Source organism: Pantoea sp. Ft-CA_14 (genome assembly GCF_024520875.1).
Lineage (GTDB): Bacteria > Pseudomonadota > Gammaproteobacteria > Enterobacterales > Enterobacteriaceae > Pantoea > Pantoea agglomerans.
Genome location: NZ_JALNPM010000009.1, coordinates 28,092 through 143,129, shown reverse-complemented (window position 1 = coordinate 143,129; position 115,038 = coordinate 28,092). Strand labels below are relative to the sequence as shown.

The window sequence follows — 115,038 nt, the reverse complement described above, 5'->3', positions numbered from 1 at the left end:
ACGCAGCGATCTCACTGCGGCGCTGAAGCTGACCGGACGCAAAGTGACGCAGGCAGGCTATCCGGCTGATCATCTGGACACGCTCTACTCCCACAGCGATTGCCTGATCACCGGCTGGGCGCAGCGCGCCGTGCTGTCGCATCAGTGTGACACCCTGCCAGGTGACAGTGGTTCGCCACTGCTGCTCAACAGCGATAAAGGCTGGCAGTTAATCGCGGTACAAAGCTCAGCACCGGCAGCGAAAGATCGCTACCTGGCTGATAACCGCGCGATTTCGGTCACCTCGTTTAAAGATAAGCTGGAATCCCTGGCGCAGTAGTCCGCACTCTCACTCCCCATCATCGGATGCGCGCCGGTTACGGCGCGCATCCCGGCATTTAACCCGCTATCTGCTCCATCATCTGCAGAATACGCTTATCTGAGATGGGATAAGGCGTACCCAGCTGCTGAGCAAAGTAACTGATACGCAGCTCTTCGATCATCCAGCGGATGCTCTGCACCTCTTCATCATCCTGACGCTGCGGCGGCAACTTGTTGCGCCACGCCTGATAAGCCTGCTCCACTGCCTGCACTTTTAACATCCGCGCACGATCGCTGTGCGGATCGGCAGGCAGTTTTTCCAGTCGGCGCTCAATCCCATGCAGATAACGCAGCGTATCGGCCAGTCGCTGCCAGCCGTTGCCGGTGACAAAGCCGCGATAAACCAGGCCACTTAACTGCGCTTTGATGTCAGATAACGCCAGCGCCATGGTCATATCGACCCGGCCCTTCAGACGCTTATTAATGTTGAAGACTGCCGTCAGGATCTGCTCGACCTGCTTCGCGATGGTCACCACGGTTTCATTGAGTTCGCCGCGCACTTTGTCACGCAACTGCTCAAACGAGGCTTGATCCCAGGCCGGACCGCCCGCTTCCCCCATCAGCTTGTCGATGCCACAGGCGATGCAGTCGTCAATCAGCTCCAGCACTTTGCCATAAGGGTTAAAGTAGAGTCCGAGCTTGGCTTTATTCGGCAACTTCTCGTGCAGATACTTAACCGGTGACGGCACATTCAGCAGCAACAGGCGACGCTGACCGCGCCACATCATTTTTTGCTGCTCCTGCTCGCTGTCAAACAGACGAATGGCGACGCTCTCTTTCTCGTCGACCAGCGCAGGCCAGGCTTTAACCTGGTAGCTGCCGCGCTTCTGTTCATAACTGCGTGGCAGATCGCCAAAACTCCAGATATGCAGCCCGCTCTGCTCCAGCCCGTCATCCGCCACTTTCGACAGCGTTTCCTGCACTTTGTCTTTCAGCTGTGCCTTAAGCGCAGTGAGATCTTTACCTTCCAGCAGTTTACGGTTGTGCTCGTCGACTACCCGGAACGTCATTTTCAGATGATCGGGCACCTGTTCCCACTGCCAGTTTTCCCGCTCCAGCGTGACGCCGGTCATGCGGCGAAATTCCCGCGCCAGCGCATCAGGCAGCGGCATCTCCATCGCTTTCACTCTTCCTAAGAACGCTTCGGCGTAATTGGGCGCCGGCACCAGGTTACGGCGCAGCGGCTTGGGCAGAGACTTAATCAGTGCGATGATCAGTTCACGGCGCACACCGGGGATCTGCCACTCAAAACCGCTATCTTCAACCTGATTCAGCAGCGGCAGCGGAATATGTACCGTCACGCCATCCGCATCTGCGCCAGGCTCAAACTGATAACTCAGCTTAAGTTTGAGGTTGCCCTGATGCCAGAAGTTGGGGTAGTCGAGCTGACTGACTTTATCCGCACCCTCTTTGATCAGCATCTGCTTGTCGAAATTCAGCAGTTCTGCGTTTTCGCGACTGGCCAGTTTCCACCAGCTGTCGAAATGCTTCGCTGAGACCACCTCTTTGCCAATGCGCTGGTCATAAAAAGCAAACAGCGTTTCGTCATCGACCAGAATGTCGCGACGACGGGATTTGTGTTCCAGATCTTCCACTTCGCTGCGCAGCTTCTGGTTTGCGCGGAAGAAGGCGTGCCGGGTCTGCCAGTCGCCCTCCACCAGCGCGTGACGAATAAACAGTTCACGGCTCAGGGTGGGATCGATGCTGCCATAGTTAACTTTACGGGCGGCGACAATCGGCAGGCCATAGAGCGTGACTTTTTCGGTGGCCATCACCGCGCCCTGCGATTTCTCCCAGTGCGGTTCACTGTAGCTGCGCTTGATCAGATGCTGTGCCAGCGGCTCAATCCACTCCGGTTCAATACGGCCCGCCGTGCGGCCCCACAGGCGGCTGGTCTCGACCAGTTCCGCCACCATGGTCCACTTCGGCGGCTTTTTAAACAGCCCGGAGCCAGGGAAGATCGCGAAGCGGGTATTGCGCGCGCCGGTATACTCCTGCTTATCGGTGTCTTTCTGCCCGATATGCGACAGCAGACCGCTTAACAGCGCGCAGTGGACGGGCTGCAGCTCAGCCGGTTCACTGTTAACCGGAATGCCAAGTTCACGCACCACCTGCCGCAGCTGGGTGTAGATATCCTGCCATTCCCGCACGCGCAGATAGTTAAGGAAATCGCTTTTGCACTGGCGGCGGAAAACATTACCGGACAGCGCTTTCTGCTGCTCCGCCAGGTAGTTCCAGAGGTTCACATAGGCGAGGAAGTCGGAGTCTTTGTCGGCAAAGCGGCGGTGCTTTTCATCGGACGCCTGTTTTTTATCTGCCGGACGCTCACGCGGATCCTGAATCGACAGGCCTGCGGTGATAATCATCACTTCACGCACGCAGCCAAATTTCTGCGCTTCCAGCACCATCCGCGCCAGGCGGGGATCCACCGGCAGCTGCGCCAGCTGACGCCCGGAACCGGTAAGCTTGTAGTGACCGGTCTCTTCGTTCAGGGTCAGCGCGCCCAGCTCTTCCAGCAGGCGGACGCCATCCTGGATATTGCGCTTATCGGGCGCTTCCACAAATGGGAAGGCGGCGATATCGCCGAGGCCCAGCGAGGTCATCTGCAGGATCACTGACGCCAGGTTGGTGCGCAGGATTTCAGGATCGGTAAAGGCCGGACGACTCAGGAAGTCATCTTCCGCGTAAAGGCGGATACAGATACCGTCTGAAACGCGGCCGCAACGCCCTTTACGCTGGTTGGCAGACGCCTGTGATATCGGTTCAATCGGCAGGCGCTGCACTTTGGTACGGAAACTGTAACGACTGATACGCGCCGTACCGGGATCGATCACATATTTAATCCCAGGCACCGTCAGCGAGGTTTCCGCGACGTTGGTCGCCAGCACGATACGACGGCCACTGTGCGACTGAAACACCCGGTTCTGTTCGGCGTTCGACAGCCGTGCATAGAGCGGCAGCACTTCGGTGTGTGGCAGATCGCGTTTGTTCAGCGCGTCGGCGGTATCACGTATTTCACGCTCACCACTCATGAAGATCAGGATATCGCCCCGACTTTCCCGGCCCAGCTCATCTACGGCATCAAAAATCGCCTGCAGCTGGTCACGATCGCCATCATCCGCCTCTTCGATCACCGGCCGATAGCGCACTTCAACCGGATAAGTCCGGCCTGAGACTTCAATCACCGGCGCATTATTGAAATGACGCGAGAAACGCTGTGGATCGATGGTGGCGGAAGTGATAATCACTTTCAGATCGGGGCGACGCGGCAACAGCTCACGCAGATAACCGAGCAGGAAATCGATATTCAGGCTGCGTTCGTGCGCTTCATCAATAATGATGGTGTCATATTGCATCAGCAGACGATCCTGCTGGATCTCCGCCAGCAGAATCCCGTCGGTCATCAGTTTAATCTGCGTCAGGTCGCTGACCTGGTCGTTAAACCGTACTTTATAGCCGACGCAGCCGCCCAGCGAAGTGCTGAGCTCATCGGCAATGCGGTTTGCCACGGTACGTGCGGCCAGACGGCGCGGTTGCGTATGACCAATCAGACCCGTCACACCACGTCCCAGCGCCAGACAGATTTTCGGCAGCTGCGTGGTTTTGCCCGAGCCGGTTTCACCGGCGACAATCACTACCTGGTGATCGCGAATCGCCTCAGCAATATCCTGCTGCTTCTGACTGACCGGCAGATTGTCCGGGAAGGTAATGGCTGGCGTGGCCGCACGGCGCCGGGCCACGCGCTGCTCGGCAGCGATAAAGTCCTGCTCAAGCTCGCTGGCAATGCCCTGCTGTGCCTCAGGATTTTTAGCTTTTCTGGCACCCTGTAAACGGCGCTGTAACCGCTGGCGATCGCGCAGCATTACACCGTCGAGGCGTGACCAGAGCGCTGCCAGTGGGGAAGTATCGGGAGATGACATAATAGTGACGTACCTTACTCAGACGGTGTCGCTGCCTGAAGCAGCGCCCTGCAAGCCGGGATAACCAGCTGATTCAATAAAAATAATTGCGCGCATCATAGCACATTCTGAACTGTTCCGGCGGCTGGCCCCGGTTACGCTTATTCAATAAATTCGAACATGGGTCTCGAAATATTGCGCTTTCACCGCGCCATCGATAACCGTAGAGTGTAAACCATTGAGCGGAAAGTCTTCCGCGTAACAGACAGGAAACCACCATGAGCAAAGTTTTAGTTCTGAAATCAAGCATTCTTGCAGGCTACTCACAATCAAGCCAGCTCGCTGACTTCTACATCGAACAGGCAAAGGCCCAGGGTAAAGAGGTTACCGTACGTGACCTGGCGGCTAACCCGATCCCGGTACTGGATGGCGAGTTAGTGGGTGCAATGCGTCCCTCTGATACCCCGCTGTCACCTCGTCAGCAGGAGGCTCTGGACCTGTCTGATGAACTGATTGCAGAACTGCAGGCTCATGATGAAGTGGTGATTGCCGCGCCAATGTACAACTTCAACATCCCGACGCAGCTGAAAAACTATTTCGACCTGATTGCCCGTGCTGGCGTGACGTTCCGCTACACCGAAGCAGGCCCGGAAGGTCTGGTTAAAGGCAAAACGGCAGTCGTTATCTCCAGCCGTGGCGGCATTCACAAAGATACCCCAACTGACCTGCTGACCCCTTACGTCAAGCTGTTCCTGGGCTTCATCGGCATCACTGACGTTGAGTTCGTGTTTGCTGAAGGCATCGCTTACGGTCCGGAAGTGGCCAGCAAAGCGACCGCTGAAGCGAAAGACGCTATCAAGCAGATCGTGACGGCATAAGTCTCACTCATCTCAGGATGACGCTGTAAAAGACCGGGCCATGCGCCCGGTTTTTTTTCGCCGGTTACTGACTGCTCTCTGCCGCTTTTCTCAGCCACTGACCGTTAATGCCGCGCACATATTCCCCCGCTGCCGCACGGCTCACCAGCTTCTGTCCGGCAATACTGGCGACATCGGCCGTGGAGAGATTATTCTGTTCTGCCAGTCGCAGATACTCCTGCTGACGTCCGGCATTAATACGCTGCACCAGTGCCAGCGTTTCACTATCCTGCGCACGTGCCGCCAGATAGCCGGAGAGCGTTTCACCTGCCCGCCCCGATTGCCGCGCCTGATCCAGCGTCAGTGCCCAGGCAGGCTGCGCCATCGTCAGGGCGAGGAACAGCACCGCGCTTATGCGTTTCATCGTTGCTCTCCTCAGAACAGACCGCTCTGGTTTTTCAATAGCGCTTCCACGTCTTTATCGACTTTGATGTGGATCTCATGTTCGATTTTCACGTTCATGTTGATGGTGATGGGATCTTTAGGTGCCGTGACTTCAATGCGCGGCACGCAGCCGATGCTCAGCAGTCCGGCTGCCAGAACCAGTAGTGCCCTCAGGCTCATGGTGAAGTGTCCTTGTTGGATGGCAAATTCGCATGTTGCTCTAACCAGGATTGCAAATTATCGCCAAAGCGCAGGCTGCGCCAGAGCTGAAACAGGTTTTCCTGATGATGATAGTTGAGATTAACCGTCTGACGACGGTTACTGAACTGGCTGACGCCCTGCACCTGCGCCTCCATGGTGAGGTCGCCAAGATTATCCAGATTGATCGTGGCCCAGCTGCGGGAGACTTCCATATAGCGTAACCAGTCCAGCGCGGCGCCCGTCGCCACGTTATTGCGGGTAATCGCATCCGCCATATCTTTATCCAGCCGGAAGGTCAGCGGACCGCTGTTGGCAATCCACCCCTTCTCCACCAGCCAGTGTGGATTATTGAGCCACAGCGGCAGCTCACCGTTGACCTTGCCCGACATGGCAAACTGTTTAGGTTTCAGCGCCGTCACCAGCTCGCTGAGGCTGATATTGCGCAGCGACACCCGGGCTGGCTCATGCTGCGGCATGCGCAAAGCGGGCAGCGTAATTTGTCCGCCCAGCAGATCAAGGCTGACATCCTGCAACGTCAGCGGCGCCTGTTCGGACCACGGCCAGTTACCCTGCAGGTCAGCGCGAATATTCTGCATCGCAAACTGGTTCTTAACCTCGGCAATGCGCAGTGATACCGGGCCATGCTGACCAAACTGCCATTGCTGCTCATGGAATCTGAACGGCAGCGAGAAGTCGATACCGTTAACCTGGCTGTCAGGCGTCCAGATGCTGCCCTGTTTTACCGTCCAGTGGCCTCCCGCCTGGAAACCCTGTTCACTTGCGGCGGAAAAAGCGACCTGTGCCTGCAAACGGCCGCCCTGGATCTGCATTTTCATGTCAGGGCTGAGCAACGGCTGAAACACCGTCAGCGACTGTGCCGGCCACCAGGCCTGGCCGCGCAGCCGTTCGCCATCCCAGCGGCCGTTAACCCGCAGCGGGCCAACCTTGCCCGCCTGTAAACTGCCTCGCCAGATAAAATAACCGGGATCACGACCTTTAACCTCAAAGTCGAGCGTGGAGTCTGCCAGATGTCCGCCATAGCTGAAGCGGGTCTCTCCTGCCTGCAGGCGGAAATGCCCATTGAACGCCGGATGCGCCGCATCACGCTGCCAGTTTACCGGTTTAGTCAGTGTCAGACGCGGTTTTGCAACGTTGACACTGCCATACGCCAGCTGATTAAAACCGGTGGACAAGGTATCCAGATGGATCAGGGTGTCGTGCCAGCCGCCCGTGCCTTTAACATCCCAGCGCGCCTGCAGCGGCAGCATCTCGCCACCTCCCCAGTAGCGCCAGTTCCATTCGCCCTTATCGGGCCAGAAATCATTGGCGCGGCCATCGAGATGCAACCGGAAGCGGCCAAAACTGGCATCGTGCGCATTCAGAATGGCCTGCAGGCGGCCATCAATACCCTGCGAGGAGAGTCGTACGCCCGCCAGCGGCCAGCGCGCTTCGTCCACTTCCAGCGTTGACAGCAACCGGCCCCGCAGGCGCAGCAGCGATTTAGGTTGCAGCACCAGTTGAGGATCGAGGATCGAGCCGCTGAGCACGCCCGGAATGGAGCCGTAAAGTTGCAGGTCGGCCAGCTTGCTTTCGCCGGTTAGCTGAAACGGCAGGTTGCTGTTGGTCAGGCTGAGATTGCCGGGCCCGACGCCGAGCACCACGTTACCCTTGCCGCCGCGTCCCTGGGTCAGCAGGTTAACGCGACCGCTAATCTGGCTACTTTCAAGACCAGACTGCCAGTTATCCAGCGTCAGGTTAACAAACCCTGATAGCGGCTGAGCCACCAGCGGCCAGAAGTATTCGCCCTTTTCAATCCGAATCTGATCGCGGCTGATCTGCCACGGCAGTCTGAGAAGCGGCCTGGTCACTTCGGCCATTGCCACGCGTAGCTCGCCCTGCTGCTGCTGCCAGTTAAGCGTCAGCTTCAGGGGATGCGGCAGCGCGTCCAGCGCCAGCTGTCCGGTCACCTCGCCGTTCACCGGCAGATCGGTGGCAAAGGTGGGTAACGCCAGATGACCACTCAGCGTGACGGGTTCAGGAAGTGCAGGATGGGTGAGCGTCAGGCGACTGATAGCGAGCTGCTGACCGGTCAGCGTTGCCGCCAGCTGCAGATTATCGCCCTGATAACTGAGTTGCTGACGATCTTTTTCCAGCGTCAGATCCAGCGCGCCCGCATACGTCTGCCACGGCGTAACGATTAATTTGCCCAGATGAACGTCGGCGCCAGGCAGCATTCCCTGCCATTCGGCCAGCGTTTTGGGGGCTGCCGTGCTGCCATCACTGGCAGGTAATTTTTGCAGGCAGGTGCTATCCAGCGTCAGCTCTGACGCATTCAGTTTCCAGCGCGACTGATGCCAGCCCAGCGATACCCTCTTTACCGTTGCCAGGGAGCAATCCCCTGCGAGATAACGAAGTTGTGGCAACCACAGGCCACCTTCCCGCCAGCGCGGTGCGCCCGACAGCTCAATGCGGGTATCTTCAGGTAGCCAGATGCCGACCAGCCGCGGCAGCCATTGCGTTACAGTCAAGATCAGGCCGAGCAGCAGCAGAATCAGCGCCAGAATGGCGGCCAGCCGTCGCCGGAACATCCGTGGCATAAAAGCCATAATCCTTTTCCTTACAGTATCCTGACAACGATGATGGCATGTAATCTGCCAGAGGTGAAGGTCTGCGCCGGACACAAGTCAGCTGTTTCAGCAAAGTCAGTCAGAAAACGTTATCCTTGCTCTATCACCTCTGCAGGAGCACAACGATGAAAATCGCGGTTTACAGCACCAAACATTACGATCAGAAATATCTTGAGCAGGTCAATCAGCAGTTCGGCTTTGAACTGGTGTTTTTTGACTTTTTACTCTCTGAAAGCACCGCCAAAACCGCTGTGGGTTGCGATGCCGTCTGTATCTTTGTAAACGATGACGGCAGTCGCCCGGTGCTCGAAGAGCTGGCCGGGCTGGGTGTGAAATATATCGCGTTGCGCTGTGCCGGTTTCAATAATGTTGATCTGGCTGCTGCAAAAGAGCTGGGTCTGGAAGTGGTGCGCGTGCCGGCCTACTCACCGGAAGCGGTCGCTGAACATACTATCGGCCTGATGATGACCCTGAATCGCCGTATTCATCGCGCTTATCAGCGTACCCGTGACGCAAACTTTTCGCTCGACGGCCTGACCGGTTTCAACATGCATAACAAAACCGCGGGTGTTATCGGTACCGGTAAAATCGGGATCGCGACGATGCGGATTCTGAAAGGTTTTGGTATGCGGCTGCTGGCGTATGATCCCTACCCGAGTGAGCAGGCGCTGGAACTGGGCGCGGAATATGTCGATCTGAAGACGCTGTTTGCTGAATCCCACGTCATTACCCTGCACTGTCCGCTGACGCCGGAAAATCATCATCTGCTCAACGCCGACGCGTTTAAACAGATGCGCGATGGGGTAATGGTTATCAACACCAGTCGGGGTGGTCTGATTGATTCACAGGCGGCGATTGACGCGCTGAAACAGCAGAAAATCGGCGCGCTCGGCATGGATGTTTATGAGAATGAACGTGATTTGTTCTTTGAAGATAAGTCGAATGATGTGATTCAGGACGATGTGTTCCGCCGTCTGTCGGCGTGCCATAACGTGTTGTTCACCGGCCATCAGGCGTTTTTAACCGCCGAAGCGCTGACCGCCATTTCTGAAACGACACTGAATAATCTCAGCCAGCTCGACCGGGGTGAAAACTGCCCGAACCGACTCTCTGCCTGACTGTGCGGGCCGGAGCAATCCGGCCTGATCATCAGCGCGCGCAATTCCCGCCAATTAACGCCTGCTCATCACAGCGACGTCCATTCACTAACTGACACATCCCCACTCGCGAGCCATCCAGCTGATGTGAAAATGCCAGCGTTCCGCCCGCATTCGAACAGGTGCTTTCTGCCAGGGAAGACATCACCACCCGTGGCTGGATGTGGGCGGCGGTGGCTTGTTGCGGTGGCTCGTTATCATCACTGTTGCTGCTGCAGGCAGAGAGTAATAACGCGGCACCGGCCAGCAAAAAGGTGGCTGCTTTCATCAGTCGGACTCCGGGAAGTAGGGGAAAAGGCTGGCTCAGCATATGTCAGGCAGCACAACGGGTCGAGAGGTGAAACAGCTTTTTACAAAATTCTCCGGCGTCATTTGCAAGCAGAATTATCTTGTTTACCTGTTATCGCTGAACTGTCACCCTTTTTCGGCCCTTATTAATTCGGAGTAAAGCCATGTTAATGGATATGTTAATTCGCATAGCGCTGGCCGGTATTCTCGGCGGCCTGATCGGCATGGAGCGCCAGATGCGGGCCAAAGAAGCGGGACTGCGTACCCATATTCTGGTCGGTATCGGCAGTGCGATGTTTATGCTGGTATCGAAATATGGCTTCGCCGATATGCTCAATAGTGACCATGTGGCACTGGATCCCAGCCGTATTGCTGCCCAGGTCGTCAGCGGCATGGGTTTCCTTGGCGCAGGCACCATTATGATTCAGAAGCAGGTGGTGAAAGGCTTAACCACGGCGGCGGGATTATGGGTGACTGCGGCGATTGGTCTGGTGATTGGTAGCGGCATGTATGAGATAGGCATTTATGGCACAGTGCTGGCGCTGGTGGTGCTGGAAGTCTTCCGCCGCCTGAGCCATTTTCTCATCGGTAAACATCATACGCTGCTGGTTTTTCTTAAGCCCAAAAGTGTGCCGCTGGTGCTGCTGGTCATGCAGCGGGAAGGCATTCGCTATGGCAATGTGACGGTGATTAATCGGGATGAGGAGAGTGGTCTGTGTGAGCTCAGCGTTCAGGTAACGCTGTCCCGCAAATCAAACGATGCTCACCTCTACGATAAGGTCATGGAGATCAAAGGAGTTCAGTCGCTGGAGATGATGTAAATTCCTTTCCATAAAGATCATTCCTGCTGAACACAGGCCGGTCAGCGCCAGGACGTTGCAGAAGAGAGTTATCGGTACGCACTGCCTTCTGCCCTCTCCATCAGATTCATCTATTATCATCATCATGCAGCCTGACCTGAGATATAGAGCCCGCCGGGAATTAATGTCATAATCCGTGATTGTTTATTAAGGTAACAATTTATATGGTGAAAAATGCGCCAGAACTCTGACCATCGTGACGAAACCCTGTCCGCTTCTGTACGTAAAAGTAGCTGGCCGGTACTGAGCATGCTTATCTTTACGCTGATAGCAGGCGCAGTGGCCATCATGATGATCCTGGATCATCGTAATTCCGTAAATAATGCGCTTGAGACCGGACAGTGTCTGGTGGGGGAAGGCGCTGAAAGTTTGCTGGAAGTGCTCAGACATTTTTTACATCATGCTTATCGCTGGATTTTTAAAGCCTGTGGCTAGCAATAATAAATTCAGTGCAGCAGGAAATGCAGTAATCCGTGTCGGTTTACCAGCAACAAAACGCCGCAATACATGACTGCAACATAGCAGAGTAAAAAGAGTATCAGCGTCAATATAAATCGGACACCATAATTTTTTATATCGTGAGTGTTTACCGGATGTCTCATCGAATTTAAAGTTTGCTCCGTCCTTATTCACATATATAGCCAGCAATTTAACGATTTGTTACGCTGCCCGCATTACCATGATGTGCGGAACGATGAAGTCACAGCTGGTCTCTCAGGAAAAATAGTTATGAGTGTAAAAATTAAAGCCGCCCTTTTTAACTTTCACATTCACTTTAATGGCTTTAATTTCACCCGTCTGCTTTGAAAAGCAACAGATTTGGACGTGGCGATATGTGCCAGTAAAATCGATTCAGATTTAATGGGATACAAAAAAACAGTGATGCCTGTGCATCTTACGCATTCCCAATTATAACCCGGCAGTGTCAACGCATATTCAACAGCAGTGTTTTTCAGATTCAGGCGTTAATGAAATTAACAGTACATCAGGATATTTAACTCCCTGCGAATTTATAGCAACAATTCGAATGAAAATTTCAAATCAGATAAGCATAAACAGGACTCCGTTTATGCATGATTGATTAATAGCGGTGCATGCTCTTTTTTTTGTTAACGGGTCGCTCTGATGAAATATCTGTTAATTATCTCAATCATTTTTATGACTGCGGGTTGTGCGGCAAAAAAAGAGAATGCGCGGGCTGATGCTTACCAGGCATCATTGCCATCCTGTTCTGCGCACAATGATGAAATCGATTGCCAGTGGAAAGATGTCCCAGCCAGCTGACATCGCATAGTTGAACTCTGTTCGTGTTGTCTCAGCCCGCAATTTTTGGGTAATGACCTGTTAAGGCCTGCCCTCTTTTTTCACTGAGTACCGCCGCATCGATTTATGTCGCTGCTCCCTTAACGGGTAGTCTCTGCCGGATTCCCCGGGCGGCTATCCGCTGATTACTTCACTCCAGTACTGGCATTCGCGGCAACAATCCGTACCATACGCTGCATATTCGTGACACCGCAGTGAAGTGTCTGGCTGAACGCGCACGGCAATTTGCCCTTTAGCTACGCTTTCTGGATTTTGAGATAGGTAAAAATGCAAGATAATCAAACGGTTGACAAGAAAGAACAGTACAACCTCAATAAACTGCAAAAACGTCTGCGTCGTAACGTCGGCGAAGCCATTGCAGATTTTAATATGATTGAAGAAGGCGACCGCATCATGGTCTGCCTGTCGGGCGGCAAAGACAGCTACACCATGCTGGAAATTTTGCGCAGTCTGCAAAAAAGTGCGCCGGTCAACTTCAGTATTATTGCCGTTAATCTCGACCAGAAACAACCGGGCTTCCCTGAGCATATCCTGCCGGAATATCTTGAGTCGCAGGGCGTTGAGTATCGGATTATCGAAGAAGATACCTACTCCATCGTCAAAGATAAGATCCCGGAAGGCAAAACCACCTGCTCACTCTGCTCGCGCCTGCGCCGTGGCATTCTCTATCGCGTCGCGACTGAGCTGGGCTGTACTAAAATTGCGCTGGGCCACCATCGCGATGACATTCTGCAGACGCTGTTCCTGAACATGTTTTACGGCGGAAAAATGAAAGGCATGCCGCCAAAGCTGATGAGCGACGATGGCAAGCAGATTGTGATCCGTCCGCTGGCTTACTGCCGCGAGAAAGATATCATCCGCTTCTCAGAAGCGCGTCAGTTCCCGATTATTCCGTGTAACCTCTGCGGTTCTCAGCCGAACCTGCAGCGTCAGGTGGTGGCCGATATGCTGCGAGACTGGGATAAGCGCTATCCTGGCCGTATTGAAACCATGTTCAGCGCGATGCAGAATGTGGTGCCGTCACATATGGCGGATATCAACCTGTTCGATTTTAAAGGCATTAAGCATGGCGATGCGGTGGTTGACGGCGGGGATCTCGCCTTTGACCGGGAATCTCTGCCGCTGCAGCCTGTTGGCTGGCGGGCTGATGATGAGGATGCCCCGGATACCAGCGCGCGTCTTGATGTGATTCAGATTAAATAAGTGCTGAAAAGGTTAAGGGCGTGCTGCTGGCAGCACGCCCTTTTTTTATATATTGCGGTGCGGTGGTGGATCCATTATCGGCGGAAATTCCGGATCTGTCGGCGGATCAGGCTGGGGTTGTGGCTGAGGAATAGGCTCAGGAATCGGGATCGGATCCGTGGGGATCGGCTCGCTGTTAAGAATCGCGCTCATGCCGTACTCCTTTTGTTGCGAATGGACTTTAAGCTTAGGTAAGGAACGGCGTTACAGCCAGGCGGGCAAAAAAAAAGCCGGCACACGGGCCGGCATGTTTCGAATTAAATGTGCTATGCATTAATTCTAAATTAGGAAGTAAGACAATATGGAGCGCAACGCCCATCGCTTGACGTTGCATTCACCTGCGAGAGAGAGTTTGCGTCAGCAGCGACAATGGGTTCTTGATGTCGATCAGCTTTTGCGTCCTTTACGGGATTTTCAGCGCAGATAACCGATACGCTACGCATAACGCTAGAGCCAGCGCCGTTTGCGCAGGTACCCCGCTACCCCCACGGCCAGTGCCACCAGCAGCAGACAGAAGATAGAGAAACCGTATCGCCATTCGCCGCCCGGAATACCGCCCAGGTTGACGCCAAACAGGCCGGTCAGGAAGGTGGCTGGCAGAAAAATCATCGCCATCAGTGACATGGTATAGGTACGGCGGTTCATCGACTCCGCCATCGCAGAAGCAACCTCATCAGCCAGAATCGCGGTACGCGCCACCCCCGCATCCAGATCATCCAGCCCGCGTCCCAGCCGATCGGCGATTTCCTGCATCCGGCGGCGTTCGGTGTCATCCATCCAGGCCAGTTTTTCACTGGCCAGCCGCGCATAGACATCACGCTGCGGCGCCATATACCGCCGCATCACAATCAGCTGTTTGCGCAGCAGGCCGAGTTCGCCTCGTGCCGGCATCCGCTGGTCAAGCAGCGCATCTTCCAGCTCAATGATTTTGTCATGTAAATCTTCGATAAACTCGCTGGTGTGATCGGTCAGGGCATCACAGATATCGACCAGCCAGCTGCCGCAGTCAATCGGACCGTTACCATTCTGCAAATCCGTGAGGACTTCATCGACGGCAGAAACTTTACGCCGCCGGGTCGAGACGATGAGCTTATCGTTGATAAATACCCGCATCACCACCAGCTGGTCGCGACGCGCATCGCTGTTGTGGTTGACGCTGCGCAGCACGATCATAAAGCCGTCGCCCAGCCGGCTGACGCGTGGACGCATACTGTCGCCCGCTAAAGCGTCTCGCACGGCATCAGGGATTTGTGTCGTCGACTGCAGCCATTCCGCGCTCTTACGGTGGGTATAGTTCAGATGGAGCCAGCAGGGCTGCTCACACTGGATGACTTCATCTTCAGCAATCGGGATCATCCCGCCCTTGCCATCCAGCTGGCAGGAAATTATGGCATCTGAAACCTGTAACGCTTTTCCTTCAATTACGTCCACACCGTCGCCTCACCACTAAAATCAATACGATACAGTCTAGCGTGACGGTGTTGAGTTGCAATCTCCGGGCTGTGTAGAAAGATGTCAGAGGGTGGCCGGTTGACCGGCCACCTGCACTCAGTGCTTTTCAATCCACAGTTCGCGACTGTAGGCGACATCTTCAGGGTTAGTGATGGGATAGCCTTTGACCCAGGGTTTAATCAGGCGGCCATTGGTGTACTGATAGATGGGGGCGATCGGGGCCTGCTCAGCCAGGATCTGCTCGGCACGGTTGTAATCGCTGTTACGTACCTGATCGCTGGTCTCCCGGCTGGCTTTGGCGATAACCGCATCATAATCCGCGTTGCTAAAGCGCGCGATGTTGCTGCTGTTGCCCGACGTCAGCAGATTCAGGAAAGTGGAGGGTTCATTGTAGTCACCGACCCACGAGGCGCGGATCACATCGAAGTTTCCGCTGTTACGGCTGTCGATATAGGTTTTCCACTCCTGGTTCTCCAGCGTGACATCCACACCCAGGTTCTTTTTCCACATCGAGGCCACAGCAATCGCAATCTTCTGGTGGCTCTCAGAGGTGTTGTAGAGCAGTTTGAGTTTCAGCGGCTTGCCGGGACCGTAACCGGCAGCAGCGAGCAGCGATTTAGCCTGTGCATTCAGGCTGTTCTGATCGTGCTGTTGCATGAATGTGGGCAATGGCTTAAAGCCTGCTGTCACATCTGGCGTAAAGTGCCACGCCGGTTTCTCACCGGTGCCCAGCACTTTTTCAGCAATCACTTTCCGGTCAATAGACCAGGAGAGCGCTTTGCGAACCCGCACATCGGCCGTCGGCCCTTTCTGCGTGTTAAACGCGTAGTAATAGGTGCCTAACTGGTCAGGTGTGTAGACCTCTCCGGGCAGGGTTTTCTTCAGTAGCGCATACATGTTTTTAGGGAAGGATTCGGTGATATCAATATCGTTGGATCGATAACGTTTAGTGGCGCTCGACTCTTCATTAATCGGCACGAAAGTCACTTTCGTCAGCACCGAATGGGCATCATCCCAGTAGTGAGGATTACGTGTCAGTACGATTTTTTCGTTCACTACGCGTTCGCTGAGCTGATAGGCCCCGTTGCCCACCAGTTTGCCGGGTGACGTCCAGCTGTCACCCTGTTGCGCAATAATTTTCTGCGGCACCGGGAAAAGCGCCACGTTAGCCACCAGCGCCGGGAACCACGGCACCGGACGATCCAGCGTCACTTTCAGCTGGTTTTTACTCTGGGCGACCACACCCAGCTTGTCGGGCGTCATTTCGCCTTTGGTAATCGCTGCCGCATTTTGAATACCGCTTAAGCCCGCGAACCAGGCAAAGGCTGAACTGTTTTTCGGATCGACCAGGCGCTGCCAGCTGTAGACAAAATCCTGAGCCGTGACCGGATCACCGTTCGACCAGCGCGCGTTATTACGCAGCGTAAAGACCCAGGTTTTGTTATCACTGCTGCTCCAGCTCTGCGCCACGCCCGGCACGATTTTGCCCTGCGCATCCTGATTGGTCAGCCCTTCAAACAGATCGCGTATCACCTGAATTTCAGGCAGCCCTACCGCTTTAAGCGGATCGAGCGAAGCGGGTTCATCTTTAATATGGCGAACGATCTGCTGCTGTTCAGCCAGCTGCGCGCCAGCGGGTGGATTCGCCGCGATGGCGGGTGTGATGATGCTGCTCAGGCTGATTGCTGCCAGCGTCATGCGAAAGGTCTTGACCATTATCACTCCTTTACCCCAAAGAAGCGCTGCATCAGTCTGTTGCCGATGCAACTTGTGCAGGGCACTTTAGCGCAAATGGCTGACAGATAAATAGCTATTTTCCGCACATGGCTTTTCCGCTACTTTTAGTAAAACCCTTTGAGGAAATAACTATGTCGCCACTCCATCCACGTCCCCTGCGCGGCAAACTGGACGTCCCCTATCAGCAGTATGGCCGCTCAGTGCTGGGTGCGCCGCTGCTCTGGTTTCCGGCGCCGCTGGGCGATCCCGAGAGCGGGTTGATTCTGGCGGGCACTCACGGTGATGAGAATGCGGCCATCGCCACCCTCTCCGCCGCATTACGGACGCTGCCTGATGGAATGCGTCGGCACCACGTGGTGTTGGCGGTCAATCCTGATGGCTGTCAGCTCGGACTGCGCGCGAACGCAAACGGCGTCGATCTCAACCGCAACTTTCCGGCGGCGAACTGGCAGTCAGGCGAGACGGTGTATCGCTGGAACAGCGCTGCCGATGAGCGTGATGTGGCGCTCTCGACCGGGACTCATCCGGCTTCTGAACCGGAAACCCAGGCGCTCTGTGCGCTGATTCATCAGCTGAAACCACGCTGGATCGTCTCATGGCATGAACCGCTGGGCTGTATCGACGACCCGCATCAGGCAGAGATTGGTGGCTGGCTGGCCAGCCACACCGGCCTTCCGCGGGTCAGCAGCGTTGGTTATGACACGCCAGGCTCATTCGGCAGCTGGTGTAAAGATCTCAGCCTGCCCTGCGTCACTGCTGAAATGCCGGTGATTTCAGTGGATGAAGCCACTGAAACCTACCTGGAGATGATGGTTAATCTGCTGCGCTGGCAGCAATGATCAGCTGACCGTTGCGCACTTTAATCGCCGGTTCTGCATCCACCGCCAGCCAGGTCGGCCCGTCGAGATCGGCAAAGCGAGTCTGCGGCACCAGCGGCAGTGCGGCGCGTATAGCCCGCGAGGTGCAGAGCATGCAGCCGAGCATGACCGCAAACCCCTGCTGCTGAGCCGCATCGGCCAGCGCCAGCGCCTCGGTCAGCCCGCCCGCTTTATCCAGCTTGATATTGACCATCTCATAACGGCCTCGCAGCGACGCCAGGCTGTCACGGGTGTGACAGCTCTCATCGGCGCAGATCGGTAATGGATGGATAAAGTTCTCCAGCGCCGCATCCTCACCCGCTGGCAGGGGCTGTTCCAGCATCGCCACATTGATGTCCGCCAGCAGCTGACAGCGCGCCGCCAGACCTTCAGCGTGCCAGGATTCATTGGCATCCACAATCAGGGTCGCGTCCGGCACGGCGGCGCGAATCGCCATCAGCCGTTCGGTAATGAAATTATTATCCAGCTTAATCTTCAGTAGTGTTGCCCCATGCTGCCACAGCGCCAGCGCGCTGCTGGCCATCGCCTCGGGAGTATCAATGCTGACGGTCTGCGCGGTCACCACATCCTCAGGTGCGGTTACGCCGCTAAGCTGCCAGAGGCTTCTCTGCTGCTGATGTGCGGCGAGATCCCACAGAGCGCTGTCAATGGCGTTGCGCGCCGCCCCGGCTGGCAGCGCCTGTTGTAACGCCTCGCGCGTCATGCCCTGTTGCAGCGCGGGCAGCAGCGCGGCAATTTGCGCCAGTACCGACGCCTCGCTTTCACCATAGCGCGCATAAGGCGTCGCTTCGCCAACGCCTTTTACTCCGTCTTCCTCAATTTCAACCACCACCACTTTGACTTCAGTCCGGGTTCCACGGGCAATGACAAACGGCGTGTGCAACGGCCAGGCTTCGGGATAACTTTTTACCGTTCTCATTTCCACTCCACAATGTGTGATGCAGTGGCAGACCGCCACGTTAAATTCCACAATTGAACTCGTAAACCCTTAACATTTATGTCATAAACAACGGCTATCTTTAGCCGTTTTGTGTCAGATCTTTTTTATCATTAAAAGGAATCACTATGTCTCAGACTGTTCATTTTCAGGGTAACGCCGTACCGGTTGCTGGTCAGTTTCCTCAGGCTGGCGATAAAGCCAAAGCTTTCACGCTGGTAGCGAAAAACCTGGTCAACGTCGCGCTCTCTGAGTATGCAGGAAAACGCAAAATTCTGAACATTTTCCCGAGTGTTGATACCGGTGTCTGTGCTTCATCGGTGCGCAAGTTCAATCAGGCTGCAAGCGAACTGAATAACACCGTGGTGTTATGCATCTCTGCCGATCTGCCGTTTGCCCAGTCGCGCTTCTGTGGCGCAGAAAACCTGAACAACGTGGTGACGTTGTCGACGCTGCGCGGCTCAGAGTTTAAATATGATTATGGCGTGGAAATTGCCGATGGTGCGCTGGAAGGTCTGACCGCACGTGCCGTAATTGTGCTGGATGAGAACGATAAAGTGATCTACAGCCAGCTGGTTGATGAAATCACCACTGAGCCAGATTATGACGCTGCGCTGACCGCGCTGAAGTAATAAAAAAAGCGGATAACCAGGTTATCCGCTTCTCATCTTCTGTTTGCCGTTTACTCGCTTTCGGTGCGCTTCTGCCCCAGACCATACTCCCGCAATTTATTCGCAATCGCCGTATGCGACACACCAAGCCGTTTTGCCAGTTTTCGGGTGCTGGGATAGGAGAGATAGAGCCGCGTCAGAATCGACCGTTCGAAACGACTGGTGATCTGATCCAGCGTCCCTTCCAGCGCCTCATCGCCCAGTGACACATCCAGTGCCTGTTCAGGCAACACGATATCCTGCGGACGCAGTTCGTAACCTTCCAGTTGGGTTAACGCCCGATAAAGCGCATTTTTAAGCTGACGCACGTTACCAGGCCAGGCGTAGCGAGTCAGAAAAGCGTTAAGTTGCGGCGAGAGTCGCGGACGCGCCATCCCCTGCTCATCCGCAAAGCGGGCAACAAACATCTCGGTCAGCGGCAGAATATCCTGCGGACGATCGCGCAGAGGCGGCAGTTGCAGCGTCAGCACATTGAGCCGGTAAAAGAGATCCTCGCGGAACTCCCCGCGCTGCACCAGCTCAATCAGGTTTTTCTGCGTAGCGCAGATTACCCGCACATTGACATGCACTTCATGCTCTTCACCGACGCGGCGGAAGGTGCCATCATTGAGAAAACGCAGCAGCTTGGTCTGCATTCTCGGCGACATCTCACCAATCTCATCCAGCAGCACAGAGCCGCCGTTAGCCTGCTCAAAAAAGCCCTTCTTACCTTCCAGCGCATTCGGATAGGCTCCGGCGGCATGACCAAACAGCTCGCTTTCGGCGACGTCGTCGGGCAGAGAGGCACAGTTCAGCGCCAGGAAGGGATTCTTGCCGCGGGCACTGCGCAGATGGCAGGCACGTGCCAGCATATCTTTCCCGGTGCCGGTGTCGCCAACAATTAGTAAAGGCGCATCAAGCATCGCCAGTTTCCGCGCCTGATCCACCACCTGACGCATCTTCGGCGTGACAGCAATGATATGGTCAAACTCCGATTCATCGGTGACCACCAGATTCTGCAACTGACGACCCATGCGGGCTGTCGACTTCAGCATCACCATCGCCCCCACTGGCCTGTCGTTCTGGCCCTCTTCGCCCGGCAGATAAATAGGACGCGCTTCCATCAGAAAATCGCGGCCCTCAATGACCACATGCTGCGCCTGCGCTTCAACCCGATCGCTCTCCAGCCAGCGCATGAAGTTGAAGCCGTTAATCAGGTTACCGGCGCTGAAGTTGCGCATCTTCTCTTCATCGAGATTAAACAGGTTCTGTGCGGCCGGATTAGCCAGTTCAACCTTGCTTTTCAGATCGATGGAGAAAACCGGATCCGGCATCGCCACCAACAGGGCGCTCAGTGCACGATGCTCGCGTTCAGAGGGCATGTACGCTACCGTGCGCACATCTGTTACGCCCGGTGTACGCCGGATTTCCGCCATCAGATTGCTGAAGGTGTCAAATTCCAGTGCAGAAAAGTTCAGGTAGATGCGGCCCAGCGCCGTGATTTCGATACCGCGTAAATCAATGTTGCGTGCCACCAGCAGATCGAGCAGTTCACGCGTCAGACCGAGTCGGTCCTGACAGAACACTTCCAGACGCATTGCGTTCGCCTTAATCAGGTTCAGATAAGACAATAATACGCTAAGTCGCGCACCTGCAGAAAGGGATCTGTCAGGAAAAGTTGACAGCTCCGGCGCGTATGGCGGACTTTTGTACTGCCCGAGAAAATCCTGATGAGTGGTCACAAATGTTTGCCGGGATGGCGCATTTTATCAGGGAGAAAAATGGAATGGCCTACACGCTGCCAGCGGATCCGGTGATCACTGATGAGTCGGGCTGTCGGGGTGAGTGTCTGGTCATCGACTCCCGACAGGTGCTGCGCCAGCCACACTAAAGAATAAAGGCGGCAATGCCGCCTTTAATTTGTCACGAGAGCGTCAGGCTGACTTATTGCCGCCCTTCTGCAACGCCTCTTTCAACTGGCCCAGCAGCTCACGACGGAAATCGCCGAGCCGTGGTTTATCCTGCTCCAGCCACGGCAGTGGACGGCACAGCTCCATCGCTTTGATGCCCAGTCTTGCAGTCAGCAAACCCGCGCCAATACCCTGCGCGGCGCGCGTGGAAAGCCGGGCGGCGATATCCTGCGACATCCAGTCCATACCCACTTCCCGCACCAGTTCGGAAGCCCCGGCAAAGGCCATGTTGAGCAGCACCAGACGGAACAGCCGGATGCGGCTGAAGTAGCCCAGCTCAATGCCGTAAATAGCCGCGATGCGATTGACCAGCCGCAGATTACGCCAGGCGATAAACGCCATATCCACCAGCGCCAGCGGGCTGACCGCAATCATCAGCGTGGCTTCAGCAGCATGACGACTAATTTCGCGCCGCGCCTGCCGATCCAGCACCGGCTGCACCAGTTGCGCATATAAACGGACAATTTCACTGTCATTGTGGGTTTCGTGCAGCGATGCATGCCAGCGCTGCAGGGCCGGATGCGCCTGATCCAGCTCTGCCTGCTGCGCCAGTTTTTCGCAGAAGGCCCGGCCTTTGCCGATGCCATGACTGTGCAGCAGCTCACGGCCCACATCCCGCTCCTCGGCGCGCTGACGCAGCTGATAGAGACGACGCCACTCGGTGGTCAGCGCACCCACACCCGCCAGGATGATCAGACCACCCGCCACGCCGCTGCCCAGTGAAAACCAGTCGCGGGTCAGCCAGGCGTCATGTGTCCACTGGACACCCTGCGCAATCACGCTGACGCCAAACAGCAGCACGCCAGCGGTCACCAGTTTGCGCCACAGGCTGCGCTTAGGTTTCAGCGCAGCCTCCACCGCCCGTTCACCTGCGCCCTCCTCTTCGACAGCGACTTCTTCATCCTGCACCGCCAGAAACGCCGCCTGCGCTTCCGCTTCAAAAGTCTGCGCCGGGCGCAGCGGCGTGGTGCTGCTCTCATCCAGCGGACGGGCAAAATCGATACGCGGCTTCAGCGGATCACTCATCGCAATTTATCTCCCAATAAAAATTCCAGCGCGGCATCCATGCGGATATGTGGCAGCGGGCGATCGACGTCAAGCTGCTGCGGCCGGAACTGTTCAAACTGAAAACCCTGCTGCTGCCAGAAGGCATTACCAGGCAGACGCGGCGGGACTTCACCCGGATAGACGGTGAGCGGCTCACCATCATCCAGCCGGTTTCCGCGCAGGGCCGGGATCTTCTCGCCCCGGTGATCGACCAGCCCGCTCTGCGTCGCCTGCACCGACGCCAGCCCGATGCAATCCATGCTAATCCCCTCAAACGCCGCGTTCTGCCAGGCATCCTGCACCAGCTGCTGCAACAGTGACACCATATTGCCGTGCTGATCGCTGGTGATGTGATCCGCCTTGGTGGCGGCAAACAGCAATTTGTCGATTACCGGTGAAAAGAGCCGACGAAACAGGGTTCGCTGACCGTAATGAAAACTCTGCATCAGCTGCGTCAGTGCCAGCCGCATATCGTTAAACGCCTGGGGTCCGCTGTTAAGTGGTTGCAGGCAGTCAACCAGCACAATCTGGCGGTCAAAACGCAGGAAATGATTTTTATAGAAACCTTTCACCACATGCTGACAGTAGTAGTTAAACCGCTGCTGCAGCATGCTGAAGTTACTGCCCTTGTCCGCCTGTGCCAGCTTAGTGAGTTGCGCTTCATCAGCCGTCGGCCAGGGGAAGAACTGCAGCGCGGGGGCGCCTGCCATATCGCCAGGCAGCACGAAGCGACCGGGCTGAATAAAGTGTAAGCCTTCAGATTTACAGCGATGCAGATAGTCGGTCCAGGCAGTGGCAATCTCTGCCAGCTGGGTTTCATCGGCGGGTGCAAGCGGGTCGAGTTTTTCGCAGAGGGTTCGCCAGGGCTTTGCCCACTCAGCACGATCGCCCTGCAGCAGACCGTTCATCTGCCGGGACCAGGCGAGATAATCCTGCGCCAGCATCGGCAGATCCAGCAGCCATTCGCCGGGATAGTCGACAATCTCCAGATAGAGTGTCGCAGTCTCTTTCAGGTGACGCAGCAGCGAATCATTGGGACGATAACGCAGCGCCAGTCGCATTTCGCTGACGCCGCGGGTGGGTGTGGGCCAGGCAGGCGGCGTGCTGTAGAGCTGTGCCAGCCCTTCGTCATAGGTGAAACGGGCCGTGCCCATGTCACGCTGGGGTACCCGCTTTACGCCTAGCAGGCGCTCATCCCGCACCACGGAAAACAGCGGCAAACGCGCGCCGCTGTGAACGGTTAAAAGCTGATTAACCAGTGAGGTGATGAAGGCGGTTTTACCGCTGCGGCTTAATCCGGTTACCGCCAGCCGCAGGTGGCGATCAACGCCACGGTTCATCAACGCCATCAATTCAGTTTGCAGTCTTTTCATCTTTCTCCCTGATGAAGCGCGATGCCACCCGGTTCATCACGCGTTTCAGCAATGGCTCAAGCGCCACAGCCAGCAGCAGACGTAACGGGCGTCGCGCTACCGATTTCACTGCCCAGCCAGTGACACCGGCGGGACCGTAGGTAACAGCATTAATAATGATGAATTTAGCGGCCGACTTCAATGCAGGTGCCGCGCGGTGACGAAAAGCAGTGGATCGCGAAAAAGACATCAACACCTCCATTGAGTAAGCGAACGGGCCTGAAACAGGCCCGGCAATAACAGTAGCAGAATCAAATCTGGCGGAAGCGGCTGCGCACGCTGAAGGTTTCAGACGTCACATAGCGTTCCAGGTCGCGCACGCTGCGCTCATCCCGTTGCAGGGTGCTCTCCAGCTGATCCAGCAGTTCACTGGCGCTGGGCTGGCGCTCAGTCTGGGAGGCAGAGGCGGGTTTCACATCCAGTACAAAACCCAGCACAAAGTAGGCGATCACCGTAAAGAGAAACAGGCCAAAGAACAGTGATAACACCACGATGACACGCAGCAGACGAACCGGGATATCGAGATACTCTGCCAGGCCTGCGCAGACACCCATAAATTTCCCTTCATCTGGCTTGCGCCACAACTTGCGTCCTTTAATCATGGCTGCCTCCAGTTTGGATGTTCTGCGTCCAGAATCGCTTCCAGCGCGTCAATACGTTCGCGCATCCGCTGCGCGTCCTGGGTCACGCGCTGCAGGCGCTGGATTTCGCTTTGCGACAGTTCCGAACCGCCGTTGCGTTTGTTGTTGTAATGCAGCCATAACCAGATCGGTGCGACAAACAACACGAAGATCGTTAACGGTATGGCGAAAAAAAGTGCGCTCATTGACTCTCCTTAATCACTTATCGCAACGTCGATGATTACTCACTGCGGTTCATTTTGGCTTTCAGCGCATTAAGCTGCTCGCTGATTTCATCGTCCGCTTTCAGGTCAGTAAACTCCTGGTTCAGCGTCTTTGGTTTACCAAAACCGTGGCTTTCTGCTTCCGCTTCCATATGGTCGATGCGACGTTCAAAAGATTCAAACCGGGCCATTGCTTCATCGATCTTACCGCTGTCCAGCTGACGACGAACATCGCGTGATGAAGAGGCCGCCTGATGACGCAGCGTCAACGCCTGCTGGCGGGCACGTGTCTCACTCAGTTTTTTCTCCAGCTCGCTGATTTCGCCTTTCATGCGCTCCAGCGTCTCTTCAACATGACCCACCTCCTGTTTCAGGGAGGCGATAAGATCGGTGAGTTTCTGTTTTTCAATCAGCGCCGAACGGGCCAGATCATCTTTATCTTTGCGCAGCGCCAGCTCCGCTTTTTCCTGCCACTCAGCCTGCTGAATCTCAGCCTGATCAATACGGCGTGACAACTGTTTCTTTTCAGCCAGTGCGCGTGCAGAGGTGGAGCGCACTTCAACTAAGGTGTCTTCCATTTCCTGAATCATCAGCCGGACCAGTTTCTGCGGATCTTCCGCACGCTCCAGCAGGGAATTAATGTTGGCATTAACGATGTCGGCGAAACGAGAAAAAATACCCATAATGATGTTCCTCTTTTAATGTTTTAAAACGTGAAGCCCTGCTGAGTTTATACAAAATGCGTGCCAATTTTATAATTTATTGATTTTTATAATATTTTAAATTTTACAGCCTTTCCCGCTTGTTTTAAGATAGTCAAAATGATTAAGGGGTGGCGAAATTCATCATGACAGGCACTAGCGATAATCTCCTGGGGGAGTCGAACAATTTTCTTGAGGTGCTGGAGCAGGTTTCCAAACTGGCTCCCCTTGAGAAACCGGTACTGGTGATTGGCGAGCGTGGAACGGGCAAAGAGCTGATCGCCAGCCGACTGCACTATCTCTCTGACCGCTGGCAGGGGCCGTTTATCTCGCTGAACTGTGCCGCGCTGAATGAAAATCTGCTCGATTCTGAACTGTTTGGTCATGAGGCTGGCGCCTTTACCGGCGCGCAGAAGCGCCATCTTGGCCGTTTTGAACGTGCTGACGGCGGCACGCTGTTCCTGGATGAGCTGGCAACGGCACCGATGCTGGTTCAGGAAAAGCTGCTCAGGGTAATTGAATATGGACAGCTGGAGCGGGTCGGCGGCAATCACTCCCTGCAGGTAAATGTGCGACTGGTCTGTGCGACCAACGAAGACCTGCCCGCGCTGGCGGCAGCGGGAAAATTCCGCGCCGATTTGCTGGATCGTCTGGCCTTTGATGTGGTGCAGTTACCGCCACTGCGCGAACGACGCAGCGATATACTGGTGATGGCCGATCATTTCGCTATCCAGATGTGTCGCGAGCTCGGCCTGTTACTTTTTCCCGGCTTTACCCCACGGGCACAGCAGGCTCTGCTTGATTACCACTGGCCCGGCAACGTTCGCGAACTTAAAAATGTGGTGGAGCGCTCGGTCTATCGTCATAACAGCAGCGAGCAGCCTCTGGATAATGTGATTATCAACCCGTTTGCTTCACGCCCTGAACCGATTGCTGTCATCCGGACCAGTCAGGAGGCGGATAGCAGCGCGCTGCCTGCCCTGCCGCTGGATCTGCGTCAATGGCAGAATCAGCAGGAGCGGGATCTGGTAGAAGCCAGCCTGCAACAGGCACGTTATAACCAACGCCGTGCGGCTGGCTTATTAGGCGTCACCTATCATCAGTTGCGCGCAATGATGAAGAAGCACGATATAAAAGCAGAGAGTTAATTAACGCCGCCCCAACCTATGATTTTTCTCTGCTTTGTGAATTAACAACCCGGTATAAACCGGGCTGTTTTTCACGTTGAGCCACCTATCCATTATGTGTTGTGCGACTTAGTCCCCATTTTTTCAGGTTGCCTGATGGCAGGAACCAGACCGACGCCAGCGGTAGCCATCACCACGGCCAGTGCTGACATCAGCAATACAGCACTCATACCAAAGTGTGTTGCCAGCGGACCCGCGACCAGTTGTCCAAAGGGAATGGCGATAAAGGAACCCATCGCATCATAAGCGTACACGCGAGCCAGCTTATCCGGTGGGATATGAGTCTGTAATGAGTGCGCCCAGGTTACGCCGAACAGGCCCAATGACATGCCAGCAATGAAGAACCCTACTATCAGCAGTGCTGCTGACGCATTCTGGCTCAGCATAAATATTGGGAGTGCGTAAAGACCTGCCAGCATCGCGCCAATCAAGAGATCACGACGTGGATGCCATTTCATAGCCAGAAATGAACCTGCAATTAAACCCGCGCTATGGGCGGCCACAATTATTCCCCATCGCGCCCGTCCGAAAGAGGCGTCGGCAATCATCGGGCCAAGTACCACCACAATGCCATTAAAAGCGACGTTGATAATGGCGAACTGAAGGACTATCGACCAAATCCAGCTTCGTCCGGCGAACTCTGCCCAGCCTTCTTTGATATCGCGCAGGATATTGCCTTGCGAAGCCGCGGCTTTACTCGATTTCACACGGATCAGGAAATAGAGCGGCGCGGAAACGGCAAAACCCATCGCATCAATTGCCAGCCCCCAGCCCGGCCCGACAGCGCTGGTGATAATTCCCCCCAGCGATGCCCCCATTACCGTACCGCCATAAATCCCGAGCTGAATTAACGCGTTAGCCTGACGCAAATCCGTTGCAGGAACTACCTGCGGAACCAGCGCAGACGATGCAGGCAGTGCGATGCCTGCCGCCGCACCATTCAAAGCACCCAGCAAAGTCAGGCTAATGACGGTTGCTGAGCCATCAAGCACAGACCAGGCGACGATAGCCTGAGAAACAGCGGCAACTACTGCCGATGAAACTAATACCCGACTGCGTGAGTAGCGATCGGCGACAACACCGCCCACCAGCAGGAAAAGCACGTTACACAGTGAACGGGACGCAACCACTATCCCTAAATCAGAAGCAGACCCGCCAATATCCAGTACCGCAAAAGCTAGCGCAATGGGTGCAATCCCATTGCCCAGCACGGTGAACAGGCGTCCAAAAAAGAGATAGCGAAAGGATGTATGCTGAAAAGCCTGAACGTTTTTTTGGAATTTATTCATTGCCAGGAAGTGGGTGACCAGAAGATGAGCTTATAGTACCTGCGTTTTTGTAAAAGTTAAGCGCGATATTACACTTTCCAGCGTCAGATACATCGAATGCATGCGGATATAAACACAATCTATAATTCAAGGGATTACATGATTTACTCTTCTGAGTTTGAATCTTAACTAAATTAATGATACCAATACCCATTAATAGTTGAAGTGGCTTTTTAATCAGATTTACAGCAATTAATTGAATAATCCATTTCGCACTACATAACCATGGTGTGGAAAGACCCCAGCCATTACATATGAAATTATTAAATATTGATCTTTATCATTATGCCTTCGATTTTTTTAATATGCACTTGAGGTTTATGCGAAGCCAGCATTAACTATCCTCCAAAAGGAATATAACTTAACCCATTAAAGGATTTTTAATATGGCTATTCCAGCATATCTTTGGCTGAAAGATGATGGTGGTGCGAGCATCAATGGTTCAGTAGATGTTAAAGACCGAGAGGGAAGTATTGAAGTTACGGGTTTTTCTCATAACTTAAGACTGCCGACTGATTCTATGACAGGCAAACCCACAGGGACAAGAAAACATGCACCCATCATCGTTCAAAAAGAATTCGATTCATCTTCGCCCTACCTTTATAAAGCAGTGGCAACTGGACAAACATTAAGGTCAGCCGAGTTCAGATGGTACAATATCAACTACGCAGGTCAGGAAGAAGAATACTTCAACATACTACTTGAAAATGTCAGAATTGTCGGTATTTCGCCTATTATGCATGACACTAAAGACCCTGAAAAAGAAAAACATAATCATCTTGAATGCGTTGAGTTTGCTTACGAGAAAATAACCTGGAAGCATTGTGATGGTAACATTATTTTTTCAGATAGCTGGAATGAAAAGGCATAAATCATGAGATATCCTGCCTTAGCGGCATCTCCCTCTCCTCCTTATGATATTCTATCATTTACTCCAGCTGGAGTTTCGTTGATAAACAATATGATGGTTGCACGTTTTCACAGGGGACCCTCAGCCCTGACATATGTCTGGTTTTATAACCAGGTTAAAGGACATGGCCCATGGGATTATAAATTTCAACATGGGAGCCAATATGAACATTTTGGTAATTTTCATTATGGTGCTGTGGGGCATGCCGCTGGAATAAAAGACGCTGTTCTTCTTCGCGCAGCCGGTTGGGCGCAAAACCGGGCCGGAACCCGCAGAGAGGAATTTGATGTCTGGTATGGCGCAGCGCCTTTTGGAGATGACCCTGACGATCAATACTGGATAAGAGCAGGGATAGATTATGCAAAACGTTCCGGTTTTTAAAAAGCGCACGCTGGTTCTGATGCTGATGACTATTGTCTTTGCAGGCTGGCGACTTTCGCAGATATCACCGCTTGAACAGTCGATCATCAGGAAAGTTAACGTCAGCAGCCGGATTAACCTTTACATCACCGAAGCCAGTGCGGGTGCCACAACTGCCTTCTCATACCGTTTTTATCTTTATGATGCATCCCGAAGCGATGAATCTTTTAAAGAAAGTCTGAACGACGACGTAAAGCCTTTCCTGATCACCTCAGATGGTGACGTCTTTCCTCGGGTTCGTGATAAGGCGGTATATTTGACGATAAACGGCGAGATTTTCGCTTTCCACAATTTGCCTGGTATTCGCATCAACGAGGAGCCCTATTCCGTCCCGGTCTTCCTCACCGCTTCACCACTTTGATCCCCTTTGCTTGCAATCCCTTCCCCGTCCAGGCAGACATGCCACTCTGCAAAAGCCAAAAAAAAGCCCGCCAACAGGCGGGCAACGATACTGGAAGCAATGTGAGCAATGTCGTGCTCTTCTTCGGCAGAGCTACCGTCGAAGCGCAGATGAATAATAATCATTCTTATTATCATCTGTAAACAAGTTATTGAGAATTTTTCTCATTACCACACCTTCTGTACGCTCTTTTTACCGCCGCGATGATGAAAATCAGTCTGGCAGCGGTTGCAGGTTTTGGGACAATGCCCGCTTTGCGATACACTCTGTTTAATGCCTCAAAATCGTTGAGTTCTATGTCAAAACTAATATGTTCGCTGTTGCTGAGTCTCAGCGTGTTGAGTGCCCCTGCGTGGTCAGCGCCTGCGGGTGATATCCGCCAGACCGGCTTCGTCTATTGCGTCAGCGGGACGCTGAACACCTTTAATCCGCAGATGGCCAGCAGCGGGCTGACTGTCGATACTCTGGCGGCACAACTCTATGACCGCCTGCTGGATGTCGATCCTTACACCTATCGTCTCAAGCCCGATCTGGCGTCCAGCTGGGAAGTGCGCGATAACGGCGCAACGTATCGCTTTCATCTGCGCAGCGGCGTGCAGTTTCAGCAGACGAATCAGTTCCGCCCCACCCGGGCGCTGAACGCCGACGATGTCGTTTTCAGCTTCGCCCGGATGTTTGACCGCAATCACCCCTGGCACAACGTCAATGGCGGCAACTATCCCTACTTTGACAGTCTGCAATTTTCAGACTCCGTGCAGAGCGTGAAGAAAATCGATAACAGAACGGTTGAGTTCAGGTTAAACAGCCCGGATGCGTCGTTCCTGTGGCACATGGCGACCCACTATGCACCAGTGCTGTCGAAAGAGTATGCCGACCAGCTTACCGCGCAGGGCCGGCAGGAAGAGATGGACAGACAACCGGTTGGCACCGGTCCTTATCAGCTCAGTGAATACCGTACCGGTCAGTACATCCGCCTGGCGCGCAATCCTCACTACTGGAAAGGGGTGCCGCGTCTGCAACAGGCGGTGATCGATCTCGGCTCGGGCGGCACCGGGCGGCTTTCCAAGCTTCTGACCGGTGAATGTGACGTGCTTGCCTATCCCGCAGCCAGCCAGCTCACCATCCTGCGCGATGATCCGCGCCTGCGGATGACGCTGCGTCCCGGCATGAACATCGCCTATCTGGCCTTTAATACCCGCAAGCCGCCGCTCGACCGCCCTGAGGTGCGTCACGCGCTGGCGCTGGCGATCAACAATGAGCGGTTGATGGAGTCGATCTATTACGGCACCGCCGAAACCGCCGCCTCGATATTACCTCGCGCCTCATGGGCATATGATAATGATGCGCGCATCACCAGCTATGATCCGGAGAAGTCCCGTGCCGCACTGGCGGCTCTGGGCATCAGCGATCTGCATCTGCGGCTGGTGGTGCCTGCCGCGTCGCAGTCGTGGAATCCCAGCCCGCTGAAAACCGCCGAACTGTTGCAGGCGGATCTGGCGCAGGTCGGCGTCCGGCTGACCATTGTGCCGGTTGAGGGCCGTTTTCAGGAGGCGCAGCTGATGGCGATGAATCATGATCTGACACTGTCAGGCTGGGCCACCGACAGTAACGATCCAGACAGTTTCTTCCGGCCGCTGCTCAGTTGTGCGGCGATTCGCTCGCAGACCAATTACGCGCACTGGTGCTCGCCGGCCTTTGACGAAACGCTGCAGAATGCGCTGTTATCACAACAACTCTCTGGCCGCATCGACAGTTATGACAAAGCGCAGCAGATTCTGGCGCAGGAGTTGCCGGTGCTGCCGCTGGCATCCTCGCTACGACTGCAGGCGTTTCGTCATGATATTAAAGGGCTGGTCCTGAGTCCGTTTGGCAACGCCTCGTTTGCCGGGGTTTATCGTGAAAGCGATAAGGAAAAGTAAGTGATTATCTATATTTTGCGGCGCCTGCTGCTACTGATCATTACCCTGTTTCTGCTGTCGCTGGTGAGCTTCAGTCTGAGCTACTTTACACCTGACGCCCCGCTGGAAGGCGCGGCGCTCTCGGACGCCTGGTGGTTCTGGTTTAAAGGGATGCTGCAGTTTGATTTCGGCGTCTCCAGCACCAACGGTCAGGAGATTGGCCTGCAATTGCGTGAAGTTTTCCCGGCCACCATGGAGTTGTGCATCCTGGCGTTTCTGTTCGCGCTGCTGGTCGGGATCCCGCTGGGGATCTGTGCCGGCGTGATGCGCAATAAATGGCAGGACAAAACCATCAGTGCGCTGGCGCTGATTGGCTTCTCTGCGCCAATTTTCTGGCTGGCGCTACTGCTGACGCTGTTCTTCTCGCTGACGCTGGGCTGGCTGCCGGTGTCCGGTCGTCACGACCTGCTCTATCCGGTGCAGAGTGTCACTGGCTTTGCGCTGATTGATGCCTGGATGAGTCCTTCGCCCTGGCGACATGAGATGATAATCAGCGTCCTGAACCACCTTATTTTACCGGTGCTGGTGCTGGCGATGGCGCCGACGACGGAAGTGATCCGCCTGCTGCGCAACAGCACCAGCGACGTGATGGACAAAAATTATGTCAAAGCGGCGGCCACGCGGGGTCTTTCGCCGTTTACCGTGATCCGCCGCCACGTGCTGCATAATGCGCTGCCGCCGGTGATCCCGCGTCTGGGTCTGCAATTTTCCACCATGCTGACGCTGGCGATGATCACCGAGATGGTCTTTAACTGGCCGGGTCTGGGGCGCTGGCTGATCAACGCGATTCGCCAGCAGGATTACGCGGCGATCTCCGCTGGCGTGATGGTGATTGGCGGGCTGGTGATTCTGGTCAATGTGATTTCTGACGTGATTGGTGCGGCCATGAATCCGCTGAAACATAAGGAATGGTATGCCCTCCGCTAACGCTCAGGGCGCTAAGGGCGCTAAGGCAAAACATAGAATAAACATATGACTTTTGTCTTTCAGAAGTCGTGCTGCAAGCAGGCATTGATGTACACGAATATTGTTCCTGCAGAAACCGATTTAAGTTCGAAGCGTAAAAATTAATGAGGAGATGAACATTTATGGATGAAGTTGATCTGGCACAGGAGCGTGAAGAAGCGCATCTCGCTGCCTCTCTGGCAGCTCGTAAGGCCAAACTTAGAAGCCCGAACGGCTTATGCATCTGGTGTAAAGATGAGCCCGTAGTGGCTGAAACTGCTTTCTGTTCAAGCGAGTGTGATGAGGATTATCACAAGCATCGCCGGGAGCAGAGCCAGCGGATTGTTTGAAAGAGAATGAAGTCACCCGGTCAGGCTATTATGCGGGTGACTCAGATAAACTTGACATAAATGTCAGGCAGTCCTCACAAATATAAAGCAATAAAACGACATCGCTTGATAGATTCTTGATATTTCCTTGCCTTTACGTTGATAAAAAAAATACATAATGCCCTGATTAAAATGTCACAGCAGAGACCATCTGTCCGGAATTAGTGACAGGAAAAAATAGCATAGGGTGGCTGACATTCAGGAGCCATCTTTTTAACTCGATTTATAAGAACAACTATCAGGTTTAACATTTTATATGAGCCACTTCAAAAGAATGCTTTACGGCTGGGAAAAATCCGACGCTGGCATTTATGAGCACTGTTTTACCGTTTTGGCGGGAGTGTTAATATGCATCCTGACGTGATCAGGTTTTTCTCATCTCGCACAGGTCATGAGGCAACGTATTTTCATAAAGAAAAGCAAGGTGGCTATATTGCCGCGTATGCCCTGCTGGATCATTCACGGATAGGTGTCGATCAATGGAAAAAATTTCCGCTATCTTATGATGAGATCATGGTGCCGGCGGCTAAAAATACCACGATGCTTTTCCCTGAAAGAACCAATAAAATGTCACATTTCAACAAGCACAACTTCATAAACATTAACTTTTCTTTTGCCCGAAAAAATAAAGTATGCTTTGTAAAAAAGAGCTATTCAGTTAAAACAGAAAAAAATCGCCGCAACGAATACAACCGGTTCATACGTGCGGGTGGCCGCTGCTGTGATATGAATCAATTCAGCCCTGAAGAGCTGGCAGACTATTATATCTTCCTTTTTAAATCTCGTTTTTCTGACAGCGTAACCTGTTATTCCAGGGAGAACCTGATCACGCTTATCAATGCCATGAAAAGGATGCTCTTCGGCTATATTCTTTTTGTAGGGAACGAGCCCTGCGCGATGGATCTGCTCTTCATGGCTGAGAGTGAACACATTATCTATTTTGATGTGCCAAACGGCGGCGTTAACATGAAATATTCGGACCTTAGTCCGGGTAGTTTACTTATGTGGAAAAACATTGGTGCGGCAAGGGACTACTGTAAGCAGACGGGCAAAGAGATGAGGCTTTCAATCGGTTCACTTGATAAAGAATGGACGTATAAGCTTCGCTGGGCGGATGCGCACTCCACGGGAAAAACAATTTTTTAATCTTTCAGGAGAGGCTGGCTTATTTTCTGCATCGGAGCGGCTGGAAATAAGCACAAAACCGCCGAATCCTGAAATGCCAGGCATCAATGAAGGGTGTTAAAAAAAACGTTTAATCTCAGGGCCGGTTTTAATTTTTATGCATCACTGTCCTTCCCCGCCGTCCTGTAGATAATAATTTTCTGCGGATACAATCCGGTAAACCTACGGCATTACGTAAGCTATTAACCTCTGCCTGAAAATGGTGTCATCGCTGGGGAAGCAGAGAGAGTTTTTATCTGATTTTTTTTTGCAGCATCAGTGACTCGCCAGATGCCAGGAGGCATACCAAAATGTCGCGAGAAGGCGCGCGTGAACGTTTGCTGTGAGTCGTAGTTGAACTGATCAGCTACCTCTGCAATAGTGGCTTCAGTAAACCTTAAACTCAGCGAGGCCGCCTGCATTCTGGTGTTATTAATATATTTCCCGAGGCTGACTCCGCAATGTTTTGTGAACATTCTGTTAAGGTGCCATTTTGAATATCCACTTTTTTTAGCAACTTTATCCAGGCTTATTTTTTCATCCGCATGATCATCAATCCATTTTATTAATTCATTAAAGAAGTTTTTATCTGTCATGCCATCCCCCTTTTGCGTTTTTTGCGGTCTCTTTTAATTCAAATCCATTATCACACAAAATTTAATTCTATATTGATCGTTTGCAATTCCCTTGTCTAAGCTCCTTTCATTTTATTCTCGTCACCGATTTATCTCCTTTAGTAAAAGGCTCTATCTCAGCACGAGACTATCCCCTAAAGTCATCAATGAACAATCAGGAAATGATGAAGAATCTGTCAACGTTGCACAAAAAGTGATCTCTGTTGAGGCGAACGTCTTAGGTGTTGGATTATCCGTCTTCCGTGGATGATCTACGGTGTATTACTCATGCAGCATCATGAACGATTTCCGGTGCGGGTTACGGCAGGGTTTCAGTAGTGAGCCATTCGCGCATAGCATCTGCACCTGAAATCGCCAGGCGGGTATGCGTCCACAGCGGTCTGAACACCGGGACACCTGAAGCCAGCCGGTAATCGCGCATAATATCGGCATGAAGTAATCCACTGAGATGCCTGATATTTTCAGGATAGGCTAAAATTCTTTATGTAAGCGTCAGCAACAAACCTCGCGGTAACGACGCGGTTTATCAGAAAGAGGACGAAAAATGAAATTCGCTGTAATTTTTGAAGATACCGGCGTTGAAGAGGAACATGAGTTTGACACCAAACCTGTTGCCGGAGATTTAGTGACGTTAACGCGCGATGGGATAGGTAAAGATTATATCGTGATCATTGAGCCGGATCCTGACCACACCCATGACGATGGGCCTGATGGACACCCGACAAAGGCCAGGGTCCGGCCAGCGTAGCCTCCGCTAAGATCTAATCCGCCGCCCAACAGGGCGGTTTTTATTGCCTGTTATCCGGAGGTGAATATAACTTTTTTCAGGCTGTTCAGGATGATATGCCGACGCGGATCATAACCCTTTGCAATCCAGAGCCGAAATTGCTGACGCCGTTTCCTTGCCTGTAACAGGGATATCGACGGATAATCCCCTGTAGACAGCTGACGGGTTAACCCTCCCAGCGATAACGGTAGAAAAATGTCACGCCGCCTCGAATGGAGAGCCTGACATTCAGTCCGGACGAGTTGAAGATAACCTCTGCTTTGTCGCGGCGCTTACCCAGCGCTTTCCTGAGCTTAGTGTCTGTCTGCAATGTGTACATCTTCTTTGCTTCTTTACGTCTACGCAGAGGCGTACACAAAACACATAAATTAACGCTACTCAGAGTCAGCCATGATAAAGAAACATAAAGCATGTCCTCAGGATAACCCTCTGATATGAGTAATTTTTATAAAGAAATGTTGTCCGAACTCAAGCACAATAAAGTGAAAGCGTATGCCCTCCGATAATATTTACGCCGAAAAACGCCTGCCCAGCGCGTTTCGTCAGAGCTGGCACCATTTCTATGGCAACCCGATTTCGATGGTCGGGCTGTATGGCTTTGGCGCACTGCTGCTGCTCTGTCTGTTTGGCGGGCTGATAGCGCCATACGATATCGATCAGCAGTTCCTGGGTTATCAGTTGCTGCCGCCGTCCTGGTCACACTACGGCGATGTCTCCTTCTTTCTCGGCACTGACGATCTGGGTCGGGATGTGCTGAGCCGCCTGCTGAGCGGTGCGGGCCCGACGGTGGGTTCGGCGATTCTGGTGACACTGTTCGCCACGCTCGGCGCGCTGGTGCTGGGCGTACTGGCGGGCATGACGCATGGCATACGCTCGGCGGTGATGAACCACGTTCTGGACACCCTGCTCTCTATTCCGTCGCTGTTACTGGCGATTATCGTGGTGGCGTTTCTCGGACCACGACTCGAGCATGCATTGCTGGCGGTCTGGCTGGCGCTGATTCCACGTCTGGTGCGCGAGATTTACAGTGCCGTGCATGATGAGCTGGAAAAAGAGTATGTGGTGGCGGCACGTCTGGACGGTGCCAGAGGCCGCAACATCCTGCGCTACGCCATTTTGCCTAACATTTTACCGTTGCTGATCACCGAAATTACCCGCGCGCTGTCGATGGCGATTCTGGATATTGCCGCACTCGGATTTCTCGACCTGGGCGCGCAGCTACCTTCGCCCGAATGGGGAGCGATGCTGGGTGATTCGCTGGAGCTGATCTACGTCGCCCCCTGGACCGTTATGCTGCCGGGTGTGGCACTGATGGTCAGCGTATTAATTGTTAACCTGCTCGGTGACGGCATCCGTCGCGCCGTCGAAGCGGGAGTGGAATAAATGCCGTTACTCGATATCCGTAATCTGACCATTGAATTTATGACCGCTGACGGGCCGGTCAAAGCGGTCGATCGCGTCAATCTGACGCTGGGCGAAGGTGAAATCCGTGGCCTGGTCGGTGAGTCCGGCTCCGGTAAGAGTCTGGTTGCCAAGGCGATCTGCGGCGTAACTAACGATAACTGGCGTGTCACCGCCGATCGCATGGTATTTGATGATGTCGACCTGCTGCGCCTGTCGTCGCGCGAGCGCCGCCGCATTATCGGACATAACGTCTCGATGATTTTTCAGGAGCCGCAATCCTGTCTGGATCCCTCTGAAAGCATCGGTCGTCAGCTGATGCAGGTGATCCCGCGCTGGACGTATAAAGGTCCGTGGCTGAAACGCTTCTGGTTCTGGCGCAAAACCCGCGCCATCGAACTGCTGCATCGCGTCGGCATTAAAGATCACAAAGATATTATGCGCAGCTTCCCCTATGAGCTGACCGAAGGCGAATGCCAGAAAGTCATGATCGCGATTGCGCTGGCTAATCAGCCGCGTCTGCTGATTGCCGATGAGCCGACGAATGCCATGGAACCCACTACGCAGGCGCAGATTTTCCGCCTGCTGAGCCGTCTGAACCAGAACAACAACACCACCATTCTGTTGATCAGTCATGACCTGCGCACCATGAGCCAGTGGGCGGACCGTATCAACGTGATGTACTGTGGTCAGACGGTAGAAACCGCCCAGAGCGAAGATTTAATGAGTACGCCGCACCATCCTTATACTCAGGCGCTGATTCGGGCGATGCCCGATTTTGGACGATCCCTGCCGCACAAAAGCCGTCTCAATACTTTGTCAGGAGCGATCCCGTCGCTGGAGAGCCTGCCGATTGGTTGTCGTCTGGGGCCACGTTGCCCTTATGCGCAGCGCAAATGTATTGAAACGCCACGGCTTACCGGCAGCAAAACGCATCTTTATGCCTGTCATTTCCCGCTGAATATGGAGGGCCAGTAGCATGGAGACCCTGCTGGAAGTGCGCAACCTGAGTAAAACCTTTCGCTATCGCACCGGCCTGTTCCGCCGTCAGCACGTTGAGGCGGTGAAGTCGGTCAGTTTTACCCTACGCGAGAGGCAGACGCTGGCGATTATTGGCGAAAACGGCTCCGGCAAGTCCACGCTGGCGAAGATGCTCAGCGGTATGGTCGCCCCTACCGAAGGTGAGATTCTGATAGACGATCATCCGCTGACCTTCGGCGATTATGGCTATCGCAGTCAGCGCATCCGCATGATTTTCCAGGATCCCTCAACCTCACTGAATCCGCGTCAGCGCATCAGTCAGATCCTGGAGTTCCCGCTGCGGCTTAATACCGATCTCAGCGCGGAGGATCGCGAAAAGCGCATTATCGCCACCCTGCGTCAGGTGGGATTACTGCGCGATCACGCCGGCTATTATCCGCACATGCTGGCACCCGGTCAGAAGCAGCGTCTGGGGCTGGCCCGCGCGTTGATTTTGCAACCCAAAGTGATTGTGGCCGATGAAGCGCTGGCCTCGCTGGATATGACCATGCGTTCCCAGCTGGTGAATCTGATGCTGGAACTGCAGGAGAAGCATGGTATCGCATACATTTATGTTACCCAGCATCTGGGGATGATGAAGCACATCAGCGATAAGGTGCTGGTGATGCATCAGGGCGAAGTGGTCGAGCGCGGCGGCACCGCTGATGTACTGGCCTCCCCGCTACACGATCTGACCCGACGACTGATCAGCAGCCACTTTGGCGAAGCATTGAGTGCTGAAGCCTGGCGGCGAGAGCGTTGATTTTTGCTGCATATCGCGGAAATTGCGGGCCGATTTACCTGATTTATGAGAGACGTGCTAGAATCCGCACGTCGATTAACGTCGGTCGCTCACTTTTTAATCATGCGGCCGCCAACTACAATGACCATAAGGATTACAGCTATGGGTTTTCTTTCCGGTAAGCGCATTCTGATTACTGGCGTTGCCAGTAAACTTTCCATCGCCTACGGTATTGCACAGGCGATGCACAAACAGGGCGCAGAACTGGCTTTCACCTACCAGAACGACAAATTAAAAGGTCGTGTGGAAGAGTTTGCCAAAGATTTGGGTTCAGACATCGTGCTGCCATGTGACGTAGCCGAAGATGAGAGCATCAAATCTCTGTTCACTGAACTGGCAAAAACCTGGCCGAAATTTGACGGTTTCGTTCACTCTATCGGTTTCGCCCCTGGCGAGCAGCTGGTTGGCGACTACGTGAACGCCGTTACCCGCGAAGGCTTTAAAATCGCGCATGACATCAGTGCTTACAGCTTCGTCGCGATGGCCAAAGAGTGCCGCGAGATGCTGAATCCACACTCTGCGCTGCTGACCCTCTCTTACCTGGGTGCTGAGCGCGCGATCCCGAACTACAACGTGATGGGTCTGGCGAAAGCGTCGCTGGAAGCCAACGTGCGCTACATGGCAAACGCCATGGGCCCGGAAGGCGTGCGTGTTAACGCCGTTTCTGCCGGTCCAATCCGCACCCTGGCAGCATCAGGCATCAAAGATTTCCGTAAGATGCTGGCACACTGCGAAGCGGTCACCCCGATTCGCCGTACCGTTACCATCGAAGATGTCGGCAACTCAGCAGCATTCCTCTGCTCTGACCTGGCTGGCGGCATCACCGGTGAAGTGGTACACGTTGATGGCGGCTTCAGCATCGCCGCAATGAACGAACTGGAACTGAAATAAGTTCTGCAAGGGCGAGCCTGGCTCGCCCTTCTCTTTGCTCCCGCCTCGCCCTTCCTGCCTGATTTTGCTGCCGTTATACCGTAACGCTATTAATTATCACCGATCAATCTTTTGCCCCGGACTGGCCATCAGCGACGATAAGCCTGCCCTTCGGTTTATGCACATTTTCAGATTCTGCCGCCTGCATACCGAACCCGAATTTGCAAAAGGATTGATCATGGAACAACGCCGCTATCCGGGCCATAACCACTGGTTTTACGAGAGCCAGACCAGTCCACGTACCTCACAGGCCGCACCGCTGGTGCCCGAGGCCGCCCATATTGATGACCGTTTTTTGCTGGGATGTTACGCCGATGACAACGTGGTGCAGTCACTGCTGCGCACCAATCAGCCCGCCCTGCTGGCTGCGCGCGATCTGGCACAACTGCTGTTCCCCGACCGTGTCGTCACCACGCTTACGCACACCTTAACGCTTTACGATCGCCTCAGCACGGCGCTGACGGTGGCGCAGGTGGCGGGTGTACAGCGGCTGTGTAATCACTACTCTGCCCGCCTCAATCCGTTGCCCGGGCCCGACTCCTCACGTGAAAGTAATAATCGCCTCACCCAGATTACGCAGTATGCACGCCAGCTGGCGATGCAGCCTGAGCTGATCAGCGCCAGCGCAATCACCGCTCTGGATGCGGTCGGCCTGACAGAGCCCGATATTGTGACGCTGAATCAGGTGATCGGCTTTGTCAGTTATCAGGCGCGGGTGGTCGCCGGTTTACAGGCGCTGCAGGCACAGCCGGTACGCTGGCTGCCCGGCAGCACTGCACCACCGGATGCTGAGGCCACAGGTTTTGATCATCCTGCCCGCTGGCAGCCGGTGCTGAAACCGCTGGAGTTGCGGTATGCCAGTGCTGAGCAGCTCGCTGCCATTACCCGCTGTCAGTCGCTGCCGGGAATGCAGGACGCGGTATGGCTGCTGGCACACGATCCCTCAGTGCTCTATGGCTGGGCGCAACTGCGTCAGCATCTCACTCAGGACAATACTCTGGCAGAAGCGACGGCCGCCCGTATTCTGGGCAGTCGCTGGGCGTTCCGGCTGCTGGCCGGAAATGAGATGTTAATTGAGGGCGTGGATGACGCGGCGGCAAAAGAGGAAGAGCAGCAGATTATTGCGCTGGCGGCACAACTGACCCGCTCGCCCGAGCGATTCAGCGCGGCTCACCTGCAACCGCTGATGGAGGCGGGCTGGGAGGCTGATGCGCTGTTCGCGCTGATACAGAGTGTCGCCATAGGCAACTGGAACAGCCGCCTGTTTTACGCCCTGGGCGAATCGCAGTAACCGCGTTAAACCGGCAGCAGACCGCGCGCTTCGTCGAAAAAGTGCTGTGCCAGCGGTGTAGCACGGCCAGGCTCAGCGATGACCAGCGCCGCCTGGCGCGCCATCGGCGGCAGCGTAATAGCGCGCTGCTGCAGCCCCTGTAATGAAGCGGACAGCAGATGACCGACCGGCGACACCAGCAGCCCGAGGCCGACCTGCGCGCACTGCATCAGCTGCATGACAGAGGCGCTCTCCACGATCACCCGGGGTACCAGCGCCGCCTCGCGAAAAGCCATATCAAGATAACGCCGGAAATAACGCGTCGGCTCCGCCAGGCAGAGCGGCTGTTGTGCCACTTCATCAAGCGTCAGCGCGGTTTCCCCCACCAGCTCAGGGAAATGGTCGGGATGGAATATGGCTTCAACGCCCCGATCTGCCAGCATCTCGGTCTGAAAATGGAGTTCACGCAGGGTTGCCATCTCGAAAAAACCGATCCCGACATCCACGGTGTGGCTGTTGAGCGCTTCCAGCAACTGGTCAGCACTGAGTACCGCAATGCGATAGTCGAGCTGAGGATAACGCGCCTGCACCGCTTTCAGCAGCAGCGGCAGTGCCATGCTGCACTGCGGCACCACGCCAACCCGCAGCGTACCGTTTACCCCATGCTTCAGCGATTCCACTTCCAGCTTCAGCCCCTGATAGACCGAAACGATTTCCCGCGCCCATGCCAGCACACGGTCGCCCTCTGGGGTAAATCCGGCAAAGTTATTGCTGCGGTTAATCAGCGGCAGGCCCAGCTCGCGCTCAAGATTTTTCAGGCGCATAGAGAGGGTTGGCTGTGTAACAAAACTGGCTTCCGCGGCCCGCCCGAAATGGCGTTCACGTTCCAGGTTACACAAGTAAATGAGTTGTTTAATGTCGATGTTAATTATCCATCAGCAGGTTGAAGGCTGTTCGCATTACTGTCTCGTTCGCAGGATCAACCAGAGTATAAGGCTGAATGTTACCCCGCGCAGGCTCGGATGTTTTAACCGCACGGTTCATTTGCACAGGCGGATCGATGAAATCAGGACTCCGCGCCGCCCTGGTTTACGCATCAGTGAGGGTAGCGCACTTAAATCATCGCGCCCTGTTGTTTTGCTGGCTTAGTAAAGATGGCATTCAGCGCCAGACAGATTAACCCGAACCCCACTGGCAGCAGGAAATCGTAGCTAAGCAGCCGGTAAAGCCCGATTCCGGCTATCCCTCCTGCAAGGAAAGAAAGCAGGGTCAGACAGTGCAGTCGCAGCCGACTCAGATAGAGCGGTGCCTCTTTCGGTGACGCTGTGCGCCGCAGCACCTCAAACAGCATTGCCAGCTCAATCCCGATATCGGTCGCCGTGCCGGAGATATGGGTAGTGCGAACGCGGGCATTGGAGATACGCGTCACCACCGCATTCTGCAACCCCATTAAAAAGCTCAGGCTCATAATTAACACCACACCGGGCGACTGCGGCGGAAAGTGATTTTCAATCACCCCCAGTGCAATCAGCGCGCTGCCCTCAATCAGGATGACAAAGGCATAGATGGTGCGGATATTTCTGCGGTGCCCGGCATTAATGATCAGCGTTGAAAACATGGAACCCGCAATAAACAGAAGAACGATCGACAGAAAAAACAGGCCAGGCCCCAGATTCGCTTTTGCCAGGTGATCGGACAGCAGCGAGACATTCCCGGTCATGTTGGCTGAAAAAAAACCGACGATCTCAAAGGCTGCGGTATTCAGTGCGCCTGCGGCAGCGGCAAGCGTGCAGGCCAGTCGGGTATCCGCGCTGTTGCTGCGGGCACTTTCCGTGCTGATTAGCATGACCACCCCATATTTACTGGAAAGCCTTATAATCCGCCGATTAGCCCTGCGCCACAAGGCACTGAATCAAACTCTCCCTTCTCTGCCGGGCATTACTCAGCATCGGGGCTCCGGACTCCGCGCTGCATAAACTCAGCGCGGAGAGCCCTGATTAACTGTTTGCCAGACGGAAGGTGGAGACCGACTGCGTCAGATACTGCACCTGCTCTTCCAGCGAGGCAGATGCCGCGGCAGACTCCTGCACCAGCGCCGAGTTCTGCTGTGTGACGCTGTCCATCTCGGTAACCGCCTGCTCAATCTGACCGATACCGCGACTCTGTTCATCAGAAGCGGTTGAGATGTGCTCCATCAGCAGATTCACGCGGCTGACAGAGGAGATAATGGCGCTCATCGCCTCACCGGTCCGGCTGACCTGATCGGAACCGGCGTGGATGATCGAAACAGATTCCGCAATCAGCCCCTCAATCTCTTTGGCTGCGGTAGCGCTGCGCTGGGCCAGATTACGGACTTCCCCTGCCACCACCGCAAAACCGCGACCCTGTTCACCCGCCCTGGCGGCTTCGACTGCCGCGTTCAGCGCCAGAATATTGGTCTGGAAGGCGATGCTGTCGATCACGGTGGTGATCTCCTCGATCTTCTTCGAGCTGGCATTAATCAGCGCCATCGATGTCACCACTTCCTGCGAGACCTTTTCGCCGCTTTCCGCGTTTTTCACCGCTTCACTGGTCAGGCGGCAGGCTTCAAAGACGTTTTCAGTGTTCTGTTTCACCGTTGCGCCCAGCTGCTCCATGCTGGCAGCGGTTTCCGTCAGCGCGGCGGCCTGCTGTTCGGTTCGCGAGGCGAGATCGATGTTGCCCGCCGCAATCTCCTGAGAGGCGGTGGAGACTGAGCGGGTTGAATCGCGCACCTGGAGAATAATGGCGGTCAGCGCGCTGCGCATCTGCTCCAGCGAGCCCATCAGCAACTGAATCTCACTGCGCGAACCGGCTTTGACCGGCACCGTGGTATCCAGGACGCCCGCCGCAATCAGCTTGCAGTGTTCCTGCGCATCATTGATCGGCGAAAGCACATAGCGCTTCATGAAGATGTAAATGGCGACGATGATGGCGAAAAACAGCACCCCAAACAGCCCCAGCAGGGTAATGCCGGAGGTAAAGTGACTCTGTGCATCGCTGTTAAGCTTTTTGGCATAGGTTTCATGCTGAGCCAGCACCCGGTCCAGTATGATTTCATACTGTCGATCAAGGCGAACCACGGTGGCAATCTGATTTTTAAAGCGCACCTGATCGTGCGCCTCTGCCGCCTCAATCAACGGCTGTAAACCCTGCTGACGATAGGCCTGATAAGCCTGGCTATAGGCGTCGGCTTCCGCCTCTTCGCCCGGCAGACGCGGCGCGTTCATATAGGCCTGAAATGCAGCATCCGCTTTGCCGGCCACGGTCCGAACGCTGTCCAGCGTGGCGGGATTATTTGCGTCACTGCCCTCAATCTCCTTCATGTACTCCATCAGACGCACACGCAGCGTGCGGCTGTGGTTGATGGGGTCAATCACCGAGAGCACCACACGGATCTCTTTGTTAACCGCATTCAGCGAGTGATTGCTCTGGATCAGCAGCCAGGTGCTGATTGCCACGCTGGTGAGAAACAGCGCCAGCAGGAAGGAGAAGATAATCAGGGAGGATTTTTTTAACGACATCGCGGTGTTCCGAAAAGTAAGAGGATTAGTCGCTATATCGGCAGAAAGGTACGGCCCATTAGGGCTGGGCTTTTTTTAGTTACAATAAGCGGGACGGCAGCGGGCGGAGCGCTCCGGCGAACAGGGGCTAACCGCCCACGAGTGTCGGCGGTTAGCGTTGTGACGAAGAGTGAAACAGGCTGCCGTTAAGCGACGCCCAGCGCCATTTTTACCTCGTTGGCGATCTTCTCGACCTGCGGGCCGTAGATCACCTGAATGTCGTGCTCGCTGACGCGATTGACCCCATTGGCACCGGTGCTCATCAGCGTCTGATCGACCACCTGATTCATCTCCCTGACCCGTACGCGCAGCCGGGTAAAGCAGCAATCGACATCCTCGATATTGGCCTGCCCGCCCAGCCCGCTGATAATCACCTGAGTCCGTTCATCCGCGGCGACCTGTTGCGGTTTCTCATCCTCCGATTCACGGCCCGGCGTTTCAACATTCATCCGGGTAATCACCAGCCGGAAAGCGTAGTAGTAGATTGGCGCATAGATCACGCCCAGCGCCAGCGTCCACCACCAGTGGGTTTTTGCCCCGCCCAGCATGCCGAACACCACCAGGTCGATAACACCGCCCTGCACGTTGCCAATCATCAGATGCAGCATCGACATCAGCATAAACGACAGGCCGGTCAGGAAAGCGTGCAGCAGATAGAGCACCGGCGAGACAAAGATAAAGCAGAACTCCAGCGGTTCGGTGATGCCGGTGGTGAAGGAGGTCAGCGCCCCCGCCATGACCAGTGCTTTGACCCGCTGTTTATGCTCGGGTCGGGCGGTGTGATAGATCGCCAGCGCCGCGGCGGGCAGGCCGAACATCATCACCGGAATCTTGCCCTGCGCCAGAAACTGCGTGGCGGTGCGCAGCGTCTCATCGGGGATCGATCCCGGATGAGTCAATGACGCGTTGAAGATGTTCAGTGCACCAACCACGGTCTGACCATCGACCACCGCCATGCCGCCAATAGGCGTGAAACGCACGGTTTCGTTAAGGATGTGATGCAGGCCGGTGGGGATCAGGATGCGCTCAAAGGCTCCCAGCAGAAAAGCGCCATACTGTCCGCTTTTGCCAATCATCTGTCCAATCCAGGCGATACCGTCACCAATGGTCGGCCAGATCAACGCCAGCAAGACCCCAATCAGTGGCAGACAGACCACGGTCACAATCGGCACAAAACGCCGTCCGCCAAAGAAGCTGATCGCGGTAGGCAGTTGCTGGGTATAAAAGCGATTGTGCAGCGCCACCGTTACCAGTCCGGCAATCACCCCGCCCAGTACGCTCATGTTGTAGGTAAAGACGCCAAGCATGTTGATATATTCCGCCGAGGTCATCATGGCGGAGGTCTGGTCCATGCCCGCCTGCTGCAGGGCTGCAGGCGTGGTGGTGGCGGCGGTGATCCCTTTGGCCGCCAGCGTCGCGCTGATACCGACGTTCATCACGATATAGCCAATCACCGCGGCAAATGCGGCGGTAGGTTTTTCCGCTTTCGCCAGTCCGATGGCACTCGCTACCGCAAAGAAGACCGGCAGATTAGCGAATAGCGCTCCGGCAACCTTGCGAATAAAGCCGATAATTAACTGCGGTACCTGCATCTGCGCAAAGGCATCGCCGGTGACCGCCGGGTTCTGCATGGCCGCCGCCAGCCCAAGGAAGATACCTGCGGCAGCGATGACCGAGATTGGCATCATCAACGCTTTGCCAAATGCATGAATCTGGCTGGTCAGCTGTTTCATGGAGTCGTGCCCTCTCTGATTGTGAACAGCAAGTATTAGCCTGTTGTCGGGAGAACTCCCGTTATCAGCAGGTTAAAGGCGGGTAAAATCTGACCAGCATCACATTTCTGGCTTATGCACGATAAACGCCAGCTATCGCACCATTAAGTCAATCAATTAGACAAGGTATGAGGATAGCTGCAGACTTCCTTTCACCATCAGGCTATAACCTGATAACAAACACCAAACAATAATTCCTACTATAAAAAGCCTGCACTCAATATGAAATTTAAACGCCAAATCAAACCCTATCGCGCGGCAGCGGGCGGCTGGGGTTCACTGGAAGCCACCACGCGTTTCGTTCTTGACAGCAAAGCGGCCCTGAAAAATATGCGCAACCTGATGCGCATGAACAAAGCACGCGGTTTTGACTGTCCAGGCTGCGCCTGGGGTGATGACAATAAAAGTACCTTCAGCTTCTGCGAGAATGGCGCCAAAGCGGTGACCTGGGAAGCGACACGCCGGATGGTCGACACCGACTTTTTCGCTAAACACAGCGTAACCACGCTCTATACCCAGAGTGACTACTTCCTGGAGTATCAGGGACGTCTGACTCATCCGCTGCGCTACAACGCGGAAACCGACCACTACGAGCCCATCAGCTGGGATGATGCGTTTGCGCTGATCGCGCAGCACATCAAGGCGATGGATCATCCGGATCAGATGGAGCTTTACACCTCCGGTCGCGCCAGCAATGAAGCCTCCTGGCTCTATCAGCTTTTTGGTCGCCTGATGGGGACCAATAACTTCCCTGACTGCTCCAATATGTGCCACGAAGCCAGCGGCACCGGCCTGAAGCGCAGCATTGGCGTCGGTAAAGGCACCATTCGTCTGGATGATTTCGACCACGCAGATGCCATTTTTGTCTTCGGTCAGAATCCCGGCACTAACCATCCGCGTATGCTGCACAGCCTGCGTCACGCTGCCGATCACGGTGCGAAAATCGTCACCTTTAATACCCTGCGTGAACGCGGTCTGGAACGTTTTGCCGATCCGCAGAAACCGCTGGAAGTGGTGACTTCGAAAGCGGGTAACATCAGCTCCTCCTATTATCAGCCGAACCTGGGCGGTGATATGGCAGCGGTGCGCGGCATGGTGAAATCCCTGCTGGAAACCCACCGCGCGCGTCTGGCGGCTGGTGAAAGCGGCCTGTTCGATCAGACCTTTATCAATGCTAAAACCAACGGCATTGAGGCGTATCTCGACGCCGTGGATAACACCAGCTGGATGCAGATTGTGGCGCAGTCGGGCCTGACGCAGGCGCAGATCCGTGAAGCCGCGGCGATCTACCAGAGCGCTGACCGGGTGATCTGTACCTGGGCGATGGGCATCACCCAGCACAAACACTCTGTCGACACGGTGCGCGAGATCACCAACCTGCAGTTGCTGTTTGGCCAGCTGGGCAAAAAAGGCGCAGGCCTCTGCCCCGTTCGTGGTCACAGTAATGTGCAGGGCAACCGCACCATGGGCATCGATGAGAAACCGGCGAAAACCTTCCTGGATGCGCTGGGGAATCATTTCAATTTCGAGCCCCCGCGTGCGGCAGGCCACAACACCGTGGAAGCGCTGAACGCCATGCTGCGTGATGAAGTGAAAGTGCTGATCGCGCTGGGTGGCAACCTGGCGGCCGCCGCACCCGACTCACCGCGCACCGAAGAGGCGATGTCACGCTGTGGTCTGACCGTGCATATCAGCACCAAACTGAACCGCAGCCATCTGGTGCCGGGTCACGATGGGCTGATTCTGCCGACGCTGGGCCGCACCGAGCGCGATCTGCAGGCCACCGGCAATCAGTTTATTACCGTGGAAGACTCTTTCAGCATGGTGCACGCCTCTGAAGGGATCGGTATTCCGCTGGCGGAAACGCAGCGTTCAGAGACCTGGATTGTTGCCGGTATCGCCGAGGCGGTGCTGGGTGATGAAAAAGTGAAATGGCGCGAGCTGGCGGGTGATTACAACCTGATCCGTGAGCATATCGCCGCGACGATTCCGGGCTTTGCCGACTTTAACGCCAAATGTGATATCCCGGGCGGTTTCTATCTGGGCAACGCAGCAGCCGAGTTGCGCTTCAACACCCCGAGCCAGAAAGCGGAATTTAACGCCTCAGCGCTGCCGACCTCACTGTTCCCGAATCTTGATCAGGACGTGCCTTTTACCCTGCAGACGCTGCGTTCGCACGACCAGTACAACACCACCATTTACGGCCTTGATGACCGTTACCGTGGCGTGTTTGGTCAGCGTGAAGTGGTGTTCATCAACCCGGACGATATGGCAGACCTGGGCTTTACCGAAGGCCAGAATGTCGATATCGAAACGCTGTGGAATGATGGCATTACCCGTCGCGTCAGCGGATTCAAACTGGTTCCCTACAATATTCCGCGCGGTAACCTGGCGGCCTATTATCCGGAAACCAACCCGCTGGTGCCGCTGAACAGCTTTGGTGATGACAGTGGTACACCGACCTCTAAATCGGTGCCGGTGAAGCTGGAACTTTCTGAGGCACTGGCCGATCAGCGCATCGCCTGACAGCCCTTTCACTCCCCCCTAAAAAGCCGGCTCGTCCGGCTTTTTGCCTTGCCGCGCGACGTCGATTCGCGTAAAACTGTCAGCCGCAATCAGCCAACGAAACGTAAAAATTATGTTCCAGGATAACCCGCTGCTCGCGCAGCTGAAAGAGAAGCTCCATTCGCAAACGCCTCGTGCTGAAGGCGTCGTAAAAGGCACTGAAAAAGGCTTCGGCTTTCTGGAAGTCGATGCGCAAAAAAGTTACTTCATTCCGCCACCGCAGATGAAGAAAGTGATGCACGGCGATCGCATCACCGCCGTGATCCACAGCGATAAAGATCGCGAAAGCGCTGAGCCGGAAACCCTGGTTGAGCCGTTCCTGAGCCGCTTTGTTGGCCGGGTACAGAAGAAAGACGATCGCCTGTCGATTGTGCCGGATCATCCCCTGCTGAAGGATGCCATCCAGTGTCGCCCTGCGCGCGATGTCAGCCATGAGTTTGAAAACGGTGACTGGGCCGTGGCGGAGATGCGTCGCCATCCGCTGAAAGGCGATCGCGGCTTTTATGCCGAACTTACCGATTTTATTGTCAAAGCTGATGACCATCTGGCGCCGTGGTGGGTGACGCTGTCGCGTCATAACCTTGAGCGTGAAGCGCCCGATGTCAGTTTTGGCGAGATGCTGGATGAAAATCTGACGCGTGAAGATCTGACCGCGCTGGATTTTGTTACCATCGACAGCGCCAGCACCCAGGATATGGATGATGCGCTCTTTGCGGAGTCCCTGGACGATGGCGCCCTGCGTCTGACCATCGCTATCGCCGACCCTACCGCCTATGTGCCGGAAGGCAGTCAGCTCGATAAGCTGGCGGCGCAGCGTGCGTTTACCAACTACCTGCCGGGCTTTAACATTCCGATGCTGCCGCGCGAACTCTCTGATGATGTCTGCTCGCTGCGCCCCAATGTGCGCCGTCCGGCCCTGGCCTGCCGCGTGACCGTGGCAGCCGATGGCAGTTTAGGTGATGACGTTGAGTTCTTTGCCGCGTGGATCGAATCCAAAGCCAAGCTGGCGTATGACGACGTCTCTGACTGGCTGGAAAACAGCGGCACATTGCAGCCGGAAAGTGAGGCGATTGCTGAACAGATTCGCCTGCTGCATCGCCTCTGCCTGGCGCGCAGCGAGTGGCGTCAGACTCACGCGCTGGTGTTTAAAGATCGCCCGGATTACCGCTTCCTGCTGGGTGAAAAAGGTGAAGTGCTGGAGATTGTGGCTGAACCGCGCCGCATCGCTAACCGCATTGTCGAAGAGTCTATGATTCTGGCCAACGTCTGCGCGGCGAAAGTGCTGCGTGACCGTCTCGGTTTTGGTATCTACAACGTCCATGCCGGTTTCGATGCCACCAATGCTGAACAGGCCGCCGCCGTGCTGGCCAACCATGGTATTACCGTGGATGCGCAGGCGATCACTACGCTGGAAGGTTTCCGCGTGCTGCGTCGTGAGCTTGATGCCCAGCCGACCCAGTTCCTCGACAGCCGGATCCGTCGCTTCCAGACCTTCGCTGAGATCAGCACCGAGCCTGGCCCGCACTTTGGCCTGGGACTTGAGGCTTACGCCACATGGACCTCACCGATTCGTAAGTTCGGCGACATGGTCAACCATCGTCTGCTGAAAGCGATTATTCGCGGTGAGCAGATCGCTCGTCCGGATGATGCGCTGACGGTGACGATGAGTGAGCGCCGCCGCCTGAACCGCATGGCGGAACGTGATGTTGGCGACTGGCTCTACGCCCGTTATCTGGCACCGTTTGCAGCAACCGACCGTCGCTTCAGCGCCGAGATTATCGATGTGTCACGTGGTGGCATGCGTGTTCGCCTGCTGGAGTTTGGCGCGGTGGCCTTTATCCCGGCTCCGTTCATTCACGCGGTGCGTGATGAGCTGGTCTGCAGCCAGGAAAATGGCAGCGTTCAGATCAAAGGCGAAGTGGTTTATCGTGTGACCGATGTGATTGATGTCACCATCGCCGAAGTCCGCATGGAAACCCGCAGCGTCGTGGCGCGTCCCGCCGTCTGAGTAGTGATGTACTGAGCAGTCAATCGGGCGGGATAACTCCGGTTATCCCGCCTGTTTCCGCCCCGCCCGTATTGCAAAAAAGTTAAATTTGTACCCCGCTTCACACTTCTCCACTGATTAACTTTCACTTACATTCCATTACATTAAGTTTGACTCGTTGTTTTCGATCGCTTTCCTCTCGGTCCTCACAAGGAGTTAGTCATGAAAAACGTCAAAACCAGTGCGATCTGGTTAGTGGTGGCGTTAATCGGCGCGGGCGCTTTCGCCATGCTGGCCCTCAGCCGCGGCGAACACGTCAACGCAGTCTGGCTGGTGATAGCCGCTGTCGCCTGTTACAGCATCGCTTATCGCTTCTACAGCCTGTTTATCGCCCGCAATATTTTCGAACTGGACGACCGCCGGATGACGCCTGCCGAGCGGCTGAGCGACGGGCTCGATTATGTCCCGACCAATAAATGGGTGCTGTTTGGCCACCACTTCGCGGCTATAGCCGGTGCCGGCCCGCTGGTGGGTCCGATTCTGGCGGCGCAGATGGGCTTTCTGCCGGGCACCATCTGGATCCTGGTCGGGGTGATGCTGGCGGGTGCGGTACAGGATTTCCTGATCCTGTTTATCTCAACCCGTCGTGATGGCCGTTCACTGGGCGAGATGGCGCGGCAGGAGCTGGGTGCGTTTGCTGGTGTGGTAACCATGCTCGGCGCGCTGGGCGTCATGATCATTATCCTGTCGGCGCTGGCGCTGGTGGTGGTCAAGGCGCTGGCGAACAGTCCGTGGGGACTGTTTACCATCGCGGCCACCATTCCGATTGCGCTGTTTATGGGCGTCTACATGCGCTTTATCCGGCCCGGTAAAATCGCCGAAGTTTCACTGATTGGCTTTGTGCTGATGATGGCGGCGATTATCTATGGTGGTGACGTAGCCCAGCATCCTTACTGGGGGCCCTTCTTTACCCTGAAAGGCACCTCACTGACCTGGGTGCTGGTGATCTACGGCTTTATTGCCTCCGTGCTACCGGTCTGGCTGCTGCTGGCTCCGCGTGACTACCTTTCGACCTTTCTTAAAATCGGCGTGATTGTCGGGCTGGCGGTGGGGATTGTTTTTGCCATGCCAGAGATGAAAATGCCGGCGGTCACCAAATTTATCGACGGTACCGGCCCGGTCTTCTCCGGCGCGATGTTCCCGTTCCTGTTTATTACTATTGCCTGCGGCGCCATCTCCGGCTTCCATGCGCTGGTCTCCAGCGGCACCACGCCAAAACTGGTGGAGCGGGAAAGTCATATCCGCTTTATTGGCTATGGCGCGATGCTGATGGAATCCTTTGTGGCGATCATGGCGCTGATTTGTGCCTCGGTACTCGATCCGGGCGTCTACTTTGCCATGAACTCCCCGGCTGCGCTGATTGGTACCACCGTTGAAAGCGCCTCTCAGGTGATCAACGGCTGGGGCTTTGTCGTAACGCCGGAAATGCTGAGCGGCATCGCCCGTGACGTGGGTGAAGGCTCGATCCTGTCCCGCGCTGGCGGCGCGCCAACCTTCGCGGTGGGGATGGCCCACATCATTACCGAGATCTTTAACAGCCGGGCAATGATGGCGTTCTGGTATCACTTCGCCATCCTGTTTGAAGCGCTGTTCATTCTGACGGCGGTCGATGCCGGTACCCGCGCCTGCCGTTTTATGGTGCAGGATCTGGTGGGCACCGTGGTGCCTTCTATGGCGAATAACCGCTCCTGGCTGGGCAATATGGCCGGCACGACCGTGGCGGTCGCGGGCTGGGGCTTCTTTGTCTATCAGGGCGTGGTCGATCCGCTCGGCGGCATTAACACCCTGTGGCCGCTGTTTGGTATCGGCAATCAGATGCTGGCGTCCATGGCGCTGATCCTCGGCACCGTGGTGCTGTTCAAAATGAAAAAGCAGCGTTACGCCTGGGTGACTATCCTGCCAACTGCCTGGCTGTTTATCACCTCGATGACTGCCGGCTGGCAGAAAATCTTCCATGAAAAACCGTCGATTGGCTTCCTGGCGCAGGCGAATAAGTTCCGCAAAGGGTTGGATGAAGGCGTGATCATCGCCCCGGCAAAAAGCGTGGCGGATATGCAGACCATCGTCTTCAGCAATCAGATTAACGCGGCCCTGTGCGCCTTCTTTATGCTGGTGGCGGTCACGATGCTGATCTCTGCGTTCTTTGTCATTCGCCGGGCGCTGCGCAGCGATCTTCCTACTACGCATGAGTCCGTTGTGACGCTGCGCAACAAGGAGGTGCGTCATGTCTGATGCTATTCATCAGTCCCGGCGTCCGCAGGGAGAGTGGCAGATTATCCGCTGCCAGCCTGCCGCCTCCCCACAGCCACAGCCACAGCCACAGCCACAGCCACAGCCATTCAGCTGGCGGGGATTCTGGCGCGGCCTGCAACAGTGTTTTCGCTTAATGGTCGGGGTGCAGGATTATCAAAATTATCTGCAGCATATGCGACTCCATCATCCCGATCAGCCGCCGATGAATGAGCGCGATTTCCACCGTTACTGTCTGGATGCCCGCTTCCCCAGCCAGGCAGGCAAACTGGGTAAATGTCCCTGCTGACCGCACTAAACAGCCCCGCAATGTCGGGGCTTTTTTGTGCCATTCTTATCTGGATGGGAAAATATATTCGGTTTGCATCTTGTGCTGGCGTCAGATGATGAATACTGTTGCTAAAATAATGAGATAACGCCTGCAGAGCACTTCCCGGAGGAAGTTTCCATGACCGATGAACAAGGGCAAACGTTGTTGTACACCCTTTTCGGTACAACCAGCCCTCATTGGCGTCTGACCGCGGACAGCGATGCGTTGCATTTTGCCGAAGATGAGTCGTCACAAACTAATATCGCCCTGCCGTTAACCCCCGGCCAGGCAGCCATGATACGCGCGATGCCGGTCATCACTTCAAGCATCAATCTGACTATGACGCTGCAGGGCATTGATGTTCCGATGCATTTTGTCGGACGCAAAGTGAACCAGGCGACCTGGGCAGGAACCGCTTCTGCCTGGGGCGATACCTCAGCGGTCGCCCGCGACTTAACCCTGGGTCTTTCATTCGCCGAACAGGTGGTTTCTGAAGCCAACTCGGTGATTGTGATCCTCGATCAGCGCGGCAATATTCAGCGTTTTAACCGTCTTAGTGAAGAATACACCGGTCTGAATGAGCATGAGGTTATCGGCCGTAACGTCTTTCAGCTCTTTATGACCAAACAGGAGGCCTCTCAGTCACGACGCAACATCGCGGGCTTCTTCCGTGACGGCAACTCCTATGAGGTTGAGCGCTGGGTTAAAACCAAAAAAGGTCAGCGACTGTTTCTGTTTCGTAATAAGTTTGTTCACAGCGGCAGTGGCAAAAATGAAATTTTCCTCATCTGTTCTGGCACCGACATAACCGAGGAGCGACGCGCCCAGGAACGCCTCCGGGTGCTGGCAAACACCGATACGGTGACCGGTTTGCCTAATCGCAACGCAATTCATCAACAGATTAGCCTGGCGCTGGAGCGATCTGAGCGCGATGAGACCGGCGTGGTCTATCTCGATCTCGATAATTTCAAAAAAGTGAACGACGCCTACGGTCATATGTTCGGCGATCAGTTACTGCAGGCGGTCTCACTGGCGATTCTTAGCTGTCTGGGTAAAGACCAGACTCTGGGCCGGCTGGGTGGCAATGAGTTTGTGGTGCTGGCTGAGCACACCAGCCAGGCTGCGCTGGAGGCGATGTCCTCCCGCATTCTTGAGCGCCTGCGTCAGCCTTTCCGTATCGGACTAATCGAAGTGTACAGCGGCTGCTCTATCGGGATCGCTTTCGCGCCGCTGCACGGTGAAGATCGCGAGAGCCTTATTCGCAATGCTGACACCGCGATGTATCACGCCAAAGAGAACGGTCGTGGCAAGTTCTGTGTCTTCGCGGCAGAGATGAACCAGCGGGTCTTTGAATACCTGTGGCTGGACACCAATCTGCGTAAGGCGCTGGAGCTGGATCACCTGCTGGTGCATTACCAGCCGAAAATCGACAGTGATGGTGAAGTCCGCAGCGCCGAAGCGCTGGTACGCTGGAACTCACCCGAGCGCGGCCTGGTCTCCCCCGCTGATTTCATTCCCTACGCCGAAGAGTCGGGACTGATTGTGCCGCTGGGACGCTGGGTCATGCTCAATGTGCTGAAACAGATTATCGTCTGGCGCCAGCAGGGCATTTTTCTGCGCGTCGCCGTCAACGTGTCGGCACGTCAGCTGATTGATCAAAGCATCTATACTGACCTGAAACAGGCGCTGCATGAGGCGAATATCACCGACTGTCCTATCGATATTGAGCTCACAGAAAGCTGCCTGATTGAGAATGAAGCTGAAGCCCTGCGGCTGATGAAGCAGTTTCAGGAGCTGGGCGCACAGGTTCATCTGGATGACTTCGGCACGGGTTACTCATCGCTTTCTCAGCTCGCACGAGTGCCGATCAATGCCATCAAACTCGACCAAAGCTTTATCCGCGATATTAATAAACAGCCCGTCTCACAATCGCTGGTACGAGCTATCGTCGCCGTCGCCAAGGCGCTCGATTTGCAGGTGATTGCAGAGGGTATTGAGACCCCGGATGAAGAGAAGTTTGTCCTTAACAGTGGTGTCGATGGGCGTCAGGGCTACTACTACGCAAAACCAATGCCCGCGGAACAGTTTGGGCATTGGCTGGCTAAGCATCCTGCCCGCGTTTAACGCTAATTCAGATTAACCCGCTTTACGCAGTGATGCGCTATGGCGGTTTTGTAACTGAACCAGGCGTTCCATGTAAGCAATGTCTTTAGGTTCGATGGTAAAGGCGTAATCGACCCAATCTTCGGTAATATCCATCAGCTCAGCGCGTGACAATTGCAGCACGCGCTGACGCGCTTTCAGCATAGCCCGCACGCCGTTGAGTTTAGGACGTAACGTATCGATAAAGGTGCGGGTGGCGCGGTAGCTGTCGCCAGGCTGGAAGACTTTATCCACCAGTCCGCGCGTTTCATACCACTCTGCGCTGTGGGACTCCCCTTCACAAATTAACTCCTCTGCCAGTTTCATGCCGGAACGACGCGCGACCAGTGAGTAGCCGCCCATGCCGGGAAAGAGGTTAAAAGCAATTTCCGGAAAGCCCATCCGCGCGTTGTTCTGCGCCAGAATGAAGTGATGCGCCAGCGCCGCTTCGAATCCGCCGCCTAACGCACTGCCCTCAATCATCGCCAGCGTCACCGCGCCGGTATCAAATCCCCGTGCTGCCGAATGGATGCAGTCAACGCAGGCACGGGCATAGGCCCGCAGCGCCTCACGGCGGTTATTGCGAATGCACTCGACAAAGAAGCGCAGATCGCCACCGGCGTTGAACATCTGTGGCACCAGAGAGCCGGTAACCCAGAAGTCGATCGGCAGACCGGAACGCTGAGCGGCGTAGCTCAGATTCATGATCTCCTCAATCAGTTCATGGTTGAAGCTCGGACGGGGCTGTGCACGCAACATCATCCACATAGTACGACGCCCTTCTTCGTAATAGGCGACTAACTGCGTGGTGTTGCCGACTTCGGTAAATAATCTGCACGTTGCTTGGTTAATAACTGTCATTGTCTCATCCTCTGTTTATATTTGATGCGTTAAATACGCCACATCAGCGTAATGCAGAGTGAGGCCAGACCAAATGAGAGATTGATTTACAACACAAAATCCAGAGAGATCCCCGACTCGCGCGTCGGGGATTGATTAGGCGGGTTACTTAATAGCGGCACGCTGCTCCACGGCAACATGAAGACGCTTAACACGTTTTGAATAGATGGCAGTGATGATCGGCACCAGCACGGAGGTCACAATCACGGACGTTGCCACCAGCGCCGTGGCAGCAGGGGCAATCGGTTTAAACTGCGGCAGCATCTCGGCAATCAGCACCGGTGTCGCTACCGCTGCGCCTGCCGTACTGGATGCAGCTATGCCAGCCGTGCCATCCCCGCCCCCAATCAGCCGATCGGTCAGAATGAGTGGGATGCCGGTAATAATGATCACCGACACGCCCAGCATGATGCCCAGCAGTCCGGTTTCCGCAATGACACCCAGGTTAATGGTGTTACCCAGAGCAAAGGCGAAGAAAGGAATCAGCGTATGGACCGCTTTTCCGAAGAAGTCGCGCAGCTCCGGATCAAGATTCCCTAATGCAAATCCCACAATAAACGGCAGGACCGCCCCTACAAACACGTGCGGCTCGAATGAGGCGATGCCGGCGGTGCCCAGGATAACCATGGTCATTAATGGCCCGGACTCCAGAGACATCAGCACAAACGCACCCGCCTCCTCTTTGGAACCATATTGCTGCATGATCGAGGCATAAAGGCCGCCATTGGTCATATCCATGGCAGCCACCAGCGCCAGCGTCGATAAGCCGGCAAACATCCCCACTTCTACGCCATTCTCCGGCATCACCCGAGAGGCGATGGCAGCTACAACCCAGGCGACGGCAATCTTGGTAAGCACCAGCGTGCCCGATTTACGCAGTACCGTCCCGGTGGCGCTGAGTTTAATCGACGCGCCCATACAGAAAAACCAGACGGCCAGAATGGGCACCGTGCCGGTCATCAGGCCGTTGGTGAAAGAACCGAAATATTTCCCGGCGCCTGGAGAAAACGTATGACAGAGTGCGCCGATAAAGAGCGGAATGAGCATCATACCGCCCGGAATTTTGTCTATTGCACGTTTGATATGCATATGGATGTCACCTTTGCTATGCCAGAGGGTGGAGCAGGAAGTGCCCGAAGGCGATGCAAGCAAAGTAGTGACTTGAGGTAATCAAAACAGTGATCGATTCGATAAAATGAAACGCTGTTTTATTTTTAATGACCTGTTGTTTTGATAACTATGATGGAGATCGCCATACCAGTCTCAGATGAGACTAAAAAAAACGGGACGCCATCGCGTCCCGCTCGCTATTTTTGCCCGTACCAGGCATTCTCGCCATGCTTTCGCAGGTAGTGCAGGTCAAGCAGTGTCTGGTTAATCGGCGGCAGATTAGCGGTCAGCTGCTGGCTGAACAGGCCCATATACGCCACCTCCTCCAGCACAACCGCGCTGTGTACCGCAGCATGAGCGTCTTTCCCCCAGGCAAACGGGCCATGAGAGTTGACCAGTACCGCCGGGATCGCAGAAGGAGACAACCCACGTTGCGCAAAAGTCTCGATAATCACCTCACCGGTGTTCCACTCGTAGTCGTGCTGAATCTCTTCATTGCGCATCGACCGGGTACAGGGGATCTCACCATAGAAGTCATCGGCGTGGGTGGTTCCCCAGGCAGGAATCGGTCGTCCTGCCTGGGCCCAGATGGTCGCATGCCGCGAATGGGTATGGACAATGCCACCCACCTCCGGCCAGGCGAGGTAAAGCGCGCGGTGCGTCGCCGTGTCCGATGAGGGGCGTTTATCCCCTTCCACCACGTCGCCACTCGCCAGATCGACCACGACCATGTCGTCGCGCTTCATCACTTCATAGCGCACGCCGGAAGGTTTAATCACCAGCAAACCCTGTTCGCGATCAACAGCGCTGACATTGCCCCAGGTGAAGGTCACCAGGTTGTATTTGGGTAGATCCAGATTCGCTTCCAGAACCTGTTGTTTCAGGTGTTCCAGCATCTATTTTCTCCTGCTGACAATCGTCCCTGAATTTTGCGGAGTCAGACGCGAAAGAGTTATGGAGCAAATGGCTATAAACGCAGAAGGAATGGCTGTGAATGCAAAAATGTGTCGTGATTTCAGAATTTTCTATCTTCGGAATTTAACCAGAACGCTTAGAATCCTCTCAGGCAATGCGTGGCCCTGTCGGGTTTGCATTGTGACTCTCCCGCTACAAACGGTTTGTCCATGGTGATCACATTTCCATGCCGACACGGATGCGGCAATGATGCGACACAAGCGGGCTGAGGAAATATCGGAGCTATACTAAGAGTGTTGCCTCTGTGAGCACATCAAAGGAGAAGTGTATGACAACAACAATGAAACGAATCACTGCCGTTGTACTGGCGACCACGTTAGCTGTTGCACTGAGCGGCTGTTCTAACTGGTCTAAACGTGACCGCAACACCGCTATTGGCGCGGGCGCGGGTGCGATTGGGGGTTCAGTATTGACCAATGGTAGCGCACTCGGCACAGTCGGTGGCGCCGCTGTCGGTGGTATTATCGGTCATCAGGTCCACTAAAGACCTTATTAAAAGAATAATCGGCTACGCTAAGCATCTACACAACAATCGGGCTACTTCGGTAGCCCGATTTTTTTTCAGCCACCCGCCAGTTTGACCTTCATGCCTTTGGCTTCCAGCAGGCTTTTCAGTAAATCGCGCTTATCCCCCTGAATCTCGATAACGCCCTCTTTCACTGAACCCCCACAGCCGCACTTCTTTTTGAGTTCGGCCGCCAGCAGCGTCAATGCCGCGTCGTCCAGGTCGATACCGGTAATCAGGCAGACGCCTTTTCCCTTGCGACCACTGGTCTGACGCTGGATGCGCACAATGCCATCCCCTTTTGGCCGCTCCTTCGCTGGCTCCGGCTGGGTAATGCGCCCGCTGTCGGTTGAGTAAACCAGTGGATTATCCTTCGCCATTATTGTGTCTCCAGACTGTGCAGGATCGCCTGCAGAGTGGCGGCGGGATCGGCGGATTGGGTGATCGGACGCCCGATAACCATATAGTCCACGCCCGCCTGCTTCGCCTGCTCAGGTGTCATGATGCGACGCTGATCGCCTGCATCACTGCCTGCCGGGCGAATCCCCGGCGTGACCAGCGCAAACTCCTGACCTAAAACCTGTTTGAAGCGGACAGCCTCATGGGCGGAACAGACCACACCATCCAGCCCGCACGACAGTGTCAGCTTCGCCAGTCGCTCTGCCTGTTCGGCAGGCGAAAGCGTAATGCCCAGCCCTTTGAGATCCTCTGCATCCATACTGGTCAGTACAGTCACCGCAATGAGCAGGGGCGCTTCTTTACCAAAGGGAAGCAGCGCTTCACGCGCCGCGTTCATCATCCGTGCCCCGCCACTGGCATGGACGTTGACCATCCAGACCCCGAGATCGGCAGCGGCCGCCACGGCATGAGCGGTAGTGTTGGGAATATCGTGGAATTTAAGATCGAGGAAGATTTCAAAGCCGCGCTGCTGCAGAGTGTTAACCAGCGAGGGGCCAAATAGCGTAAACATCTCTTTGCCCACTTTAAGGCGGCAACTGCGGGGATCGATCTGGTCGACGAAACGCAGTGCGCTGTCGAGGTCATGATAATCCAGCGCTACCAGAATCGGCGAAGCGGTCACGTTGTGGGGTGAAGGCATGGCATTTCCTCTGCAACAGGCGCCCGCAGGCGCAATAGACAAACGGCAAGCATTCTACCTGCGGTGTCTGACCATCACAATCGCCATTGCCCTCCTGCCTGGCAAATTATGCACTGTCGCTGAGGTCTGTAAGCTAACCTTCTCTCTAGTATGTTGTAACTATAATGGGCTATTAACAGTGCAGCTGTAACGGCCGGTTTACTGGCCGTCGAGGCCACGGATGGGCTTAACTGAAGACCAGGTGCGGCAGGATGGGCAGTGCCAGTAGAGTGCGTGGGCGGTAAAGCCACACTTCTGGCAGCGATAGCGCGGCTTGGTGCGGATCTGTTCGCCGACCATGTCGCGCAACACCATCAGGCTCTCTTTCGCCCGGCCATCTTCCGCCTCATGCAGGTTTAAATCCATCAGGCGGTGGAACACCCGCATGGTAGGATGACGCTGCAGCTGACGGCTGATGTAATTCTGGGCCGCTTCGGGCCCCTGCTGCTGCTCAAGGATGTCAGACAGATAGAGCTCCGCAGCCGCGCCGGTGTTCTCTTCAACACAGCGATGAAGAAACTCTGACCAGGCGTCGGGCTGATTGAGCTGCTGGAAACAGGTCTCCAGCATCCCCAGCGTTTCACTCACCAGCTCTTTATCCTGGTCCAGCACCCGCTGCAGATGGCCCACCGCTTTAGCGTAATCGCCTTTTTCCATCAGGATACGGCCCATCATGATCGAGATACGTGCGCTGTTGCGATCGGCCGACTCCCCTTTCTTAAGCAGGCTCATGGCACGATCGAGATCGTCGCTGCTCATCGCCTGCAGAGCCAGCTCGCAGTAGAAGTGGGCTATTTCGCCTTTCTGCTTCTCTTTGCCAAGCTTAACCAGCCGCTCTGCGACTTCAATCGCCTGCTGCCAGTCGCTGGTTGCCTGGTGGATCAGCAGCAGTTGCTGCAGCGCACCCACCCGAAAGTCAGTTTCATCGGTGAGCTGCTTAAACATATCTTCCGCGCGGTCATATAAGCCCGCCGCCATATAGTCGCGGCCCAGTTGCTGTACGGCGAGCAGTCGCTGCTCATAGCTCAGGGAGGCGCTTTCCATTAAAGCCTGATGGATGCGGATGGCGCGGTCGACTTCCCCGCGCGAACGGAACAGATTGCCCAGCGTCAGGTGTGCTTCAACCGTGCCGCTGTCCTCTTTCAGCATCTCAAGGAAGAGGTCGACCGCTTTGTCCTGCTGATTGGAGAGCAGGAAGTTTACGCCAGCGACATATTCACGTGACAGTCGGTTGGCTTCCTGTTGCTTATCCTGATGCGCGCTGCGACGGCCCATATACCAGCCATACGCTGCCGCCACCGGCAGTAACAGAAACAGCAATTCATGCATCAGGGATTATTCCCGGCCAGCCGGAGAAGATGGCGTGGTCGCCAGGGTAGTACTCTGCTCGATTTGGGTCTGCATACGCTTAATTTTCCGGTTGGCATTCGCCAGGGAGACGCGGGTCCGTAACCAGAACAGACCGCAGATGATCCAGCCAAGCACGAAACCTGCGCCAAACAGGGATGCCAGTAAGGTCGAGATGCTGAACTCACCCTGCGCCAGCAGATAGTTAAATGTAATGACCTGATCGTTATGCGCACCCAGGGTGACGGAAATAATGAAAATGACCAGTACCACTAAAAAAATCAGCAAATATTTCACAGTGCATCCTGTTGTGAGGTTGTCGGGTAGAATTATGCCAAAACTCCAGCAAAAATGCTGCTCCCAGCAGTATCGGGCGGGTCGCTTTTACGCAGGCCCGTCTAATAATATGGGGTCTTACGGGTGAATTACAATCAGGGCTCCCGCTGCGCCACCTCTTTTTGCTCCTCCGGCGGCAGCGTCAGCGGGCCACAGAATCGCTGCGCCAGCCAGGTGGCAATGGTGACCAGTAGCCAGGAGAGTATGGTTGCCATCGCCAGATCCCGTGGCCAGTGCATGCCCAGCAGCAGACGACTCGCCATTACGCCGGTGGCCCACAGAAAGATCACCACCACGGTTTTATAGTGCCGACGCGGCCAGAGCAGACCCAATGCCAGCAGCGCCCAGCTGGCGGCAAACATAGTATGTCCCGAAGGGAAAGCGAAACCGGTTTCAAACGCCCAGTGCCGTTTCAGCCAGCCTGGGATCTGCGTCTCATCGGCAATCAGTGAGGTTACCATCTCGCCACGCTGTTTGCGCTTCATCTCGTAGAAGGTCTTTTCATCCAGCCCGTGATGCTGTTCCAGCCAGATCACATAGGGACGCGGCTCCTGAATCTGCTCTTTGATATAGGATTTGGTGTATTGCCCGGCCAGAATGGTGGCGTTCATGATCAGCAGCAGCAGGATGGCTGGCTTCAGCCGAAAGCGCAGGCACCAGAGCATCCAGGCACTCAGCACGACGCTTGTAACAATGCCCCAGGGGTTGGTGACGGTCTCGGTCATCCAGAAGAGACCTTTCAGCAGCGCATTGCTTTCGCCTGGTTGCCAGCGCCAGCCGCTCAGCCAGACCGCAACCGGCATGATCAGCAGCAGCAGCATTCCAAAGGTGGTACGACGTGAAATCTTAAACATCCTCTTCCCTTATCCCGGCGTCAAAAGAGAGCAATTGCATAACTTTAGCTTAAAAAAGAATAACATAACCGTTGCCGATTGGATAATTGTGCTTTATCACTGCAATTGGTATCAGAGATTACCAGCCCGCTTGCGGGTTGTGGCACAATATTGCACGTTTGTCGGGCCACACTGGCCTGTGCACTATCATGATGATAGTGCATCCTCTGAAGGTTCTGGAGAGTCACATGCAGCTTAAACGGGTGGCAGAAGCCAAACTGCCCACGCCATGGGGAGATTTCCTGATGGTTGGTTTTGAAGAACTGGCAACCGGACATGACCACGTTGCACTGGTTTTTGGCGATATTAATGATAACGAGCCGGTACTGGCGCGCGTTCACTCTGAATGCCTGACCGGCGATGCACTCTTCAGCCTGCGTTGCGACTGTGGTTTTCAGCTGGAAGCCGCCCTCAATGCCATCGCAGAAGAGGGTCGCGGCGCACTGCTCTATCACCGTCAGGAAGGCCGTAACATCGGTCTGCTGAACAAAATCCGTGCCTATGCGTTGCAGGACAAAGGGTACGACACGGTAGAAGCGAACCATCAGCTGGGCTTTGCCGCCGATGAGCGCGACTTCACGCTGTGCGCCGATATGTTCAAACTACTGGGCGTCAATGAAGTGCGACTGCTGACCAATAACCCGCGTAAAGTGGAGATCCTCAGCGAAGCCGGGATCAACATTGTTGAACGCGTGCCGCTGGTCGTGGGACGTAATCCGAAGAATGCGCACTATCTGGATACGAAAGCGGAAAAGATGGGGCATCTGCTGCCGAAGTCATAAATAAGCTGGGATTCACTGGCATCTGACCCTTGAAGAAGCCCAATCTGAGAGAATCCTGAAGCAACGGATTAGCTCAACGCGCAGGGGGCACGGTCAGAAGAAGAAAGCGTCCCGCCGCCCGGATAAAAACGCCGGGAGCGTTTTTGAACAACGCAAAGCGTTGGCCCGGTACGGGCGCACCTCAGGGATGAGGTGCGTAATTGCGCGGGCCGGGCATGTCATGGATGACGGCTTTTGCGTCTTTCCGATCTGACCGTATTCCGTGTGCAGCCACGGTCTCACAACTTCTTATTACAGACGTTGTAAGCCACATAAAAAAGCCGGGTTTTCCCGGCTTTTTTTATCAGTCCAGCATATTGCGGATAACGTAGTGCAGGATGCCGTCATTGCGGTAATAGGTCAGCTCATTACCGGTATCGATGCGACAGCGAGTGTCCAGCTCTTCCTTACTGCCGTCGGCACGGGTCAGCGTCACTTTAACGCTGCAGCCAGGCGTCAGTGCCTGAAGATTTTCCACGTCAATGCGCTCCTCACCGGTCAGCCCCAGGCTTTTGCGGGTCACGCCCTGCGGAAACTCCAGTGGCAGAATGCCCATCCCAATCAGGTTTGAGCGGTGAATACGCTCAAAAGATTCCGCAATTACTACCCTGACCCCCTGCAGACGTGGTCCTTTCGCCGCCCAGTCGCGACTTGAACCAGAGCCATACTCAAGACCCGCGATGACCGCCAGCGGCACGCCTTCCGCCTGATATTTCATTGCCGCATCATAGATGGCCAGCTGTTCGCCACTTGGGTAGTGTCGGGTATAACCGCCCTCCACGCCGGGTACCATCTCATTGCGGATACGGATGTTGGCGAACGTACCGCGCATCATCACTTCATGGTTACCGCGACGCGAACCATAGGAGTTAAAGTCTGTACGCTCCACGCCGTGTGACAGCAGATACCGTCCGGCCGGACTTTCCGCTTTGATGCTGCCCGCCGGTGAAATATGGTCAGTGGTGACCGAGTCGCCCAGCATGGCGAGCACTCGCGCACCGCGAATATCCTGCACCGGCTTAGGCTCTTTCTCCATATCGTCAAAGAAAGGCGACAGACGAATATAAGTCGATCCCTCATCCCAGTCGTAAGTCGCGGCTTCACTCACCTTAATCTCCTGCCACTCTGGCGTACCGTCGAAGACTTCAGCGTACTCTTTATGGAACATGTCGCTGGTGACCTGCTGCACGGCCGTAGCGATCTCTTCCGGCGAAGGCCAGATATCTTTCAGGTAGACCGGCTGGCCCTGACGATCGTGGCCCAGCGGCTCGGTCTGCAGGTTGATCTTCATGTTACCCGCCAGCGCATAGGCCACCACCAGCGGCGGCGACGCCAGCCAGTTGGTTTTAATCAGCGGATGAATACGGCCTTCAAAGTTGCGGTTGCCGGACAGCACAGCACCCACCGTAAGGTCGCCTGCTTTGATCGCAGACTCGATCTCATCTTTCAGCGGGCCGGAGTTACCGATACAGGTGGTGCAGCCATAACCAACCAGATTAAAGCCCAGCTCGTCGAGATAAGAGGTCAGTTGCGCAACGGCCAGGTAGTCTGAAACCACTTTAGAACCGGGTGCCAGCGAGGCTTTGACCCACGGCTGACGTTTCAGACCCCGCTCGACCGCTTTCTTCGCCAGTAAACCGGCCGCCATTAAGACGCTGGGGTTGGAGGTGTTAGTACAGGAGGTAATCGCACTGATCACCACCGCTCCATCGGTCAGCTTATGCGTCAGCCCGGTATCACTGTCGGTATACTCAACGATTTTATGGGGTTTCTGCGCCTGATTCACTTCCAGCTCATTGCTGGCATCAAACGCGGCGGGCACATCGCCCAGCGACACCCGATCCTGCGGACGTTTTGGTCCCGCGAGACTCGATTCCACCTCGTTCATATCCAGCGCCAGAGTGCTGGTAAAACGCGGCTCATCGCCAGGGTTGCGCCACAGACCCTGCGCTTTGGCATAGGCTTCCACTAACGCTACCTGTTCGGCATCGCGTCCGGTCAGGGTCATGTAGCTCAGCGTGACGTCATCAACCGGGAAGAATCCGCAGGTTGCGCCATATTCCGGTGCCATGTTGGCGATGGTCGCGCGGTCTGCCAGCGGCAGATCGGCCAGGCCATCACCGTAAAATTCAACGAATTTACCGACAACGCCGTGCTTACGCAGCATCTGGGTAACGGTCAACACGAGGTCGGTTGCCGTAATGCCCGCCCGCAGTTTACCGGTGAGTTTGAAACCCACCACATCCGGGATAAGCATTGAGACAGGCTGACCGAGCATGGCGGCTTCGGCTTCGATTCCCCCTACTCCCCATCCCAGCACGCCAAGCGCGTTGATCATGGTGGTGTGAGAGTCCGTACCGACCAGGGTATCGGGCCAGGCGTACTCTTCACCATTCACGGTTTCATGCCAGATCGCCTTGCCGAGATATTCCAGGTTCACCTGATGGCAAATACCGGTTCCTGGTGGCACCACGCGGAATTTATCAAACGCCTTCTGGCCCCAGCGGAGAAAGACGTAGCGCTCATGGTTTCGCTCCATCTCCAGCCGGACGTTCTCTTCAAAGGCGTCATCATTGCCAAAATGGTCGACAGTCACCGAGTGGTCGATAACCAGATCAACCGGTGACAGCGGATTGACTTTCGCCACATCGCCGCCTAGCCGATTCACTGCTTCTCGCATCGCAGCAAGGTCGACTACCGCAGGCACGCCAGTAAAGTCCTGCATTAATACACGGGCTGGCCGGTAGGCAATTTCACGATCGGCGTGGGCATCTTTTTGCCAGTCAACCAGCGCCTGGATGTCCTCCGTCGTAACAGAGTCACCATCCTGATAGCGCAGTAAATTTTCCAGCAGGACCTTGAGGGATTTTGGCAGGCGATCGATATTGCCAAGGTGTTGAGCAGCATGGGGAAGACTGAAGATGTGATATTTTTTGGTGTCGACCTGCAGTACTTCCTGACTCTGCTCGCGTAGGGTAGACGACATAGCTCCTCCTTTCATTCATGGTCTTTAAACCTCAGAGAGACAAAGGTTTATGTTAAAGATAGACCACAATTTCGTTAACGTTTTGATTACAACACAAATTGCTACAATCGATCGCAAACGAAAATGCCCCGTGAAGTCACGAGGCATCATGAAAAGGTGATTTTAATTCAAATTACAGGGTTATCCACACCGCCGCAGACCAGAACGCAAAGGAGAATGCATACGCGCTGAGCCAGGACATTTTAATAATATTCATTTGGTTCACTCCTTCGCCGGAATCGGGCGTAAAAGTTTTTGCGGTCACCTTATAGAAAGAGGCGACACCCTTTGGTCGTACAGGATGTGGTAAGGGCATTTATAGGCCCACCGGAAATTCCGGTTTTAAAAGAACAGTGACGAAGAAATGGTCTGACAACGTTATTTGTTTTTAGGGTCCAGAAACGACTCAATAAAAAGTCTCTGGTTATCACTCAAATCCCATGAATCGGGGATAGACACTTTTTCGTCCTTTGCAAGGGGTTCTTTTCCTTTACAGGAGACCGTCTTGTGCTGACCCGAGGTCAGGGAACGTTTATGGCTGAGTGTATTTGCCCACATGGCTTTAGCCCCAGATACGCCAAATCATTAACGCGACAACTACCCAAAACAGCGCAGAGGCAGCGAATACGGTTAACCAGGCTTTGCGACGAGTGTTGCCGGTACGCTCAACCTTGGTGCTTTTTGCCGGGAAACCCGGTTGTACAGTCAGTCGTGTATTCATAGTTTTTGATAATCACTCTCAACAAAATGATTGATAACATCGATTAAGATTTAGGAGGAATCCTAAACGCGTTAAGGCCAAAAATCCAGTTATTTTTATTGAGTAAAACGATTAACGGTATTAATCAATGAGCTTAAGTAACGTAAGAAATCATTAATCCCGGAACCAATATTTAATTAAAAGACCCGCTTAAAAATTTGAGTTAATTTAAAAACAGATCCACTTAAAACTATAGAGACAACTTAAGAACCTTATGTTTACTGGCTTCCCACATCAGCTCTTAACTGGAGTATGGGAATAATCCTGGCAAGCCGCAAAGTAACATAGTTAAAAATGTGTTGTAATTCGCATTTAAGAAAGACCGATGGAGAAACATGTGATCAATGTTTCATTTACAAAAAAATCATAAAAACTTTTGATTCTCATTTGGCGCTAAAGCCTGGAGACAGAAAAGGCTGCACCAGGCAGCCTTATGTTTACGCGGGGAGGTTAAATTCTATTTAAACGGCAGTTTGATATCTTTAAACATCGCTTCAATGTCTTCATTGGAGCGCAACGCAACCGCAGTATCTACCACATCGCGCGTCAGGTGCGGTGCAAAACGTTGGATAAAATCATACATATAGCTGCGCAGGAAGGTGCTGCGGCGGAATCCAATCTTAGTGGTGCTGTTGGTAAAGATATCCGCGGCTTCAATGCGAATCAGGTCAGGATCGGCCACCGGATCTACTGCCATGCTGGCGATAACGCCAACCCCCAGACCTAAGCGGACATAAGTTTTGATTACGTCGGCGTCGGTCGCGGTAAAGACGATGCGTGGCGTTAAACCTGCACGATTGAAAGCCGTATCCAGTTCTGAACGCCCGGTAAAGCCAAAGGTGTAGGTCACAAGGGGATATTCGGCCAGCTCCTCAATGGTGACCTGCCCTTTTCCGGCCAGCGGATGGTCCGCAGTCACCACAATTGCGCGATTCCAGTGGTAGCACGGCAGCATGATTAAATCGTCATAGAGATGCAGGGCTTCGGTGGCGATGGCAAAATCCGCATTACCTTTGGAGACGGCTTCGGCGATCTGGGTCGGAGAACCCTGATGCATATGCAAAGAGACGCGAGGATAGCGCTCAATAAATCCTTTGATCACACCAGGCAGCGCGTAGCGAGCCTGGGTGTGCGTGGTTGCGACATAGAGCGAGCCTTTATCAGGCCAGGTGTGTTCACCGGCTACCGATTTAATCGCATCCACTTTGGAGAGAACTTCACGCGCTATACGGATGATCTCTTCCCCTGCAGGCGTGACTTGGGTGAGATGTTTACCGCTGCGGGCAAAGATTTGCACGCCCAGTTCATCTTCCAGCATACGCACCTGTTTACTGATGCCGGGTTGAGAGGTGTAGAGACCTTCCGCCGTCGAAGAGACGTTGAGATTGTGATTGACCACTTCAACGATATAGCGCAACTGCTGTAATTTCATATCTATTCCATCCCGGTAAGTTACAGAGTCGCATCCCCGGTTGACGTATAGTCGCGAGGGTAAAGAGATGCTATGCATCAGGAAAGGTCGGAAATGCTATAACAACTATATCAGTTTAAGTGAGAGAGTAGAACGGATTGATATAAGGCTCAGAAAAAGGCCAGCGAGCGCTGGCCTGAGTATGATGACAGAGTCGGGTCTGGCCTGCTTTGAGACCTGTCTTGCGCATAGAACCGGGGCAGATCGGAAAGTCGCTCAAGCCAATCCCTGGTCGCTCGGCCCGCGCCATCCATGGCGCGGGACGCTTTCCTCTTCTGCCCCGGTTCCCTGCGCACTGAGCTTATTCACTGCTACAGGATTCACTAAGCATAGACCCTGTCGGCAGAAAAAAGGCCAGCGAGCGCTGGCCTTCAGGGATTACTTTTTCGCTTCCTGCCATTTGCCATCTATATAGAAGGCGGACCAGCCGGTTGCCTTGCCCTCTTTTTCTGAGGAGACATACTGCTGTTTGGTCTTGCGGCTGAAACGCACCAGCGTTTTGTTGCCTTCCGGATCGGCTGCTGGCGCGTCGGCCAGATATTTCAGCTTCTCAGGCAGACGATCTTTGAAGCGCTGAAGCTCTTCCACCAGCGGCGCACGCGTCTCGCGTGATTTCGGGAAGGTGTTGGCCGCGAGGAAAACGCCCGCCGCACCGTCACGCAACACGAAGTAAGCATCTGACTTCTCACACGCCAGCTCTGGCAGCGGAACCGGATCCTCTTTCGGCGGAGCAACTTCACCACTACGCAGGATCTTGCGGGTGTTTTTGCACTCTTCATTGGTACACGCCATGTACTTACCAAAGCGTCCCATCTTCAGGTGCATCTCCGAACCACACTTCTCGCACTCCACCACCGGGCCGTCATAGCCTTTGATGCGGAATTCGCCCTTCTCAATCTCGTAACCATCACACTCCGGGTTATTACCACAGACATGTAATTTACGTTCGTTATCGATCAGGTAGCTGTCCATGGCCGTGCCACACTTCTGGCAGCGACGACGGGCACGCAGGGCGTTGGTTTCAGCATCATCCCCTTCCAGAATATTGAGAACTTCATTTTCCGGGATCAGGTTGATGGTCTGTTTGCAGCGCTCTTTAGGTGGCAGCGCATAGCCGGAACAGCCCAGGAAGACGCCGGTACTGGCAGTTCGAATCCCCATCGGACGGCTACAGGTCGGGCAGTCAATCGAGGTCAGCACCATCTGGTTCGGCTGCATCCCGCCCTCTTCAGGATCTTTCTCAGCCAGTTCAAGCTGCTGGGTAAAATCGGTGAAGAAGTGGTCGAGTACCGCTTTCCATTGCGCCTGGTTATTGGCAACCTGGTCAAGGTTGCTCTCCATGCGGGCGGTGAAATCATAATTCATCAGTTCGCGGAAGTTCTCTTCCAGACGATCGGTGACGATTTCACCCATTTTTTCCGCATAAAAACGGCGGTTTTCAACCCGTACGTAGCCACGATCCTGAATCGTCGAGGTAATGGCGGCGTAGGTGGATGGACGACCAATTCCGCGCTTCTCCAGCTCGCGCACCAGTGACGCTTCGCTGAAGCGCGCCGGTGGCTTGGTGAAGTGCTGACCGGGCAGCAGTTGTTGCAGGTCCAGAACATCACCCACGCTTACCGCAGGCAGCGTACGATCTTCATCATTCTTACGCAGCGCAGGCATCACTTTGGTCCAGCCGTCGAAACGCAGAATACGGCCTTTCGCTTTGAGCCGGAAATCACCGGCGGCGGCAGTAATGGTGCTGGAGTCATATTTTGCTGGTGTCATCTGACAGGCAACAAACTGACGCCAGATCAGCTGATAGAGTTTCTGCGCATCCGCTTCCATATCTTTCAGCTTTTCCGCCACCACTTCCACATCAGAAGGACGAATCGCTTCGTGCGCTTCCTGGGAGTTCTCTTTGCTGGCGTAAGTTATGGCGTTTTCAGGCAGATACTTTTTACCGAAATTGCTTTCGATATAGCCACGCGCCATGGCGACCGCATCCTGACTCAGGTTAGTCGAATCGGTACGCATATAAGTAATGTGGCCCGCTTCATACAGCCGCTGGGCCATCATCATGGTCTTCTTGACGCCAAAGCCGAGACGGGTGCTGGCAGCCTGCTGCAGTGTCGAGGTGATATAAGGCGCGCCCGGCTTGCTGCTGGTCGGCTTATCTTCACGATCCACGATCTCATAGCGTGCTTTTTCCAGCAGCGCGACGGCGGCATACGTCTCGTCGCGGTTGACCGGACGGAAGGCTTTATCGCCTTTGTGCGTCACGTCCATCGACAGCTCATCGCCTTTCGGCGTGGTCAGCGCGGCATTAACTTCCCAATACTCTTCGGGAACAAAAGCTTTAATCTCACGTTCACGTTCCACCACCAGGCGAACGGCAACGGATTGCACACGTCCGGCAGAGAGACCACGAGCGATCTTTTTCCACAGCAGTGGCGAGACCATGTAGCCCACCACGCGGTCCATAAAGCGACGCGCCTGCTGAGCATTAACCCGATCAATATTCAGTTCGCCCGGCTTTTCAAACGCCTGACGAATCGCATTCTTGGTTATTTCGTTAAACACGACGCGGCTGAAGCGCGAGTCATCACCACCAATCACTTCCCGCAGGTGCCAGGCAATGGCTTCCCCTTCGCGGTCAAGGTCGGTTGCGAGATAGATGTGGTCAGCATTGGCGGCTAACGCCTTCAGTTCGGCAACCACTTTCTCTTTGCCGGGCAGAATCTGATAGTCCGCTTCCCAGCCGTGATAGGGGTCAACACCCATGCGGCTGACGAGTGCGGCCTTCTCATCTTTTTTAACTTTTTTGACTTTCTTGTCAGTCGAAGCGTCTTTGACTTTCTTATCTGTCGAGGCGTCAGCACTTTTTTTCGCGGTTGAACCACTGGTCGGCAGATCCCGGATATGACCCACGCTGGATTTAACCACGTAATCACTACCCAGGTATTTATTGATTGTTTTAGCCTTTGCCGGGGACTCAACAATAACGAGTGCTTTACCCATATTTACCTTTACCTAATGAAAACATCCTGCTTAACGGGAGAGGATTGGATGCCCAAAAACCCAATGGGTTCAATATTGCTGCGCCTGTTTAACATTTCAAGGCGGAGGGGTCAATCTCAGATCAGATGATGTGGCGTTATGCAACTGCATGATAAAGAGTGCTTTTTCTATCTGAACTCATCGCACATCCTGGTGCAAAATCCCTGAAATCGGAATCGCCCACACTCTACCTGATAAAATCTGTTACGCAACTTAATTAGCACTCAGCCCGGACTTACGCCAGGTTTTCATCGATTACACCGATTTGTCACACCCTGTGACTCGCCAGTAATATAGAAAGGATTGGAGTACTGTCAAACAGGAGTGAATAAATGCAGAGTTCAACTCAGGCTATTTCCCGCCAGGCGTTGCTGGAAAAGGCCAATGCGCTGATCAAAGAACATGATGATTATTTAGCGGGAATGCAGGCGGATGAGGTGATTCAGCAGGGAGAAGTGCTGGTATTTCGCGGACCGTTTTTTCTCGATGCCGATGGAGTGCCGACGGCTAAAACCACGGCGGTGTTTAACGTGTTCAAACACCTTGCCGTGGTGCTGTCGCCGCTCTACCACCTGGAATGAAAAAACCCGGCGCAGGCCGGGTTTCGCATCATCAGAGCAGTGGCTTTTCGCCGCGCTGCCAGAGTTTCAGCAGCAGGCGCTCTGCCACCGAGCCGGCGCTCTGCGTAAAGCGATCCATCACCTTACGGCGGCGGGCATAATGCACGCCGAGCACGCTGAACTTATCCATCTGACGGATGATCAGATCATCGCTGGTGCCGATTTCGTCAACCAGGCCGAGGTCCAGCGCCTGGCGGCCATACCAGTGTTCACCGGTTGCCACCTGATCGATGTCGAGTGACGGGCGCATCTGGTGGACAAACTGCTTGAACAGCAGGTGCGTTTCGTCGAGATCTTCCTGGAATTTCTCACGTCCCTCTTCGGTGTTTTCACCAAACAGCGTCAGCGTGCGCTTGTACTGTCCGGCGGTATGCAGCTCAATATCAATGTCGTTCCGTTTCAGCAGGCGGTTGAAATTGGGGATCTGCGCGACCACGCCGATGGAGCCAATAATCGAGAAAGGTGCCGCCACAATACGATCGGCTACGCAGGCCATCATGTAACCGCCGCTGGCCGCCACTTTATCCACGGCCGCCGTGATACGCAGACCCTGATCGCGCAGACGCTGCAGCTGCGAGGCTGCCAGGCCATAGCCATGAACCACGCCGCCAGGGCTTTCAAGACGCAGCAGCACTTCATCGCCAGGCTGCTTGACGGCCAGCACGGCTGAAATCTCTTCGCGCAGTGAAGTCACCTCATGGGCGTCCATGCTGCCTTTGAAATCGAGTACATAGAGCGTGGGCTTAGCACTGTCTGTCTGCCCCTGCTTCGCCGCCTGCTTTTCCGCTTTGGCTTTCAGCTTTTCACTTTTCTTATGATTTTTCAGCCAGACTTTTTGTGCCTGAGGCTTCATTTTTGCCAGCTGCAAATCCTCTTTCATCTGTTGATAGTCATCATCCAGATGAGTCAGTCGAAGCTGACCGTTTTGTGCCCGTTTGCGTAATGCGGCATTCATCACAATCATGACAATCACAGCGACGGCAACCACCAGTGTCACCACTTTCGCTAAAAACAGTCCATACGTTGAAATAAAATCCATAGGTCGCCTTAGTAAACTGAGAATCAAAAACAGTTCGCCAGTTTAGCCGTTTTGCCCCGCTTCGTCGCCTGAAATGCCAGCAGCTGGCAAAGAATGCGTGGGTTGGCGATTGCGCCCATTCGTAAATTCAGGCATAAAGCGGAATCATGCTGTTTTCGCTGGAGGACCCCGCTGTGCATTATCAACCGAAAAGCGACCTGCTCAATCATCGCATTATCCTGGTCACTGGCGCTTCAGATGGCATTGGCCGGGAAGCGGCGCTGACTTATGCCCGCTATGGCGCAGAAGTGATCCTGATGGGCCGTAACCCTGAGAAGCTTCAGCAGGTCGAACAGGCGATCAATCAACTTATTCTCTGCCCTGCTCACACTGTGGTGTTCGATCTGGCCGAAGCGACACCGGAACGTTGCCAGCAGGTGGCAGAACAGCTGGCCCAGCAGTTTCCGCGTCTTGACGGCGTGCTGCATAACGCCGGTATCCTCGGTGAGATTGTGCCGCTGGCTGAACTCGACCCACAGGTCTGGCAGCAGGTGATGAACATCAACCTGGACGCCACCTTCTTCCTGACGCAGGCGCTGTTGCCGCTGCTGTTAAAATCTGATGCCGGTTCACTGGTGTTTACCACCTCCAGCGTGGGCCGTACCGGTCGCGCGGGCTGGGGGGCTTACGCCGTCTCTAAATTTGCTACCGAAGGCATGATGCAGGTACTGGCTGATGAGTATAAAACGCAGGCATTGCGGGTGAACTGTATTAATCCGGGCGGGACGCGAACCAAAATGCGTGCCAGCGCGTTCCCGCAGGAAGATGCCAATAAGCTGAAAACCCCTGCCGATCTGATGCCGCTCTACCTTTATCTGATGGGTGATGACAGCCGTCGCAAAACCGGGATCAGCTTTGATGCCCAGCCAGGCAGAAAACCGGGAGCCGCTGAATAATGGCTGACGATCGTCATCAACAGCGTCAGCAGCGGTTAAAAGAACAGGTTGATGCGCGTATTGCTGCAGCCACGGAGGTTCGTGGCATCCTGATGGTCTTTACCGGCAATGGCAAAGGCAAAACGACTGCGGCCTTTGGCACCGCACTCCGCGCCACCGGTCATGGCAAACGCGTGGCGGCTATCCAGTTCATTAAAGGTGACTGGCCGAATGGCGAGCGAAACCTGCTGGAACAGCACGGTGTTGAATTTCAGGTGATGGCAACCGGCTTTACCTGGGATACGCAGAACCGCGAAACGGATACCGCCGCCTGTCTGGCGGTGTGGCAGCATGCAAAACGGATGCTGGCCGATGAGCAGCTGGATCTGGTGGTGCTCGACGAAATCACCTATATGGTCAGCATGGATTATCTGCCACTGGAGGAGCTGATAGCAGCCCTGCAACAGCGCCCGGCGCATCAGAGCGTCATCATTACCGGACGTGGCTGTCATCGCAGCCTGACTGAGATGGCGGATACGGTGACTGAGATGCGGCCGGTTAAGCACGCTTTTGATGCCGGGATACAGGCTCAGCAGGGAATTGACTGGTAACAGAAAAAGAAAACGCAGCCCTGGGGCTGCGTTTTTAGCGATCGGGCAACGTAATTAACCGGAGTTACGTTTGCTGCCCGGATTGCGGCGTGGTGCACGTGGGGTGCTGCTCACTTTACTGTGACGTTTCACGGCACGACGAATCTGGTTCGCTTTGGTGCGACGACGATCTTTTTCGACCACCAGTTTGGTAACCGTTTCATCATCCATCTCCACCAGGTTACGCAGGTAGTTAACCGCAGGCAGATCCAGTTCGGTCCAGCCACCGCGTGGCAGGCCTTTTGGTAAGGTGATATCGCCGTAGCGAACACGCATCAGACGACTGACCTGCACGCCGACCGCTTCCCATAAACGACGCACTTCACGGTTGCGTCCTTCGGTCAGGGTCACGTTGTACCACTGGTTGATCCCTTCTCCACCGCCAAATTTCAGGGTTTTAAAGGCAGCCGGGCCATCTTCCAGCTGAACGCCCTTGCTCAGCTGACGAATTTTATCATCGTCGACCTGACCAAAGACGCGCACCGCATATTCACGTTCCACTTCACGGCTCGGATGCATCAGGCGGTTCGCCAGTTCACCGTCAGTGGTGAAGAGCATCAGACCACAGGTGTTCACATCCAGACGGCCAACGGCAATCCAGCGTGAACCGCGCAGACGAGGCAGACGGTCAAATACCGTTGGGCGCCCTTCAGGATCGCTGCGGGTACAGAGTTCACCTTCTGGTTTGTAGTAAGCCAGCACGCGGCAAACTTCGGTTGCTGATTCAGCAATCGAGACCAGATGGCCATCAATACGGATTTTCAGAGATTTGCTGCTTTCAACGCGGTCGCCCAGGGTGGCGATCTTGCCGTCGACGCTGACACGGCCAGCGGCAATCATTGATTCGATTTCACGACGCGAGCCATGACCGGCACGCGCTAAGACTTTCTGTAACTTTTCGCTCATTGAGCTTCCTCTTTGTCGCCTTCCCAGGCGTCACGGTAGGGTGATAATTCTTTCTGAATCAATAGGTTAACCTATTAATTCGGCCCCATTATACAGGCATTTACCCCTGAAGTAACGCGCTTTATGAGTGGGCCTGAAGCGAATTAAGAAGGGTCAGCCTCTGATAGTTTTAGATCTGATAATATCTGACGCTGATTTAAATAATCCCCGTGCATCTGGCAGGAATAAGATTAATAAAATGCATGTATTAAAAACTTTATAGCTGATGACAATTAAATTTTCTAACCACTTCGGTTTCATCAACGTAATGTTCTGGTGATAAAAACCTTAACACTATCTTACACTTTCGCTGGTTTTCCCTTGCTTTTATTCTTCTTAAAAAAACACTAAAGCCAGCACAAACAACTGTTTTAATGATTTAATCCATTATAACCGCTCGGTAAATACAAAAAAGCCAGATTTTTCTTAACGCAGATTTATTTAAGGCCTTATTTTCAAGGACATTTGATTCTTATTAGCTTTAATAAATTGTACGACACTATTAAGCTGATATAATTTATTCCTGTAGCACAATAAAAAGCAGGACTCACGACAGAGGGGTCTTGCAACAATGAAGTCCGGCTTTTGTTATTCGTTTATAAAAATAGTCTTTTTAGATTAATCCAATAAACCGGCGCATCCGGAGTTGTTGCGTTAATACGGTTCAGTGATGAACCTTGCTTGCATGTCAAAAATCTTCACCAGGGATTTCCCGACATGCCTGAATAAAGAAACCCATCATGAAAAACCTGTTGCTGTGCCCGGTGCTTGCTGCACTGGTGCTGAGCGGGTGTTCTGTGGGCCATACTGAGTACAGTCGTACGGCGATGCAGCACGTAGATATGAGCGTGACTGGCATTCCGACGATCCTCGGTCTCGGCACACTGGGCACCAGCATTCCTCTGACGCCTGAATATAGCCTGACAGCTGCGCACGTTGCCAAAACTGCCGTGCAGCGCGTCAAGTCTTATCACCCTTATTGCGACCTTGCGATTATTTATCACAAGAATGACGCCAGCACGCTGACTAAGTTCCGCAGCAGCGACATCGGCGATCCGGTTAAAATGTATGGCTACAGTTTTATTTCAGCGATGCCGGTTGAATCGACCGGAGTTAATTTAGCCCGTACGGCTATTCGGAATAACTGGAATAAAAGTCCCTGTATAGCCATGGCCTCCAATGCAGGTGTTGTTCAGGGGATGTCGGGCGGCGGCGTTTATAACCGTGATGATACGCTGGGCGGCGTGATTGTTGGCTATTCTGACTCGATTAAAAATGGGCGTAATAACAAAGTGATCCTGAAAGATGTGTCACTTTATATTCCTTACGGCCAGTTTAAAAGCTGGTTAGAGTCGAATCTGGCCCAGACACCGACACGCGGTGCCTGAGCCTGAGGGCTTACAGGAACGGGCGGGTATCGCCCACCCCTTCACGCACAATTTCCGGCGCATCGGTGGTCAGATCGACCACCGTGGTCGGCTGCTGGCCCAGCGTGCCGCCGTCGATAATCAGATCGACCAGCTTGCCGATGCTGTGCTGGATCTCTTCCGGATCGGACTCGGTGAAATCGTTGCCCGGCAGAATTAATGAGGTCGACATCATCGGCTGATTCAGTGCTTCCAGCAGCGCCAGCGCCACGGGATTAGAGGGCACGCGCAGACCAATGGTCTTACGTTTTTCATTCATCAGGCGGCGCGGCACCTCTTTGGTCGCCTTGAGAATAAAGGTGTAGTTGCCTGGCGTGTTGTTTTTCAGCAGGCGAAACGCTGAGTTGCCCACCTGCGAATAGACCGACAGCTCAGAGAGATCCCGGCACATCAGGGTAAAGTTGTGGTGCCCGTCGAGCTGACGGATACGACAGATACGCTCCATCGCGCCCTTCTCCTCCAGCCGACAGCCCAGCGCATAGCCGGAATCGGTTGGATAAACAATGACGCTGCCTTTGTTCAGGTAGTCAACCGCCTGATTAATCAGGCGAGGCTGCGGGTTGTCCGGATGAATATGAAACAATTGACTCATAGAAACCTCGTGTCACCTTTCCGTGATTGCCAGGCCGGGAGCCAGATCCGGGAAGCGTTCCCAGACCGGCTCAACCGCCGCGGGCAGCCAGAGTTTGCGGCCCAGTTCAATCCACGGACAGGGTTGATGAAAATCAGAACCTTGTGATGCGGCCAGTTCATTATCTCTGGCATATTGCGCCAGCGTCGTGCGCTCATTAGGTGGCTGCTGGCACTGCGCGACTTCCATCGCATCGCCGCCCGCTTCGCGGAAATGGGCGACCAGCCGTTTGAGCCACTTTGCCGATAAACCGTAACGGCCAGGATGCGCCAGCACGGCGCAGCCACCAGAATGATGAATCGCATCAATAGCTTGTTTAATTGTACACCATTGTGGCGGCACGTAACCGGTTTTGCCACGCGCCAGATAATTTTTGAACACCTGCGCCATATTTTCTGCTTTACCCTGCTCAATCAGGAAGCGGGCAAAGTGACCGCGGGTAATGATGCCGCCATCAGCCAGTCGCGTCGCTCCCGCCAGCGCATCCGGGATACGTGCCTTCGCCAGTCGCTCACCAATCTCTTCTGCACGTGCCTGCCGACAGGCATGTTGTCCGGCCAGAAACGCCACCATCGCCGGATGGCGGATATCAATGTTCAGTCCCACGATATGAATCTCATGGTTTTCCCACAGGGTGGAGATTTCTGCGCCCGCCAGCACTTTTATCGGTAAATCGTAATCGATTGCCGTTTGCTGCGCTTCATCAACCCCTGCAACGCTGTCGTGATCGGTGATCGCCAGTACGCCGACGCGCATCTCAACCGCTCGCTGCACCAGGGCGGCTGGCGTCAGTAAGCCGTCAGAGGCACGCGTGTGGCTGTGTAAATCATAAACCGGGAAACGGGCGATATCGCTCAAGAGAACTCCTGCAAAAACTAAACCGGCCAGCATGATAACGATTTTCACGGTCAGTGAAAAAGTGTATTGACATTTCCGCCCTGAACCCGTTAACTAGTACACAAGTTCACACGTAACGGGTATTCAATCATGGCTGTTGTAATCACGCATTTAAACGGTTGGCGCGATGTTCCCGAAAACGGGCGACAGGGTCGTGCACACTTTGCGTAAACGCTGTGCTAATACCTGAGCCCGCCACCGAGCGGGCTTTTTTTTGAGCGAAATTCAGAGAAATCATCATGCCAAATGCGAAACCTACAGTGAAGTTGATTACCGGCACCGCACCCTACCGCGAAGATCCGGCCGCAGTGTTTCACCAGCTGTGCGGCGCACGTCCGGCAACCCTGCTGCTTGAATCCGCTGACATCGATAGCAAGCGCAACTTAAAAAGCCTGCTGATTGTCGACAGCGCGCTGCGCGTCAGCGCAATGGGCAATAATGTCACCGTTCAGGCGTTGTCAGAAAATGGCCGCGCCCTGCTGCCGCTGCTGGATGAGGCCCTGCCTGCGTCGGTCAGCAATCAGGTTCGTCCCGATGGACGCGAGCTGACTTTCCCGCAGAGCACCGACCATCAGCAGGATGAAGATTCCCGCCTCAAGGCCCTGTCGGTGTTTGATGCTTTGCGTCTGATTCCACAACTGGTCAACTCCCCTGCCGATGAGCGCGAAGCCGTGCTGCTGGGTGGCCTGTTTGCTTATGATCTGGTTGCCGGTTTTGAAACCCTGCCGGAGCTGGATAATCAGCAACGCTGCCCCGACTACTGTTTTTACCTGGCAGAAACCTTACTGGTGATCGATCACCAGACCCGCAGTGCGCGTCTGCAGGCCAGCCTGTTCTGCCCGTCCACCAGCGAGTTCCAGCGCCTGCAGCGCCGCATCGAGCAGTTGCACGGCCAGATGCTGCAGCCGGCACCAGCTCTGCCGGTCCAGCCAGTTGAACAGATGATGCTGACCACCAGCCAGAGTGATGAAGAGTATTGCGACGTAGTTCGCACCCTTCAGCAGGCGGTTCGCATCGGCGAAATTTTCCAGGTCGTGCCGTCACGTCGCTTCTCGCTGCCGTGCCCGTCGCCGCTGGCTGCTTATGAGACACTGAAAAACAGCAATCCCAGCCCCTACATGTTTTTCATGCAGGATCAGGATTTCTCCCTGTTTGGCGCGTCGCCGGAGAGTTCGCTGAAGTATGACGCCACCTCCCGTCAGATTGAGATCTACCCGATCGCCGGTACCCGCCCGCGTGGCCGCCATGCTGATGGCTCACTGGACCGCGATCTCGACAGCCGCATTGAGCTGGAGATGCGTACCGACCATAAAGAGCTGGCTGAGCATCTGATGCTGGTGGATCTGGCGCGTAACGATCTGGCGCGTATCTGCGTGCCCGGCAGCCGTTACGTGGCTGACCTGACCAAAGTCGACCGCTACTCGTTTGTGATGCATCTGGTTTCCCGCGTGGTGGGTACGCTGCGCGCGGATCTCGATGTGCTGCACGCTTATCGTGCCTGTATGAACATGGGCACGCTGAGCGGAGCACCAAAAGTTCGCGCCATGCAGTTGATTGCCGGGGCTGAACGCACCCGTCGCGGCAGCTACGGCGGCGCGGTGGGCTACTTCACCGCCCAGGGCGATCTCGATACCTGTATCGTTATCCGCTCCGCCTATGTAGAAGATGGCGTCGCCACCGTTCAGGCGGGCGCTGGTGTGGTGCTGGATTCTAATCCGCAGGCTGAAGCTGATGAAAGCCGCAACAAAGCGCGCGCCGTACTGCGCGCTATCGCGACTGCCCATCACTGCAAGGAGATCTTCTGATGGCCGATATTCTGCTGCTCGATAACATCGACTCTTTTACCTATAACCTGGTTGATCAGCTGCGGACCTTTGGTCACAACGTGGTGATTTACCGCAACAACCTGCCCGCCGAACTGCTTATTGAACAGCTGCAGCGGATGGAGAACCCGGTGCTGATGCTCTCTCCCGGTCCCGGCGCGCCAAAAGATGCTGGCTGTATGCCGGAGCTGCTGCGGGTGCTGCGTGGTCGTCTGCCAATTATCGGTATCTGTCTGGGTCACCAGGCGATTGTCGAAGCCTATGGCGGCCATGTGGGCCAGGCAGGCGAGATCCTGCACGGCAAAGCCTCTTCAATCGACCATGACGGCGAGGCGATGTTTGCCGGTCTGAGCAATCCGCTGCCGGTGGCGCGCTATCACTCGCTGGTGGGCAGCAACACGCCGGAAGAGCTGACGGTGAACGCCAGTTACAACGGGATGGTGATGGCCGTTCGCCATGAAACCGATCGCGTATGCGGGTTTCAGTTCCATCCTGAATCGATTTTGACTTCTCAGGGCGCGCGCCTGCTTGAGCAGACGCTGGCCTGGGCGCTGGCGAAGTAACAGGGAGAATAAACATGCAACAGACACTGGAAAAACTTTACCAGGCGCAGACGCTGAATCAGGCTGAGAGTCATCAGCTGTTCAGCGCCATCATTACCGGACAGCTGGAGCCAACGCAGCTCGCTGCCGCGCTGATCGCCATGAAAGTGCGCGGTGAAACGCCGGAAGAGATCGCCGGAGCCGCCACCGCACTGCTGGAAGATGCCAAACCTTTTCCCCGCCCTGATTATGCGTTTGCCGACATTGTGGGCACCGGCGGCGATGGCAGTAACAGCATTAATATCTCGACTGCCAGCGCCTTTGTCGCTGCGACCTGCGGTCTGAAAGTGGCGAAGCACGGCAACCGCAGCGTCTCCAGCAAATCGGGCTCCTCCGATCTGCTGGCCGCCTTTGGCATCAATCTCGATATGCCCGCTGACCGGGCGCGCCAGGCGCTGGACGATCTGAATGTCTGCTTCCTGTTTGCGCCGCAGTATCACACCGGTTTTCGCCACGCGATGCCGGTCCGCCAGCAGCTTAAGACCCGTACGCTGTTTAACGTGCTGGGCCCGCTGATCAATCCGGCACGCCCGCCACTGGCGGTGATTGGCGTCTACAGCCCGGAACTGGTGATGCCGATTGCCCAGACGCTGAAAGTGCTGGGTTATCAGCGCGCGGCGGTGGTTCACGGTGGCGGAATGGATGAGGTGGCGCTGCACGACGTGACTCATGTGGCCGAACTGCGTGAAGGTGAAATTACGCGCTATCAGCTCTCGCCAGAGGACTTTGGTTTTGGCTTCCATCCCAAAGAGGCGCTAGCGGGCGGCACGCCGGAAGAAAATCGTGACATTCTGACCTCTTTACTCCAGGGTAATGGCCAGCAGGCCCATGAGGAGGCCGTCGCCGTCAACGTGGCGATGTTGCTTAAAGTATTCGGTCAGGAAGATCTGCGTGAAAACGCACAGCAGGCGCTTAACGCCATCCGCAGCGGACAGGCTTATGAGCGTGTCGTCGCACTGGCAGCAAGAGGATAATCATGAAAGGCACCGTGTTAGAAAAAATTGTTCAGGACAAAGCGATTTGGGTTGAAGCCCGTCAGCAGCAGCAGCCTCTCTCTACCTTTCAGAACAGCATTGAACCTGCCAGCCGTCATTTCTACGACGCGCTGCAGGGTGCAAGAACCGCGTTTATCCTGGAGTGTAAAAAGGCCTCTCCCTCGAAAGGCATTATTCGTGAGGATTTCGATCCAGCCGCCATTGCCGGGGTCTACCGCCACTACGCTTCCGCGGTATCTGTGCTGACCGATGAGAAATATTTTCAGGGCGACTTCGCCTTTCTGCCGATTGTCAGCGCGGCCATCACCCAGCCGGTGCTGTGCAAAGATTTTATCATCGACCCCTATCAGATCTATCTGGCCCGTTACTACCAGGCGGATGCGATTCTGCTGATGCTGTCAGTGCTGGATGACGAGCAGTATCGTCAGCTGGCCGCTGTGGCGCACAGCCTGAAGATGGGCATTCTGACTGAAGTAAGCAATGAAGAGGAACTGGAGCGGGCTATCGCGCTGCAGGCCAAAGTCGTGGGTATCAACAACCGCGATCTGCGTGACCTCTCTATCGATCTTAACCGCACCCCTCAGCTGGCACCGCGCCTGTCACACGGCGTCACGGTAATCAGCGAATCAGGCATTAACAGCTATGCCGATATTCGCGAGCTGAGCCATTTTGCCAACGGCTTCCTGATTGGTTCTGCACTGATGGAAGAAGCCGACCTGACCGCAGCGGTGCGTCGGGTCACGCTGGGCAGCAATAAAGTGTGCGGCCTGACCCGTGCCGAAGATGCGCGTGCCGCCTATGAAGCCGGGGCAATCTATGGTGGGCTGATCTTCGCGGAAGGTTCCCCGCGCCAGATTGACACCGCTACGGCGCAGACCGTTATCGCTGCGGCCCCGCTGCGCTACGTCGGCGTGTTCCGCAATGCCGCTATGAGTGACATTGTCACGCAAGCCGGTGCGCTTTCACTCTCTGCGGTGCAGCTGCATGGCAACGAGACGCCGGCGTTTGTGGCTGAACTGCGTGCGGCTCTGCCAGCAGAGATTCAAATCTGGAAGGCGCTGCGCATTGAAGGCACCTTGCCGGCGCGCGACTGGCCTCATGTTGACCGTTATGTGTTTGATAATGGCGACGGTGGAACCGGACAGCGTTTCGACTGGTCGCTGTTGCAGGGACAGACGCTCAACAATGTTCTGCTGGCCGGTGGCCTGAGCGCGGATAACTGTGTTGAAGCCGCGCAGCTCGGCTGTGCCGGACTGGACTTCAACTCTGGCGTGGAAAGCGCGCCTGGCATCAAAGATGCCCGTAAAATTGCCGCTGTGTTTCAGACACTGCGAGCCTACTGATTTGCCTGGCCTGCTCAACGGCGGGCCCGAGAAAGGAAGATAAAAAATGACGTTACTTAATCCCTACTTTGGCGAATTTGGCGGAATGTATGTTCCGCAAATCCTGATGCCAGCCCTGCGCCAGCTGGAACAGGCGTTTGTCGACGCCCAGAAAGATCCTGAGTTTCAGGCCGAGTTTACCGACCTGCTGAAGAACTATGCGGGTCGGCCTACCGCCCTGACGCTGTGCAAAAACCTGACTAAAGGCACCAAAACCCGCCTCTATCTTAAGCGTGAAGATCTGCTGCACGGTGGCGCGCACAAGACCAACCAGGTGCTGGGTCAGGCGTTGTTAGCCAAACGCATGGGCAAAAACGAAATCATTGCCGAAACCGGTGCGGGTCAGCACGGCGTGGCTTCAGCGCTGGCCTGTGCGCTGCTGGGCATGAAATGCCGCATCTATATGGGCGCAAAAGATGTGGAGCGTCAGTCACCCAACGTCTTCCGTATGCGTCTGATGGGCGCAGAAGTGATCCCGGTGCACAGCGGCTCCGCCACGCTGAAAGATGCCTGTAATGAAGCGCTGCGTGACTGGTCTGGCAGCTACGAGACATCACACTATATGCTCGGCACCGCGGCGGGTCCGCATCCCTTCCCGACGATTGTGCGTGAGTTCCAGCGCATGATTGGCGAAGAGACTAAAAAGCAGATTCTGGAAAGAGAGGGTCGCCTGCCCGATGCGATCCTCGCCTGTGTGGGCGGCGGCTCCAACGCCATCGGCATGTTTGCCGACTTTATCGATGAGACCAGCGTGAAGCTGATCGGCGTAGAGCCTGCGGGCCACGGCATTGAGACCGGCGAGCATGGCGCGCCGCTCAAGCACGGTCGCGTCGGCATCTACTTCGGTATGAAATCGCCGATGATGCAGACCCATGATGGCCAGATTGAGGAGTCTTACTCGATCTCTGCCGGCCTCGACTTCCCGTCGGTAGGCCCGCAGCATGCGCACCTGAACAGCATTGGTCGTGCGGAATATGTCTCCATCACCGATAACGAAGCACTGGCCGCCTTTAAACAGCTCTGTCGCGATGAAGGTATCATTCCGGCGCTGGAGTCATCCCACGCCCTGGCGCACGCCATGAAAATGATTCAGGCCGAGCCGGAAAAAGAGCAGTTGATTGTGGTCAACCTCTCTGGCCGCGGCGACAAAGATATTTTCACCGTTCATGACATTTTGACAGCGCAGGGAGAAATCTGATGGAACGTTACAATCAACTGTTTACGCGTCTGTCAGCGAATAACGAAGGGGCTTTCGTGCCTTTTGTTACGCTGGGCGATCCGTCACCGGAGCTTTCACTGCGCGTGATTGACGCCCTGGTTGAAGGAGGCGCGGATGCACTGGAGCTGGGTATTCCCTTCTCCGATCCCCTCGCAGATGGCCCGACCATCCAGAATGCGACGTTACGCGCCTTTGCGGCGGGCACCAACACCAGCCAATGCTTTGAAATGCTGGCCACTATCCGCCGTAAGTATCCGGATCTGCCGATTGGATTGCTGATGTACGCCAATCTGGTCTTCACCAACGGTGTGGATGAGTTCTATGCCCGTTGTGCAGAGGCGGGTGTGGATTCGGTGCTGGTGGCGGATGTGCCCGTTGAAGAGTCCGCGCCCTTCCGTCAGGCGGCGCTGCGTCATGGCATAGCACCCATCTTCATCTGTCCGCCTAACGCCAGCGATGAGCTGCTGCGCGAGATCGCTTCACACGGACGGGGTTACACCTACCTGCTGTCGCGCGCGGGCGTGACCGGTGCTGAAAACCGCGCCAGCCTGCCGTTGCAGCATCTGATCGACAAGCTGCGTGAATACCATGCAGCCCCGCCGCTGCAGGGCTTTGGTATCTCTGAGCCTGAACAGGTTAAGGAAGCGATCGCCGCGGGCGCTGCGGGCGCGATCTCCGGCTCTGCGATTGTCAGAATCATCGAAAAACATCATTCAGAGCCTGAGGTGATGCTGAGCGAGCTGAAGAACTTTGTCAGCCGTCTTAAAGCCGCCAGCCGTTAATCCTGCCAGCATGCCTTATCGCGCGATAAGGCATGATTTGTTTCCTTTTTTTTCATTCCCCCATTTGCCCTTTTTGCAAAATCTGCACCACAATGACAATGCGCCGTTACGGTAACGTCGCATCCATTTTGTGACAGGGAGAGAAAGCAATGAAATTCGTTAAACTGCTGACAGGTGCTGTACTGGCGGGCGTGGTTGCGCTGACACTGAGCGCCTGTGCGCCAACCGCAACCAAAGAGGGAACCGGTGGCTATATTGATGACACCGTGGTGACCACAAAAGTTAAAGGTGAACTGCTGAAAGATGACTCGCTGAAATCAACTGAAATCAACGTAGAAACCTTCAAAGGTAAAGTTCAGCTGAGCGGTTTTGTTTCATCACCACAGATGGCTAACCGTGCCGTTCAGGTTACGCGCAGCGTGGCGGGCGTGAAGTCCGTTGTTAACAATATGCAGATCAAATAACGTCTTAACAGACAAAAAAAGGCCGCTGATTCAGCGGCTTTTTTATTATCTTTATCCTCAGAAACGGTAACCCGCTCCGAAGAAGAAGACCCAGGGATCGATGCGCATATTGATATTCTGCTGCTCGCCACCCGCTTTAAACTTCACTTCCGTATCAATATCCATGTACCACACCGACGCATTCAGCATCCAGTCACGGTTAATCTGATAATCCAGACCGACCTGACCCGCCACACCCCAGGAATCCTTCACGCTGAGATCGGTCAGGCCCGCATCGCGGCCCGTCTGGTTGAAATCGGCATCGTAAAAGGTGGTGTAGTTGATACCTACGCCAACGTAAGGACGCGCTTTGCTCTTGCTATCAAAGAAGTAGTACTGCGCCATCAGCGTAGGCGGTAACTGGCGTACCGTTGCCAGTGTTCCGGTCGGGCCCAGGCCCACCTTGTGACGGAACGGTGTGGCGGCCAGTAATTCGACACCAATGTTGTCCGTTGCCATGTAAGTAAAGGTCAGGCCCAGCTGCGTGTCGTTGGATGCGCTGAACTCGCCCATCCCTAACACATTATCGGAACCTTCGGTGGGCCGGACGGTGGCACTACCGGCACGCATAAAGAAGTCGCCTGCTTCGTGGGCCATCGACAGCTGAGGGAAAGCCAGAGCCAGCAGCATCGCGCATTTTGCCAGTTTCATCATCACTCCTTTGCTTAATGTTAATGTCGCGAACGTCATCGCTTTTTGCTGGCAAATATTTAACGTGATTTACAGAAAATTGCACTCTGTACCCTTCAGATAAATTACTTAAAAAACAATGAATTGATTTAGATCAATTTCGGCTCGGGCTGGCGCAGCAAAATTCCCCTTGCTGAATAATTTCGCCAGGCCTATTTTGCTTATCTTCTCTGGTGATTTTGGTTCGATGCCCTGGGAGGGGCGGGTGATCAAATGAGTGAAATAACTAACCCTTGTGTCAGCTGTGGCGCCTGCTGCGCCCATTTCCGCGTCTCATTTTACTGGGCCGAAGCCGATGATGCCGGCGGCCCGGTGCCGACCGCATTAACCGAACCGCTCAGCCTGTTAATGCGCAATATGCGTGGAACGAACGATCGCGCGCCGCGCTGCGTTGCCCTTGAGGGCGAGATTGGCGGCTGTGTCTCCTGCGGAATTTACGAACAACGTCCGACGCCCTGTCGGGAATTTTCGATGTCGGGCGAAGCCGGTATCCACAATGAAGCCTGCGATCGCGCCCGCGCCCGGTATGGTCTTCCCGCCCTTTTTTCTCCATCTTTACCTGTCATGACAGAAAGTTATGCCGCAGCGGGTGCCCGCGAGCTGTCAGAACATGTACAATCGCCGGGTTAATTAACCCGGTTCCTCAAAGGAGTGTACATGTCTATCACGGCAAGCTCGTTATACCGTGACACAGGAAATTTCGCGCGCCATCAACTGGCTACGGTGCTGTTGATGTCGCTGCTGGCCGCTTTTATCACCGTCATGCTGGTGCATGTGCTGACGCCAGGTGCCGATCAGATGGCCCTCCTGCAACAGGGTGACGATAGCGCCGGTTCGCTGTTTGAGATGGTGCAGAATATGTCACCGGAACAGCAGCAGGTGCTGCTGCGCGCCTCGGCGGCCAGCACCTTCGCTGCGCTGATGGGGAACACGCTGCTGCTTGGCGGAATGCTCTATCTGATCCCGATGGTCTCTTCCGGCCAGCGTGTCAGTGCGTTGCGGGCGATTGGTGCTTCAGCGCCGCTGCTGCCAAAGCTGCTGCTGCTCACCTTCCTGATGACGCTGGTGGCGCAACTGGGCTTTATGGTGCTGGTGGTGCCAGGCATTCTGCTGACGATTCTGCTGTCGCTGGCTCCGGTGATGGTGGCCAGTGAGAAGATGGGTGTCTTTGCCGCCATGCGGGCCAGCATGCGGATGGCGTGGAAGAATGTGAAGCTGATTGCCCCCGCGATTCTGCTCTGGCTGCTGGCCAAAGTGGTGGTGATGCTGTTCTTCTCTTCGCTGACGGTTTTACCGCTGAATGTCTCGTCGGTGATTTTCACCGCGGCAGGCAATGTGGTTTCGGCGATGTTGATTATCTATCTTTATCGGCTCTATATGCTGTTACGTTGATTGACGATGTGCCTTCGGGCACATTTGCAGCCAACTCTGAATGGAAAAACTATGAAGCAGCTACTCGACTTTCTTCCCCTGGTGGTCTTTTTCATCTTCTACAAGCTGTATGACATTTTTGTCGCCTCGGGCGCGCTGATTGTCGCGACCGGTCTGGCGCTGGTTGTCAGCTGGGTGCTCTATCGCAAGCTGGAAAAGATGACGATTTTCACCTTTGTGCTGGTGGCGGTTTTTGGCACCCTGACGCTGGTGTTCCACAACGATGAGTTCATTAAGTGGAAAGTCACGGTTATCTACAGCCTGTTTGCCGCCGCCCTGCTCTACAGCCAGTGGTTTATGGAGCAGACGCTGATTCAGCGCATGCTGGGCAAAGAGCTGCAGCTGCCCGACGCGGTCTGGCGCCGGCTCAACGTTGCCTGGGCGCTGTTCTTCTTTATCTGCGGCCTGGTAAACATCTATGTCGCCTTTTGGTTATCTCAGGCGTTTTGGGTTAACTTTAAAGTGTTCGGTCTCTCCGGTCTGACCTTACTGTTTACCCTGCTCAGCGGGCTTTACATCTGGCGACAGATGCCGCAGCAGGAACAAAAATAATCATCTGCCCGGTCCGCCGGGCATTTTTTTAGCATTCACCTGCATAGAAGTGGAAGCAATGGGCGAAAAACATACATTGCCGAAAGGCGAAATGGTGCTGCGTACGCTCGCCATGCCAGCAGACACCAACGCCAACGGCGATATTTTTGGTGGCTGGCTGATGTCACAGATGGATATGGGTGGCGCTATCCTGGCGAAAGAGATCGCTGAAGGACGCGTGGTGACGGTTCGCGTCGACGGCATGTCATTTATGAAGCCCGTCGCGGTGGGCGATGTGGTGAGCTGCCATGCGAGCTGTCTTCGTACCGGCAACAGTTCCATGACGATTAATGTGGAAGTGTGGATCAAAAAAGTGTCGTCTGAGCCGATTGGACAAACTTACATTGCGACGGAAGCGGTGTTTATTTATGTGGCGGTCGACAATGAGGGTAATTCCCGTCCTCTGCCAGCCGGTCGCGCCAACCAGCAACCCGGCGAATGAAAAACAGGTCAGGCTGTTTCAGCCTGACCTGACGCTTTATTCTATGCTGGCCCCACCATTAATCTTAAACACGATATTCATGGTCAGACCCTGCCCTGGCCGTCCGCTCTGATAGCGCCACTTTTTCATCGCCTGCTTAACTTCACGCTCAAACATATTGCGCGGCTCAGCAGAGAGGATCTGGATGTTATCCACCCGTCCCTCACTATCCACATCAAACTTCACCCGTACCCGCCCCTCTACACGCAGTGCAAATGCGCGTTGTGGATAGCCAGGCTTACTGACGTTCAGTGCTTTTGGGCCGGTTGAGGCCGATGAGGTGGGTGACGGCGTAGATTTTGGCGCCGTGGTCGGTTTGTTCTGCGTCGCCGGGGCTTCCTGCTTAAACGGATCGGCCTGCGGTTTGCTCTCCTGACGCGGCTTCACCTCGCGTTTAGGCTGCTCCCGCTTGTGCTCTGGTTTCGGTTTGGGCTTTGGCTTAGGCTCAGGTTTGGGAATCGGCACCGGCTCCGCTTTCGGCGGTTCGGGCACGGGCTGAGGTTCCGGCACCGGTTCAGGTTCTGGCTGAGGTTCTGGCTGTGGCGCAGGCGGCTCCACGATGGCCGGTGCAGGCTCAGGCTGGACTTCAGGGGCGACCATGGTAACGCTGATGGGCTGCGACGCTTTGGGCACCTCAATCACCTGCTGGAATGAAGCATACAGAATTCCGGCTATCACGGCCCCATGCAAAGCAACAGACAACAACATGGAGACAGGCGTGCGTTTAGGTAATGGCATAGTCAGCGTGGTCATAACAGTCGCAGTGATTGAATGAAGCAGCGATTTTAAATGCAAATAGCAATCAGTTTCAATAACTCCCGCCATCCCGCCTGAAGAAAAGCGCTTTTTAGCCCTTTATGCTGAGCCATTAACCACTCTGAGGTTTCGTTTGCACTCTGAGAGGCAATCCCTTAACGTGTTGCGAAATTCTGGTTAATGGGAGTTCCTTAGTGCTTTACGTCATTTATGCAGAAGATACTGCAGATTCACTGGAAAAACGTAACGCCGTGCGCCCTGCCCATCTGGCACGGCTCAAACTGCTGCAGGAAGAGGGACGCCTGATCATTGCAGGCCCGATGCCTGCTGTCGACAGCAACGATCCTGGTGTAGCGGGTTTTACCGGCTCAACCGTGATTGCTGAATTCCCGTCATTAGAAGAAGCACAATCCTGGGCACAGGATGATCCCTACTTCGCCGCGGGCGTCTATAAGCAGGTTTCGGTTAAGCCGTTTAAACGCGTCTTCTGATCGTGACTCAGCATTGAAAATGGCTTCTGTGCCTGGCACAGAAGCCATTTTTATTTTGATCGTTCAAGAGAGGAAAGATGCAGATAATCATTCTGGGGCTACTGGCCATTATCGCTTTACTGATCGGCAGCGCGGTTTATCTCTGGCGAACTCAGGGCTGGCGTAATAAAAAGCAGTGGATTGTCATGCTGATCGTGCTGGCGGCGGCACTGCAGCTGGTGAACGTAACGCTGATGATGACGACACAACGTCTCGCTGGTTAATCAGACCTGAGGTTTCATTGCGACAGAGCAGCACATCACTCTCTGTCGCAGCAACCGGCCGGTCTGAATATTCTGCCTCGCGAATAAACGCAGCGACCAACTGATCTTAATAAATTAAAGCGTTGTTCTGAACGACATTGATAATAAACCGGCAGTACACCGGCCTGGTCTTTCAGTAATACACGCTCTCTTTAATATCCCGCCACTGGCTATTTTCAGCGATGAGTTAACCGCGATCCAGAATCAGGCCAATCAGCGCATGATAGTGCTGTTCTTCTTCCGGGCTGGTGACATGCTGTAAACGGCCAATCAGTTTTGAGCAGATCGCTTTACGATTCAGACTACGACCCGAACTGATAATTTCCGTCACGACGGAGCCAAGAATGGCCTGTTGTGAGGGCTGCGCGGCGCTGTGTAAATACGCGGAGATGTCAGAGACTGAAGCGGGAATACGAACGTTAGTCTGCATGGTTGACCCTCATAGGATTCATTTAAGATTAATAACCGATGCGATAAAGTTATACAACAACGAGCTATCTGTACAGATATTTAGCTTAAAAAATCAGATCGTTTTGTTTTAATGACAACAAACTCATAAATAACAGCACATTACAACATTGTAAAGTTGTACAACTTTTTAGCCTGCTGTTTTTATCCTGTTAATATTCCCTCTTTAGTCCGCGCCTGAATGACCTGTTTTACTATTAAAAAATGATCTTTCCGTCCTTTTTTTAGTATTAAAGAGGAATTATCTCGCAGAGCTGTCTACATTTACCCCTTGTGAGTTGAACCTCTGAATGGATGCACAGCACAGTCGCGGGCACATTATGCATAAAACTTATTCTGGCCAGTCCCTTACATTGCTCGACCCGCTGTTATCCCGGCTCCTTTCTATTGTTGACCCCAAAATAGAAGTAATGAGTGGTTACCCTGCTAATTGCTCAGTGTGGCTCACTGTCTATTATCAGCGTAAATCGCGTCAGTGGTCTTACGAATGGTACGATCGTGTGGGTTACCACAGGCCGAGTGAGCTGGGCAGCTCAATGGAATGTTTGATGCGCGAAGTCAGCGATCGTGGCGCGTCGCATCAGGAGCACCTGATAGCGCGACGGGCGATGGCAGAATCGGTTTTTTTTGAAGCCTGATTTGAAGTCTGAATAGCCTGCTTTGTCCGACAGGCTGAATTCACCGGGCTTTCGCTATATTATCTGCGTAATAAACAGAATCGAACGACGCTGCTGTTGTGCCAGCTGATGGCGAATGCAGTGGATACGCTTATACCGCCGCGACTGCCCTTCCAGCCAGCGCGAGCGGCGGCGATGCACCTGCCGTAACATTCTCCAGCGCGCCACTTCATTTCTGCTTCGTTTCATCACTTCCTCTCTGACGTCATACACACGAGATATACGCGAGGGCATTATAGAGATCTCTGCGGTAATGCCAAATCGGATCCTTCATCGAGGATGTCCGGGATAAAGGGTTCCGTTAGCCGTCATCTGCACGTAAACTTGCCGGACGAAAGCGCGAACGGGATGTCCACTTTATGACCACTTTTTATACCCTGATCAGCTGGTTGCTGGTGTTTGGTTACTGGCTGCTGATCGCCGGGGTTACGCTGCGCGTATTGATGAAGCGACGGGCAGTGACATCCGCGATGGCCTGGCTACTGGTTATCTATATTCTGCCGCTGGTAGGGATTATCGCTTATCTCTCTTTTGGCGAACTCCATCTGGGTAAACGTCGTGCAGAGCGCGCCCGCACCATGTGGCCATCCACTGCCCGCTGGCTTACTGACCTTAAGCAGTGCCGTGAAATTTTTGCCACCGAACACAGCGACGTTGCGCGTTCGCTGTTTGAGCTTTGCTACCATCGTCAGGGCATTGCCGGGGTTAAGGGCAACCAGCTCCAGTTGCTCACCAGCGCCGACGACGTGATGCAGGCGTTGATTCGTGATATCCAGCTGGCTCGCCACAACATTGAGATGGTGTTCTATATATGGCATCCCGGCGGTCTGGCGGATGAAGTGGCGGAATCGCTGATGGCGGCATCACGCCGTGGCGTTCATTGCCGTCTGCTGCTCGACTCTGCGGGCAGTGTTACCTTTTTCCGCAGCCCCTGGGTCGGCATGATGCGCAATGCCGGAATCGATGTGGTGGAAGCGTTGCAGGTCAGCCTGCTGCGCGTCTTCCTGCGACGGATGGATCTGCGTCAGCACCGCAAAATCGTACTCATTGATAACTACATCGCTTATACCGGCAGCATGAACCTGGTCGATCCGCGCTTCTTTAAACAGAGCGCGGGTGTCGGTCAGTGGATTGACCTGATGGCGCGAATGGAAGGCCCGGTTGCCACCGCGATGGGGATTGTTTTCAGCTGCGACTGGGAGATAGAGACCGGCAAACGCATTTTACCGCCGCCGCCCGATCGCAACATTATGCCGTTTGAACAGGAGAGCGGCCACACCGTGCAGGTGATCGCCTCCGGTCCCGGCTTCCCGGAAGATATGATCCATCAGGCGCTGCTGACTGCGGTCTATTCGGCACGTGAACAGTTGATCATGACCACGCCCTACTTAGTGCCGAGCGACGATCTGCTGCATGCTATCTGTACGGCGGCGCAGCGTGGCGTCAATGTCAGCGTGATTGTGCCTCGTCACAATGACTCGCTGCTGGTTGGCTGGGCCAGCCGCTCCTTCTTCAGTGAGTTGCTGGAAGCGGGCGTGAAAATTTATCAGTTTGAAGATGGCCTGCTGCACACCAAAAGCGTGCTGGTCGACGGACAACTGAGCCTGGTGGGAACCGTGAATCTCGATATGCGCAGTTTATGGCTGAATTTTGAAGTGACGCTGGTGGTTGATGATGCGGGTTTTGGCAGCGATCTCGCCTGTGTGCAGGATGACTATATCGCCCGTTCCCGCCTGCTGGATGGCAAGCGCTGGGCAAAACGTGCCTGGTGGCAACGCATCGTCGAACGACTGTTTTACTTCTTCAGTCCTTTACTGTAAAACGAGCCAGATTGTGTAAATGGCCGCAGGCCGACAGGACAGACTATGGATTTAAATAATCGCCTTACCGAAGATGAAACGCTGGAACAAGCCTACGATATTTTTCTCGAACTGGCAGTCGACAATCTTGATCCGGCAGACGTCATTCTCTTCAATCTGCAGTTCGAAGAGCGCGGTGGCGCAGAGCTGTTCGATCCCTCTGAAGACTGGAAAGATCATGTCGATTTCGATCTGAACCCGGACTTCTTCGCCGAGGTGGTGATTGGGCTGGGTGAAGCGGACGGTGAACCGATCACCGACGTCTTTGCTCGCGTGCTGCTGTGCCGCGAGAAAGACCACAAACTCTGTCATATCCTGTGGCGTGAGTAAGCGTCAGATTTGATAAGAAAACGCCGGGCGATTGCCCGGCGTTTTGCATTATAGCGGGTCGACTTTCAGACAGGAGACCGCGTGATTGAAGCTGCCTTCCAGCAGCGGCCGGGTTTTCGCACACTCCGGACCGGCAATCGGACAACGGGTGCGGAACACGCAGCCTGATGGCGGATTGATCGGCGACGGCAGCTCCCCTTCCAGCAGCTGAATCTGCTTGTTCTTCTCCTTGTCCGGATCGGGAATCGGCACCGCGGACATCAGCGCACGGGTATAAGGATGCTGAGGATTGCTGTAGACCTCTTTGTAGGTACCCAGCTCCACCGCATGCCCCAGATACATTACCAGCACCCGGTCAGAGATATGTTTCACCACCGCCAGATCGTGCGCAATGAAGATCAGCGATAAGCCCATTTCACGCTGCAGCTGCTGCAACAGGTTAACCACCTGGGCCTGAATTGAGACGTCCAGTGCGGAGACCGGCTCATCACAGATAATCAGCTTTGGCTCCAGAATCAGCGCGCGGGCAATACCGATACGCTGACACTGACCGCCCGAGAACTCGTGCGGATAGCGGTTAATCAGGTTAGGCAGCAGCCCCACTTTCATCATCATATTTTTGACGCGGTCTTTCACTTCCTGACGCGCCATTTTTGGATGATAGGTACGCAGTGGCTCTGCGATGATATCGCCGATGGTCATACGCGGATTCAGCGACGCCAGCGGATCCTGGAATATCATCTGGATATCGCTTCGCGCCTTGCGCCACTCCTCTTCACTTTGCCCCAGCAGATCACGGCCTAACCAGGCGACCCGACCTTCGGTCGCCTTCACCAGCCCGATAATGGCGCGCGCCAGGGTCGATTTACCACAGCCAGACTCACCTACCACGCCCAGGGTTTCCCCCTCATACAGACGCAGGCTGACACCATCGACTGCTTTCAGGGTTTTTGATGGCTGCCAGAACCACTGCCTGCCATCTTTAATGTCGAAATGCACCTTGAGGTCGGCGATTTCCAGTAACACTCTTTTTTCAGCTACGGTGCTCATACTAACTCCTCCACCGGCTTAAAGCAGGCGCGCAGACGGCCTTCGCCAAAGGGTTCCAGCGGTGGTGCCTGGGTGCAGATATCCATAGCGTGCGGACAACGCGGCTGGAACGGGCAGCCCTGCGGCAGACGCAGCAGGTTGGGTGGATTACCCGGTATCGTCGTCAGACTTTCCCCTTCCGCATCCAGACGCGGCACCGCATTAAGCAGACCAATCGAGTAAGGATGTGACGGCTGATAAAAGACATCGCGGGCACGGCCATACTCCATGGTGCGTCCGGCATACATCACCAGCACTTTGTCGCAGATCCCCGCCACCACACCCAGATCGTGGGTGATCATGATAATGGCGGTGTTGAACTCGCGCTTGAGGTCGTTGAGCAGCGTCATAATCTGCGCCTGGACGGTAACATCCAGCGCAGTGGTCGGCTCGTCGGCAATCAGCAGTTTGGGACGGCACAGCAGCGCCATGGCGATCATGACGCGCTGACGCATACCGCCGGAGAACTCATGCGGATACATCTTCATCCGCTTGCGCGCTTCCGGCATTTTCACCGCATCCAGCATTCTCACCGACTCTTCAAACGCCTGCGCGTTGTTCATCCCTTTATGCAGCTTAAGCACTTCCATCAGCTGCTCGCCCACCCGCATATAGGGGTTCAGCGAGGTCATCGGGTCCTGGAAAATCATCGCAATCTGTTCGGCGCGCAGTTTATTGAGCTTGTTCTCGGGCAGATTCAGGATCTCTTTGCCATTGAACATCGCCGAACCGCCAATGCGGCCATTTTTCGCCAGCAGCCCCATCAGGGCAAAGGCGGTTTGTGATTTGCCGGAACCGGACTCACCGACAATGCCCAGCGTCTCACCGGCGCGCAGCGAGAAGTTCAGGTCGTTAACGGCGGTAACATCACCATCGTGCGTGCCAAAGGTAACGCGTAAATCTTTGACCGTAAGTAGCTGTTCGCTTCCCGCGCGGGCCGCCATTGCTGGCTGGAATTCATGAATAGTCATCGGGAAACTCCTTAACGATCTTTCGGGTCGAGGGCATCACGCAGGCCATCGCCGATAAAGTTGAAACAGAACAGCGTGACTACCAGGAAACCTGCCGGATAGAGCAGCAGCCACGGCGACACTTCCATCGAGTTTGCCCCGTCGCTGAGGAGTGCGCCCCAGCTGCTCAGCGGCTCCTGCGTACCCAGGCCCAGGAAGCTCAGGAAGGATTCAAACAGGATCATGCTCGGCACCAGCAGCGAGGCGTAAACCACTACCACGCCCAGCACGTTCGGCACGATGTGGCGCACCACGATTTTCCAGGTCGATACCCCACCCACATGGGCCGCTTCGATAAACTCTTTGCGCTTCAGGCTCAGCGTCTGGCCGCGCACAATACGCGCCATATCGAGCCACGAAACCATACCGATAGCAGCAAAAATCAGCAGGATATTGCGACCAAAAAAGGTCACCAGCAGGATCACGAAGAACATAAACGGGAAGGAGTTAAGGATTTCCAGAATACGCATCATCACCGAGTCTGTTTTACCGCCGAGATAGCCAGCAATCGAGCCATAGAGCGTCCCGACAATCACCGCGATCAGCGCAGAAGCCACGCCCACCATCAGCGAGATCCGGCCACCGATAGCCACACGCACCAGCAGGTCACGACCCGAAGAATCGGTGCCGAACCAGTGACCAGAGGTGGTATCGGGCGGCGAGGACATCATAGCCCAGTCGGTATCGTCGTAGGTGAACTGCGCCAGCATCGGCGCAAAGATCACGAACAGGGTGATCAGGAACAGCACCAGCAGGCTGATGGAGGCAGCGCGGTTATGAATAAAACGACGACGCGCGTCCTGCCAGAGACTACGCCCTTCTACTTCCAGTTTCTCACTGAACGCATCAAGAGCTTCGCTGTTTTTCTTACTTAACATCATGGCGAACTCCGCAATCAGTAACGAATTTTGGGATCGATAACGGCATAGAGCACGTCAACAATCGCGTTGAATACGATGGTCAGCAAACCCACCAGAATGGTCAGGCTCATCACCAGTGAGTAGTCACGGTTCAGCGCGCCGTTCACAAACAGCTGACCGATGCCCGGCAGACCGTAGATCGACTCAATCACCATCGACCCGGTGATGATGCCGACAAATGCCGGTCCCATGTAGGAGATCACCGGCAGCAACGCGGGCTTCAGTGCATGACGCATTACAATGCGGCGCAGCGGTAAGCCTTTGGCGCGCGCGGTGCGGATAAAGTTGGAGTGCATCACTTCAATCATCGATCCACGGGTGATACGCGCGATACTGGCGATGTAAGCCAGCGACAGCGCCACCATCGGCAGCAGCATGTAGTTCCACTGCCCACCATTCCAGCCGCCGCCCGGCAGCCACTTCAGGGTGATGGCGAACAGCAGAACCAGCAACGGCGCGACCACGAAACTGGGTATCACCACGCCGGTCATTGCCACCCCCATCACCGCAAAATCCCACAAGCTGTTCTGTTTGAGCGCAGCGATAACTCCGGCCGTGACGCCAAGTACCACCGCCAGCAGAAACGCGGCCAGGCCAAGTTTGGCCGAGACCGGGAACGCATGCGCGACCAGGTAGTTGACCGAATAATCTTTGTATTTAAAGGATGGGCCGAAGTCGCCGTGCGCCAGCTGCACCAGGTAATCGACATACTGCTTACCGATAGGATCGTTGAGGTGATATTTCGCCTCAATGTTGGCCATCACTTCCGGTGCCAGGGTGCGCTCGCCGGTAAACGGGCTGCCGGGCGCCAGTCGCATCATAAAGAAGGAGATGGTAATCAGGACGAACAGCGTCGGTAGCGCTTCAAGCAAGCGACGCAGGATGAATTTTAACATTGCCGTACCTACCAGGCTGTTGCTTCACAACATATGAAAAAAGTAAAAGGCGGCGCCAGAGGCGCCGCCACTGCTGATAGCCTGAATGCTATTAGTGTTTGATGATGTAGAAGTTTTTATCCAGGGTTTTATCCAGTGGATCTTTACCGGTATAACCGCCGACGTAAGGTTTCACCAGACGGGTATTTACGTAGTAGTAAACCGGGACGATGGTGCTGTCTTTATCCATGATCTGCTCGGCCTGCTGATAGTCAGCTGCACGGGCTTTAGCATCCGGGGCCTTAATCGCGTCGCGAATCACTTTGTCAAACGCATCGCTCTTATAGTGCGAGGTGTTACTGCTGCTGTTGGACAGCATGGTGTTCAGGAAGGAAGTCGGTTCATTGTAGTCCGCACACCATGCCGCACGGGAAACATCGTAGTTACCCTGATGACGGGTATCCAGGAAGGTTTTCCACTCCTGGTTTTCCAGCTTGATGTTCACGCCGATATTTTTCTTCCAGATCGAGGAGGCAGCAATCGCCAGCTTTTTGTGCAGATCGGAGGTGTTATAGAGCAGGTTAAAGGTCAGCGGTTTGTCGGCGGTGTAGCCCGCTTCGGCCAGCAGCTTTTTCGCCTCGGCATTACGCTTGTCCTGTGACCATTTGAACCAGTCTGGCGGCAGAATGTCCATGCCGTCGGTCGCTGGTGGCGTGTAGCTATAGGCAGGTTTCTGGCCCTGCGCCAGCACTTTATTCACCATGATGTCACGATCCAGGCCCAGCTTCAGGGCAGCGCGCACGCGCGGATCGGTGAATGGCGCTTTCTGGTTGTTGATTTCGTAATAATAGGTGCAGAGATATGGATCGACGTGCAGCTCTTTACCGTTGTCACGTTGCAGCTTTTTAAACAGCTCAATCGGCAGGTTGTTATAGGTCATGTCGCTGCCGTTCTCGGAGAAGTAGCGGTTAACGTCACTGACTTCTGAACTGATCGGCAGGAAGGTGACTTTGTTCAGCACCGTATGCTCATTGTCCCAGTAGTTCGGGTTACGCACCAGGGTGATACGTTCGTTAATCACGTGCGCTTCAAGCTTAAAGGCACCGTTGCCGACCCAGTTCTGCGGCTGCGTCCACTGATCGCCAAATTTCTCAATCGCCGGTTTGTAAACCGGTGACATGACGGAGTTAATCAGCAGCTTATCAAAATAGGGAACCGGCTCACTCAGGGTGACTTCCAGCGTGTGGTCATCAATAGCTTTGACGCCCAGATCGGTAACTGGTTTTTTACCGGCGATGATGTCATCGACGTTCAGGATATGACCATATTGCGGATAGCTGGCGTAAGGTGACGCGGTTTTAGGATCGACCAGACGCTCCCAGCTGTAGACGAAGTCCTGCGCGGTAACCGGCTCGCCATTGGACCATTTGGCATTTTTGCGCAGGTGGAAAGTCCACACTTTGAAATCTTTATTTTCATAACTTTCCGCTACGGCCGGGATCGGTTTACCGTTGCTGTCATTGACCAGCAGACCTTCGTAAAGATCACGCGCCACGTTATCTTCCGGCACACCTTCAATTTTGTGCGGATCGAGCGACTGCACTTCATCGCCATTGCCGCGAACCAGCTCCTGTTTTGCGGCCAGCTCAACGCCCGCAGGCACCGTTGCTGCGAAAGCCGCATTCCCTGCCAGGGCACTCACTGCGGCGAAAACGCCCGCTGCAATCAGGCTTTTTTTCGTGATGTTGTTCATTATTACACTCCAGTTTTATTATCGTCACCGTGGCGATGCTCTGCCCCGGCGTCCCCCGTCTGCGGGCTCCCTGGCCTGTTACCAGGGAGATTGACCCCAAAAAAAGGTCTGTTTGCTGATGCGCTTTCCGACTGTCTCGCCGAACGGGCGATCAGATCAGTGTTTTTTGATGAAATAGTACTTCAGGTCTGTCATGTCCTGCGGGTCTTTGCCCGTGAAGCCGCCAACCCAGGGCTTCACCAGGCGCACACTTACGCGGTAGTAAACTGGCACAATTGGTGAGTCTTTGTCGAGTTGTGTTTCAGCCTGCTGATACAGGCTGGCGCGCTGCGCCTCGCTGCCCGCCGTCAGCGTCTCCGCCATCAGACGATCAAAGGTCGCGCTGCTGTAAAACGCGGTGTTGATCGAGGCGTTGCTGATCAGCATGTTCAGGAAGGTTGAGGGTTCGTTGTAGTCGGCACACCAGGTGGCGCGCACCACGTCATACTGCGCCTGATGACGGGTCTCCAGCATGGTTTTCCACTCCTGATTCTGCAGCGTCACCTTAGCACCCAGGTTTTTCTGCCACATCGACGCGGCCGCAATCGCCTGCCGTTTGTTCTGATCGGAAGTGTTGTAGAGCAGCGTAAAGGTCAGCGGATGGGCAGCATCAAAGCCGGCCTCTGCCAGCAGCTTCTTCGCGGCTTCATTACGCTGCGCCTGCGTCCAGGTGAACCAGGCAGGTGGCGTGAGTTTGATACCGGCGGTAAAAGGCGGCGTCAGGCTATAAGCCGGAATCTGCCCCTGGGCCATGATCTTATTGGCAATCACCTCGCGATCGAGGGTCATCTTCAGCGCGGCACGCACCCGCGCATCGGTAAACGGCGGCTTTTTGTTATTAATCTCGTAGTAGAAGGTGCAGAGCAGCGGGCTGACCTTCACTTCATCGCCCAGCTCTTTGCGCAGCTTGCCAAACATCTCTGGTGGCACCGCACTGTTGGTAATGTCCGTGCCGCCGCTGCGGTAGCGATTGATATCGCTGTTTTCAGAGGCGATCGGCAGGAATGTCCCCTGTTCAATCACGGTGTGCGCATTATCCCAGTAGCGAGGATTGCGCTTCACGACAATTTTTTCGTTCACTACCCAGTCGCTCAGCGTGTAGGCGCCGTTGCCGATGTAGTGACCCGGGCGGGTCCAGGCTTCGCCCCACTGCTTAATGGCTGGCGCATAAACCGGCTTCATCGCCGTATGCGCTAACATCGCCACCAGGTAAGGCACCGGCTCACTCAGGTTAATTTGCAGCCGATGGGCATCAAGCGCCTTCACGCCCAGCTGATCGGGTGACGCTTTGCCGGCAAGGATGTCATCAATATTGGCAAAATGGGCTGCCTGCAGATAGCTGGAGTAAGGCGACGCGGTTGTCGGGTCCACCAGACGGCGCCAGCTGTAGACGAAATCAGCGGCGGTAACCGGCTCACCGTTGCTCCACTTCGCATCCTCCCGCAGATTAAAAATCCAGACGGTGGGTTGCGGGTTTTCCCAGCTTTTAGCGACGCCAGGAACGACCTGCCCGCTGTTATCGGTATTGACCAGGCCGTCCAGCAGGTTGTGAATAATATTGGATTCCGGCACGCCTTCGGTTTTATGCGGATCCAGCGAGGAGACTTCACTGCCGTTATTGATCACAATCTGTTGCTGCGCGGCCAGTGTTGTGCCCGGCGGCACCGTGGCGGCATAGGCCGGAGAAAATGCCATTAACAAAACGACTGCGAGTTTTGACCGCTGCTGCTGCAAATTCTTCATCCCAATCATGCGAAACGCCAACCTTAAATTAAGTATCCCGACAGGCTTAAGCAAAAAGCGTTCTCACTTTGGGCTTTCGGAGAAAAAATTTTACGTTGGGCCAAAAATTATCAGAAGCCGTGAAGGCGCGCCAAAGCAAAATAGCTAAAATGTTAACTAATTCTCTTTTATCATGAGAAGTCAGGCAGCGGAAGTGTTAATTTTCGTCCTGAAAATATCATATCGATATGAAAAATAGACTATTTAGCTGGAAACCCCTCTTAAGAGCGGAAAGCAGCGACAAACAGCCTCTTTTTTGGCACTTATATTGGGGAATCTGGCTTCAGCGTGATGAAATTTAAGATAGCGTGATTATTCTGGCAGTTTGTGAGGCTTACACGAAAATAGAGAGCAGAATATCGTGTGAAAATAGTGACATTATTTTGCAAAAAAAAGTCTGTGAGCCAGCGCGCAGTAATGAAATTTATAATTGCCTGATTCTGTTAAGCACAACGAATAATTGCATCGTAATGGTGCATAAAATGCCCCTCCTGCACCATTACGGATCATTATTTCACTTCACTCTCTGAAATAAGTGAGCGTTTAATTGAGTAAGCCGGGAAAAATGGACTTCATGCCGGTGACAACAAATTCGATGCCCAGTGCCATCAGTAACAGACCCATAATACGCGTAATGACGTTGATACCGGTCTGGCCAAGAATACGCACCATTAACGGCGCGGCCCGAAAGAGTAACCAGCAGCAGAATGCAAAAATGGCAATCGCCAGGGTGAACCCCAGCAGATTTATCCAGCTGTGGTAGCGGGTGCTCCAGACAATGGTCGAGCTGATAGCACCCGGCCCCGCCATCAGCGGCAACGCCAGCGGCACAACCCCCACACTTTCACGAATCGCCGTTTCTGACTTCTCCTGCTTATTCTGCTTATCTTCGCCCAGCTTGCCGCTGATCATCGACATCGCAATGGTGACGACCAGGATCCCACCCGCGATGCGGAAAGAGTCAATCGAGATACCAAACACATGCAGAATCGCATCCCCAAGGAACAGTGACGTCCAGAGAATAATAGCAACCGCCAGATTGGCAGTGAGGTTGGTTTTGTTACGCTCAGCCACCCCCTGATAACGGGTCATGCTGATGAAGACCGGAATAATTCCCACCGGATTGACCAGCGCAAAGAGCCCGACAAAAAATTTTATATAGCCTGATAAATCTAACAGCGCAGGGTTCACGACTTTACTCCGTACTACAGGGGGGGAAAACGCGCCTAATGTATGTGAAAACAGGCACGGACGCCAGATGCTGACTCAGCTATTTATACTGTTGAATGACGGAGCATCCAGCGCTTTACCCCAGAGATTAAAAAGTGACTGGATTTAGCCGCTACCAGGCTGATGACGTGAAGAGGTAACCAATTTGATAAACAAAGGGCGCAAAGGGGAGCTGAAAGGTGTCAGCTTGCGGTTAAATTGATCTGCATCAAAATTGCCCTACCCCAAACCAGGTAATCTTTTCGCAACGGAAGTATTAGCGTCAGCGAAGAAAACCTCACTGACTGCAACAGAAGACTAGTTCAGTAAACAGTTGAAAATCCGGGCGTTCTAATCCAGTCCAGCGCCTTATGGCAACGTGACTATACTCATGGCGCAGGATTGTTTACTAAAAAAGTTTAACTTCCTTCAGGAGAACACCATGGCCGTAACCAATGTCGCCGAACTTAATGCACTGGTTGAACGTGTAAAAAAAGCCCAGCGTGAATATGCCAACTTTTCTCAACAACAGGTCGACGCTATCTTCCGTGCCGCCGCCCTCGCCGCCGCAGACGCCCGAATCCCGCTTGCCAAGATGGCCGTTGCCGAATCCGGTATGGGCATCGTCGAAGACAAAGTGATCAAAAACCATTTTGCTTCAGAATATATCTACAACGCTTATAAAGATGAAAAAACCTGTGGTGTGTTAGCCACGGATGATACTTTCGGCACCATTACCATCGCCGAACCTATTGGCCTGATTTGCGGTATCGTCCCGACGACCAACCCCACTTCAACCGCCATCTTCAAAGCATTAATCAGCCTTAAAACCCGTAACGGCATCATCTTCTCTCCTCATCCACGCGCCAAAGATGCGACCAACAAAGCGGCAGATATCGTATTGCAGGCGGCGGTGGCTGCCGGTGCGCCAAAAGATATTATCGGCTGGATCGACGCACCTTCCGTTGAGCTGTCAAATCAACTGATGCATCACCCTGACATCAACCTGATTCTCGCCACTGGCGGTCCGGGCATGGTGAAAGCGGCTTACAGCTCCGGTAAACCTGCGATTGGTGTCGGTGCCGGTAATACGCCGGTCGTGATTGACGAAACCGCCGATCTGAAACGTGCGGTTGCGTCGATTCTGATGTCGAAAACCTTTGATAACGGGGTTATCTGCGCCTCTGAACAATCGGTGATTGTGGTCGATTCAGTCTATGACGCGGTGCGTGAACGTTTCGCCAGCCATGGCGGTTATATGCTGCAGGGTGCCGAACTGAGTGCGGTGCAGAATATCATTCTGAAAAACGGCGGCCTGAATGCGGCCATCGTAGGCCAGCCAGCGTTCAAAATTGCGGAGATGGCCGGTATCAGCGTGCCACCGAGCACTAAGATTCTGATTGGCGAAGTGAAGCTGGTGGATGAGTCTGAGCCGTTCGCTCATGAAAAACTCTCACCAACCCTTGCGATGTATCGGGCGAAAGATTTCCAGGATGCGGTCGCGAAAGCAGAAAAACTGGTCGCCATGGGCGGTATCGGCCACACCTCCTGTCTCTATACCGATCAGGACAACCAGACCGAACGCGTTCACTACTTCGGCGACAAAATGAAAACCGCGCGTATTCTGATCAACACCCCCGCCTCGCAGGGTGGTATCGGCGACCTCTACAACTTTAAACTGGCGCCGTCTCTGACGCTGGGTTGTGGTTCGTGGGGCGGAAACTCTATTTCAGAGAACGTCGGTCCAAAACATCTGATCAATACCAAAACTGTCGCCAAGCGAGCTGAGAATATGTTGTGGCATAAACTTCCTAAATCCATCTACTTCCGTCGGGGTTCACTGCCAATTGCGCTGGAAGAAGTGGCAACGGATGGCGCGAAACGTGCCTTTATCGTCACTGACCGCTTCCTGTTCAATAACGGCTATGCCGACCAGGTGACCCGCGTACTGAAATCACACGGCATTGAAACGGAAGTGTTCTTCGAAGTTGAAGCTGACCCGACGCTGAGCATAGTGCGTAAAGGTGCTGAGCAGATGAACAGCTTCAAACCGGATGTCATCATCGCGCTGGGCGGTGGCTCACCGATGGATGCCGCGAAAATCATGTGGGTGATGTACGAACATCCGGAAACTCACTTCGAGGAGCTGGCGTTACGTTTCATGGATATCCGTAAACGTATCTACAAGTTCCCGAAAATGGGTGTCAAAGCGCGCATGATTGCCATCACCACCACATCCGGTACCGGTTCTGAAGTCACGCCGTTTGCTGTAGTGACCGATGATGCGACGGGTCAGAAATATCCGCTCGCTGACTACGCACTGACGCCTGATATGGCGATTGTCGATGCCAACCTGGTGATGGATATGCCGCGTTCACTCTGCGCCTTCGGTGGTCTGGATGCCGTGACGCATGCGCTGGAAGCTTATGTTTCAGTACTGGCGAATGAATACTCTGACGGACAGGCGCTGCAGGCACTGAAACTGCTGAAAGAGAATCTGCCAGCCAGCTATGCCGAAGGCGCCAAAAATCCGGTGGCGCGTGAGCGCGTACACAATGCCGCCACTATCGCCGGTATTGCGTTTGCCAACGCCTTCCTCGGGGTTTGTCACTCAATGGCGCATAAGCTGGGTTCAGAGTTCCATATCCCACACGGCCTGGCTAACGCCCTGTTAATCTCTAACGTTATTCGCTACAACGCGAATGACAACCCGACTAAACAGACCGCTTTCAGCCAGTACGATCGCCCTCAGGCGCGCCGTCGCTACGCCGAGATTGCTGACCATCTGGGTCTGAGCGCACCAGGCGACCGCACCGCGCAGAAAATTGAGAAGCTGCTCGCCTGGCTGGATGAGATTAAAACTGAACTTGGAATTCCAACCTCTATCCGTGAGGCGGGTGTGCAGGAAGCGGACTTCCTGGCGAAAGTCGATAAACTGGCCGATGATGCGTTTGATGACCAGTGTACCGGCGCTAACCCACGTTATCCGCTGATTGCTGAACTGAAACAGATTATGCTCGATACCTACTACGGTCGTGAATTTGTCGAACCGTTCTCAAGCGTAGCCGAAGCCATTGCTGAGCAGCCGGTAAAAGGTATTAAGCTTGAGAAGAAAGCCAAAAAAGTCTGATAGTGCCGTTCTGACTGTCTGATAAAAAAACCCGCCTCGGCGGGTTTTTTATTGCCTGAACAATAGGGTTAATTCAGCGGAGTCTGAGCGCCATGGATCGCCTGCAACGATCCCTGCTCTATCGCCTGTTTATAATGCTTACGGCAGACTGAGATATAACGTTCGTTACCGCCAATCACCACCTGCTCACCCTCACTGAAAGGTTTGCCCTCGCTATCCAGTCGCAGAACCATACTGGCCTTGCGCCCACAGTGACAAATAGTTTTGAGTTCAACCAGCTTATCTGCCCACGCCAGCAGATACTGACTGCCAACAAACAGTTCACCGCGAAAATCCGTTCGCAGACCATAACAGAGCACAGGAATATCAAGGTCGTCTACGACATCTGACAGCGCTTTAACCTGCTCACGGGTCAGGAACTGACTCTCATCAACCAGCACGCAATGGACAGGCTGAACGGCATGTTCAGCAGCGATGTCGCTGTAGAGTGATGTCTCTGCGTTGTATAGCAAGGCCGGTGACGATAGTCCGATACGGGAACTCACCTGCCCGGCACCAAAGCGATTATCGATTTCAGCGGTGTAAACCAGTGAACGCATGCCGCGCTCATGATAGTTATATGAGGATTGTAGCAGTGCGGTTGATTTCCCTGCATTCATGGCAGAGTAATAGAAATAGAGTTGAGCCATCGGCGCGTATCTTCATCAGGACTGAATGGAATGGCGCGCATATTACCACAAAGCGGCGGCAATACGTTGCGGTTGATGAGTGAATAAAGTGTAACGGCTGGCCGTTTATTCCTCTGCATGCCGTTTCCAGCGCCTGTTATGTGCAGTGCCGAACGGGATAAGTTTTGCTTATTTTACCCGCAACAAAATCAATGACATTTTTGTTGCTGACCTGAATACATTAAATTTATTTGATATCGGACTAAAGGAAAATATTTTTATTCTGCACAACTGTGCAATTTTCTGGTGAAAATTATTTTTAGTCACCTGGGTAATTAGTGATATACATATTTTTATGATTGCAGTTATTTTATGTCGCCACTACTATTAGCGGGCAACACAACTTTTCCCTTATTCAGAGACCAGGACAATGAGCGAAGCACTAAAAGTTCTTAATAATATCCGTACGCTGCGCGCCCAGGCCAGAGAGTATTCCGTTGAAATACTGGAAGAGATGCTGGAAAAGCTGGACGTAGTAGTAAAAGAGCGCCGTGAAGAAGAGTCTCATTTTCAGGCAGAAAATGAAGAACGCACGCGTAAACTTAATCAGTATCGTGAAATGCTACTGGCTGATGGTATTGACCCGAATGAACTGATTAACACGCTGACCGACACACGGACTGCGGCAAAAGGTAAACGCTCAGTACGTCCGGCTAAATATGGTTACACCGATGAAAAAGGCGAGTCCAGAACCTGGACCGGTCAGGGCCGCACACCGGCCGTGATTAAAAAAGCGCTGGAAGAACAGGGTAAAAAGCTGGACGATTTTTTACTGTAAAAAACCGCAGGGTGACTGCCTTCCTGGCAGCCAGATGCGCAATAAAAAAGGAAGCCGGAGCTTCCTTTTTTTCTTTTAAGCAGATACTCAGACGCGGTAAAAGTCGCGGTACCAGTCCACAAAGTTTTTAACGCCCTCTTCGACCCCGGTCTGCGGTTTGAATCCAATTGCCTTAAACAAGGCTTCGGTATCCGCACTGGTTTCCAGTACATCTCCAGGCTGCATTGGCATCAGATTTTTCTTCGCAGTAATACCCAGGGCTTTTTCAATCGCTTCGATATAGTTCATCAACGTGACAGGCTGACTGTTTCCAATATTATAAACACGATAAGGCGCTGAACTGGTTGCCGGCGATCCGGTTTCAACTGTCCAGTTGTCGTCCTGTTGTGGAATAACATCCTGCAGGCGAACAATGGCTTCAGCAATATCGTCAATATAGGTAAAGTCGCGTTTCATCTGGCCCTGGTTATAAACGTCAATCGCCTCACCGGCAATCATTGCTCGGGTGAATTTGAATAACGCCATATCCGGACGGCCCCACGGGCCATAGACCGTAAAGAAGCGCAATCCAGTGGTCGGCAGCTGATAGAGATGCGAGTAAGTGTGTGACATTAACTCGTTGGCTTTTTTGGTCGCTGCATATAAAGAAACCGGATGATCAACGCTATCTTCGGTTGAGAACGGCATCTTGCGATTCAGACCATAGACTGAACTGGATGAGGCGTAGAGCAGATGTTCAATTTTATGATGACGGCAACCTTCAAGGATATTGAGGTGACCCGTCAGATTGGAGTCTGCGTAGGCATGAGGATTTTCAATGGAATACCGGACACCAGCCTGAGCGCCAAGATGGATAACGCGCTGGAATTTTTGCTGATCGAACAGTGACGCCATTGCGTCACGGTCCGCCAGGTCCATCTCAATAAAAGTAAAACCAGGATCGCCCTTAATTAAATTGAGACGGGCATGCTTGAGATTTACGTCGTAATAATCATTCAGGTTGTCGATACCGACAACCTGGTGACCGGCGGCCAGCAGACGCTGGCTGACATGAAAACCAATAAAACCTGCGGCGCCGGTGACCAGAAAGTTCATAAATCCCTCGTTAATTATGCAGTTTGAATAGACGCTCCGCGGCCGATTGCATAATAAACGAAACCGCGTTTGCTGATACGCTCTGGATCATACAGGTTACGACCATCAAAAATCACGGCTTCTTTCAGTGCATTTTTGATGATGTCGAAGTCAGGTGCACGGAAGTTTTGCCACTCCGTACAGATGACCAGACCGTCAGCGCCCTGCAGTGCGGCTTCTTTGGTACCCATCAGCTTAAGATCGCTGCGGTGACCGTAGATACGCTGTGCTTCATCCATCGCTTCCGGGTCAAACGCCTGAACAGATGCGCCAGCTTCCCACAGCGTTTCCATCAGCACACGGCTGGAGGCTTCACGCATGTCGTCAGTGTTCGGCTTAAATGACAGGCCCCAGAGCGCAAACGTTTTACCTTTCAGATCGTCACCAAAATGACGTTTGATAAAGGTTGGCAGTTTGTTTTTCTGGTTGTCATTCACATCTTCCACGGCCTGCAACAGACGTGGCTGATAGCCAATTGACTCAGCGGTACGGATTAACGCCTGCACATCTTTCGGGAAGCAGGAGCCGCCGTAACCACAGCCAGGATAGATAAAGTGGTAGCCAATGCGGGGATCGGAACCGATGCCCTGGCGTACTTTTTCAATATCCGCGCCTAAACGTTCAGCCAGGTTAGACATCTCATTCATAAAGCTGATTTTGGTGGCCAGCATGCAGTTTGCTGCATACTTGGTCAGCTCTGCGCTGCGGATATCCATCATGATCATACGATCGTGGTTACGGTTAAACGGCTCATAGAGCTCGCGTAACAGTTCTACCACGTCGTCGTTGTCAGTACCGACAACGATACGTTCTGGACGCATACAGTCATTGACTGCAGCACCTTCTTTGAGGAATTCCGGGTTAGATACCACATCAAAAGTGATGTTGGCGTCACGCGCTTTCAGCGCTTCCGTCATTACCGCACGAACTTTGTCTGCTGTGCCAACCGGAACGGTTGATTTGTCGATAACCACTTTGTGATCGTTCATATGCTGCGCAATGGTGCGCGCTACGGCGGTCACATATTTCAGATCGGCAGAGCCGTCTTCATCTGGTGGAGTACCAACTGCAATAAACTGCATAACACCATGGTTTACGCCCATCTCAGCATCAGTGCTGAACTTCAGACGACCCGCTTCGTAATTGGACATTACCAGCGGCGTTAAACCTGGTTCGAAAATAGGAATGATGCCTTTTTTCAGATTTTCGACTTTGTTTTCGTCGACATCAATGCAGAGAACGTCATGTCCGACTTCGGCTAACACCGCAGCCTGAACCAGACCGACATAGCCGATACCAAATACAGTGACTTTCATCGAGTTATCCTGTGTTTATGAATTACTTTTTGTTGCCAACTGCGCCATCGAGCCATTCAGAAAAATCTTTGCCCAATACCGGATGACGAACACCGTACTCAACGAAAGCCTGCATGTAGCCCAGTTTGTTACCACAGTCATGGCTGACGCCTTTCAGGTGATATGCTTCAACTGTCTCTTTTTCCATCAGCATTGCAATGGAGTCAGTCAGCTGAACTTCGCCGCCTGCACCTGGAGGCGTTTTAGCCAGCAGTGGCCAGATCTCTGAAGAGAGAACATAACGACCTACAACGGCCAGGTTTGATGGGGATTCTGACGCTTTAGGCTTCTCAACCACACCGACCATTGGTGCGCTGTCGCCTGGGTTCAGTTCTGCGCCCTGGCAATCGACAACACCGTATGCAGTCACATCGGCAACCGGCTCAACCATGATCTGGCTGCGGCCAGACTCTTCATAACGGCTCAGCATCTCTGCCAGGTTATCTTTGGTTGGGTTAGATTCATATTCGTCGATGATGACGTCTGGCAGGATAACCGCAAACGGCTCATCACCGATCAGTGGGTGTGCACACATTACAGCGTGACCCAGACCTTTAGCGATGCCCTGACGAACCTGCATGATGGTGACGTGTGGCGGGCAAATTGACTGGATTTCATCCAGCAGCTGACGCTTAACGCGTTTTTCCAGCATTGATTCCAGTTCGAAGCTGGTATCAAAGTGGTTTTCGATGGCATTTTTTGATGAATGCGTTACCAGCACAATTTCGTTGATGCCAGCAGCGATACACTCGTTAACGACATACTGGATTAACGGCTTATCAACCAGCGGTAACATTTCTTTAGGAATCGCTTTGGTAGCCGGGAGCATACGCGTACCCAAACCCGCTACCGGGATTACCGCTTTTTTTACTTTGGTATTATTGGCAGACATTAAGATACCTCTCTTATAGGCCGTTCAAGTTAATACTTGATATGTCGGTTTAAAATCGGAAATGAGTATATCAGTTAGTATCGAACGGATTTATCCTGGAAGGCACCAAACCGTCGAAATTAAGACTATTACCCAACTGTAAAGCTAAACTCTGGCCCTGTCCTCAGCGCCAGAATTCCTCTGTTTTTACGGCTTATTCTTCCGTCGATAGCATCAGCCGAATGCGCCCGCCCGCGCCCCAGACGTGGCATTGCCAGTTTTCTGCGCGCTGACTGATCTGGTTAAGATGGGTGCTGCCCATAGTGCCAAGGGGGACACCATTGCTGAGCTGAATCTGATGGGCATGAACATGAAGTGTGGCGTTCAATCCGGCCGAAACCAGAATTAAGTTCTTTAATCCGCGATGATAGTACCCAACCAGTAACGGGAACTGGCCGCTCAGGTTCGCCTGGCGCAGTAACAGATTGACCTGTCTGAGCAGCCCATTAAGTTCCGGCAGACGCTGTTTCTGCCCGGTCAGTTGCTCCTGCAGCAGGCCATTGAACAGCGCCCGCAGCAGCAACGCTGCCAGCACGCCATTATCACCGGCACGGGTCACGTCCAGACAGTAGAACGCCAGATCTTTGTCGGAGAGCGCCGCGATATCAAGCACCAGCCCAGGCTGCTCAGCCATCGTCAGCTGACGATAGTTAACCCGGCAGTTGGCAATAGTCTGCTGCACCGGTGGCTGGAGTTGCTTGAGCAGCTTGGCAGCCGCTTTAGGATCACGAACCAGCGCATCCCAGTCCTGGAACAGTTGTTCATCCTCTTCCACTTTCGAAGTGAACATAGAGGGATAGAGACATTCATAGACCGCTTCACGGAAGCGCTCAAAGTTTTTAAGTGGTTTAAGCAGCACATCCTGCACCCCAAGACGCAATACATGCGCAATATCCGACATGTTCTCGGTAGCTGAGATGATTAAAATCGGCACGATGTTGCCGCGGGTACGAATGTGCTCAACGAACTGGATGCCGCTCATGCGGGGCATTTCCAGATCGCAGATAATCAGGTCGACAGTATGCTGTTGTAGTTGTGCAATTGCTTCCAGACCATCTTCCGCTTGTAACGTCACAGCACCCATCGATAACAAAAATTGGTCCAGCAACGAACGGAAAACAGCCTCATCTTCGACAATGAGTATCTTTTTGCCGAGTAGTGGTTTTTCCATTCTTTCCCCCTGCGTACCAGATATTTCAATAGTGGTTCATAAAACGCAGTTGCGCCTTTAAGAATTGGCTGAAGTCACCGCTTTGAATGAACAACCTGATTATCTGCCACGGACCAGTGGTAATAGTTCATCCATTTTCTTCTCTACGGCGGCCTTGCCTGCTTCAATGGCTTCCTCAGCACGATGAAAGTCCAGCGTCGAAATTTGCGGACAGACCGGCTGAATCAAAACATCGGGCGGATCGCCTGCCATGCGATTCCGCTTCAGGCGATTTTCCAGCACCTGGATAGAGGTGGACATAATCTCCATCGCGCCAGGTGACTGAGACGCACGGCGCTGGCTGAAATTCACCAGACGCTGACGCAGCTTCCCACCCCAACTCAATGCCGCTGCGGCGGCTTCTTCTTCGCTATTCTGTGGTGTCACGGAAAAGAGATCCTGCTGCATTAAATGCGCGTCATGCTGCAAGTCAACGGCGATAACAATGTCTGCCCCCAGGGCACGGGTAAGTGAAATCGGCACCGGGTTGACTACGGCACCATCCACCAGCCAATACCCATTGTAGCCCACCGGCGGTAATAAACCTGGCATACTGCATGAAGCGCGTACTGCCTGATGCAGATCGCCCTCTGTCAGCCAGAGTTCACGACCGGTACTGAGGTTAGTCGCCACCACGCCAAAGGGTTTATGACAGTGCTCTATCGTGTCATTGGGGATCAGCTGACGAACATGGCTAAAGACCCGCTCACCGCGCAGCAGTCCGCCACGCTGCCAGGAGACATCCATCAGGCGAATAACATCCCAGTAGCGAAATGCACTGACCCATTTTTCCATCAGCGGCAGACGGTTATTCACATAGGCAGATCCGACTAATGCCCCGACAGAGCAGCCCGCAACGACGTCGATCTCAATACCTGCACGCTCCAGCGCGTTGATCACGCCGATGTGCGCCCATCCTTTGGCCGCTCCAGAACCCAGAGCCAATCCAATTTTTACCTTTCTCATTTCTGTCTGGTCCTGCCGTCAATACGTAGCATCACAACACGGGGTCAGCTAACATAGCGCGCTTGTAAAATCGACCCATCATTCCCGGGAGATAATGTGTCAGAAACCTGCCCATGTTGTAGCGGAGAGCAGTATAGCGTATGTTGCGAGCCCTTTCTTCAGGGTAACCAGATTCCTGTTACAGCTGAACAACTTATGCGATCCCGTTATTGCGCTTATGTTCAGCATAATGCGGACTATCTGGTTGCGACCTGGCATCCTGAGAAGCGTCATCCGGCGCTGTCAGGGCTTTTATCTGAAAGTTTTCCAGGAACCGACTGGCTCAGCCTGAATGTAACCCGTTGTAATCATGGAAGCCATGAGAACGAAGCTTTCGTTACCTTTTTTGCGCGATACCGCGAGAAAACCAACATTCAGGCCATTCATGAATGTTCACGCTTTCTTCACGAGGATCAACGCTGGTACTATGTTGACGGTACAGCACCGCCCGTGGGGCGTAACGATCGCTGCCCGTGCGGCAGTGAAAAAAAATACAAAAAATGTTGTGGTTAAGCTGACGGCTACCCCAGCGGTTTTACCCCTAATGCTTTGACAGGACTCTGATTGAGATGCAAGCGCAAACCATGCAAAGAAAAGTTTTACGAACCATTTGTCCCGATGCAAAAGGTCTGATCGCCAAAATCACCAATATTTGTTACAAGCACGAACTTAATATCGTGCAGAACAATGAGTTTGTTGATCATCGCACCGGGCGTTTTTTCATGCGTACCGAACTGGAAGGGATCTTCAACGACAACACCCTGCTCGCCGACCTCGACAGCGCCCTGCCCCAGGGTTCAGTCCGGGAACTGCACAGCGCCGGTCGTCGCCGCGTGGTGATTCTGGTCACTAAAGAGGCGCATTGCCTGGGCGATCTGTTAATGAAGAGCGCGTTTGGCGGCCTGGATATGGAAATTGCGGCGGTAGTGGGTAACCACGACACCCTGCGTTCGCTGGTTGAGCGTTTTGACATTCCGTTTGTGCTGGTGAGCCATGAGGGACTGACGCGGGAAGAGCACGATAACCGCATGGTGGAAGAGATTGACCGCTATCAGCCCGATTACGTGGTGCTGGCGAAATATATGCGCGTCCTGACGCCCGCCTTTGTGCAGCGTTATCCGAACCAGATTATCAATATTCACCACTCCTTCCTGCCCGCCTTTATCGGTGCCCGTCCCTATCATCAGGCTTATGAACGCGGCGTGAAGATCATCGGTGCCACCGCGCACTATGTGAACGACAATCTCGATGAAGGCCCAATCATCATGCAGGATGTGATAAACGTTGATCACAGCTACACCGCCGATGAGATGATGCGCGCCGGTCGCGACGTAGAAAAGAATGTCCTGAGCAACGCACTGTATAAAGTGCTGGGGCAGCGCGTGTTTGTTTACGGCAACCGCACGATTATTCTTTAATCAGCCAGTGCGCTGAATTGTCTGCAGATTCAGCGCTACGCGTAAAAAGTGGGCAAACAGTTGCGGTTTTGCCAGTGGGCGCTTTACACCCTTATCGCATTTGGTATGATGCGCCCCGCTTTAAGAGAGAAAGATTCAGGCCATGGTGGGATTCCCGAGCGGCCAAAGGGAGCAGACTGTAAATCTGCCGTCACAGACTTCGAAGGTTCGAATCCTTCTCCCACCACCATCTGAATCTGAATCATCTTAAGCCACATCACTATCCCAGGTGGGATTCCCGAGCGGCCAAAGGGAGCAGACTGTAAATCTGCCGTCACAGACTTCGAAGGTTCGAATCCTTCTCCCACCACCATCTGAATCTGAATCATCTTAAGCCACATCACTATCCCAGGTGGGATTCCCGAGCGGCCAAAGGGAGCAGACTGTAAATCTGCCGTCACAGACTTCGAAGGTTCGAATCCTTCTCCCACCACCATCTCGTATGTTGCACATCATCCCCAAAATAATACCTAAGCTTCCTGTTCTGCGGGGAGAGGGATGAGAACCTTCGATTAAGGTTCGGGTCGAGCATCGCGAGACAACGCGCTTCAGCGCGGCCCGCAGGGTGAGGCGCAACGCGCCGAATAATCCTTCTCCCACCACCATCTCGCATGTTGCACACCATCCCAAAAATAATACCTAAGCTTCCTGTTCTGCGGGGAGAGGGATGAGAACCTTCGATTAAGGTTCGGGTCGAGCATCGCGA

106 protein-coding genes, 3 tRNA genes, 2 other RNA genes, 2 pseudogenes and 1 other annotated feature (2 of these 114 running past the window's edge) are annotated in these 115,038 nt (G+C 54.2%); of the genes and pseudogenes, 57 read left to right on the top strand and 56 right to left on the bottom strand.

Annotated elements, in window-relative coordinates; all coding sequences use genetic code 11:
• Positions 1-319 carry the 3' end of a serine protease gene (locus NR195_RS14880; protein WP_010670211.1) on the top strand. The gene continues 491 nt to the left of window position 1, outside the view, so only the last 319 of its 810 coding nucleotides appear in the window; the start codon falls outside the window, past its left edge; its stop codon occupies positions 317-319.
• Between the two features lie 58 nt (positions 320-377).
• Here the strand turns inward: NR195_RS14880 and hrpA are convergent, their stop codons facing one another.
• Positions 378-4,280: an ATP-dependent RNA helicase HrpA gene (hrpA, locus tag NR195_RS14875; protein ID WP_256844661.1), complete on the bottom strand. Its 3,903-nt coding sequence runs from the start codon at positions 4,278-4,280 to the stop codon at positions 378-380.
• Positions 4,281-4,537: 257 nt separating this feature from the next.
• Here hrpA and azoR point away from each other — a divergent pair, with 257 nt between their 5' ends.
• A complete protein-coding gene (gene azoR / locus NR195_RS14870) occupies positions 4,538-5,137 on the top strand; it encodes an FMN-dependent NADH-azoreductase (RefSeq protein WP_010244651.1) in 600 nt (199 codons plus the stop codon).
• Positions 5,138-5,201: 64 nt separating this feature from the next.
• On the opposite strand, the gene NR195_RS14865 is transcribed toward azoR, so the two are convergent.
• From NR195_RS14865 to NR195_RS14855, 3 genes are read right to left on the bottom strand one after another with little or no spacing between them, the layout of a single operon-like run.
• The gene (locus NR195_RS14865) at positions 5,202-5,540 is read right to left on the bottom strand and encodes a YdbL family protein (protein WP_256844660.1); all 339 of its coding nucleotides are present in this window, start codon (positions 5,538-5,540) and stop codon (positions 5,202-5,204) included.
• An 11-nt stretch (positions 5,541-5,551) separates the two neighbouring features.
• A complete protein-coding gene (locus NR195_RS14860; RefSeq protein ID WP_009090058.1) occupies positions 5,552-5,740 on the bottom strand; it encodes a YnbE family lipoprotein in 189 nt (62 codons plus the stop codon).
• Positions 5,737-8,367: a YdbH family protein gene (locus NR195_RS14855; RefSeq protein ID WP_306278190.1), complete on the bottom strand. Its 2,631-nt coding sequence runs from the start codon at positions 8,365-8,367 to the stop codon at positions 5,737-5,739. The genes NR195_RS14860 and NR195_RS14855 overlap by 4 nt, the downstream gene beginning before the upstream one ends.
• Before the next feature lie 146 nt (positions 8,368-8,513).
• On the opposite strand from NR195_RS14855, the gene NR195_RS14850 reads away from it, so the two are divergent.
• Positions 8,514-9,506, top strand: coding sequence for a 2-hydroxyacid dehydrogenase (locus tag NR195_RS14850; protein WP_010244644.1), 993 nt, complete (start codon positions 8,514-8,516; stop codon positions 9,504-9,506).
• Positions 9,507-9,537: 31 nt separating this feature from the next.
• Here the strand turns inward: NR195_RS14850 and NR195_RS14845 are convergent, their stop codons facing one another.
• Complete coding sequence (locus tag NR195_RS14845) at positions 9,538-9,813, bottom strand: DUF333 domain-containing protein (protein ID WP_003853763.1); 276 nt, start codon at positions 9,811-9,813, stop codon at positions 9,538-9,540.
• A gap of 184 nt (positions 9,814-9,997) precedes the next feature.
• On the opposite strand from NR195_RS14845, the gene NR195_RS14840 reads away from it, so the two are divergent.
• From NR195_RS14840 to ttcA, 3 genes are all read left to right on the top strand, one after another.
• Complete coding sequence (locus NR195_RS14840; protein WP_010244641.1) at positions 9,998-10,654, top strand: MgtC/SapB family protein; 657 nt, start codon at positions 9,998-10,000, stop codon at positions 10,652-10,654.
• Positions 10,655-10,867: 213 nt separating this feature from the next.
• Positions 10,868-11,128: a hypothetical protein gene (locus NR195_RS14835; protein ID WP_256844659.1), complete on the top strand. Its 261-nt coding sequence runs from the start codon at positions 10,868-10,870 to the stop codon at positions 11,126-11,128.
• A 1,155-nt stretch (positions 11,129-12,283) separates the two neighbouring features.
• Positions 12,284-13,219, top strand: a complete 936-nt coding sequence (ttcA, locus tag NR195_RS14830; RefSeq protein ID WP_256844658.1) for a tRNA 2-thiocytidine(32) synthetase TtcA — start codon at positions 12,284-12,286, stop codon at positions 13,217-13,219.
• Positions 13,220-13,705: 486 nt separating this feature from the next.
• On the opposite strand, the gene zntB is transcribed toward ttcA, so the two are convergent.
• Together zntB and NR195_RS14820 are read right to left on the bottom strand one after the other, a co-directional pair.
• A complete protein-coding gene (zntB, locus tag NR195_RS14825; RefSeq protein ID WP_010244630.1) occupies positions 13,706-14,689 on the bottom strand; it encodes a zinc transporter ZntB in 984 nt (327 codons plus the stop codon).
• 117 nt (positions 14,690-14,806) lie between these two features.
• Entirely contained in the window at positions 14,807-16,426 is a 1,620-nt protein-coding gene (locus NR195_RS14820) for an ABC transporter substrate-binding protein (protein ID WP_122888837.1), read from the bottom strand.
• A gap of 152 nt (positions 16,427-16,578) precedes the next feature.
• Here NR195_RS14820 and mpaA point away from each other — a divergent pair, with 152 nt between their 5' ends.
• The gene (mpaA, locus tag NR195_RS14815) at positions 16,579-17,286 is read left to right on the top strand and encodes a murein tripeptide amidase MpaA (RefSeq protein WP_158131665.1); all 708 of its coding nucleotides are present in this window, start codon (positions 16,579-16,581) and stop codon (positions 17,284-17,286) included.
• Here the strand turns inward: mpaA and ycjG are convergent.
• Entirely contained in the window at positions 17,261-18,244 is a 984-nt protein-coding gene (ycjG, locus tag NR195_RS14810; protein WP_187500075.1) for an L-Ala-D/L-Glu epimerase, read from the bottom strand. The genes mpaA and ycjG overlap by 26 nt on opposite strands.
• A gap of 146 nt (positions 18,245-18,390) precedes the next feature.
• Between ycjG and tpx the strand changes: the two genes are divergently transcribed.
• Positions 18,391-18,894, top strand: coding sequence for a thiol peroxidase (tpx, locus tag NR195_RS14805; RefSeq protein ID WP_010244619.1), 504 nt, complete (start codon positions 18,391-18,393; stop codon positions 18,892-18,894).
• Between the two features lie 50 nt (positions 18,895-18,944).
• Here the strand turns inward: tpx and tyrR are convergent, their stop codons facing one another.
• The 7 genes from tyrR to pspA form a co-directional block, all read right to left on the bottom strand.
• Positions 18,945-20,510: a transcriptional regulator TyrR gene (tyrR, locus tag NR195_RS14800; protein ID WP_256844657.1), complete on the bottom strand. Its 1,566-nt coding sequence runs from the start codon at positions 20,508-20,510 to the stop codon at positions 18,945-18,947.
• Between the two features lie 336 nt (positions 20,511-20,846).
• Positions 20,847-21,908, bottom strand: a complete 1,062-nt coding sequence (locus NR195_RS14795) for a YcjF family protein (protein WP_033787738.1) — start codon at positions 21,906-21,908, stop codon at positions 20,847-20,849.
• Positions 21,905-23,302 carry a YcjX family protein gene (locus NR195_RS14790; RefSeq protein WP_256844656.1) on the bottom strand — a complete coding sequence of 466 codons (1,398 nt, stop codon included), beginning with the start codon at positions 23,300-23,302 and terminating at the stop codon, positions 21,905-21,907. The genes NR195_RS14795 and NR195_RS14790 overlap by 4 nt, the downstream gene beginning before the upstream one ends.
• Positions 23,283-23,531 (bottom strand): phage shock protein PspD, encoded by a 249-nt coding sequence (pspD, locus tag NR195_RS14785; RefSeq protein ID WP_010670225.1) that lies wholly within the window; start codon positions 23,529-23,531, stop codon positions 23,283-23,285. Before pspD ends, NR195_RS14790 begins: the two co-directional genes overlap by 20 nt.
• 61 nt (positions 23,532-23,592) lie before the next feature.
• Positions 23,593-23,943, bottom strand: coding sequence for an envelope stress response membrane protein PspC (gene pspC / locus NR195_RS14780; protein WP_010244595.1), 351 nt, complete (start codon positions 23,941-23,943; stop codon positions 23,593-23,595).
• Complete coding sequence (pspB, locus tag NR195_RS14775) at positions 23,940-24,167, bottom strand: envelope stress response membrane protein PspB (protein ID WP_010244592.1); 228 nt, start codon at positions 24,165-24,167, stop codon at positions 23,940-23,942. Before pspB ends, pspC begins: the two co-directional genes overlap by 4 nt.
• 35 nt (positions 24,168-24,202) lie before the next feature.
• Positions 24,203-24,868 (bottom strand): phage shock protein PspA, encoded by a 666-nt coding sequence (pspA, locus tag NR195_RS14770; protein ID WP_010244588.1) that lies wholly within the window; start codon positions 24,866-24,868, stop codon positions 24,203-24,205.
• Positions 24,869-25,032: 164 nt separating this feature from the next.
• Between pspA and pspF the strand changes: the two genes are divergently transcribed.
• The gene (gene pspF / locus NR195_RS14765; protein WP_010670227.1) at positions 25,033-26,034 is read left to right on the top strand and encodes a phage shock protein operon transcriptional activator; all 1,002 of its coding nucleotides are present in this window, start codon (positions 25,033-25,035) and stop codon (positions 26,032-26,034) included.
• 92 nt (positions 26,035-26,126) lie between these two features.
• Here pspF and NR195_RS14760 read toward each other — a convergent pair whose 3' ends face one another.
• Positions 26,127-27,362, bottom strand: a complete 1,236-nt coding sequence (locus tag NR195_RS14760) for an MFS transporter (protein WP_256844655.1) — start codon at positions 27,360-27,362, stop codon at positions 26,127-26,129.
• A gap of 424 nt (positions 27,363-27,786) precedes the next feature.
• Between NR195_RS14760 and NR195_RS14755 the strand changes: the two genes are divergently transcribed.
• Genes NR195_RS14755 through NR195_RS14745 form a run of 3 tightly spaced genes read left to right on the top strand, consistent with a single transcriptional unit; the run spans position 27,787 to position 29,092 of the window.
• On the top strand, positions 27,787-28,272 hold the full coding sequence (locus NR195_RS14755) for an Hcp family type VI secretion system effector (RefSeq protein ID WP_033757795.1): 486 nt from the start codon (positions 27,787-27,789) through the stop codon (positions 28,270-28,272).
• A 3-nt stretch (positions 28,273-28,275) separates the two neighbouring features.
• Positions 28,276-28,692 carry a polymorphic toxin type 44 domain-containing protein gene (locus tag NR195_RS14750; protein ID WP_072101287.1) on the top strand — a complete coding sequence of 139 codons (417 nt, stop codon included), beginning with the start codon at positions 28,276-28,278 and terminating at the stop codon, positions 28,690-28,692.
• Positions 28,670-29,092, top strand: coding sequence for a hypothetical protein (locus NR195_RS14745; protein ID WP_256844654.1), 423 nt, complete (start codon positions 28,670-28,672; stop codon positions 29,090-29,092). The genes NR195_RS14750 and NR195_RS14745 overlap by 23 nt, the downstream gene beginning before the upstream one ends.
• Here the strand turns inward: NR195_RS14745 and NR195_RS14740 are convergent.
• Entirely contained in the window at positions 29,053-29,256 is a 204-nt protein-coding gene (locus NR195_RS14740) for a hypothetical protein (RefSeq protein WP_072014594.1), read from the bottom strand. The two genes, NR195_RS14745 and NR195_RS14740, sit on opposite strands and share 40 nt — an antisense overlap.
• A 171-nt stretch (positions 29,257-29,427) precedes the next feature.
• Here NR195_RS14740 and sapA point away from each other — a divergent pair, with 171 nt between their 5' ends.
• The 4 genes from sapA (at position 29,428) to NR195_RS14720 (ending at position 33,569) form a co-directional block, all read left to right on the top strand.
• On the top strand, positions 29,428-31,050 hold the full coding sequence (gene sapA / locus NR195_RS14735) for an ABC transporter substrate-binding protein SapA (RefSeq protein ID WP_031292936.1): 1,623 nt from the start codon (positions 29,428-29,430) through the stop codon (positions 31,048-31,050).
• Entirely contained in the window at positions 31,051-32,016 is a 966-nt protein-coding gene (sapB, locus tag NR195_RS14730) for a putrescine export ABC transporter permease SapB (RefSeq protein ID WP_010244573.1), read from the top strand.
• Between the two features lie 161 nt (positions 32,017-32,177).
• Positions 32,178-32,384 carry a hypothetical protein gene (locus NR195_RS14725; protein WP_010670231.1) on the top strand — a complete coding sequence of 69 codons (207 nt, stop codon included), beginning with the start codon at positions 32,178-32,180 and terminating at the stop codon, positions 32,382-32,384.
• 387 nt (positions 32,385-32,771) lie between these two features.
• Complete coding sequence (locus NR195_RS14720; RefSeq protein ID WP_256844653.1) at positions 32,772-33,569, top strand: hypothetical protein; 798 nt, start codon at positions 32,772-32,774, stop codon at positions 33,567-33,569.
• A gap of 221 nt (positions 33,570-33,790) precedes the next feature.
• Here NR195_RS14720 and NR195_RS14715 read toward each other — a convergent pair whose 3' ends face one another.
• Positions 33,791-34,183 carry a helix-turn-helix domain-containing protein gene (locus NR195_RS14715; RefSeq protein ID WP_256844652.1) on the bottom strand — a complete coding sequence of 131 codons (393 nt, stop codon included), beginning with the start codon at positions 34,181-34,183 and terminating at the stop codon, positions 33,791-33,793.
• Positions 34,184-34,766: 583 nt separating this feature from the next.
• Between NR195_RS14715 and NR195_RS14710 the strand changes: the two genes are divergently transcribed.
• Positions 34,767-34,970, top strand: coding sequence for a hypothetical protein (locus NR195_RS14710; RefSeq protein ID WP_010244562.1), 204 nt, complete (start codon positions 34,767-34,769; stop codon positions 34,968-34,970).
• A 68-nt stretch (positions 34,971-35,038) separates the two neighbouring features.
• On the opposite strand, the pseudogene NR195_RS14705 reads toward NR195_RS14710, so the two are convergent.
• A pseudogene (locus tag NR195_RS14705) lies at positions 35,039-35,328 on the bottom strand (Arm DNA-binding domain-containing protein); the annotation flags it as partial.
• Positions 35,329-35,501: 173 nt separating this feature from the next.
• Here NR195_RS14705 and sapC point away from each other — a divergent pair.
• The 5 genes from sapC to NR195_RS14680 all read left to right on the top strand — a co-directional run bounded on the left by sapC (position 35,502) and on the right by NR195_RS14680 (position 40,453).
• The gene (gene sapC / locus NR195_RS14700) at positions 35,502-36,392 is read left to right on the top strand and encodes a putrescine export ABC transporter permease SapC (protein ID WP_010670235.1); all 891 of its coding nucleotides are present in this window, start codon (positions 35,502-35,504) and stop codon (positions 36,390-36,392) included.
• On the top strand, positions 36,393-37,388 hold the full coding sequence (sapD, locus tag NR195_RS14695; RefSeq protein WP_010244553.1) for a putrescine export ABC transporter ATP-binding protein SapD: 996 nt from the start codon (positions 36,393-36,395) through the stop codon (positions 37,386-37,388).
• A gap of 1 nt (position 37,389) precedes the next feature.
• Positions 37,390-38,193, top strand: a complete 804-nt coding sequence (gene sapF / locus NR195_RS14690) for a putrescine export ABC transporter ATP-binding protein SapF (protein ID WP_010244550.1) — start codon at positions 37,390-37,392, stop codon at positions 38,191-38,193.
• Positions 38,194-38,334: 141 nt separating this feature from the next.
• Positions 38,335-39,123, top strand: coding sequence for an enoyl-ACP reductase FabI (gene fabI / locus NR195_RS14685; RefSeq protein ID WP_010244547.1), 789 nt, complete (start codon positions 38,335-38,337; stop codon positions 39,121-39,123).
• A gap of 217 nt (positions 39,124-39,340) precedes the next feature.
• Positions 39,341-40,453, top strand: a complete 1,113-nt coding sequence (locus tag NR195_RS14680; RefSeq protein WP_256844651.1) for an oxidoreductase — start codon at positions 39,341-39,343, stop codon at positions 40,451-40,453.
• Between the two features lie 5 nt (positions 40,454-40,458).
• Here NR195_RS14680 and NR195_RS14675 read toward each other — a convergent pair whose 3' ends face one another.
• The 4 genes from NR195_RS14675 to NR195_RS14660 form a co-directional block, all read right to left on the bottom strand.
• Positions 40,459-41,355, bottom strand: coding sequence for a LysR family transcriptional regulator (locus NR195_RS14675; RefSeq protein WP_029519092.1), 897 nt, complete (start codon positions 41,353-41,355; stop codon positions 40,459-40,461).
• Between the two features lie 191 nt (positions 41,356-41,546).
• Positions 41,547-42,278: a YoaK family protein gene (locus NR195_RS14670; protein ID WP_010670239.1), complete on the bottom strand. Its 732-nt coding sequence runs from the start codon at positions 42,276-42,278 to the stop codon at positions 41,547-41,549.
• Between the two features lie 151 nt (positions 42,279-42,429).
• On the bottom strand, positions 42,430-43,974 hold the full coding sequence (locus tag NR195_RS14665) for a methyl-accepting chemotaxis protein (protein WP_010244535.1): 1,545 nt from the start codon (positions 43,972-43,974) through the stop codon (positions 42,430-42,432).
• 185 nt (positions 43,975-44,159) lie between these two features.
• A complete protein-coding gene (locus NR195_RS14660; protein ID WP_022625584.1) occupies positions 44,160-45,746 on the bottom strand; it encodes a PTS transporter subunit EIIC in 1,587 nt (528 codons plus the stop codon).
• Between the two features lie 261 nt (positions 45,747-46,007).
• Here NR195_RS14660 and NR195_RS14655 point away from each other — a divergent pair, with 261 nt between their 5' ends.
• From NR195_RS14655 to pdeR, 5 genes are all read left to right on the top strand, one after another.
• Positions 46,008-48,311, top strand: coding sequence for an FdhF/YdeP family oxidoreductase (locus NR195_RS14655; RefSeq protein WP_256844650.1), 2,304 nt, complete (start codon positions 46,008-46,010; stop codon positions 48,309-48,311).
• Between the two features lie 112 nt (positions 48,312-48,423).
• Positions 48,424-50,358 (top strand): exoribonuclease II, encoded by a 1,935-nt coding sequence (locus NR195_RS14650; RefSeq protein WP_256844649.1) that lies wholly within the window; start codon positions 48,424-48,426, stop codon positions 50,356-50,358.
• A gap of 201 nt (positions 50,359-50,559) precedes the next feature.
• Positions 50,560-52,629 carry a carbon starvation CstA family protein gene (locus tag NR195_RS14645; RefSeq protein ID WP_256844648.1) on the top strand — a complete coding sequence of 690 codons (2,070 nt, stop codon included), beginning with the start codon at positions 50,560-50,562 and terminating at the stop codon, positions 52,627-52,629.
• The gene (locus NR195_RS14640) at positions 52,622-52,936 is read left to right on the top strand and encodes a YbdD/YjiX family protein (protein ID WP_256844647.1); all 315 of its coding nucleotides are present in this window, start codon (positions 52,622-52,624) and stop codon (positions 52,934-52,936) included. Before NR195_RS14645 ends, NR195_RS14640 begins: the two co-directional genes overlap by 8 nt.
• A gap of 159 nt (positions 52,937-53,095) precedes the next feature.
• On the top strand, positions 53,096-55,081 hold the full coding sequence (gene pdeR, locus NR195_RS14635) for a cyclic di-GMP phosphodiesterase (RefSeq protein ID WP_256844646.1): 1,986 nt from the start codon (positions 53,096-53,098) through the stop codon (positions 55,079-55,081).
• Positions 55,082-55,093: 12 nt separating this feature from the next.
• Here pdeR and NR195_RS14630 read toward each other — a convergent pair whose 3' ends face one another.
• The 3 genes from NR195_RS14630 to araD form a co-directional block, all read right to left on the bottom strand.
• Positions 55,094-55,960, bottom strand: coding sequence for a crotonase/enoyl-CoA hydratase family protein (locus tag NR195_RS14630; RefSeq protein ID WP_003853843.1), 867 nt, complete (start codon positions 55,958-55,960; stop codon positions 55,094-55,096).
• Positions 55,961-56,104: 144 nt separating this feature from the next.
• Complete coding sequence (gene kdgT / locus NR195_RS14625; protein ID WP_010244511.1) at positions 56,105-57,088, bottom strand: 2-keto-3-deoxygluconate transporter; 984 nt, start codon at positions 57,086-57,088, stop codon at positions 56,105-56,107.
• A 218-nt stretch (positions 57,089-57,306) separates the two neighbouring features.
• Positions 57,307-58,005, bottom strand: coding sequence for an L-ribulose-5-phosphate 4-epimerase (gene araD, locus NR195_RS14620; RefSeq protein WP_010244508.1), 699 nt, complete (start codon positions 58,003-58,005; stop codon positions 57,307-57,309).
• Positions 58,006-58,352: 347 nt separating this feature from the next.
• On the opposite strand from araD, the gene osmB reads away from it, so the two are divergent.
• Positions 58,353-58,568, top strand: coding sequence for an osmotically-inducible lipoprotein OsmB (osmB, locus tag NR195_RS14615; RefSeq protein ID WP_003853848.1), 216 nt, complete (start codon positions 58,353-58,355; stop codon positions 58,566-58,568).
• Between the two features lie 77 nt (positions 58,569-58,645).
• On the opposite strand, the gene yciH is transcribed toward osmB, so the two are convergent.
• The 5 genes from yciH to pgpB form a co-directional block, all read right to left on the bottom strand.
• Positions 58,646-58,969, bottom strand: coding sequence for a stress response translation initiation inhibitor YciH (yciH, locus tag NR195_RS14610; RefSeq protein WP_010244495.1), 324 nt, complete (start codon positions 58,967-58,969; stop codon positions 58,646-58,648).
• The gene (gene pyrF / locus NR195_RS14605) at positions 58,969-59,688 is read right to left on the bottom strand and encodes an orotidine-5'-phosphate decarboxylase (protein ID WP_022625580.1); all 720 of its coding nucleotides are present in this window, start codon (positions 59,686-59,688) and stop codon (positions 58,969-58,971) included. Before pyrF ends, yciH begins: the two co-directional genes overlap by 1 nt.
• 198 nt (positions 59,689-59,886) lie before the next feature.
• Positions 59,887-61,056, bottom strand: coding sequence for a lipopolysaccharide assembly protein LapB (gene lapB, locus NR195_RS14600; protein ID WP_010244490.1), 1,170 nt, complete (start codon positions 61,054-61,056; stop codon positions 59,887-59,889).
• Between the two features lie 6 nt (positions 61,057-61,062).
• Complete coding sequence (locus NR195_RS14595; RefSeq protein WP_010670247.1) at positions 61,063-61,371, bottom strand: LapA family protein; 309 nt, start codon at positions 61,369-61,371, stop codon at positions 61,063-61,065.
• Between the two features lie 134 nt (positions 61,372-61,505).
• Positions 61,506-62,264, bottom strand: coding sequence for a phosphatidylglycerophosphatase B (pgpB, locus tag NR195_RS14590; protein WP_010244484.1), 759 nt, complete (start codon positions 62,262-62,264; stop codon positions 61,506-61,508).
• Positions 62,265-62,491: 227 nt separating this feature from the next.
• Between pgpB and ribA the strand changes: the two genes are divergently transcribed.
• A complete protein-coding gene (ribA, locus tag NR195_RS14585) occupies positions 62,492-63,085 on the top strand; it encodes a GTP cyclohydrolase II (protein WP_010244482.1) in 594 nt (197 codons plus the stop codon).
• A gap of 343 nt (positions 63,086-63,428) precedes the next feature.
• Here ribA and acnA read toward each other — a convergent pair whose 3' ends face one another.
• The 4 genes from acnA to topA form a co-directional block, all read right to left on the bottom strand.
• Positions 63,429-66,110, bottom strand: a complete 2,682-nt coding sequence (acnA, locus tag NR195_RS14580; protein WP_010670248.1) for an aconitate hydratase AcnA — start codon at positions 66,108-66,110, stop codon at positions 63,429-63,431.
• A gap of 601 nt (positions 66,111-66,711) precedes the next feature.
• Positions 66,712-66,870 carry a YmiA family putative membrane protein gene (locus NR195_RS14575; protein WP_071778593.1) on the bottom strand — a complete coding sequence of 53 codons (159 nt, stop codon included), beginning with the start codon at positions 66,868-66,870 and terminating at the stop codon, positions 66,712-66,714.
• 496 nt (positions 66,871-67,366) lie between these two features.
• A complete protein-coding gene (gene cysB, locus NR195_RS14570) occupies positions 67,367-68,341 on the bottom strand; it encodes an HTH-type transcriptional regulator CysB (protein ID WP_003853865.1) in 975 nt (324 codons plus the stop codon).
• A gap of 417 nt (positions 68,342-68,758) precedes the next feature.
• Positions 68,759-71,383, bottom strand: coding sequence for a type I DNA topoisomerase (gene topA, locus NR195_RS14565; RefSeq protein WP_010244475.1), 2,625 nt, complete (start codon positions 71,381-71,383; stop codon positions 68,759-68,761).
• A 371-nt stretch (positions 71,384-71,754) separates the two neighbouring features.
• Between topA and NR195_RS14560 the strand changes: the two genes are divergently transcribed.
• Complete coding sequence (locus tag NR195_RS14560; protein WP_033757844.1) at positions 71,755-72,003, top strand: YciN family protein; 249 nt, start codon at positions 71,755-71,757, stop codon at positions 72,001-72,003.
• A gap of 31 nt (positions 72,004-72,034) precedes the next feature.
• Here NR195_RS14560 and sohB read toward each other — a convergent pair whose 3' ends face one another.
• On the bottom strand, positions 72,035-73,081 hold the full coding sequence (gene sohB / locus NR195_RS14555) for a protease SohB (RefSeq protein ID WP_010244469.1): 1,047 nt from the start codon (positions 73,079-73,081) through the stop codon (positions 72,035-72,037).
• 173 nt (positions 73,082-73,254) lie between these two features.
• Between sohB and NR195_RS14550 the strand changes: the two genes are divergently transcribed.
• Positions 73,255-74,016 carry a YciK family oxidoreductase gene (locus tag NR195_RS14550; protein ID WP_256844645.1) on the top strand — a complete coding sequence of 254 codons (762 nt, stop codon included), beginning with the start codon at positions 73,255-73,257 and terminating at the stop codon, positions 74,014-74,016.
• On the top strand, positions 74,016-74,606 hold the full coding sequence (cobO, locus tag NR195_RS14545; RefSeq protein WP_010670250.1) for a cob(I)yrinic acid a,c-diamide adenosyltransferase: 591 nt from the start codon (positions 74,016-74,018) through the stop codon (positions 74,604-74,606). Before NR195_RS14550 ends, cobO begins: the two co-directional genes overlap by 1 nt.
• A gap of 54 nt (positions 74,607-74,660) precedes the next feature.
• On the opposite strand, the gene rluB is transcribed toward cobO, so the two are convergent.
• Positions 74,661-75,551, bottom strand: a complete 891-nt coding sequence (rluB, locus tag NR195_RS14540) for a 23S rRNA pseudouridine(2605) synthase RluB (RefSeq protein WP_010670251.1) — start codon at positions 75,549-75,551, stop codon at positions 74,661-74,663.
• A 779-nt stretch (positions 75,552-76,330) separates the two neighbouring features.
• Between rluB and NR195_RS14535 the strand changes: the two genes are divergently transcribed.
• Positions 76,331-76,978, top strand: coding sequence for a hypothetical protein (locus tag NR195_RS14535; protein ID WP_010244455.1), 648 nt, complete (start codon positions 76,331-76,333; stop codon positions 76,976-76,978).
• Positions 76,979-76,988: 10 nt separating this feature from the next.
• On the opposite strand, the gene NR195_RS14530 is transcribed toward NR195_RS14535, so the two are convergent.
• A complete protein-coding gene (locus tag NR195_RS14530; protein WP_003853883.1) occupies positions 76,989-77,609 on the bottom strand; it encodes an L-threonylcarbamoyladenylate synthase in 621 nt (206 codons plus the stop codon).
• 12 nt (positions 77,610-77,621) lie between these two features.
• On the bottom strand, positions 77,622-78,539 hold the full coding sequence (locus tag NR195_RS14525) for a PHP domain-containing protein (RefSeq protein ID WP_187494699.1): 918 nt from the start codon (positions 78,537-78,539) through the stop codon (positions 77,622-77,624).
• A 120-nt stretch (positions 78,540-78,659) separates the two neighbouring features.
• Positions 78,660-78,761, top strand: a sequence feature (Trp leader region).
• 23 nt (positions 78,762-78,784) lie between these two features.
• On the opposite strand from NR195_RS14525, the gene NR195_RS14520 reads away from it, so the two are divergent.
• The 6 genes and pseudogenes from NR195_RS14520 to NR195_RS14495 all read left to right on the top strand — a co-directional run bounded on the left by NR195_RS14520 (position 78,785) and on the right by NR195_RS14495 (position 85,812).
• Positions 78,785-80,350: an anthranilate synthase component 1 gene (locus NR195_RS14520; RefSeq protein WP_158131655.1), complete on the top strand. Its 1,566-nt coding sequence runs from the start codon at positions 78,785-78,787 to the stop codon at positions 80,348-80,350.
• Positions 80,350-81,944: pseudogene (gene trpD, locus NR195_RS14515) on the top strand (bifunctional anthranilate synthase glutamate amidotransferase component TrpG/anthranilate phosphoribosyltransferase TrpD). The gene NR195_RS14520 and the pseudogene trpD overlap by 1 nt, the downstream one beginning before the upstream one ends.
• Positions 81,945-81,946: 2 nt before the next feature.
• Positions 81,947-83,308, top strand: a complete 1,362-nt coding sequence (gene trpCF / locus NR195_RS14510; RefSeq protein WP_256844644.1) for a bifunctional indole-3-glycerol-phosphate synthase TrpC/phosphoribosylanthranilate isomerase TrpF — start codon at positions 81,947-81,949, stop codon at positions 83,306-83,308.
• 46 nt (positions 83,309-83,354) lie between these two features.
• Positions 83,355-84,545 carry a tryptophan synthase subunit beta gene (trpB, locus tag NR195_RS14505; RefSeq protein ID WP_010244436.1) on the top strand — a complete coding sequence of 397 codons (1,191 nt, stop codon included), beginning with the start codon at positions 83,355-83,357 and terminating at the stop codon, positions 84,543-84,545.
• The gene (gene trpA / locus NR195_RS14500) at positions 84,545-85,348 is read left to right on the top strand and encodes a tryptophan synthase subunit alpha (RefSeq protein ID WP_010244433.1); all 804 of its coding nucleotides are present in this window, start codon (positions 84,545-84,547) and stop codon (positions 85,346-85,348) included. The genes trpB and trpA overlap by 1 nt, the downstream gene beginning before the upstream one ends.
• 149 nt (positions 85,349-85,497) lie before the next feature.
• The gene (locus tag NR195_RS14495) at positions 85,498-85,812 is read left to right on the top strand and encodes a BON domain-containing protein (RefSeq protein WP_010244430.1); all 315 of its coding nucleotides are present in this window, start codon (positions 85,498-85,500) and stop codon (positions 85,810-85,812) included.
• A 57-nt stretch (positions 85,813-85,869) separates the two neighbouring features.
• On the opposite strand, the gene ompW is transcribed toward NR195_RS14495, so the two are convergent.
• Positions 85,870-86,505, bottom strand: coding sequence for an outer membrane protein OmpW (gene ompW, locus NR195_RS14490; protein WP_029519099.1), 636 nt, complete (start codon positions 86,503-86,505; stop codon positions 85,870-85,872).
• Between the two features lie 249 nt (positions 86,506-86,754).
• Here ompW and NR195_RS14485 point away from each other — a divergent pair, with 249 nt between their 5' ends.
• The 4 genes from NR195_RS14485 to yciA are packed head-to-tail and all read left to right on the top strand — an operon-like array spanning position 86,755 to position 89,005.
• Positions 86,755-87,171, top strand: coding sequence for a YkgJ family cysteine cluster protein (locus tag NR195_RS14485; RefSeq protein ID WP_033757852.1), 417 nt, complete (start codon positions 86,755-86,757; stop codon positions 87,169-87,171).
• 27 nt (positions 87,172-87,198) lie between these two features.
• Positions 87,199-87,933, top strand: coding sequence for a YciC family protein (locus tag NR195_RS14480; protein ID WP_010244420.1), 735 nt, complete (start codon positions 87,199-87,201; stop codon positions 87,931-87,933).
• Between the two features lie 51 nt (positions 87,934-87,984).
• Positions 87,985-88,524, top strand: coding sequence for a septation protein A (locus NR195_RS14475; RefSeq protein WP_010244416.1), 540 nt, complete (start codon positions 87,985-87,987; stop codon positions 88,522-88,524).
• Positions 88,525-88,582: 58 nt separating this feature from the next.
• Positions 88,583-89,005, top strand: coding sequence for an acyl-CoA thioester hydrolase YciA (gene yciA / locus NR195_RS14470; protein WP_010244413.1), 423 nt, complete (start codon positions 88,583-88,585; stop codon positions 89,003-89,005).
• A 36-nt stretch (positions 89,006-89,041) separates the two neighbouring features.
• Here the strand turns inward: yciA and tonB are convergent, their stop codons facing one another.
• A complete protein-coding gene (gene tonB, locus NR195_RS14465) occupies positions 89,042-89,797 on the bottom strand; it encodes a TonB system transport protein TonB (protein ID WP_029519101.1) in 756 nt (251 codons plus the stop codon).
• A gap of 197 nt (positions 89,798-89,994) precedes the next feature.
• Between tonB and NR195_RS14460 the strand changes: the two genes are divergently transcribed.
• Both NR195_RS14460 and NR195_RS14455 read left to right on the top strand, forming a co-directional pair.
• Positions 89,995-90,291: a YciI family protein gene (locus NR195_RS14460; RefSeq protein ID WP_010244407.1), complete on the top strand. Its 297-nt coding sequence runs from the start codon at positions 89,995-89,997 to the stop codon at positions 90,289-90,291.
• Positions 90,292-90,368: 77 nt separating this feature from the next.
• Positions 90,369-90,554, top strand: a complete 186-nt coding sequence (locus NR195_RS14455) for a hypothetical protein (RefSeq protein ID WP_010670260.1) — start codon at positions 90,369-90,371, stop codon at positions 90,552-90,554.
• A 226-nt stretch (positions 90,555-90,780) separates the two neighbouring features.
• On the opposite strand, the gene ycgZ is transcribed toward NR195_RS14455, so the two are convergent.
• Entirely contained in the window at positions 90,781-91,023 is a 243-nt protein-coding gene (gene ycgZ, locus NR195_RS14450) for a regulatory protein YcgZ (protein ID WP_010244401.1), read from the bottom strand.
• Between the two features lie 448 nt (positions 91,024-91,471).
• Here ycgZ and NR195_RS14445 point away from each other — a divergent pair, with 448 nt between their 5' ends.
• The gene (locus tag NR195_RS14445; protein ID WP_231631310.1) at positions 91,472-91,699 is read left to right on the top strand and encodes a hypothetical protein; all 228 of its coding nucleotides are present in this window, start codon (positions 91,472-91,474) and stop codon (positions 91,697-91,699) included.
• Positions 91,700-91,753: 54 nt separating this feature from the next.
• Here the strand turns inward: NR195_RS14445 and NR195_RS14440 are convergent, their stop codons facing one another.
• The gene (locus NR195_RS14440; RefSeq protein WP_003853917.1) at positions 91,754-91,927 is read right to left on the bottom strand and encodes a YciY family protein; all 174 of its coding nucleotides are present in this window, start codon (positions 91,925-91,927) and stop codon (positions 91,754-91,756) included.
• Between the two features lie 170 nt (positions 91,928-92,097).
• Here NR195_RS14440 and cls point away from each other — a divergent pair, with 170 nt between their 5' ends.
• Both cls and NR195_RS14430 read left to right on the top strand, forming a co-directional pair.
• Positions 92,098-93,558 (top strand): cardiolipin synthase, encoded by a 1,461-nt coding sequence (cls, locus tag NR195_RS14435; RefSeq protein ID WP_010244396.1) that lies wholly within the window; start codon positions 92,098-92,100, stop codon positions 93,556-93,558.
• Between the two features lie 45 nt (positions 93,559-93,603).
• Positions 93,604-93,927 carry an HI1450 family dsDNA-mimic protein gene (locus NR195_RS14430; protein ID WP_003853921.1) on the top strand — a complete coding sequence of 108 codons (324 nt, stop codon included), beginning with the start codon at positions 93,604-93,606 and terminating at the stop codon, positions 93,925-93,927.
• Positions 93,928-93,975: 48 nt separating this feature from the next.
• On the opposite strand, the gene oppF is transcribed toward NR195_RS14430, so the two are convergent.
• From oppF to NR195_RS14395, 7 genes are all read right to left on the bottom strand, one after another.
• Positions 93,976-94,977, bottom strand: a complete 1,002-nt coding sequence (gene oppF / locus NR195_RS14425) for a murein tripeptide/oligopeptide ABC transporter ATP binding protein OppF (RefSeq protein ID WP_010244389.1) — start codon at positions 94,975-94,977, stop codon at positions 93,976-93,978.
• Positions 94,974-95,987: an ABC transporter ATP-binding protein gene (locus NR195_RS14420; RefSeq protein WP_010244386.1), complete on the bottom strand. Its 1,014-nt coding sequence runs from the start codon at positions 95,985-95,987 to the stop codon at positions 94,974-94,976. Before NR195_RS14420 ends, oppF begins: the two co-directional genes overlap by 4 nt.
• An 11-nt stretch (positions 95,988-95,998) precedes the next feature.
• On the bottom strand, positions 95,999-96,907 hold the full coding sequence (oppC, locus tag NR195_RS14415; protein ID WP_010244382.1) for an oligopeptide ABC transporter permease OppC: 909 nt from the start codon (positions 96,905-96,907) through the stop codon (positions 95,999-96,001).
• Between the two features lie 14 nt (positions 96,908-96,921).
• Positions 96,922-97,842 (bottom strand): oligopeptide ABC transporter permease OppB, encoded by a 921-nt coding sequence (gene oppB, locus NR195_RS14410; protein ID WP_010244379.1) that lies wholly within the window; start codon positions 97,840-97,842, stop codon positions 96,922-96,924.
• 91 nt (positions 97,843-97,933) lie between these two features.
• Positions 97,934-99,574, bottom strand: a complete 1,641-nt coding sequence (gene oppA, locus NR195_RS14405) for an oligopeptide ABC transporter substrate-binding protein OppA (protein WP_010244375.1) — start codon at positions 99,572-99,574, stop codon at positions 97,934-97,936.
• 156 nt (positions 99,575-99,730) lie between these two features.
• Entirely contained in the window at positions 99,731-101,356 is a 1,626-nt protein-coding gene (locus NR195_RS14400) for an ABC transporter substrate-binding protein (protein ID WP_256844643.1), read from the bottom strand.
• Positions 101,357-101,938: 582 nt separating this feature from the next.
• The gene (locus NR195_RS14395) at positions 101,939-102,586 is read right to left on the bottom strand and encodes a YchE family NAAT transporter (protein WP_010244367.1); all 648 of its coding nucleotides are present in this window, start codon (positions 102,584-102,586) and stop codon (positions 101,939-101,941) included.
• 460 nt (positions 102,587-103,046) lie between these two features.
• On the opposite strand from NR195_RS14395, the gene adhE reads away from it, so the two are divergent.
• Positions 103,047-105,734 (top strand): bifunctional acetaldehyde-CoA/alcohol dehydrogenase, encoded by a 2,688-nt coding sequence (gene adhE / locus NR195_RS14390; RefSeq protein ID WP_010244364.1) that lies wholly within the window; start codon positions 103,047-103,049, stop codon positions 105,732-105,734.
• A gap of 68 nt (positions 105,735-105,802) precedes the next feature.
• Here the strand turns inward: adhE and tdk are convergent, their stop codons facing one another.
• Positions 105,803-106,423 (bottom strand): thymidine kinase, encoded by a 621-nt coding sequence (tdk, locus tag NR195_RS14385; RefSeq protein WP_010244362.1) that lies wholly within the window; start codon positions 106,421-106,423, stop codon positions 105,803-105,805.
• 409 nt (positions 106,424-106,832) lie between these two features.
• On the opposite strand from tdk, the gene hns reads away from it, so the two are divergent.
• The gene (gene hns / locus NR195_RS14380; RefSeq protein ID WP_010244359.1) at positions 106,833-107,240 is read left to right on the top strand and encodes a histone-like nucleoid-structuring protein H-NS; all 408 of its coding nucleotides are present in this window, start codon (positions 106,833-106,835) and stop codon (positions 107,238-107,240) included.
• A gap of 87 nt (positions 107,241-107,327) precedes the next feature.
• Here the strand turns inward: hns and NR195_RS14375 are convergent, their stop codons facing one another.
• The 5 genes from NR195_RS14375 to rssA all read right to left on the bottom strand — a co-directional run bounded on the left by NR195_RS14375 (position 107,328) and on the right by rssA (position 112,836).
• A complete protein-coding gene (locus tag NR195_RS14375) occupies positions 107,328-108,335 on the bottom strand; it encodes an NAD-dependent epimerase (protein WP_256844642.1) in 1,008 nt (335 codons plus the stop codon).
• A 14-nt stretch (positions 108,336-108,349) separates the two neighbouring features.
• Positions 108,350-109,690: a UDP-glucose/GDP-mannose dehydrogenase family protein gene (locus NR195_RS14370; RefSeq protein WP_031593141.1), complete on the bottom strand. Its 1,341-nt coding sequence runs from the start codon at positions 109,688-109,690 to the stop codon at positions 108,350-108,352.
• Positions 109,691-109,712: 22 nt separating this feature from the next.
• A complete protein-coding gene (gene galU / locus NR195_RS14365; protein ID WP_008925296.1) occupies positions 109,713-110,621 on the bottom strand; it encodes a UTP--glucose-1-phosphate uridylyltransferase GalU in 909 nt (302 codons plus the stop codon).
• 193 nt (positions 110,622-110,814) lie between these two features.
• The gene (rssB, locus tag NR195_RS14360) at positions 110,815-111,831 is read right to left on the bottom strand and encodes a two-component system response regulator RssB (protein ID WP_010244345.1); all 1,017 of its coding nucleotides are present in this window, start codon (positions 111,829-111,831) and stop codon (positions 110,815-110,817) included.
• A 99-nt stretch (positions 111,832-111,930) separates the two neighbouring features.
• Entirely contained in the window at positions 111,931-112,836 is a 906-nt protein-coding gene (rssA, locus tag NR195_RS14355) for a patatin-like phospholipase RssA (protein ID WP_010244341.1), read from the bottom strand.
• Positions 112,837-112,932: 96 nt separating this feature from the next.
• Here rssA and NR195_RS14350 point away from each other — a divergent pair, with 96 nt between their 5' ends.
• The 7 genes from NR195_RS14350 to NR195_RS14320 form a co-directional block, all read left to right on the top strand.
• Positions 112,933-113,388 (top strand): YchJ family protein, encoded by a 456-nt coding sequence (locus NR195_RS14350; protein ID WP_256844641.1) that lies wholly within the window; start codon positions 112,933-112,935, stop codon positions 113,386-113,388.
• 56 nt (positions 113,389-113,444) lie between these two features.
• The gene (purU, locus tag NR195_RS14345) at positions 113,445-114,293 is read left to right on the top strand and encodes a formyltetrahydrofolate deformylase (protein WP_003852258.1); all 849 of its coding nucleotides are present in this window, start codon (positions 113,445-113,447) and stop codon (positions 114,291-114,293) included.
• A gap of 144 nt (positions 114,294-114,437) precedes the next feature.
• A tRNA-Tyr gene (locus NR195_RS14340) sits at positions 114,438-114,522 on the top strand.
• 38 nt (positions 114,523-114,560) lie between these two features.
• Positions 114,561-114,645 (top strand) — tRNA-Tyr (locus tag NR195_RS14335).
• A gap of 38 nt (positions 114,646-114,683) precedes the next feature.
• Positions 114,684-114,768: transfer RNA gene (locus NR195_RS14330), tRNA-Tyr, on the top strand.
• Between the two features lie 41 nt (positions 114,769-114,809).
• A non-coding RNA gene (locus NR195_RS14325) (RtT sRNA) lies at positions 114,810-114,937 on the top strand.
• Between the two features lie 41 nt (positions 114,938-114,978).
• Positions 114,979-115,038: non-coding RNA, RtT sRNA (locus NR195_RS14320), on the top strand; it runs 168 nt beyond the window's last position.

Excerpts from the sequence above, each read along its gene's own strand:
- hrpA (WP_256844661.1), bottom strand. The coding sequence starts at position 4,280 with ATGTCATCTCCCGATACTTCCCCACTGGCAGCGCTCTGGTCACGCCTC.
- azoR (WP_010244651.1), top strand. The coding sequence starts at position 4,538 with ATGAGCAAAGTTTTAGTTCTGAAATCAAGCATTCTTGCAGGCTACTCA.
- NR195_RS14865 (WP_256844660.1), bottom strand. The coding sequence starts at position 5,540 with ATGAAACGCATAAGCGCGGTGCTGTTCCTCGCCCTGACGATGGCGCAG.
- NR195_RS14860 (WP_009090058.1), bottom strand. The coding sequence starts at position 5,740 with ATGAGCCTGAGGGCACTACTGGTTCTGGCAGCCGGACTGCTGAGCATC.
- NR195_RS14855 (WP_306278190.1), bottom strand. The coding sequence starts at position 8,367 with ATGGCTTTTATGCCACGGATGTTCCGGCGACGGCTGGCCGCCATTCTG.
- NR195_RS14850 (WP_010244644.1), top strand. The coding sequence starts at position 8,514 with ATGAAAATCGCGGTTTACAGCACCAAACATTACGATCAGAAATATCTT.
- NR195_RS14845 (WP_003853763.1), bottom strand. The coding sequence starts at position 9,813 with ATGAAAGCAGCCACCTTTTTGCTGGCCGGTGCCGCGTTATTACTCTCT.
- NR195_RS14840 (WP_010244641.1), top strand. The coding sequence starts at position 9,998 with ATGTTAATGGATATGTTAATTCGCATAGCGCTGGCCGGTATTCTCGGC.
- NR195_RS14835 (WP_256844659.1), top strand. The coding sequence starts at position 10,868 with ATGCGCCAGAACTCTGACCATCGTGACGAAACCCTGTCCGCTTCTGTA.
- ttcA (WP_256844658.1), top strand. The coding sequence starts at position 12,284 with ATGCAAGATAATCAAACGGTTGACAAGAAAGAACAGTACAACCTCAAT.
- NR195_RS14820 (WP_122888837.1), bottom strand. The coding sequence starts at position 16,426 with ATGGTCAAGACCTTTCGCATGACGCTGGCAGCAATCAGCCTGAGCAGC.
- mpaA (WP_158131665.1), top strand. The coding sequence starts at position 16,579 with ATGTCGCCACTCCATCCACGTCCCCTGCGCGGCAAACTGGACGTCCCC.
- ycjG (WP_187500075.1), bottom strand. The coding sequence starts at position 18,244 with ATGAGAACGGTAAAAAGTTATCCCGAAGCCTGGCCGTTGCACACGCCG.
- tpx (WP_010244619.1), top strand. The coding sequence starts at position 18,391 with ATGTCTCAGACTGTTCATTTTCAGGGTAACGCCGTACCGGTTGCTGGT.
- tyrR (WP_256844657.1), bottom strand. The coding sequence starts at position 20,510 with ATGCGTCTGGAAGTGTTCTGTCAGGACCGACTCGGTCTGACGCGTGAA.
- NR195_RS14795 (WP_033787738.1), bottom strand. The coding sequence starts at position 21,908 with ATGAGTGATCCGCTGAAGCCGCGTATCGATTTTGCCCGTCCGCTGGAT.
- NR195_RS14790 (WP_256844656.1), bottom strand. The coding sequence starts at position 23,302 with ATGAAAAGACTGCAAACTGAATTGATGGCGTTGATGAACCGTGGCGTT.
- pspD (WP_010670225.1), bottom strand. The coding sequence starts at position 23,531 with ATGTCTTTTTCGCGATCCACTGCTTTTCGTCACCGCGCGGCACCTGCA.
- pspC (WP_010244595.1), bottom strand. The coding sequence starts at position 23,943 with ATGATTAAAGGACGCAAGTTGTGGCGCAAGCCAGATGAAGGGAAATTT.
- pspB (WP_010244592.1), bottom strand. The coding sequence starts at position 24,167 with ATGAGCGCACTTTTTTTCGCCATACCGTTAACGATCTTCGTGTTGTTT.
- pspA (WP_010244588.1), bottom strand. The coding sequence starts at position 24,868 with ATGGGTATTTTTTCTCGTTTCGCCGACATCGTTAATGCCAACATTAAT.
- pspF (WP_010670227.1), top strand. The coding sequence starts at position 25,033 with ATGACAGGCACTAGCGATAATCTCCTGGGGGAGTCGAACAATTTTCTT.
- NR195_RS14760 (WP_256844655.1), bottom strand. The coding sequence starts at position 27,362 with ATGAATAAATTCCAAAAAAACGTTCAGGCTTTTCAGCATACATCCTTT.
- NR195_RS14755 (WP_033757795.1), top strand. The coding sequence starts at position 27,787 with ATGGCTATTCCAGCATATCTTTGGCTGAAAGATGATGGTGGTGCGAGC.
- NR195_RS14750 (WP_072101287.1), top strand. The coding sequence starts at position 28,276 with ATGAGATATCCTGCCTTAGCGGCATCTCCCTCTCCTCCTTATGATATT.
- NR195_RS14745 (WP_256844654.1), top strand. The coding sequence starts at position 28,670 with ATGCAAAACGTTCCGGTTTTTAAAAAGCGCACGCTGGTTCTGATGCTG.
- NR195_RS14740 (WP_072014594.1), bottom strand. The coding sequence starts at position 29,256 with ATGATTATTATTCATCTGCGCTTCGACGGTAGCTCTGCCGAAGAAGAG.
- sapA (WP_031292936.1), top strand. The coding sequence starts at position 29,428 with ATGTCAAAACTAATATGTTCGCTGTTGCTGAGTCTCAGCGTGTTGAGT.
- NR195_RS14725 (WP_010670231.1), top strand. The coding sequence starts at position 32,178 with ATGGATGAAGTTGATCTGGCACAGGAGCGTGAAGAAGCGCATCTCGCT.
- NR195_RS14720 (WP_256844653.1), top strand. The coding sequence starts at position 32,772 with ATGCATCCTGACGTGATCAGGTTTTTCTCATCTCGCACAGGTCATGAG.
- NR195_RS14715 (WP_256844652.1), bottom strand. The coding sequence starts at position 34,183 with ATGACAGATAAAAACTTCTTTAATGAATTAATAAAATGGATTGATGAT.
- NR195_RS14710 (WP_010244562.1), top strand. The coding sequence starts at position 34,767 with ATGAAATTCGCTGTAATTTTTGAAGATACCGGCGTTGAAGAGGAACAT.
- sapC (WP_010670235.1), top strand. The coding sequence starts at position 35,502 with ATGCCCTCCGATAATATTTACGCCGAAAAACGCCTGCCCAGCGCGTTT.
- sapD (WP_010244553.1), top strand. The coding sequence starts at position 36,393 with ATGCCGTTACTCGATATCCGTAATCTGACCATTGAATTTATGACCGCT.
- sapF (WP_010244550.1), top strand. The coding sequence starts at position 37,390 with ATGGAGACCCTGCTGGAAGTGCGCAACCTGAGTAAAACCTTTCGCTAT.
- fabI (WP_010244547.1), top strand. The coding sequence starts at position 38,335 with ATGGGTTTTCTTTCCGGTAAGCGCATTCTGATTACTGGCGTTGCCAGT.
- NR195_RS14680 (WP_256844651.1), top strand. The coding sequence starts at position 39,341 with ATGGAACAACGCCGCTATCCGGGCCATAACCACTGGTTTTACGAGAGC.
- NR195_RS14670 (WP_010670239.1), bottom strand. The coding sequence starts at position 42,278 with ATGCTAATCAGCACGGAAAGTGCCCGCAGCAACAGCGCGGATACCCGA.
- NR195_RS14665 (WP_010244535.1), bottom strand. The coding sequence starts at position 43,974 with ATGTCGTTAAAAAAATCCTCCCTGATTATCTTCTCCTTCCTGCTGGCG.
- NR195_RS14660 (WP_022625584.1), bottom strand. The coding sequence starts at position 45,746 with ATGAAACAGCTGACCAGCCAGATTCATGCATTTGGCAAAGCGTTGATG.
- NR195_RS14655 (WP_256844650.1), top strand. The coding sequence starts at position 46,008 with ATGAAATTTAAACGCCAAATCAAACCCTATCGCGCGGCAGCGGGCGGC.
- NR195_RS14650 (WP_256844649.1), top strand. The coding sequence starts at position 48,424 with ATGTTCCAGGATAACCCGCTGCTCGCGCAGCTGAAAGAGAAGCTCCAT.
- NR195_RS14645 (WP_256844648.1), top strand. The coding sequence starts at position 50,560 with ATGAAAAACGTCAAAACCAGTGCGATCTGGTTAGTGGTGGCGTTAATC.
- NR195_RS14640 (WP_256844647.1), top strand. The coding sequence starts at position 52,622 with ATGTCTGATGCTATTCATCAGTCCCGGCGTCCGCAGGGAGAGTGGCAG.
- pdeR (WP_256844646.1), top strand. The coding sequence starts at position 53,096 with ATGACCGATGAACAAGGGCAAACGTTGTTGTACACCCTTTTCGGTACA.
- NR195_RS14630 (WP_003853843.1), bottom strand. The coding sequence starts at position 55,960 with ATGACAGTTATTAACCAAGCAACGTGCAGATTATTTACCGAAGTCGGC.
- kdgT (WP_010244511.1), bottom strand. The coding sequence starts at position 57,088 with ATGCATATCAAACGTGCAATAGACAAAATTCCGGGCGGTATGATGCTC.
- araD (WP_010244508.1), bottom strand. The coding sequence starts at position 58,005 with ATGCTGGAACACCTGAAACAACAGGTTCTGGAAGCGAATCTGGATCTA.
- osmB (WP_003853848.1), top strand. The coding sequence starts at position 58,353 with ATGACAACAACAATGAAACGAATCACTGCCGTTGTACTGGCGACCACG.
- yciH (WP_010244495.1), bottom strand. The coding sequence starts at position 58,969 with ATGGCGAAGGATAATCCACTGGTTTACTCAACCGACAGCGGGCGCATT.
- pyrF (WP_022625580.1), bottom strand. The coding sequence starts at position 59,688 with ATGCCTTCACCCCACAACGTGACCGCTTCGCCGATTCTGGTAGCGCTG.
- lapB (WP_010244490.1), bottom strand. The coding sequence starts at position 61,056 with ATGCATGAATTGCTGTTTCTGTTACTGCCGGTGGCGGCAGCGTATGGC.
- pgpB (WP_010244484.1), bottom strand. The coding sequence starts at position 62,264 with ATGTTTAAGATTTCACGTCGTACCACCTTTGGAATGCTGCTGCTGCTG.
- ribA (WP_010244482.1), top strand. The coding sequence starts at position 62,492 with ATGCAGCTTAAACGGGTGGCAGAAGCCAAACTGCCCACGCCATGGGGA.
- acnA (WP_010670248.1), bottom strand. The coding sequence starts at position 66,110 with ATGTCGTCTACCCTACGCGAGCAGAGTCAGGAAGTACTGCAGGTCGAC.
- NR195_RS14575 (WP_071778593.1), bottom strand. The coding sequence starts at position 66,870 with ATGAATACACGACTGACTGTACAACCGGGTTTCCCGGCAAAAAGCACC.
- cysB (WP_003853865.1), bottom strand. The coding sequence starts at position 68,341 with ATGAAATTACAGCAGTTGCGCTATATCGTTGAAGTGGTCAATCACAAT.
- topA (WP_010244475.1), bottom strand. The coding sequence starts at position 71,383 with ATGGGTAAAGCACTCGTTATTGTTGAGTCCCCGGCAAAGGCTAAAACA.
- NR195_RS14560 (WP_033757844.1), top strand. The coding sequence starts at position 71,755 with ATGCAGAGTTCAACTCAGGCTATTTCCCGCCAGGCGTTGCTGGAAAAG.
- sohB (WP_010244469.1), bottom strand. The coding sequence starts at position 73,081 with ATGGATTTTATTTCAACGTATGGACTGTTTTTAGCGAAAGTGGTGACA.
- cobO (WP_010670250.1), top strand. The coding sequence starts at position 74,016 with ATGGCTGACGATCGTCATCAACAGCGTCAGCAGCGGTTAAAAGAACAG.
- rluB (WP_010670251.1), bottom strand. The coding sequence starts at position 75,551 with ATGAGCGAAAAGTTACAGAAAGTCTTAGCGCGTGCCGGTCATGGCTCG.
- NR195_RS14535 (WP_010244455.1), top strand. The coding sequence starts at position 76,331 with ATGAAAAACCTGTTGCTGTGCCCGGTGCTTGCTGCACTGGTGCTGAGC.
- NR195_RS14530 (WP_003853883.1), bottom strand. The coding sequence starts at position 77,609 with ATGAGTCAATTGTTTCATATTCATCCGGACAACCCGCAGCCTCGCCTG.
- NR195_RS14525 (WP_187494699.1), bottom strand. The coding sequence starts at position 78,539 with ATGCTGGCCGGTTTAGTTTTTGCAGGAGTTCTCTTGAGCGATATCGCC.
- NR195_RS14520 (WP_158131655.1), top strand. The coding sequence starts at position 78,785 with ATGCCAAATGCGAAACCTACAGTGAAGTTGATTACCGGCACCGCACCC.
- trpCF (WP_256844644.1), top strand. The coding sequence starts at position 81,947 with ATGAAAGGCACCGTGTTAGAAAAAATTGTTCAGGACAAAGCGATTTGG.
- trpB (WP_010244436.1), top strand. The coding sequence starts at position 83,355 with ATGACGTTACTTAATCCCTACTTTGGCGAATTTGGCGGAATGTATGTT.
- trpA (WP_010244433.1), top strand. The coding sequence starts at position 84,545 with ATGGAACGTTACAATCAACTGTTTACGCGTCTGTCAGCGAATAACGAA.
- NR195_RS14495 (WP_010244430.1), top strand. The coding sequence starts at position 85,498 with ATGAAATTCGTTAAACTGCTGACAGGTGCTGTACTGGCGGGCGTGGTT.
- ompW (WP_029519099.1), bottom strand. The coding sequence starts at position 86,505 with ATGATGAAACTGGCAAAATGCGCGATGCTGCTGGCTCTGGCTTTCCCT.
- NR195_RS14485 (WP_033757852.1), top strand. The coding sequence starts at position 86,755 with ATGAGTGAAATAACTAACCCTTGTGTCAGCTGTGGCGCCTGCTGCGCC.
- NR195_RS14480 (WP_010244420.1), top strand. The coding sequence starts at position 87,199 with ATGTCTATCACGGCAAGCTCGTTATACCGTGACACAGGAAATTTCGCG.
- NR195_RS14475 (WP_010244416.1), top strand. The coding sequence starts at position 87,985 with ATGAAGCAGCTACTCGACTTTCTTCCCCTGGTGGTCTTTTTCATCTTC.
- yciA (WP_010244413.1), top strand. The coding sequence starts at position 88,583 with ATGGGCGAAAAACATACATTGCCGAAAGGCGAAATGGTGCTGCGTACG.
- tonB (WP_029519101.1), bottom strand. The coding sequence starts at position 89,797 with ATGACCACGCTGACTATGCCATTACCTAAACGCACGCCTGTCTCCATG.
- NR195_RS14455 (WP_010670260.1), top strand. The coding sequence starts at position 90,369 with ATGCAGATAATCATTCTGGGGCTACTGGCCATTATCGCTTTACTGATC.
- ycgZ (WP_010244401.1), bottom strand. The coding sequence starts at position 91,023 with ATGCAGACTAACGTTCGTATTCCCGCTTCAGTCTCTGACATCTCCGCG.
- NR195_RS14445 (WP_231631310.1), top strand. The coding sequence starts at position 91,472 with ATGAGTGGTTACCCTGCTAATTGCTCAGTGTGGCTCACTGTCTATTAT.
- NR195_RS14440 (WP_003853917.1), bottom strand. The coding sequence starts at position 91,927 with ATGAAACGAAGCAGAAATGAAGTGGCGCGCTGGAGAATGTTACGGCAG.
- cls (WP_010244396.1), top strand. The coding sequence starts at position 92,098 with ATGACCACTTTTTATACCCTGATCAGCTGGTTGCTGGTGTTTGGTTAC.
- NR195_RS14430 (WP_003853921.1), top strand. The coding sequence starts at position 93,604 with ATGGATTTAAATAATCGCCTTACCGAAGATGAAACGCTGGAACAAGCC.
- oppF (WP_010244389.1), bottom strand. The coding sequence starts at position 94,977 with ATGAGCACCGTAGCTGAAAAAAGAGTGTTACTGGAAATCGCCGACCTC.
- NR195_RS14420 (WP_010244386.1), bottom strand. The coding sequence starts at position 95,987 with ATGACTATTCATGAATTCCAGCCAGCAATGGCGGCCCGCGCGGGAAGC.
- oppC (WP_010244382.1), bottom strand. The coding sequence starts at position 96,907 with ATGATGTTAAGTAAGAAAAACAGCGAAGCTCTTGATGCGTTCAGTGAG.
- oppB (WP_010244379.1), bottom strand. The coding sequence starts at position 97,842 with ATGTTAAAATTCATCCTGCGTCGCTTGCTTGAAGCGCTACCGACGCTG.
- oppA (WP_010244375.1), bottom strand. The coding sequence starts at position 99,574 with ATGAACAACATCACGAAAAAAAGCCTGATTGCAGCGGGCGTTTTCGCC.
- NR195_RS14400 (WP_256844643.1), bottom strand. The coding sequence starts at position 101,356 with ATGAAGAATTTGCAGCAGCAGCGGTCAAAACTCGCAGTCGTTTTGTTA.
- adhE (WP_010244364.1), top strand. The coding sequence starts at position 103,047 with ATGGCCGTAACCAATGTCGCCGAACTTAATGCACTGGTTGAACGTGTA.
- tdk (WP_010244362.1), bottom strand. The coding sequence starts at position 106,423 with ATGGCTCAACTCTATTTCTATTACTCTGCCATGAATGCAGGGAAATCA.
- hns (WP_010244359.1), top strand. The coding sequence starts at position 106,833 with ATGAGCGAAGCACTAAAAGTTCTTAATAATATCCGTACGCTGCGCGCC.
- NR195_RS14375 (WP_256844642.1), bottom strand. The coding sequence starts at position 108,335 with ATGAACTTTCTGGTCACCGGCGCCGCAGGTTTTATTGGTTTTCATGTC.
- NR195_RS14370 (WP_031593141.1), bottom strand. The coding sequence starts at position 109,690 with ATGAAAGTCACTGTATTTGGTATCGGCTATGTCGGTCTGGTTCAGGCT.
- galU (WP_008925296.1), bottom strand. The coding sequence starts at position 110,621 with ATGTCTGCCAATAATACCAAAGTAAAAAAAGCGGTAATCCCGGTAGCG.
- rssB (WP_010244345.1), bottom strand. The coding sequence starts at position 111,831 with ATGGAAAAACCACTACTCGGCAAAAAGATACTCATTGTCGAAGATGAG.
- rssA (WP_010244341.1), bottom strand. The coding sequence starts at position 112,836 with ATGAGAAAGGTAAAAATTGGATTGGCTCTGGGTTCTGGAGCGGCCAAA.
- purU (WP_003852258.1), top strand. The coding sequence starts at position 113,445 with ATGCAAGCGCAAACCATGCAAAGAAAAGTTTTACGAACCATTTGTCCC.